General features: G+C 73.0%; 106 protein-coding genes (1 of these 106 cut by a window edge). 56 read left to right on the forward strand and 50 right to left on the reverse strand.

The window, feature by feature from the left end; translation table 11 throughout:
* Positions 1–63: 63 nt before the first annotated feature.
* Genes AC57BS_RS23970 through AC57BS_RS23980 form a run of 3 tightly spaced genes read left to right on the forward strand, consistent with a single transcriptional unit; the run spans position 64 to position 3868 of the window.
* Complete coding sequence (locus AC57BS_RS23970; protein WP_496413951.1) at positions 64–1476, forward strand: alpha/beta hydrolase family protein; 1413 nt, start codon at positions 64–66, stop codon at positions 1474–1476.
* A gap of 50 nt (positions 1477–1526) precedes the next feature.
* A complete protein-coding gene (locus tag AC57BS_RS23975) occupies positions 1527–3143 on the forward strand; it encodes a sensor histidine kinase (RefSeq protein ID WP_496413952.1) in 1617 nt (538 codons plus the stop codon).
* Entirely contained in the window at positions 3140–3868 is a 729-nt protein-coding gene (locus tag AC57BS_RS23980) for a response regulator (protein WP_496413953.1), read from the forward strand. The genes AC57BS_RS23975 and AC57BS_RS23980 overlap by 4 nt, the downstream gene beginning before the upstream one ends.
* A 202-nt stretch (positions 3869–4070) precedes the next feature.
* On the opposite strand, the gene AC57BS_RS23985 is transcribed toward AC57BS_RS23980, so the two are convergent.
* The 7 genes from AC57BS_RS23985 to AC57BS_RS24015 all read right to left on the reverse strand — a co-directional run bounded on the left by AC57BS_RS23985 (position 4071) and on the right by AC57BS_RS24015 (position 11035).
* Positions 4071–5570 carry a tripartite tricarboxylate transporter permease gene (locus tag AC57BS_RS23985; protein WP_496413954.1) on the reverse strand — a complete coding sequence of 500 codons (1500 nt, stop codon included), beginning with the start codon at positions 5568–5570 and terminating at the stop codon, positions 4071–4073.
* A 1-nt stretch (position 5571) separates the two neighbouring features.
* The gene (locus AC57BS_RS23990) at positions 5572–6081 is read right to left on the reverse strand and encodes a tripartite tricarboxylate transporter TctB family protein (RefSeq protein WP_496413955.1); all 510 of its coding nucleotides are present in this window, start codon (positions 6079–6081) and stop codon (positions 5572–5574) included.
* Positions 6078–7070, reverse strand: a complete 993-nt coding sequence (locus AC57BS_RS23995; protein WP_496413956.1) for a tripartite tricarboxylate transporter substrate-binding protein — start codon at positions 7068–7070, stop codon at positions 6078–6080. The genes AC57BS_RS23990 and AC57BS_RS23995 overlap by 4 nt, the downstream gene beginning before the upstream one ends.
* A gap of 171 nt (positions 7071–7241) precedes the next feature.
* Entirely contained in the window at positions 7242–9485 is a 2244-nt protein-coding gene (locus tag AC57BS_RS24000; RefSeq protein ID WP_496413957.1) for a heavy metal translocating P-type ATPase, read from the reverse strand.
* The gene (locus AC57BS_RS24005) at positions 9475–10449 is read right to left on the reverse strand and encodes a DUF8832 domain-containing protein (RefSeq protein ID WP_496413958.1); all 975 of its coding nucleotides are present in this window, start codon (positions 10447–10449) and stop codon (positions 9475–9477) included. The genes AC57BS_RS24000 and AC57BS_RS24005 overlap by 11 nt, the downstream gene beginning before the upstream one ends.
* Before the next feature lie 37 nt (positions 10450–10486).
* Positions 10487–10693 carry a heavy-metal-associated domain-containing protein gene (locus AC57BS_RS24010; protein ID WP_496413959.1) on the reverse strand — a complete coding sequence of 69 codons (207 nt, stop codon included), beginning with the start codon at positions 10691–10693 and terminating at the stop codon, positions 10487–10489.
* Positions 10694–10720: 27 nt separating this feature from the next.
* Positions 10721–11035: a metal-sensitive transcriptional regulator gene (locus AC57BS_RS24015; RefSeq protein WP_496413960.1), complete on the reverse strand. Its 315-nt coding sequence runs from the start codon at positions 11033–11035 to the stop codon at positions 10721–10723.
* Positions 11036–11231: 196 nt separating this feature from the next.
* Here AC57BS_RS24015 and AC57BS_RS24020 point away from each other — a divergent pair, with 196 nt between their 5' ends.
* On the forward strand, positions 11232–11849 hold the full coding sequence (locus AC57BS_RS24020) for a helix-turn-helix transcriptional regulator (RefSeq protein ID WP_496414227.1): 618 nt from the start codon (positions 11232–11234) through the stop codon (positions 11847–11849).
* Here the strand turns inward: AC57BS_RS24020 and AC57BS_RS24025 are convergent.
* Positions 11759–12622 carry a glycerophosphodiester phosphodiesterase family protein gene (locus AC57BS_RS24025; RefSeq protein ID WP_496413961.1) on the reverse strand — a complete coding sequence of 288 codons (864 nt, stop codon included), beginning with the start codon at positions 12620–12622 and terminating at the stop codon, positions 11759–11761. The genes AC57BS_RS24020 and AC57BS_RS24025 overlap by 91 nt on opposite strands.
* 132 nt (positions 12623–12754) lie before the next feature.
* The gene (locus AC57BS_RS24030; RefSeq protein WP_496413962.1) at positions 12755–13141 is read right to left on the reverse strand and encodes a tetratricopeptide repeat protein; all 387 of its coding nucleotides are present in this window, start codon (positions 13139–13141) and stop codon (positions 12755–12757) included.
* Between the two features lie 157 nt (positions 13142–13298).
* On the opposite strand from AC57BS_RS24030, the gene AC57BS_RS24035 reads away from it, so the two are divergent.
* The 5 genes from AC57BS_RS24035 to AC57BS_RS24055 all read left to right on the forward strand — a co-directional run bounded on the left by AC57BS_RS24035 (position 13299) and on the right by AC57BS_RS24055 (position 18312).
* The gene (locus AC57BS_RS24035; protein WP_496413963.1) at positions 13299–14486 is read left to right on the forward strand and encodes an LLM class flavin-dependent oxidoreductase; all 1188 of its coding nucleotides are present in this window, start codon (positions 13299–13301) and stop codon (positions 14484–14486) included.
* Positions 14483–15145, forward strand: coding sequence for an FMN reductase (locus tag AC57BS_RS24040; protein WP_496413964.1), 663 nt, complete (start codon positions 14483–14485; stop codon positions 15143–15145). Before AC57BS_RS24035 ends, AC57BS_RS24040 begins: the two co-directional genes overlap by 4 nt.
* Before the next feature lie 96 nt (positions 15146–15241).
* Entirely contained in the window at positions 15242–17311 is a 2070-nt protein-coding gene (locus AC57BS_RS24045; protein WP_496413965.1) for a catalase, read from the forward strand.
* A gap of 80 nt (positions 17312–17391) precedes the next feature.
* Positions 17392–17820 carry a VOC family protein gene (locus AC57BS_RS24050; protein ID WP_496413966.1) on the forward strand — a complete coding sequence of 143 codons (429 nt, stop codon included), beginning with the start codon at positions 17392–17394 and terminating at the stop codon, positions 17818–17820.
* A gap of 147 nt (positions 17821–17967) precedes the next feature.
* Positions 17968–18312: a PRC-barrel domain-containing protein gene (locus tag AC57BS_RS24055; protein ID WP_496413967.1), complete on the forward strand. Its 345-nt coding sequence runs from the start codon at positions 17968–17970 to the stop codon at positions 18310–18312.
* Between the two features lie 85 nt (positions 18313–18397).
* On the opposite strand, the gene AC57BS_RS24060 is transcribed toward AC57BS_RS24055, so the two are convergent.
* The 5 genes from AC57BS_RS24060 to AC57BS_RS24080 all read right to left on the reverse strand — a co-directional run bounded on the left by AC57BS_RS24060 (position 18398) and on the right by AC57BS_RS24080 (position 24374).
* A complete protein-coding gene (locus AC57BS_RS24060) occupies positions 18398–19075 on the reverse strand; it encodes a maleylpyruvate isomerase family mycothiol-dependent enzyme (RefSeq protein ID WP_496413968.1) in 678 nt (225 codons plus the stop codon).
* The gene (locus tag AC57BS_RS24065; RefSeq protein WP_496413969.1) at positions 19075–19713 is read right to left on the reverse strand and encodes a hypothetical protein; all 639 of its coding nucleotides are present in this window, start codon (positions 19711–19713) and stop codon (positions 19075–19077) included. Before AC57BS_RS24065 ends, AC57BS_RS24060 begins: the two co-directional genes overlap by 1 nt.
* A 125-nt stretch (positions 19714–19838) precedes the next feature.
* Positions 19839–21347 (reverse strand): SDR family NAD(P)-dependent oxidoreductase, encoded by a 1509-nt coding sequence (locus tag AC57BS_RS24070; RefSeq protein ID WP_496413970.1) that lies wholly within the window; start codon positions 21345–21347, stop codon positions 19839–19841.
* A gap of 22 nt (positions 21348–21369) precedes the next feature.
* Positions 21370–23664 (reverse strand): DUF6351 family protein, encoded by a 2295-nt coding sequence (locus AC57BS_RS24075; RefSeq protein ID WP_496413971.1) that lies wholly within the window; start codon positions 23662–23664, stop codon positions 21370–21372.
* A 62-nt stretch (positions 23665–23726) separates the two neighbouring features.
* Entirely contained in the window at positions 23727–24374 is a 648-nt protein-coding gene (locus tag AC57BS_RS24080; protein WP_496413972.1) for a response regulator transcription factor, read from the reverse strand.
* Between the two features lie 63 nt (positions 24375–24437).
* Here AC57BS_RS24080 and AC57BS_RS24085 point away from each other — a divergent pair, with 63 nt between their 5' ends.
* The 4 genes from AC57BS_RS24085 to AC57BS_RS24100 are packed head-to-tail and all read left to right on the forward strand — an operon-like array spanning position 24438 to position 31484.
* Complete coding sequence (locus AC57BS_RS24085; RefSeq protein WP_496413973.1) at positions 24438–25325, forward strand: ABC transporter ATP-binding protein; 888 nt, start codon at positions 24438–24440, stop codon at positions 25323–25325.
* The gene (locus AC57BS_RS24090; protein WP_496413974.1) at positions 25322–26038 is read left to right on the forward strand and encodes an ATP-binding cassette domain-containing protein; all 717 of its coding nucleotides are present in this window, start codon (positions 25322–25324) and stop codon (positions 26036–26038) included. The genes AC57BS_RS24085 and AC57BS_RS24090 overlap by 4 nt, the downstream gene beginning before the upstream one ends.
* Before the next feature lie 56 nt (positions 26039–26094).
* A complete protein-coding gene (locus tag AC57BS_RS24095; RefSeq protein WP_496413975.1) occupies positions 26095–28398 on the forward strand; it encodes an FtsX-like permease family protein in 2304 nt (767 codons plus the stop codon).
* A complete protein-coding gene (locus AC57BS_RS24100; RefSeq protein ID WP_496413976.1) occupies positions 28395–31484 on the forward strand; it encodes an FtsX-like permease family protein in 3090 nt (1029 codons plus the stop codon). Before AC57BS_RS24095 ends, AC57BS_RS24100 begins: the two co-directional genes overlap by 4 nt.
* Positions 31485–31756: 272 nt before the next feature.
* Here AC57BS_RS24100 and AC57BS_RS24105 read toward each other — a convergent pair whose 3' ends face one another.
* From AC57BS_RS24105 to AC57BS_RS24115, 3 genes are all read right to left on the reverse strand, one after another.
* Complete coding sequence (locus AC57BS_RS24105; protein WP_496413977.1) at positions 31757–32509, reverse strand: response regulator transcription factor; 753 nt, start codon at positions 32507–32509, stop codon at positions 31757–31759.
* A 178-nt stretch (positions 32510–32687) separates the two neighbouring features.
* Positions 32688–33506, reverse strand: a complete 819-nt coding sequence (locus AC57BS_RS24110) for a response regulator transcription factor (protein ID WP_496413978.1) — start codon at positions 33504–33506, stop codon at positions 32688–32690.
* A gap of 209 nt (positions 33507–33715) precedes the next feature.
* Positions 33716–34630 carry a GNAT family N-acetyltransferase gene (locus tag AC57BS_RS24115; RefSeq protein ID WP_496413979.1) on the reverse strand — a complete coding sequence of 305 codons (915 nt, stop codon included), beginning with the start codon at positions 34628–34630 and terminating at the stop codon, positions 33716–33718.
* 95 nt (positions 34631–34725) lie between these two features.
* Between AC57BS_RS24115 and AC57BS_RS24120 the strand changes: the two genes are divergently transcribed.
* Positions 34726–36456 carry a DEAD/DEAH box helicase gene (locus AC57BS_RS24120; protein ID WP_496413980.1) on the forward strand — a complete coding sequence of 577 codons (1731 nt, stop codon included), beginning with the start codon at positions 34726–34728 and terminating at the stop codon, positions 36454–36456.
* A 171-nt stretch (positions 36457–36627) separates the two neighbouring features.
* Here AC57BS_RS24120 and AC57BS_RS24125 read toward each other — a convergent pair whose 3' ends face one another.
* Together AC57BS_RS24125 and AC57BS_RS24130 are read right to left on the reverse strand one after the other, a co-directional pair.
* The gene (locus tag AC57BS_RS24125) at positions 36628–37203 is read right to left on the reverse strand and encodes a YceI family protein (RefSeq protein WP_496413981.1); all 576 of its coding nucleotides are present in this window, start codon (positions 37201–37203) and stop codon (positions 36628–36630) included.
* 173 nt (positions 37204–37376) lie between these two features.
* A complete protein-coding gene (locus tag AC57BS_RS24130) occupies positions 37377–37502 on the reverse strand; it encodes a hypothetical protein (RefSeq protein WP_496413982.1) in 126 nt (41 codons plus the stop codon).
* A 247-nt stretch (positions 37503–37749) separates the two neighbouring features.
* On the opposite strand from AC57BS_RS24130, the gene AC57BS_RS24135 reads away from it, so the two are divergent.
* Together AC57BS_RS24135 and glmS are read left to right on the forward strand one after the other, a co-directional pair.
* Positions 37750–38010, forward strand: coding sequence for a hypothetical protein (locus AC57BS_RS24135; RefSeq protein ID WP_496413983.1), 261 nt, complete (start codon positions 37750–37752; stop codon positions 38008–38010).
* A gap of 11 nt (positions 38011–38021) precedes the next feature.
* Positions 38022–39845 (forward strand): glutamine--fructose-6-phosphate transaminase (isomerizing), encoded by a 1824-nt coding sequence (gene glmS / locus AC57BS_RS24140; protein WP_496413984.1) that lies wholly within the window; start codon positions 38022–38024, stop codon positions 39843–39845.
* A gap of 161 nt (positions 39846–40006) precedes the next feature.
* Here glmS and AC57BS_RS24145 read toward each other — a convergent pair whose 3' ends face one another.
* Entirely contained in the window at positions 40007–41569 is a 1563-nt protein-coding gene (locus AC57BS_RS24145; protein WP_496413985.1) for a glycerol-3-phosphate dehydrogenase/oxidase, read from the reverse strand.
* A complete protein-coding gene (locus tag AC57BS_RS24150; RefSeq protein ID WP_496413986.1) occupies positions 41566–42183 on the reverse strand; it encodes a TetR/AcrR family transcriptional regulator in 618 nt (205 codons plus the stop codon). Before AC57BS_RS24150 ends, AC57BS_RS24145 begins: the two co-directional genes overlap by 4 nt.
* Positions 42184–42200: 17 nt before the next feature.
* Here AC57BS_RS24150 and AC57BS_RS24155 point away from each other — a divergent pair, with 17 nt between their 5' ends.
* Positions 42201–43784, forward strand: a complete 1584-nt coding sequence (locus tag AC57BS_RS24155) for an FAD-binding oxidoreductase (protein ID WP_496413987.1) — start codon at positions 42201–42203, stop codon at positions 43782–43784.
* Positions 43785–43864: 80 nt separating this feature from the next.
* On the opposite strand, the gene AC57BS_RS24160 is transcribed toward AC57BS_RS24155, so the two are convergent.
* Entirely contained in the window at positions 43865–44554 is a 690-nt protein-coding gene (locus AC57BS_RS24160; protein ID WP_496413988.1) for a pirin family protein, read from the reverse strand.
* 18 nt (positions 44555–44572) lie between these two features.
* Between AC57BS_RS24160 and AC57BS_RS24165 the strand changes: the two genes are divergently transcribed.
* Genes AC57BS_RS24165 through AC57BS_RS24185 form a run of 5 tightly spaced genes read left to right on the forward strand, consistent with a single transcriptional unit; the run spans position 44573 to position 51330 of the window.
* Positions 44573–45922 (forward strand): GH1 family beta-glucosidase, encoded by a 1350-nt coding sequence (locus tag AC57BS_RS24165; protein ID WP_496413989.1) that lies wholly within the window; start codon positions 44573–44575, stop codon positions 45920–45922.
* Between the two features lie 46 nt (positions 45923–45968).
* A complete protein-coding gene (locus AC57BS_RS24170; RefSeq protein ID WP_496413990.1) occupies positions 45969–47024 on the forward strand; it encodes a sulfotransferase family protein in 1056 nt (351 codons plus the stop codon).
* Positions 47024–47962: a hypothetical protein gene (locus AC57BS_RS24175; RefSeq protein ID WP_496413991.1), complete on the forward strand. Its 939-nt coding sequence runs from the start codon at positions 47024–47026 to the stop codon at positions 47960–47962. The genes AC57BS_RS24170 and AC57BS_RS24175 overlap by 1 nt, the downstream gene beginning before the upstream one ends.
* Complete coding sequence (locus AC57BS_RS24180) at positions 47959–49737, forward strand: glycosyltransferase (protein WP_496413992.1); 1779 nt, start codon at positions 47959–47961, stop codon at positions 49735–49737. The genes AC57BS_RS24175 and AC57BS_RS24180 overlap by 4 nt, the downstream gene beginning before the upstream one ends.
* A 3-nt stretch (positions 49738–49740) precedes the next feature.
* On the forward strand, positions 49741–51330 hold the full coding sequence (locus AC57BS_RS24185) for a glycosyltransferase (protein WP_496413993.1): 1590 nt from the start codon (positions 49741–49743) through the stop codon (positions 51328–51330).
* 133 nt (positions 51331–51463) lie between these two features.
* On the opposite strand, the gene AC57BS_RS24190 is transcribed toward AC57BS_RS24185, so the two are convergent.
* On the reverse strand, positions 51464–52636 hold the full coding sequence (locus AC57BS_RS24190) for a nucleotide sugar dehydrogenase (RefSeq protein ID WP_496413994.1): 1173 nt from the start codon (positions 52634–52636) through the stop codon (positions 51464–51466).
* 105 nt (positions 52637–52741) lie between these two features.
* Here AC57BS_RS24190 and AC57BS_RS24195 point away from each other — a divergent pair, with 105 nt between their 5' ends.
* Positions 52742–53212, forward strand: coding sequence for a hypothetical protein (locus AC57BS_RS24195; protein ID WP_496413995.1), 471 nt, complete (start codon positions 52742–52744; stop codon positions 53210–53212).
* A 1-nt stretch (position 53213) separates the two neighbouring features.
* Here the strand turns inward: AC57BS_RS24195 and AC57BS_RS24200 are convergent, their stop codons facing one another.
* Positions 53214–53918 carry a hypothetical protein gene (locus tag AC57BS_RS24200; protein ID WP_496413996.1) on the reverse strand — a complete coding sequence of 235 codons (705 nt, stop codon included), beginning with the start codon at positions 53916–53918 and terminating at the stop codon, positions 53214–53216.
* A 49-nt stretch (positions 53919–53967) separates the two neighbouring features.
* Complete coding sequence (locus AC57BS_RS24205; protein WP_496413997.1) at positions 53968–54693, reverse strand: hypothetical protein; 726 nt, start codon at positions 54691–54693, stop codon at positions 53968–53970.
* A 139-nt stretch (positions 54694–54832) separates the two neighbouring features.
* Here AC57BS_RS24205 and AC57BS_RS24210 point away from each other — a divergent pair, with 139 nt between their 5' ends.
* Together AC57BS_RS24210 and AC57BS_RS24215 are read left to right on the forward strand one after the other, a co-directional pair.
* Entirely contained in the window at positions 54833–54970 is a 138-nt protein-coding gene (locus tag AC57BS_RS24210) for a hypothetical protein (RefSeq protein WP_496413998.1), read from the forward strand.
* Between the two features lie 105 nt (positions 54971–55075).
* The gene (locus tag AC57BS_RS24215; RefSeq protein ID WP_496413999.1) at positions 55076–55726 is read left to right on the forward strand and encodes a hypothetical protein; all 651 of its coding nucleotides are present in this window, start codon (positions 55076–55078) and stop codon (positions 55724–55726) included.
* Positions 55727–55787: 61 nt separating this feature from the next.
* On the opposite strand, the gene AC57BS_RS24220 is transcribed toward AC57BS_RS24215, so the two are convergent.
* On the reverse strand, positions 55788–56399 hold the full coding sequence (locus AC57BS_RS24220; protein ID WP_496414000.1) for a DUF998 domain-containing protein: 612 nt from the start codon (positions 56397–56399) through the stop codon (positions 55788–55790).
* 82 nt (positions 56400–56481) lie between these two features.
* Between AC57BS_RS24220 and AC57BS_RS24225 the strand changes: the two genes are divergently transcribed.
* From AC57BS_RS24225 to AC57BS_RS24235, 3 genes are read left to right on the forward strand one after another with little or no spacing between them, the layout of a single operon-like run.
* Positions 56482–56613 (forward strand): hypothetical protein, encoded by a 132-nt coding sequence (locus AC57BS_RS24225; protein ID WP_496414001.1) that lies wholly within the window; start codon positions 56482–56484, stop codon positions 56611–56613.
* A 10-nt stretch (positions 56614–56623) separates the two neighbouring features.
* On the forward strand, positions 56624–57049 hold the full coding sequence (locus tag AC57BS_RS24230; protein ID WP_496414002.1) for a DUF1810 domain-containing protein: 426 nt from the start codon (positions 56624–56626) through the stop codon (positions 57047–57049).
* Between the two features lie 25 nt (positions 57050–57074).
* Complete coding sequence (locus AC57BS_RS24235; RefSeq protein ID WP_496414003.1) at positions 57075–58079, forward strand: beta-ketoacyl-ACP synthase III; 1005 nt, start codon at positions 57075–57077, stop codon at positions 58077–58079.
* Here the strand turns inward: AC57BS_RS24235 and AC57BS_RS24240 are convergent.
* The 3 genes from AC57BS_RS24240 to AC57BS_RS24250 all read right to left on the reverse strand — a co-directional run bounded on the left by AC57BS_RS24240 (position 58076) and on the right by AC57BS_RS24250 (position 61475).
* On the reverse strand, positions 58076–58852 hold the full coding sequence (locus AC57BS_RS24240) for an esterase/lipase family protein (protein ID WP_496414004.1): 777 nt from the start codon (positions 58850–58852) through the stop codon (positions 58076–58078). The genes AC57BS_RS24235 and AC57BS_RS24240 overlap by 4 nt on opposite strands.
* 42 nt (positions 58853–58894) lie before the next feature.
* Complete coding sequence (locus tag AC57BS_RS24245; protein WP_496414005.1) at positions 58895–59788, reverse strand: SDR family oxidoreductase; 894 nt, start codon at positions 59786–59788, stop codon at positions 58895–58897.
* Positions 59789–59888: 100 nt separating this feature from the next.
* Positions 59889–61475, reverse strand: a complete 1587-nt coding sequence (locus AC57BS_RS24250) for an FAD-binding oxidoreductase (RefSeq protein WP_496414006.1) — start codon at positions 61473–61475, stop codon at positions 59889–59891.
* Between the two features lie 231 nt (positions 61476–61706).
* On the opposite strand from AC57BS_RS24250, the gene AC57BS_RS24255 reads away from it, so the two are divergent.
* Positions 61707–62690 (forward strand): hypothetical protein, encoded by a 984-nt coding sequence (locus tag AC57BS_RS24255; RefSeq protein WP_496414007.1) that lies wholly within the window; start codon positions 61707–61709, stop codon positions 62688–62690.
* Here AC57BS_RS24255 and AC57BS_RS24260 read toward each other — a convergent pair.
* Positions 62603–63211: a nucleotidyltransferase domain-containing protein gene (locus tag AC57BS_RS24260; RefSeq protein WP_496414008.1), complete on the reverse strand. Its 609-nt coding sequence runs from the start codon at positions 63209–63211 to the stop codon at positions 62603–62605. The genes AC57BS_RS24255 and AC57BS_RS24260 overlap by 88 nt on opposite strands.
* Positions 63187–63594, reverse strand: a complete 408-nt coding sequence (locus AC57BS_RS24265) for a maleylpyruvate isomerase N-terminal domain-containing protein (protein WP_496414009.1) — start codon at positions 63592–63594, stop codon at positions 63187–63189. Before AC57BS_RS24265 ends, AC57BS_RS24260 begins: the two co-directional genes overlap by 25 nt.
* A gap of 46 nt (positions 63595–63640) precedes the next feature.
* Between AC57BS_RS24265 and AC57BS_RS24270 the strand changes: the two genes are divergently transcribed.
* Positions 63641–64096, forward strand: a complete 456-nt coding sequence (locus tag AC57BS_RS24270; protein WP_496414010.1) for a MarR family winged helix-turn-helix transcriptional regulator — start codon at positions 63641–63643, stop codon at positions 64094–64096.
* A 275-nt stretch (positions 64097–64371) separates the two neighbouring features.
* Here the strand turns inward: AC57BS_RS24270 and heR are convergent, their stop codons facing one another.
* The 6 genes from heR to AC57BS_RS24300 form a co-directional block, all read right to left on the reverse strand.
* On the reverse strand, positions 64372–65148 hold the full coding sequence (gene heR / locus AC57BS_RS24275; RefSeq protein WP_496414011.1) for a heliorhodopsin HeR: 777 nt from the start codon (positions 65146–65148) through the stop codon (positions 64372–64374).
* A 7-nt stretch (positions 65149–65155) separates the two neighbouring features.
* Entirely contained in the window at positions 65156–66088 is a 933-nt protein-coding gene (locus tag AC57BS_RS24280; protein WP_496414012.1) for a PAS domain S-box protein, read from the reverse strand.
* Positions 66089–66178: 90 nt separating this feature from the next.
* The gene (locus AC57BS_RS24285) at positions 66179–66595 is read right to left on the reverse strand and encodes an ANTAR domain-containing protein (protein WP_496414013.1); all 417 of its coding nucleotides are present in this window, start codon (positions 66593–66595) and stop codon (positions 66179–66181) included.
* Positions 66596–66717: 122 nt separating this feature from the next.
* The gene (locus AC57BS_RS24290) at positions 66718–68730 is read right to left on the reverse strand and encodes an oxidoreductase (protein WP_496414014.1); all 2013 of its coding nucleotides are present in this window, start codon (positions 68728–68730) and stop codon (positions 66718–66720) included.
* Complete coding sequence (locus tag AC57BS_RS24295) at positions 68727–69293, reverse strand: PadR family transcriptional regulator (RefSeq protein ID WP_496414015.1); 567 nt, start codon at positions 69291–69293, stop codon at positions 68727–68729. Before AC57BS_RS24295 ends, AC57BS_RS24290 begins: the two co-directional genes overlap by 4 nt.
* Positions 69294–69453: 160 nt before the next feature.
* Positions 69454–69936: an Lrp/AsnC family transcriptional regulator gene (locus tag AC57BS_RS24300; RefSeq protein WP_496414016.1), complete on the reverse strand. Its 483-nt coding sequence runs from the start codon at positions 69934–69936 to the stop codon at positions 69454–69456.
* A gap of 95 nt (positions 69937–70031) precedes the next feature.
* Between AC57BS_RS24300 and AC57BS_RS24305 the strand changes: the two genes are divergently transcribed.
* From AC57BS_RS24305 to AC57BS_RS24345, 9 genes are all read left to right on the forward strand, one after another.
* A complete protein-coding gene (locus tag AC57BS_RS24305) occupies positions 70032–71204 on the forward strand; it encodes a trans-sulfuration enzyme family protein (protein WP_496414017.1) in 1173 nt (390 codons plus the stop codon).
* A 167-nt stretch (positions 71205–71371) separates the two neighbouring features.
* On the forward strand, positions 71372–72520 hold the full coding sequence (locus AC57BS_RS24310; RefSeq protein WP_496414018.1) for a CaiB/BaiF CoA transferase family protein: 1149 nt from the start codon (positions 71372–71374) through the stop codon (positions 72518–72520).
* Between the two features lie 4 nt (positions 72521–72524).
* Positions 72525–73259: a glutamine amidotransferase gene (locus AC57BS_RS24315; protein WP_496414019.1), complete on the forward strand. Its 735-nt coding sequence runs from the start codon at positions 72525–72527 to the stop codon at positions 73257–73259.
* Positions 73260–73308: 49 nt separating this feature from the next.
* Positions 73309–74763 (forward strand): flavin-containing monooxygenase, encoded by a 1455-nt coding sequence (locus AC57BS_RS24320; RefSeq protein WP_496414020.1) that lies wholly within the window; start codon positions 73309–73311, stop codon positions 74761–74763.
* A gap of 196 nt (positions 74764–74959) precedes the next feature.
* Complete coding sequence (locus AC57BS_RS24325) at positions 74960–76243, forward strand: ABC transporter substrate-binding protein (RefSeq protein ID WP_496414021.1); 1284 nt, start codon at positions 74960–74962, stop codon at positions 76241–76243.
* A gap of 9 nt (positions 76244–76252) precedes the next feature.
* Positions 76253–77287: a carbohydrate ABC transporter permease gene (locus tag AC57BS_RS24330; protein ID WP_496414022.1), complete on the forward strand. Its 1035-nt coding sequence runs from the start codon at positions 76253–76255 to the stop codon at positions 77285–77287.
* Positions 77284–78102, forward strand: coding sequence for a carbohydrate ABC transporter permease (locus tag AC57BS_RS24335; RefSeq protein WP_496414023.1), 819 nt, complete (start codon positions 77284–77286; stop codon positions 78100–78102). Before AC57BS_RS24330 ends, AC57BS_RS24335 begins: the two co-directional genes overlap by 4 nt.
* Positions 78099–79571, forward strand: coding sequence for a GH1 family beta-glucosidase (locus AC57BS_RS24340; protein WP_496414024.1), 1473 nt, complete (start codon positions 78099–78101; stop codon positions 79569–79571). The genes AC57BS_RS24335 and AC57BS_RS24340 overlap by 4 nt, the downstream gene beginning before the upstream one ends.
* A 10-nt stretch (positions 79572–79581) precedes the next feature.
* A complete protein-coding gene (locus AC57BS_RS24345) occupies positions 79582–80625 on the forward strand; it encodes a LacI family DNA-binding transcriptional regulator (RefSeq protein ID WP_496414025.1) in 1044 nt (347 codons plus the stop codon).
* 24 nt (positions 80626–80649) lie between these two features.
* Here AC57BS_RS24345 and AC57BS_RS24350 read toward each other — a convergent pair whose 3' ends face one another.
* Positions 80650–81753: an ArsO family NAD(P)H-dependent flavin-containing monooxygenase gene (locus AC57BS_RS24350; protein ID WP_496414026.1), complete on the reverse strand. Its 1104-nt coding sequence runs from the start codon at positions 81751–81753 to the stop codon at positions 80650–80652.
* Positions 81743–82423: an arsenate-mycothiol transferase ArsC gene (locus tag AC57BS_RS24355; protein WP_496414027.1), complete on the reverse strand. Its 681-nt coding sequence runs from the start codon at positions 82421–82423 to the stop codon at positions 81743–81745. The genes AC57BS_RS24350 and AC57BS_RS24355 overlap by 11 nt, the downstream gene beginning before the upstream one ends.
* 86 nt (positions 82424–82509) lie before the next feature.
* On the opposite strand from AC57BS_RS24355, the gene AC57BS_RS24360 reads away from it, so the two are divergent.
* Genes AC57BS_RS24360 through AC57BS_RS24370 form a run of 3 tightly spaced genes read left to right on the forward strand, consistent with a single transcriptional unit; the run spans position 82510 to position 84478 of the window.
* Positions 82510–82899 (forward strand): ArsR/SmtB family transcription factor, encoded by a 390-nt coding sequence (locus AC57BS_RS24360; RefSeq protein ID WP_129453117.1) that lies wholly within the window; start codon positions 82510–82512, stop codon positions 82897–82899.
* Positions 82896–84020: an ACR3 family arsenite efflux transporter gene (arsB, locus tag AC57BS_RS24365; protein WP_496414028.1), complete on the forward strand. Its 1125-nt coding sequence runs from the start codon at positions 82896–82898 to the stop codon at positions 84018–84020. The genes AC57BS_RS24360 and arsB overlap by 4 nt, the downstream gene beginning before the upstream one ends.
* Positions 84017–84478 carry an arsenate-mycothiol transferase ArsC gene (locus AC57BS_RS24370; RefSeq protein ID WP_496414029.1) on the forward strand — a complete coding sequence of 154 codons (462 nt, stop codon included), beginning with the start codon at positions 84017–84019 and terminating at the stop codon, positions 84476–84478. Before arsB ends, AC57BS_RS24370 begins: the two co-directional genes overlap by 4 nt.
* Before the next feature lie 9 nt (positions 84479–84487).
* Here AC57BS_RS24370 and AC57BS_RS24375 read toward each other — a convergent pair whose 3' ends face one another.
* Both AC57BS_RS24375 and AC57BS_RS24380 read right to left on the reverse strand, forming a co-directional pair.
* The gene (locus AC57BS_RS24375; protein WP_496414030.1) at positions 84488–85726 is read right to left on the reverse strand and encodes an MFS transporter; all 1239 of its coding nucleotides are present in this window, start codon (positions 85724–85726) and stop codon (positions 84488–84490) included.
* The gene (locus AC57BS_RS24380) at positions 85723–87075 is read right to left on the reverse strand and encodes an NAD(P)-binding protein (RefSeq protein ID WP_496414031.1); all 1353 of its coding nucleotides are present in this window, start codon (positions 87073–87075) and stop codon (positions 85723–85725) included. The genes AC57BS_RS24375 and AC57BS_RS24380 overlap by 4 nt, the downstream gene beginning before the upstream one ends.
* A 97-nt stretch (positions 87076–87172) precedes the next feature.
* Here AC57BS_RS24380 and AC57BS_RS24385 point away from each other — a divergent pair, with 97 nt between their 5' ends.
* From AC57BS_RS24385 to AC57BS_RS24400, 4 genes are all read left to right on the forward strand, one after another.
* Complete coding sequence (locus AC57BS_RS24385; protein ID WP_496414032.1) at positions 87173–88000, forward strand: helix-turn-helix domain-containing GNAT family N-acetyltransferase; 828 nt, start codon at positions 87173–87175, stop codon at positions 87998–88000.
* A 216-nt stretch (positions 88001–88216) separates the two neighbouring features.
* Complete coding sequence (locus AC57BS_RS24390; RefSeq protein WP_496414033.1) at positions 88217–89692, forward strand: DEAD/DEAH box helicase; 1476 nt, start codon at positions 88217–88219, stop codon at positions 89690–89692.
* A 197-nt stretch (positions 89693–89889) separates the two neighbouring features.
* On the forward strand, positions 89890–90954 hold the full coding sequence (locus tag AC57BS_RS24395) for an LLM class flavin-dependent oxidoreductase (RefSeq protein WP_496414034.1): 1065 nt from the start codon (positions 89890–89892) through the stop codon (positions 90952–90954).
* A 10-nt stretch (positions 90955–90964) separates the two neighbouring features.
* The gene (locus AC57BS_RS24400; RefSeq protein ID WP_129453110.1) at positions 90965–91651 is read left to right on the forward strand and encodes a CPBP family intramembrane glutamic endopeptidase; all 687 of its coding nucleotides are present in this window, start codon (positions 90965–90967) and stop codon (positions 91649–91651) included.
* Here the strand turns inward: AC57BS_RS24400 and AC57BS_RS24405 are convergent.
* Both AC57BS_RS24405 and AC57BS_RS24410 read right to left on the reverse strand, forming a co-directional pair.
* On the reverse strand, positions 91640–92560 hold the full coding sequence (locus tag AC57BS_RS24405) for an NAD(P)H-binding protein (protein ID WP_496414035.1): 921 nt from the start codon (positions 92558–92560) through the stop codon (positions 91640–91642). The two genes, AC57BS_RS24400 and AC57BS_RS24405, sit on opposite strands and share 12 nt — an antisense overlap.
* A 36-nt stretch (positions 92561–92596) precedes the next feature.
* On the reverse strand, positions 92597–93922 hold the full coding sequence (locus AC57BS_RS24410; protein WP_496414228.1) for a cation:proton antiporter: 1326 nt from the start codon (positions 93920–93922) through the stop codon (positions 92597–92599).
* Positions 93923–94056: 134 nt separating this feature from the next.
* Between AC57BS_RS24410 and AC57BS_RS24415 the strand changes: the two genes are divergently transcribed.
* A complete protein-coding gene (locus AC57BS_RS24415) occupies positions 94057–94812 on the forward strand; it encodes a hypothetical protein (RefSeq protein ID WP_496414036.1) in 756 nt (251 codons plus the stop codon).
* On the opposite strand, the gene AC57BS_RS24420 is transcribed toward AC57BS_RS24415, so the two are convergent.
* Positions 94730–95323: a helix-turn-helix domain-containing protein gene (locus tag AC57BS_RS24420; protein ID WP_496414037.1), complete on the reverse strand. Its 594-nt coding sequence runs from the start codon at positions 95321–95323 to the stop codon at positions 94730–94732. The genes AC57BS_RS24415 and AC57BS_RS24420 overlap by 83 nt on opposite strands.
* A 90-nt stretch (positions 95324–95413) precedes the next feature.
* Here AC57BS_RS24420 and AC57BS_RS24425 point away from each other — a divergent pair, with 90 nt between their 5' ends.
* Entirely contained in the window at positions 95414–96625 is a 1212-nt protein-coding gene (locus AC57BS_RS24425) for an acetyl-CoA C-acetyltransferase (RefSeq protein WP_496414038.1), read from the forward strand.
* A 208-nt stretch (positions 96626–96833) separates the two neighbouring features.
* On the forward strand, positions 96834–99056 hold the full coding sequence (locus tag AC57BS_RS24430) for a 3-hydroxyacyl-CoA dehydrogenase NAD-binding domain-containing protein (protein WP_496414039.1): 2223 nt from the start codon (positions 96834–96836) through the stop codon (positions 99054–99056).
* Between the two features lie 134 nt (positions 99057–99190).
* Here the strand turns inward: AC57BS_RS24430 and AC57BS_RS24435 are convergent, their stop codons facing one another.
* Complete coding sequence (locus AC57BS_RS24435) at positions 99191–100042, reverse strand: hypothetical protein (RefSeq protein ID WP_496414040.1); 852 nt, start codon at positions 100040–100042, stop codon at positions 99191–99193.
* The gene (locus tag AC57BS_RS24440) at positions 100035–100568 is read right to left on the reverse strand and encodes a SigE family RNA polymerase sigma factor (protein ID WP_496414041.1); all 534 of its coding nucleotides are present in this window, start codon (positions 100566–100568) and stop codon (positions 100035–100037) included. The genes AC57BS_RS24435 and AC57BS_RS24440 overlap by 8 nt, the downstream gene beginning before the upstream one ends.
* A gap of 119 nt (positions 100569–100687) precedes the next feature.
* Between AC57BS_RS24440 and AC57BS_RS24445 the strand changes: the two genes are divergently transcribed.
* Together AC57BS_RS24445 and AC57BS_RS24450 are read left to right on the forward strand one after the other, a co-directional pair.
* Positions 100688–101392, forward strand: a complete 705-nt coding sequence (locus AC57BS_RS24445; protein ID WP_496414042.1) for an ABC transporter ATP-binding protein — start codon at positions 100688–100690, stop codon at positions 101390–101392.
* Positions 101376–102914 (forward strand): hypothetical protein, encoded by a 1539-nt coding sequence (locus AC57BS_RS24450; protein ID WP_496414043.1) that lies wholly within the window; start codon positions 101376–101378, stop codon positions 102912–102914. Before AC57BS_RS24445 ends, AC57BS_RS24450 begins: the two co-directional genes overlap by 17 nt.
* 125 nt (positions 102915–103039) lie before the next feature.
* Here AC57BS_RS24450 and AC57BS_RS24455 read toward each other — a convergent pair whose 3' ends face one another.
* From AC57BS_RS24455 to AC57BS_RS24470, 4 genes are all read right to left on the reverse strand, one after another.
* A complete protein-coding gene (locus AC57BS_RS24455) occupies positions 103040–103744 on the reverse strand; it encodes a hypothetical protein (RefSeq protein ID WP_496414044.1) in 705 nt (234 codons plus the stop codon).
* Positions 103741–106035 carry a nucleotide-binding protein gene (locus tag AC57BS_RS24460; RefSeq protein ID WP_496414045.1) on the reverse strand — a complete coding sequence of 765 codons (2295 nt, stop codon included), beginning with the start codon at positions 106033–106035 and terminating at the stop codon, positions 103741–103743. Before AC57BS_RS24460 ends, AC57BS_RS24455 begins: the two co-directional genes overlap by 4 nt.
* A gap of 114 nt (positions 106036–106149) precedes the next feature.
* Positions 106150–106368, reverse strand: coding sequence for a hypothetical protein (locus AC57BS_RS24465; RefSeq protein WP_496414046.1), 219 nt, complete (start codon positions 106366–106368; stop codon positions 106150–106152).
* Positions 106369–106459: 91 nt separating this feature from the next.
* Positions 106460–106654: a hypothetical protein gene (locus AC57BS_RS24470; RefSeq protein WP_496414047.1), complete on the reverse strand. Its 195-nt coding sequence runs from the start codon at positions 106652–106654 to the stop codon at positions 106460–106462.
* A 254-nt stretch (positions 106655–106908) separates the two neighbouring features.
* On the opposite strand from AC57BS_RS24470, the gene AC57BS_RS24475 reads away from it, so the two are divergent.
* The 5 genes in view from AC57BS_RS24475 to AC57BS_RS24495 are tightly spaced (at most 50 nt apart) and all read left to right on the forward strand, a layout consistent with a single transcriptional unit that may run on beyond the window.
* The gene (locus tag AC57BS_RS24475) at positions 106909–108420 is read left to right on the forward strand and encodes an AfsR/SARP family transcriptional regulator (RefSeq protein ID WP_496414048.1); all 1512 of its coding nucleotides are present in this window, start codon (positions 106909–106911) and stop codon (positions 108418–108420) included.
* 11 nt (positions 108421–108431) lie between these two features.
* On the forward strand, positions 108432–109979 hold the full coding sequence (locus tag AC57BS_RS24480) for an Ig-like domain-containing protein (RefSeq protein ID WP_496414049.1): 1548 nt from the start codon (positions 108432–108434) through the stop codon (positions 109977–109979).
* Between the two features lie 50 nt (positions 109980–110029).
* On the forward strand, positions 110030–110650 hold the full coding sequence (locus AC57BS_RS24485) for a TetR/AcrR family transcriptional regulator (RefSeq protein ID WP_496414050.1): 621 nt from the start codon (positions 110030–110032) through the stop codon (positions 110648–110650).
* Positions 110647–111426: a TIGR03084 family metal-binding protein gene (locus AC57BS_RS24490; protein ID WP_496414051.1), complete on the forward strand. Its 780-nt coding sequence runs from the start codon at positions 110647–110649 to the stop codon at positions 111424–111426. The genes AC57BS_RS24485 and AC57BS_RS24490 overlap by 4 nt, the downstream gene beginning before the upstream one ends.
* Positions 111423–111953 carry the beginning of an acyclic terpene utilization AtuA family protein gene (locus AC57BS_RS24495; protein WP_496414052.1) on the forward strand. It continues 1179 nt past the right edge of the window, so the window shows 531 of its 1710 coding nt (coding positions 1–531); its start codon is at positions 111423–111425; its stop codon lies beyond the right edge, outside the window. Before AC57BS_RS24490 ends, AC57BS_RS24495 begins: the two co-directional genes overlap by 4 nt.

Here is a 111953-nt window from a genome sequence, read left to right on the forward strand (position 1 = left end):
CCCTCCTAGCGTCAGGGCATCCGGGCGCACTCGGTCGCCCGCACCCCCCACCGGAGGCTCGTCATGACCCACCGCCCACGCCTCGCCCGCGCCGTCGTCGCGGCCGGCGCCGCCGTCCTCACCGGAGCGCTGCTCGCGCCGGTGCCCGCCATGGCCGACACCGCACCCACGCCCGCGGCCTGCCCGGCTGGCGTCGCCGACGTGGCCGACTGCTGGACCGGCCAGGACGCCAACGGCGCCTACTACGCCATCGCCGTCCCGCACGACTGGAACGGCGACCTCGTCGTTCACACGCACGGCGGCCCCAGCCTCACCGCGGGCTCCGACCCCGAGCGCAGCGTCGGGGACCTCGACCGGTGGGCCGTCATGGCCCGCGAGGGCTACGCCTGGGTGGGCTCGGCCTACCGCCGCGGCGGCTACGGCACCCGGATGGCGGTCGCCGACACCGAGAGCGCCCGCGAGGTCTTCGAGGACACCTTCGGCGTGCCCGGCCGGACGTACGCCCACGGGCAGTCGTGGGGCGGCGACGTCGCCGCCAAACTGGTCGAGGTGCACCCGACGACGTACGACGGGGTCCTGCTCACCAACGGCATCCTCTCCGGCGCCTCCCGCGGCTACGACTACCGCGTCGACCTGCGGGTGGTCTACCAGTACTACTGCGGCAACCACCCACGACCGACCGAGCCGCAGTACCCCCTCTGGATGGGCCTCCGGAAGGACTCCACGATGACGTCGGCCGGGCTGCGCTCGCGCCTGCAGGAGTGCACCGGCTACCAGTCCGAGCCCGCCGAGCGTACGGCGCTCCAGCAGCGCAACCTCGACGACATCCTCGCCGTGACGAAGGTGCCCGAGCGCACGTTGGAGTCGCACCTGCGCTTCGCCACCTTCACCTTCCGCGACATCGTGCACCACCGCCTCGACGGCCGGAACCCGTTCAGCAACGAGGGCGTGACCTACTCCGGCAGCCACGACGACGAGGCACTCAACGAGGGCGTCGAGCGCTTCTCCGCCGACCCGACCGCCAGGCGCGACCTCACGTGGGACAGCGACCTCACCGGCGCCGTACGCATCCCGACGGTCACCCTGCACGCGATCGACGACCCGACCGTCTTCATCGAGCACGAGTCGGCCTACCGCGCGACCCGCGAGGGGGCCGGGACCGCGGACGACCTCGTGCAGGTCTTCACCGCCGAGTCCGAGCACAGCTCGTTGAGCAACAGCGGGTACGCCGCGGCGATGGACGCGCTGGCCACGTGGACCGAGACCGGTGCGAAGCCGACCCCGGCGGGTGTCGCCGCGGCCTGCCCCGGCTTCGACGCGACGTACGGCACCGGCTGCTTCGTCGACCCGACCTTCACCCCCGCGCCGTACGCCGACCGCGTCGAGCCGCGACCGGGCGGGTACCGCTGGCCCACGATGACGGCGGCGCAGGAGCGGGCCTGGTCGCGCATCCCCGGCATCGGGATCGAGCCGTGACCCGTGGCTGATCGCGTGGGCACCGTCACGGCTGGACCTACGATGTGCCGGTGCTGACGCGTCCCCGCCGCCGCGAGCAGTCCGTGGCGCGCCAGGTGCTGGTGCTGCAGCTCATCGCAGTGCTGGTCCTGGTGGTCACGGCGCTCGCCCTCGCGACGTACGACGCGCGCACCGACATCCGGGCCAGCGCCCGGGACGAGGCGGTGTCGGTCGCGAGGGCCGTGGCGCGCTCGCCGGTGGTGCACGAGGCGGTCGACACCGAGGACCCCTCGTCGCTGCTCCAGCCCTTCGCCGAGGCGGTGCGCGTCGACACGGGCGTCGACTTCGTCGTGATCATGGACCCTGACCGCACCCGCTGGTCGCACCCCAGCCCGGAGCAGCTGGGCAAGACGTTCATCGGCAACCTCGGCGGCGCGCTCGAGGGTGAGGTCTACACCGAGGAGTACGTCGGCACGCTCGGGCCGTCGATCCGCGCGATCGTGCCGGTCGTCGGGGCGGGCGGCGCGAGCGGCGCGAGCGCCGCCGCCGGCTCGCCGGTGGTCGCGCTGGTCGCGGTGGGCATCACCCTCACCCAGCTCGACGACCTGCTGGTCGACGAGTTCTGGGACATCGTCGTCGCCGCACTGGCTGTGCTGCTCGTGGGCATCGTGGGCGCCGGGCTGATCGCCCAGCGGCTGCAGCGGCAGACCCACGGCATGGGAGAGCGCGAGATCACCCGGATGTACGAGTACTACAGCGCCGTCCTGCACGCGGTCCGCGAGGGACTTCTGCTCATCGACCTCGAGGGGCGGGTGCAGCTGGTCAACGACGAGGCGCGCCGGCTGCTGAGCCTGCCCGACGACGTCGTCGGCCGCTCCCTCGACGACCTCGGCCTCCCGCCCGCCCTGGTCCAGGCGGCTGCGGGCGAACGCGGCGCCGACGAGGTCTACGTCACCGGCGACCACGTCCTCGTCGCCAGCTCGAGCGCCGCCTTCTGGGACGGCAAGGAGGTCGGCGCGGTCGTCACGCTCCGCGACCACACCGAGCTGCAGGCCGTCACGGGCGAGCTCGACACCGTACGGGGGCTCACCGAGTCGTTGCGCGCGCAGACCCACGAGGCGGCCAACCGGCTGCACACCGTGGTGTCGCTCATCGAGATGGGCCGCCCGGACGACGCGGTCGACTTCGTCACCGACGAGCTCAAGGTCGCCCAGATGCTCACCGACCGGGTGGTCGGCGCGGTGGGGGACCCGGTCGTCGCGGCCCTCCTGCTCGGCAAGTCCGCGGAGGCCGCCGAGCGCGGCATCTCGCTCACCGTCACCGGCGAGCTGCCCGCCTCCTTCGACGTCGGCTCGCCACGCGACCTCGTCACCGTGCTGGGCAACCTCGTCGACAACGCCATCGACGCGGTCGCCGGGAGCGCCGAGAAGCGGATCGTGGTGCACCTCGAGGGCTCGCCGACCCACGCCCGGCTGGTGGTCGGGGACAGCGGACCCGGGCTGACGCCCGAGGAGGCCGCCCACGCGCTGGAGCGCGGCTGGACCACCAAGGCCGACGCCGGCGACCTGCACGGCGTGGGCCTGGCCCTCGTCTCGCAGGTGGCTCGCCGCCTCGGCGGCGGGGTCACCATCGGCAGGTCGGACCTCGGCGGCGCCGAGCTCGTCGTGGTGCTGGGGGAGCAGCCGTGAACGACTCCACGAGCAACGTCCGGGTCCTCGTCGTCGAGGACGAGCCGCTCGTCGCCGAGGCGCACGCCGCGTACACCAGCCGCGTCGCCGGCTTCGAGGTCGTCGGTGTCGCGCACTCCGCGACCGAGGCCGCGCGCATGCTGGGCGAGCGCGAGGTCGACCTCGTCCTGCTCGACATGTACCTCCCCGACGGCCACGGCCTCGGCCTGCTCCGCAACCTGCGGGCCGGCGGTGCGCTCGTCGACGTGATCGCGGTGACCTCGGCCCGCGACGCCGAGATGGTGCGCCGGGCCGTCGCGCACGGCGTCGTGCTCTACCTGATCAAGCCGTTCACGTTCCCGATGTTCCGGGCCAAGCTCGAGCAGTACGCCGACTACCGCCGTCAGCTCGGCGCCGCGCCCGACGAGGTGGTGCAGGACGAGGTCGATCGGATGCTCGGCTCGCTGCGGGTGGCGACCTCCGACGGTGCGTTGCCCAAGGGCCTGACCGCCGACCGACTGCACGAGGCGATCGACCACCTGCGTACGCCGCCGGGGGTGCTGTCCGCGCGCGAGCTCGCGGAGAGGCTCGACAGCTCGCGGGTCACGGCCCGGCGCTACCTCGAGCACCTCGCCGACGTCGGACTGGTGACGCGGGCGCTGCGCTACGGCGGCAGCGGGCGGCCTGAGGTGGAGTACCGCTGGCAGCAGTCCAGCCCCGGCCGTACGCCCTCGAGCGGTGAGTGAGGCACCTTTTCGGCGTCCGGAACCTGTCTCACTCACCGCTGCCCGGTCGGGCGGTGCGTGAGGCACCTTTTCGGCGTCCGGAACGTGTCTCACTCACCGCCAGCCGGCGCGGCGTACGGCGACACGCAGACGAGCGGTGCGCCAGCCACCTTCCCGACGTACGGGATGTGGCTGGCGCACCGCTCGAGGCACCGCCCGAGGCTCAGTCGTCCTCGCCCTGGAAGACCTCTTCGCGCTTCTTGCGTACGGAGGGCAGCAGCGCGACCACGATGATGATCGCCGCCAGCAGCAGCAGCGACGCCGAGATCGGCCGGGTCACGAAGACCGAGGGGTCGCCCCGGCTGATGATCATGGCCCGGCGGAGGTTCTCCTCGAGCAGCGGCCCGAGCACGAAGCCGAGCAGCAGCGGCGCGGCCTCGCAGCCCCAGCGGATGAGGAAGTAGCCCAGCAGGCCCACCCCGGCGATCGCGAACACGTCCCACGCGTTGAGCCCGATCGAGTAGCAGCCGATCGACGCGAACGCGATGATCGCCGGGAACAGCACGTTGTAGGGCACCGTCAGCATCCGCACCCAGATGCCGATGAGCGGCAGGTTGAGGAGCACCAGCAGCAGGTTGCCGACCCACATCGAGGCGATCAGGCCCCACACCAGCTCGGGCTCCTGCTCGATCACCTGCGGCCCGGGCACGATGCCCTGGATGATGAAGGCGCCGACGAGCAGCGCCATCACCGGGTGGGTCGGCAGGCCGAGCGAGAGCAGCGGGATGAACGACGTCTGCGCCGCCGCGTTGTTGGCCGACTCAGGCGCCGCGACGCCCTCGATGACCCCCGTGCCGAACTTCTTCGGATTCTTCGACAGCCGCTTCTCCAGTGAGTACGAGGTGAAGCTCGCCAGCACGTGGCCGCCGCCCGGCAGCACGCCCAGCGCGGAGCCCAGCACGGTCCCACGCAGGACCGGCATCCGGATGCGACGGAAGTCCTCCCGGGTCAGCCACAGGCCCTCGACCTTGCGGGTCACCAGCTCCGAACGGTGCTGGCTCTCGAGGTTGCGGATGATCTCCGCCAGGCCGAACAGGCCCACTGCGAGCGACACGAAGTCCAACCCGCCGTAGAGCTCGCGCACCCCGAAGGTGAAGCGCGGGACGCCGGTGAACTGGTCCTGGCCGATCGTGCCGAGCAGCAGGCCCAGCACGATCATCGCCAGCGCCTTGACCGTCGACCCGCTCGCCAACGCGATGGAGGCGATGAGGCCCACCACCACGATGGAGAAGAAGTCCGCGGGTCCGAACTTCAGCGCCAGCTGTGCCAGGGGCGGCGCGAACATGGCGAGCACGACGGTGGCGACCGTGCCGGCGAAGAACGAGCCGAGCGCGGCCGTCGCGAGCGCGGGGCCGGCCCGCCCCTGTTTGGCCATCTGGTGCCCGTCGAGCGCCGTCACCACCGAGGAGGACTCCCCGGGCAGGTTGAGGAGGATGGCCGTCGTCGACCCGCCGTACTGCGCCCCGTAGTAGATGCCGGCGAGCATGATCAGCGAAGCGATGGGGTCGAACTCGAAGGTGATCGGCAGCAGCAGGGCCACCGTCGCCGTCGGGCCGATGCCCGGGAGCACGCCGACGGCGGTGCCGAGGGTGACCCCGAGCAGGCAGATGAGGATGTTGCTCGGCTGGAGGGCCGTCTCCAGACCGAGGAGGATGCCGTCCACGTCAGCCTCCCAGCCAGTCGCCGAGCAGCGGCAGCTTCAGCTGGAGCGCCGCGACGAAGACGACCAGGCACAGCGCAGTGATGCCCGCCGCGGTCAGCGCCGCGCGCAGGGGCTTCACCTCGGGCGCGGCGAGGGCCGCCAGGAATGTCGTGACCAGCAAGGTCGGCCCCAGTCCGAGGCCCCCGACCGTGAAGCCGAAGAAGAGGATCGCCGTCACCAGGAGTCCGATCCGGAGCCACGGCACCGGCGGGCGTTCGACGTCGCGGATGGCGGGGTCGCCGCCGCGGAACGCCATGACCACGACGAGCACCCCGAGCACCACCAGGATGGTGCCGAGGGCGATCGGGACGTAGCCCGAGCCCATCCGCAGCGCGGAGCCGACGTCGTAGCGCGAGCCCCCGATCGCGAACGCCAGCCCGAGGACGATGAACGAGGCGCCCGCGAACAGGTCCGGCCGGAACGGGCCCGGGCGCGTCCCCGCGCCCGGCCCCGTACCCGTCTCGGTGCTCATCCGCCGGTGACTCCGGACTCCTCGATGATCGGCGTCCAGAGGTCGATCTGCTCCTCGAGCTTCGCGGTGTGGGCCTCGGGGGTCACGTCCTCGGCCGGGACGGGCGTGGTGCCGAGCGTGCCCATCTGGTCGATGACGTTCTGGTCCTCCAGCGCCACCTCGAGTGCCGCGGTGAGCTTCTCGACGATCTCGTCGGGGGTGTCGGCCGGGACGTAGAGCCCGTGCCAGACGCCCACCTCGACGTCCGGGAGGCCCGCCTCGGCGGTCGTCGGGAGGTCGGGCAGTGCCTCGACCGGCTCAGGCGTGGTGACGGCGTATCCCTTGATCTCGCCGGCCTGGATCTGCGAGGCGGTGTTGGTGGTCTGGTCGCACATGAAGTCCACCTGGCCGCCGACCAGGTCGGTCAGCGCCGGGCCGGTGCCGTCGTAGGGCACCTCCGTCAGGTCGACGCCCACCGCCTGCTCGATGAGCAGGCCGCACAGCTGCGACGCGGCACCGACGCCGGCGTTGGCGAGGGTCACCGTGTCGGCGTTCTCCTTGACGTAGGTGACGAGCTCCTCGAGCGTCTCGGGCTCGAAGTCGGGGCGCGCCACGATCGTCATCGGCACGTCGGTGACGAGGCCGACGGTCTTGAAGTCCTCGAGGGGGCTGTAGGAGAGGTCGGGGTAGAGCGCCGGCGCGGTCGACATGCCGATGTGGTGGATGAGCACCTCGTAGCCGTCGGCGTCCGCCTCGGCGACCTGGCCGCCCGCGATGGTGCCGCCGGCACCCTCGACGTTCTGCACGACGATGTCCGCGCCGAGCTCCTCGGCCATCGGCTCGGCGATCAGGCGGGCCACGGTGTCGGTCGGTCCGCCTGCGGAGAACGGCACGACCAGGGTGATCTCGTCCTCCGGGTAGGCAGCCGGGTCGGCGTCGCCGCCACCACAGGCGGCGAGCGAGAGCATCGTCAGACAGGCGAGCGAGGCGAGGGGGATGTGCCGGCGCATGGCGGGCTCCTTCTTCGGGGGTGTGTTGGGCGTCACACTCCCCCGCGCGAAGGCGCGGGGTCACCATTGTGGAACTTGTGTTCACGGGCCGGGTTCACCCCTGTGGGTGGTGCGTGCCGCGGGTTCTGGGCGCCCAGAAACCGCGCTGCTCACCGCCGGCCGGCCGGGCCCTCAGGCGATGGACGAGCGGAACCCCCGCAGCCGCAGGCTGTTGGTCACCACGAACACGCTGGAGAAGGCCATCGCGGCGCCGGCGAGCATCGGGTTGAGCAGGCCCGCCGCGGCGAGGGGGAGGGCCGCGACGTTGTAGGCGAAGGCCCAGAACAGGTTGCCCTTGATGGTCGCGAGCGTGCGCCGCGAGAGCCGGATCGCGTCGACCGCGACGAGGAGGTCGCCGCGCACGAGGGTCAGGTCGCTCGCCTCGATGGCCACGTCGGTGCCGGTGCCCATCGCCAGGCCGAGGTCGGCCTGGGCGAGCGCGGCGGCGTCATTGACGCCGTCGCCGACCATCGCGACGACCTTGCCGGCTGCCTGCAGGCGCTGGACCTCGGCGACCTTGTCGGCGGGCAGCACGTCGGCCACGACCGTCTCGATGCCGACCTGGGCGGCGACGTGGCGGGCCGCGGCCTCGTTGTCGCCGGTGAGCAGGACCGGCGTCAGGCCGAGGTCGCGCAGCCGGGCGATCGCCTCGGCCGAGGTGGGCTTCACCGTGTCGCCCACGACGACGACTCCACGCGCGCGGCCGTCCCAGCCGACGGCGACGGCCGTACGGCCCGCGGCCTGCGCCTGCTCGACAGCCTCGGTGAGTGCCGGCGGCAGGTGCTGGGCCCAGTCGGCCAGCAGGCTCGGCCTGCCGACCACCACGGCGTGGCCCTCGACGACGCCCTGCACGCCGAGACCCTCGCGGTTGCTGAAGTCCTCGACCGGAGGCAACGGCTGCCCGGCCGACGGGTGGGCCGCGGCGATCGCGCGGCCGATCGGGTGCTCGGACGCCGACTCGAGCGCGGCGGCGAGGCGGCGTACGTCGTCGACGGACTCGCCGTCGGCGGCCACGACCTCGTGGACGGTCATCTCGCCGGTGGTCACGGTGCCGGTCTTGTCGAGCACGATGGTGTCGACGCGTCGCGTGGACTCGAGGACCTCGGGCCCCTTGATGAGGATCCCGAGCTGGGCGCCGCGGCCGGTGCCGACCATGAGCGCGGTCGGCGTGGCCAGGCCCAGGGCGCACGGGCACGCGATGATCAGGACCGCGACGGCGGCGGTGAACGCGGCGGTCGCGCCGCCACCGGCGCCGAGCCAGAAGCCGAGGGTGGCGACGGCCAGGCCGATGACGATCGGCACGAAGACGCCGGAGATCCGGTCGGCGAGGCGCTGCACCTCGGCCTTGCCGTTCTGGGCGTCCTCGACGAGCCGCGCCATCTGCGCGAGCTGGGTGTCGGCGCCGACGCGGGTGGCGCGGACGACGAGCCGTCCGCCGGCGTTGACGGTCGCGCCCACGACGGGGTCGCCGGGGCGTACCTCCACCGGGACGGACTCGCCGGTCAGCATGGACGCGTCGACCGCGGAGGCGCCCTCGACGACCTCGCCGTCGGTGGCGACCTTCTCGCCGGGGCGTACGACGAACAGGTCGCCGACGGCCAGCTCGTCGGTCGGGATCCGCACCTCCACGCCGTCCCTGAGGACCGCGACGTCCCGCGCTCCGAGCTCGAGGAGGGCGCGCAGCGCGGCCCCGGCGCGCCGCTTCGAGCGGTGCTCGAGCCAGCGCCCGGCGAGGATGAAGGTGGTGACGCCGGCGGCGGCCTCGAGGTAGATGTTGGCCGCGCCGTCGGTGCGGTCGACGGAGATCCGGAACGGGTGGGTCATCCCGGGCTCGCCGGCGGTGCCGAGGAACAGCGCCCACAGCGACCAGCCGAAGGCGGCCAGAACGCCGACCGAGACGAGCGTGTCCATCGTCGTCGCGCCGTGGCGCAGGTTGGTCCACGCCGCCCGGTGGAAGGGCAACGCGCCCCACACCACGACGGGCGCGGCTAGGGCGAGCGACGCCCACTGCCAGTAGGTGAACTGCCACGCCGGCACCATCGCCATCGCGACCACCGGCACGCTCAGGGCAGTGCTCACGAGCAGCCGCTGGAGCAGCGGGTCGCGCTCCGGCACCTCGTCCTCGGCGGGGGCGTCGGGCGGCGCCGGCAGCGCGGCTGCATAGCCCGCGGACTCGACGGTCCGCAGCAGGTCGTCGGTGGACACCGTGCCGGGGAAGGAGACCTTCGCCTTCTCGGTGGCGTAGTTGACCGAGGCGGTGACGCCGTCGAGCTTGTTGAGCTTGCGCTCGATGCGGTTGGCGCACGACGCGCAGGTCATGCCGGTGATGGCGAGCTCGACGTCGGTGAGCTGCCCGGTGGCGTGGTCAGTGGCCATGGCCGTCACCCTCCTCGGAGTGGTCGTCGCCGGACGGGGCGCCGCTGGACGGGGCGCCGCCCGACTCGACGGTGAACGCAGCCGTACGGACGGTGCCGCGGTGCTGGAAGTCGAGGAAGAGGCGGTACGTCGCGGGCTCGGGGAACGCGGTCGCGAAGTCGATGCCCGGTCCGGGCTCGCCCTCCTCCGGGTGGACGTGGAGGTAGCCGAGGTCCCCGGCGCGCATCGCGACCAGGTGGCCGTGGGCGCCGAGGTAGGGCTCGAGGTCGGTGACGGGCTCACCGTCGAGCTCGACCCGCGTCGTCAGCACGGTCGCGACACCGGGGGCGGTGTCGCCCTCGAGGGTGACCGTGTAGGTGCCCTGGTCGGTCTCCAGCTCCGCCGTGCGGTCGTCGTCGGGAAGGTCGGTCGGCGTGAAGCGCCCGGACACGGCGACGTCGTCGGCCAGGGTGACGCCCTCCCAGCCCTCGGGGACCAGGTCGGCGACGACGCGCCACGTGCCGGGGGTGAGGCGTACGTCGACCGACCACGTGCCGGTCGCGCGGTCGAGGCGCGGGTGCACGTGCTGGAAGCCGGTGAGGTCGCGGCGCACGACGATGAGGTGCAGGTCCTTCTCGTGCTCGCGGGTGTAGTCGAGCAGCGGGCGGCCGCTGGAGGTGAGCACCTGGAAGTCCAGCCGGGTCCGTCCGGCGGGGAGCGTCCGGTCGGCCAGGGCGAGCGTGAAGCCGTCGGCTCGGGAGGTGAGTCCGGTGGCCTCGGCGACCGCCGCCCCGTCGTGCCCGTCGTCGTCGTGCCCGGCGTCACCGGCGGCCGCCTCGTCGGCGGCAGCGTCGTGCCCACCGTCGTCGTGGGCCGCGACGGGTTCGGTGTCGATCGGGCCGACGAGCCGTCCCCCGCCCCACGCCGCCGCGAAGGCGGCGACGAGGGCGACGACGAACGCGGCGACGCGCAACGGGGTCTTCATCAGTGCTCCTGGAGCTGGGTCAGGGTGCGGAACGCTCTCAGACGAGCGCGTAGCCGGCTTCCTCGACGGCGGCGCGGACGGCCGACTCGTCGAGGGGCGAGGTGCTGGTGACGGTGACGGCTCCGGTCTCGACGACGACGTCGACGTTCTCGACCCCGTCGATCTCGGAGATCTCCTCGGTGACCGAGGCGGCGCAGTGGCCGCAGGTCATGCCGGTGACGGTGTAGGTCTGGGTCTCGCTCATGGTGTCTCCTCGGTGTGGGTGGGTCGGTCAGGACCTCACGAGGCGGGCGATCGCCTCGGAGGCCTCCTTGAGCTTGAGCTCCTGCTCCTCCCCGCCCTGCCGGGCGGCGTCCACGACGCAGTGCGCCATGTGGTCGTCGAGCAGGGACAGGGCGAGCGACTGCAGCGCCTTGGTGGCTGCGGACACTTGGGTGAGGATGTCGATGCAGTACTTCTCCTCCTCGACCATCCGCTGGATGCCGCGGACCTGGCCCTCGATGCGACGCAGTCGCTTGAGGTGGGCCTGCACTGCCTCGGCGTTGGCCTCGAGGTGCCCGTGCTGCTCGGTGGTGACGTCGCTCATGCGCCGACCATACCCCTAGGGGGTATCGATTTCAAGACCGGAGCTCACCCGTGGGGGTGGAATCGGTCGTGCTGGCACCACCACGGGGGCTCTTCGCGGCCCTCGCCGTCTACTGTCGCGAGTGACGGTCGGGGGGTCGTCGAGGGGCGATGTCCGCTCCTCCGGTGACGACCCTGAGGACCCCCAGTTGACCACCATGGACATCCGCGTCGCGCTTCTCGGCGGCGACGAGCTCGTGAGGCGTGGCCTCGACGGCATGCTCAGGACGCTCGGCGGCTTCGAGCTCGGCAGCGTCAAGGACCGGGCCCGCCGGCCGATCGACATCGCGCTCGTCGAGACCTTCGGGGCACCGCGGGGCGACACCACCCTGGAGCGCGCGGTCGCCGACCCGTTCATCCGGCACGTCGCGATCTACACGTGGAACCACCAGCCCGGGCTGGCCCACGAGGCGCTCGCCCAGGGCGTCACCGGCTACCTCGCCAAGAGCCTCGGGGCCCAGCAGCTCGGGCGCGCCCTGCGCGCCATCCACCTCGGGGAGACGGTCGTGGCCCCCCTCCTGCCGGTCCTGCCGACCAAGGAGCTGCGGTCCACGACCCAGGCCGACCTGCTCACCGCGCGCGAGCGGGAGACCCTCGCCCACATCGCCACCGGCAAGAGCAACGACGAGATCGCCCAGCAGATGCAGATCTCGCTCAACTCCGTGAAGTCCTACATCCGCAGCGCCTACCGCAAGACGGGCGTACGCAGCCGCAGCCAGGCGGTCCTCTGGGCCGTCTCGCACGGGCTCGGCGCTGAGGTGCTCGAGCGCGTCTGAGGGCTCGCCCACTGCCCACGACCGATCAGCACCTCGCGCAGCACGTCGGGTCGGTCGGTGATGATGCCGTCGACGCCCATGTCGAGGAGCGAGCGCATCGTCGCCGGGTCGTCGACCGTCCACACGACCACCCGGATCCCGAGCTCGTGCGCCCGGGCGATCACCCGCTCGGAGTGCACGGGCAGCCGGCCGAGGCGGATGGGCACGTGCGCGAAGGCGCCGACCGCGGCTTCGGTCCGGCGCAGGCCGGGAGGGCGTACGCCGCCACGCGAGCACGCGATGAGCGTCGTCAGCGAGCGCCAGCCGAGGGCCGTCGTGACGCCGGGCGCCTCGTCCCGGAGTCGTCGCAGCCACCCGCTCCACGCGCCGGCGACGAGGGTCCGCTCCGCCCAGCCCGGGTTGGCCTGCAGCAGCCGGGCCATCGCGCCGATCGTCGCCTCGTCCTTGAGGTCGATCGCGAAGCGCGCGGTGGGGAAGCTCGCCATCGCCTCGCTGAGCGTGGGGACCTGGTCGGTGCCGCCCACGCGCAGCCGGCGCAGGTCGGCGAGGTCGAGGTCGGCGACCCGTCCGGGGTGGCCGGTGACCCGGCCGAGGGTCGCGTCGTGGAAGCAGACCAGGTGCCCGTCGCGGGTGGTGCGGACGTCGGTCTCGAGGTGGGTGAGGCCCAGGGCGGTGGCCCGGCCGAAGGCCGCGAGGGTGTTCTCCGGGGCGAGCCCCATGCCGCCGCGGTGGGCGATGGCGAGAGGTCCGGTGTGGTCGCCGTAGCTGGTCACGACCTCAGGATGGGCGGCCGTGCGGCCCCTGTCGCGCCACAGGGGGGCCTCAGGGCGAGTGTTCACCGAGGCTTCGCACCCGCGTCCGGAGGACGTCGGCAGACGTCCCCCGGACGCCCCGGCCGGGGCCGGTCAGCTGCGGTAGCCGCCGAGCAGCTCGGCCAGGCGCAGGTGCGGCTGCGCCTCGTCCTTGCGCCCCTTGCGCTGCAGGGCGCGGCCCAGCAGCAGGTGGGCGTACGGCTCGTTGGGGTCGTGCTCGAGGAGCTCGGTCGCGACCCGGATGGTGCCCTCGAGCTGGGCGGAGTGGAACAGCGCGCGGGCCAGCAGGAGGCGTACGTCGGTGAGCTCGTGACCGACGTCGCCCGGGTCCTCGAGCATCTCGGTGAGCAGGACGGCGGCCTCGCGGTAGGCGCGCTCGTCGAACAGCGCCTGCGCGCGCAGCCAGCGGTCGTGGGTGGTGTCCTCGAGCAGTCCCGCGTGTCCGCGCAGCAGGTCCTCGAACGGGGTGAAGTCGGTCATCGTCGCTCCTCTCGGACTGTCACGTCCCGGCTCTCTCGTCCGAGCGTGCGCCCGGACGACGGTCCAACGCCGTACGCCGCCCGGCGATTCCACGGAATACTGGGAGGCCCAGCCCCGTTGAAGGTGATACAAACTTCAACCAATATCGGAGGGAACCATGCAGTTCGGCATCTTCAGCGTCGGTGACGTCACCACGGACCCGACCACCGGGCGCACCGCGTCCGAGGCCGAGCGCATCGACCTGATGACGAAGGTCGCGCTCAAGGCCGAGGAGGTCGGCCTCGACGTCTTCGCCACGGGCGAGCACCACAACCCGCCGTTCGTCGTGTCGTCCCCGACGACGCACCTCGGCTACATCGCCGCCAAGACCGAGAAGCTGCTGCTGTCCACGAGCACCACCCTCATCACCACCAACGACCCGGTGAAGATCGCGGAGGACTACGCCTTCCTCCAGCACCTCTCCGGCGGTCGCGTCGACCTGATGATGGGCCGCGGCAACACCGGCCCGGTCTACCCGTGGTTCGGCAAGGACATCCGTGACGGCATCAAGCTCGCGGTCGAGAACTACCACCTCCTCCGCAAGCTCTGGCGCGAGCCGGTCGTCAACTGGCAGGGCCAGTTCCGTACGCCGCTGCAGGGCTACACCTCCACGCCGGCGCCGCTCGACGGCACGCCGCCCTTCGTGTGGCACGGCTCGATCCGGAGCACGGAGATCGCCGAGCAGGCGGCCTACTACGGTGACGGCTTCTTCCACAACCACATCTTCTGGAACAAGGAGCACACTGAGCAGATGGTCGGCCTCTACCGCCGTCGCTTCGAGTTCTACGGCCACGGCGCCGCCGACCAGGCCTACGTCGGCCTCGGCGGCCAGGTGTTCATGGCGTCCACCGAGGCGGAGGCCAAGCGCGTCTACCGGCCCTACTTCGACAACGCCCCGGTCTACGGCCACGGGCCCTCGCTGGAGGACTACACCAAGATGACGCCGCTGACCGTCGGCACCCCCGAGCAGGTCATCGAGCGCACGCTGGGCTTCGCCGACTACGTCGGTGACTACCAGCGCCAGCTCTTCCTCGCCGACCACGCCGGCCTGCCGGAGTCGCTGGTGCTCGAGCAGGTGGAGATGCTCGGCACCGAGGTCGTGCCCGTGCTGCGCGCGGAGTTCGAGCGCCGCCGCCCGGCCCACGTGCCGAGCGACCCGCCCACCCACGCCTCGCTCGTGGCCGCGGGCCCCGACGCGCCGCACCACCTCGTCGAGCCCGCCCGGGCCCGCGTCGAGGAGCTCCAGGCCGAGCAGGACGCCCAGCAGGCCGCCCAGCAGACCACCGCCGCCAAGGTCACCGCATGAGCCGTCGCATCGTCGTGGTGACGGCGGGACTGACCGTCCCGTCGTCCACCCGGCTGCTGGCCGACCAGGTCGCCGAGGCCACGTCCGCCCAGGTCACCGCCCGGGGCGAGGCCGTCGAGATCGAGTTCGTCGAGCTGCGCGAGGTCGCCGGCGAGCTGGCGACGTTCATGGTCACCGGCGGCATCCCGACGCCGCGGCTGACCGAGCTGCGCGAGCAGGTCGGCGGGGCCGACGGGCTCATCGCGGTCACGCCCGTCTTCAACGGCAGCTACAGCGGGCTGTTCAAGATGTTCTTCGACGCCCTCGACAAGGACTCGCTGACCGGTACGCCGGTGCTCATCGCCGCGGCCGCCGGGAGCGCGCGGCACTCGCTGGTGCTCGACCACGCGTTGCGCCCGCTCTTCGCCTACCTCCGCGCGGTCGTCGTCCCCACCGGGATCTTCGCCGCCACCGAGGACTTCGGCAGCCACGGGCTCTCCGACCGCATCACCCGCGCCGCGGCCGAGCTCGCCGCACTGGTGATCGGCCAGGGTGGCTACGCGGTCGGTGGGTTCACGCCCGACCTCGCCGCCCGCCCGCGGCGTACGTCCGGCACGCACGTCGAGACCGACGTGACGCCCTTCGGCGACCTGCTGCGGGGCCACGCCGGCTCGGACTGACGGGTGCGGGTCTGGGGTCCCTCGGGGTGAGCCGACCCGCGCGTCGTCGCGCCTAGCGTCGAGAGGGACCACTCGACCCGCTCGGAAGGACGTGCCATGGCTCGCAGGACCACCACCTCCCAGGACCGGACCGGTGAGGGCGGCGAGCTCCACCAGGCGCCCACGCGCGGTCAGGCGATGACCACCGCCCAGGGCACACCGATGGGCGACGACCAGAACTCGCTGCGCGCCGGCGAGCGGGGCCCGACCCTGCTCGAGGACTTCGCGATGCGGGAGAAGATCTTCCACTTCGACCACGAGCGCATCCCCGAGCGTGTCGTGCACGCCCGCGGCTACGGCGCCCACGGCTACCTCGAGTGCCTCGACCCGGTCACCGACCTCACCCGCGCCGCGCCGTTCCAGCGCAAGGGCAAGCGCACCGAGGCGTTCGTACGCTTCTCGACCGTCGCGGGCAACCTCGGGTCGTTCGACCTGGCGCGCGACGTACGTGGCTTCGCGGTCAAGCTCTACACCGACGAGGGCAACTGGGACATCGTCGGCAACAACATCCCGGTCTTCTTCATCCAGGACGCGATGAAGTTCCCCGACCTCGTGCACGCGGTCAAGGAGGAGCAGGACCGCGGCTGGCCGCAGGCGCAGAGCGCCCACGACACGTTCTGGGACTTCATCTCGCTGATGCCGGAGTCGACCCACATGACGCTCTGGCAGATGTCCGACCGCGCGATCCCGCGCTCGTTCCGCTTCATGGAGGGCTTCGGCGTCCACACCTTCCGGTTCGTCAACGCCGACGGCGACGCGACGTTCGTGAAGTTCCACTGGAAGCCGCGGCAGGGCCTGCAGTCGGTGGTGTGGCACGAGGCGGTCAAGATCAACGGCGCCGACCCCGACTTCCACCGCCGCGACCTGTACGCCGCGATCGAGGCCGGCGACTTCCCGCAGTGGGACCTCGGCGTGCAGGTCTTCGACGAGGCCTTCGCCGAGGAGTTCGAGTTCGACGTCCTCGACGCCACCAAGATCATCCCCGAGGAGCAGGTGCCGGTGCGCACCATCGCCCGCCTGACGCTCGACCGGGTGGTCACCAACGTCTTCGCCGAGACCGAGCAGGTGGCTTTCTGCACCCAGAACGTCGTGCCGGGCATCGACTTCAGCGACGACCCGCTGCTCCAGGGGCGCAACTTCTCCTACCTCGACACCCAGCTCAAGCGCCTCGGCAGCCCCAACTTCACGCAGATCCCGGTCAACGCGCCGCGGTGCCCGGTCGCGCACTTCCAGCGCGACGGCCACATGCAGATGTCGCGGCAGGAGGGGCGGGCCAACTACGAGCCCAACTCGCTCGGCGCCGCCGAGCGCGGGCCGCGGGCCGACGTGGAGCACGGCTACACGAGCGTGCCGCGGGAGGAGGCCGGCCAGGTCCGGCGGGTGCGGTCGGAGACCTTCGCCGACCACTACAGCCAGGCCCGCCAGTTCTGGATCAGCCAGACCGAGGTCGAGCAGCGGCACATCGTCGCGGCGTACGGCTTCGAGCTCGGCAAGTGCGAGGAGCCGGCCATCCGAACCCGCATGCTCGGCAACCTCCGCAACGTCCACGAGGACCTCGCCCAGGGGGTCGCCGACGAGCTCGGCATGCCGCTGCCCGACGCCAACCCGGCGGCGGTCGAGCCGCGTACGGACCTCCCGGAGTCGGCGGCGCTGAGCATCCTGCGCAACGGGCCCGACTCCTTCGCCGGGCGCAAGCTCGGCGTGCTGGTGACCGCGGGCTCGGACGGCGCACTGGTGAAGGCGCTCGAGGAGGCGTTCACGAAGGCCGGCGCCCTCGTCGAGTACGTCGCGCCTGCCGCCGGTCCGCTCAAGCTCAAGGGCGGGCGCAAGCTCACCCCCGACCACGCGGTCGTCGGCGCGCCGTCGGTGCTCTTCGACGCGGTGGCGGTCGTGCCGTCCGCCGACGGGGCCGCCGAGCTCGCCGGGCGCAAGACGGCCTGCGACTTCGTCGACGACGCCTTCGCCCACCAGAAGTTCCTCGGCTGGTCGGCCGACGCCGAGGCGCTGCTCGACGCGGCCGGGGTCACGCCCGACGACGGCTGCCCGGAGCTGACGGCGGACTCGGTGGCCGGGTTCCTCGAGCAGTGCGCGGCGCTGCGGCACTGGGAGCGGCCGGTCCGCGACTGATCCGGGGCGGTGGCGGCCCCTTCCCGGGGCCGTCGCCGCTGGCTAGGTTGGACGGACCGCCCGACGACAGGGAGTCCGCCATGTCCGTCCTGCTCAACCCCTACGTCAGCTTTCCGGACGCCAGGGCCCGTGAGGCCATGGAGTTCTACCAGTCCGTCATCGGTGGAGACCTCAGCATCATGACGTTCGGCGACATGGGGACCGAGGGGCCGCTGGCCTCGCAGGTGATGCACGGCCAGCTCACGACGTCCGGGGGCATCACGCTGATGGGCGCCGACGCGCCCCCGGAGATGGCGCAGGTGACCTACGGCGACAGTGTCTCGATCAGCCTGTCCGGCGGGCCGGAGGACGCCGAGGAGCTGCGCGCCTGGTTCGCCGCGCTGTCCGAGGGCGGCGAGGTGCGCCAGCCGCTCGAGGCCGCTCCGTGGGGCGACGAGTTCGGCATGTTCGTCGACCGCTTCGGCGTCGGCTGGCTGGTCAACATCGCGGGCAGCAGCGCTCCCTCCTGACCCGCCTTCCCCAGCCGCCCCTCCCTCCGGACTCACCCCTGGGGCGGTAACTCGGTGTGACACCGCCCCTCGGGTGTGTGCACCGTCTGCGGGCGGTGGTTGCGTCGGTGGTTCGGCACAACAACCGAGTCCCTTGGGAGGGAAATCATGAGTGACACAGTGTGGAGCTACCGCGACACCACGTGGAGCCAGGACCGCGACCTCGTCGGCTACGACGTCGAGGCGAGCGACGGGTCGATCGGCAAGATCGACGAGGCGAGCAACGAAGCGGCCGGCCAGTGGCTGGTCGTGGACACCGGCTTCTGGATCTTCGGCAAGAAGCGCCTGATCCCCGCGGGCGCCGTCACCGGCGTCGACCACGACGGCAAGAACGTGATCGTCAACATGACCAAGGACCAGATCAAGTCCGCGCCGGACTACGACAAGGACGACTGGAACGACGACTCCCGCGGTCGTCACACCGACTACTACACCCCGTACTCGTCCCGCTGACCCAGCGGAGCGACACGTTCCCCGCCGCCCCGGCCGACACGCTCGGCCGGGGCGGCGGCGCGTCCGGGGCGAGGCACGTGCGCGGTCAGGGTGCCAGCGCGCCGGACAGGAGCCCGGCGACCTGCGGGTCGAGGGACGAGGTGTCGGCACGGTGCCAGAGCAGCCGCAGGAGGACCTCCGCGCTGGCGCGGACCTCGAGCTCCCTGCCCGACCCGATCGTGACGTCCGCGGGGACGTCGCTCGCGACGAGCCGTACGGCCGCCGGCAGCGGGTCGACGCGACCGAGCCGCACCTGCCGGGGGTAGAGCACGTGCGCCACCTCGAGGACGCCGTCCCAGGCGAGTGCGGGGTCGTACGCCGTCGGACGGCCGGCCGCTTCCTCGGCGTCCCACGTGTGCATGGCGACCTCGTGGACCTGCCGGCGTCGCCAGAACCCGGCGCTGCGGTCGGCCGCGTCGAGCGTCCAGGCCGGCGCGTCCGGAGGCGTGGAGGCCAGCACGTCGACCAGGTGTCCGGCCTGCTCGGCGTACCAGGCGGCGAGGTCAGGCTCGTCGGGGGGCGGCGGAGTGGGCTCCAGGTCCGGGCTGCCGGCCGTCACGGCGTGCGCTGCCCACTGGTGCACGCCGCCGACGTGCACGACCAGGTCGCGTACGGACCATCCCGGGCAGTGGGTCACCGGGGCGTCGAGGTCCGCGGCCGCGACCACGGCGGCGAACCTGCCGGTGTGCACGCGCAGGAGCGCGAGCCAGTCAGGACCGTCCATCACGCCTCCCAGGCCGGACCCTCGCCGCCGACGCGCTCGACGAGCCGGCGCCCGACGTGGCCGGCGTTGGCGAGGTGCACGTCCTCGGGGACCGCGGGGAGGTTCTCCTCCCAGTCGAGCAGGCACGAGCCGCGCAGCTGCAGCATCCGGGCGGGGCGGCCGAAGAAGAACGGGTGGGCGTGGGCGCCGCCGTCGCCGTAGCGCCCGACGTGGCAGCGCCCCACGCTCGGCAGCTCCTCGATCGCGGCGGTGATCCGGACCATCAGCACGCCCAGCTCGGCGGCCATCTCGTCGGGCAGGTCGGCGAGGTCGTGGTGCTCGACGGGCCGGAGGATGAAGGACACGGGCAGCTTCATGTCGAGCGCGACGAGGAGCCAGCGCTCGTTGCGCCACGCGACCCGGGCGGCGCGCTCGGGCGGCATCGGCCGGCGGCAGAAGCAGTCCTCCGGGTCCTCGCCCTCCCGCGCCGGCTCGGCGTCGGCGAGCGGCTCGAGCGGCTTGACCCGCAGCCCCTCGAGCTCGAACGGGAAGATGTCCCACCCGGGCATCGCCTCGATCGCGACCGGCAGCCGGCCCTCGTCGTCGGTGGCCGCGGCGACGCGGGCGTGGAACTCCTCGGCGGTCTCGAGATGGCTCATGACGCCGAGTCAATCAGGCCCGGGCCGGAGACGCGCGGACACAACTCCGCGTACGCGGCCTCGCTGAGCGTGCCGACCCGGCGTTGACGGCACTTCTGTCCGCGCGCCCACGCGGCGGGCGCGGGTCACCAGGGGGACGGCTGGTAGTCCTTGACGAAGCAGCCGAACAGGTCGGTCCCGGACTCGCCGAGCACGATCGGGTCGTAGACGCGCGCGGCACCGTCGACCAGGTCGAGCGGCGCGTGCCAGCCCTCGGCGGCGATCCGCAGCTTCTCGTGGTGCGGCCGCTCGTCGGTGATCCAGCCGGTGTCGACGGCCGTCATCAGGATGCTGTCGGTCTCGAACATCTCGCCCGACGACGTGCGCGTCATCATGTTGAGTGCGGCCTTGGCCATGTTGGTGTGCGGGTGGCCGGGGCCCTTGTAGCGCCGGGAGAACTGGCCCTCCATCGCCGAGACGTTGACGACGTAGGCCCGACCCGAGGTCGCGGCCGCGGCCGCCGCCGCGAGGGCGGGCCGCAGCCGCGAGACCAGCAGGAACGGTGCGATCGAGTTGCACAGCTGCACCTCGAGCAGCTCCAGCGGGTCGACCTCGCCGACCGTCTGGGTCCAGGAGTTGTTGGTCTGCACGTCCGGCAGCAGGCCACCGGCGTCGACCGCGGTGCCGGCCAGGTGCGCGTCGAGCGAGGCGTGACCGGCCTTCAGGGCCAGCGCGGTGAGGGTCGCGGCGTTGTGGACCGCCATCGCGTGCTCGGCCGACTCGCCCTCGTGGTGCGCCACCGCGGTGTCGCGCAGGGCGCCGGCGATGGAGGCGGGGTGCGCCTCGGAGATCCGGTCGAAGGTCACCAGCTCCGGCACCGTGTCGTCCGGGAGCGGCAGCGACTCCGCCTCGACGAGGGGGGCGTACGCGCCGGGCGTGCGGCGGACCGTCTGGCAGGCGTTGTTGATGAGGATGTCGAGCGGTCCGGCCGCGGCGACGTCGTCGGCGAGCGAGACCACCTGGGTGGGGTCGCGCAGGTCGATGCCGACGACCTTGAGCCGGTGCAGCCAGTCGTCGCTGTCGGGCAACGAGCTGAAGCGGCGCACCGCGTCCTTGGGGAAGCGGGTCGTGATGGTGGTGTGGGCACCGTCGCGCAGCAGCCGCAGCGCGATGTACATCCCGATCTTGGCGCGGCCGCCGGTGAGCAGCGCCCGCTTGCCGGTGAGGTCGGTGCGCTGGTCGCGCTTGGCGTGGCTCATCGCCGCGCAGCCCGGGCAGAGCCAGTGGTAGAACGCGTCGACGAGGGTGAAGTCCTGCTTGCAGATGTAGCAGCCGCGGGCGGTGATCAGCTCCCCGGCGAAGGCGCCGGCCGCGTGGGAGACCAGCGGGATGCCGGCGGTCTCGTCGTCGATGCGCATCGGCGAACCGGTCGCGGTCCTCGCGATGATGTCGAGGTCGTGCTGCTGCCGCTCCATGCGGATCTCGGCCCGACGCTGCTTCTTGATCAGCTTGTACATCCAGGACGCGGCGCGCTTCATCGTGCGCACGTCGTCATGGTCGGGGTGCAGCGTCGAGACCTCGCGCAGCACCTCGAGCGCGATCGCGAGCCGCTCGGGATCGATGCCGGGCGTGGTCGGGTCCTGCTGCTGGTTCACCGGAGCAGCGTACGGGTGCTCCTCACTCCCGCCACAAAGGCCGGAACGACTGGCCGAACCACCCCAGGCCCGAGTCCTTCGGCGTGCGGGGCAGCTCGGTCCCGCCGTACGTCGCGCGCCGTGCCGTGCCGTACTCCAGCCAGGTCCGCGCCGGGCCCTGGCCGATGCCCGGCCGCGCCCAGTCGCACACCCCGGCGGGGAACACCGCCTGCAGGCGGCTCCACTGGGCGTCCGTGAAGGGCACCGGCAGCCCGCCGGGCAGCCGGTAGGACGAGCGGTCCAGCGGCTGGAGCCGGCACGCGAGGACGTCGTTGGCCGCGGGGCCGCCCGCCTCCTGGCGCGGCGTGGAGAGGTTGGTGGTCGCGAGGTCCGCCCGGCACACCACACCCGGTACGCCGTCGGCCAGGCAGCGGTCCTGCAGCGACGCCGGCCTGCCCTCGACGACCTTCTGGGCCAGCGGCACCTTCCGGTCGTCCTTCTCGACCCGCGCCAGCCAGCGGTCCATCGCGATGAAGGCCTCGGTGGGCCACCGCACGTCGCCGAGCAGCGGGGTCGGCCCGAACCACTCGACGCGGTTGTCGGTGTGGCCCTGCGAGCGCTGGAGACGCAGGTGGCTCCACACGGCGTGGGCGTAGTCGTGCGCGATGCCCGGGTCGGGCCCGGCGTGGTTGATCATCGCGACTCCGCTGGTGTTGCTGAACTCGTTGAGCAGGCCGGTGCGGTAGGCGTTGGCGATCGACGCCGGGTCGCCGGCGGTGCGCGCGGCGATCGGGTCGGCGTTGACGTCGAGGCCGCCGATCTTCTCGTTGAGGTCGACGAACTGCTCGGGCGTGATCCGGCCGCCCTCCAGCGCTGCGAGGCCGTACTGGACGCCGGCGTTGCCGAACGGCAGGCCGGCGAAGCCGCGGCCCGCCGCCTGCTCCTGCGCGCTCCAGACCGACTCCGGGCGCGGGCCGAGCTGGTTGCGCATCAGGGTGAGGATGTCGCAGCGCACCCCGGCGGGGTTGGTCTCGGAGTCGAAGCGGGTGCGGGGGTCGCCGGCGACGGGCTCGGGGATCCCGGGGCACGCGTGCTCGGGGTTGATCGCGCTCTTGAAGAGGCCCTCGTCGGCGGTGACCGCGTTGACCGGCGTGAGGTGGCCCTCGACGTCGGCGATCTGCGTGGGCGCCCACAGCACGCCGGGGCCCCACTCCTGCGGGTTCTCGAAGTAGCCCCGCATCAGGTGGTAGTCGGCGAACTGCGAGCCGGGGCTCATCACGTCGGGGTAGGAGCAGGTGGTCACCAGCCCCTGGTAGATCCCGGGGTAGGCGTTGGCGATCGTGTGCTGCGCCACCGACCCGCCGCTGCAGCCGGTGCCGATCGTGTAGCGGATCGTGCCGTACTGCTCGACGAGGCGCTCCTTGGCCATCATCAGCGACTCGGCGTTGTGCGCGACGTTGCAGTTGTGACCGGTGTTGGCCAGCGCCGTCGACATCACCGCGAAGCCGCGGCGCAGGGCCTCGACGTACGAGTTCTCCAGCAGCGGCACCGGGATGGCGTCGAGGGTGCCCGACGCGTCGTCGAGCGGCGGCTCGGCCGGGGCGTAGCTCGCCCCGCAGCCGCCGCCGTGGGTGATGAGCACCTTGCGGTTCCACTGCTCCTGCGGCCGCCAGGCCGTCCACCGCTTGCCGGGGGTGAAGAGCGTGAGGATCGTGTAGCGGTCGCGGTCCTGGTAGCCGTCCTCGCGCCGCACGACGAACGGCACCGTCCTGCCCTGGTCGGTGGTCGCGGTGTCGACGTTGCTCGCCGGGGCGGCCGGGTCGTACGGCTCGAGGGCGGCGCGCCCGACCGGCTTGTAGAGGAAGGAGTACGTCGCCGGCTCGTTGCACAGCGCGTCGCGGGCGGTGTCCTGGCAGTCGTACGCCGCGGCGGCGGGGCCGCTGAGCACGGGACCGCCGTTGCGGTGGTTGGTGATGACGACCTTGTCGGGCCGTGCCCTGCCGGCGCGCGCCCGCAGCACGTTGCGGCCGTTGTCGAGGCCCCTGAGCAGCACCGTCGAGCGGTGGCGGAACTTCCGCGACACGTCGCGGCCGTCGAGGGTGACGCGAAGCCGGCCGGCCCTCCTTGGCGCGGTGATGCGCACGAGCACGTCCCCGCCGGAGACGAGGTCGGCGCGGTTGGAGAGGACCTGGATGCGGACCTTGCCGCGCTCGGCCTGGGGCGCCGCCGTGCCGGGCGTCGGCCCGGCCGCGAGCAGCGCGGCGAGCAGGCCGAGGGCGAGGGCGGCGACGGACGCGCGGGCGAGTGCGCGGGCGGTGGGGCGGGACGGGTGCGGCACGGCGTACCTCCTGAAGGGCTCGGGAGGTCAACGACGCGGGGGCGGCGCTGGTTACTGGCCGGTCACTCGCGGGCGGGCGACCCGTTGATCCGGACCCGGTCGGCGCGCATGCCGTGCTCGACGCCCCACAGCACCGCCTTGGACCGCGAGTCGACGTCGATCTTGCGATAGGCCGAGCGGATGTAGGACTTGATCGAGTTGAGCGACAGGAGGGTGCGCTCGGCGATCTCCTGGTTGCTCAGGCCCATGGTGATGAGCGACAGGACCTCGGCCTCCCGGGCGGTCAGGCCCTCCTCGCGCCCGGGCCAGTCGCCACCGACGAGCGCGGACCGGCCGCGCGAGGGCGAGACCACGAGCTGGCCGGCGGCGATCGCGCAGATCGCGTCGACCAGGCGCGCGGCCGGGAGGCTCTTGGAGAGGTAGCCGCGCACGCCCTGGCTGAGGGTGTCGCGGGTCAGCCACGGCTGGAAGTTCCACGTGTAGACCGCGACCGTCCGGACCTGGGCGTTCTGCACCAGGTGCTGCACCGCGGGACCGTTGCCCTGGCCCATTCCGAAGGTGTCGTAGAGGGCGACGTCGACCGGCTGGCCGACCGGCTTGCCGGCCACCAGCTCGACGACCTCGATCCGGTGGCCATAGCTGCGCATCATCGCGTCGAGGCCGCGGACGACGACCTCGTCGTCGTTGACCAGCGCGACTCGAATCACCATGCGCTCAACGTACTGCTGTTTATGTATGTTGAACCCCTTGTTCGAGAGAGTTGGGGGCAACGCGTGCGGGAGAGCGCGACCGCGGTCGAGGAGACCCGCATGGGGGGCCTGGGCATCCGCTGCGAAGGGGTCGTGCACCTCTACAAGACCTTCGGCGGGCACGACGTCGTCGCGCTGCGCGGCGTCGACCTGACCATCCGGCCCGGCGAGCGCGTCGCCTTCCTCGGCCCCAGCGGCTCCGGCAAGTCGACCCTGCTGGCCCTCCTCGGCGGCATCCAGAAGCCCAGCGCCGGCAAGATCTACCTCGGCGACGAGGAGGTCTCCCGGATGGGCGAGCGCTACCTCGCCCGGATCCGCTCCCGCCAGGTCTCGACGATGCTCCAGGGCGCCACCCGCAACCTGCTGCCCTATGCCACGGCCCGCCAGAACATCGCCTTCGCGAGGCTGTCCCTCTCCAGCGGCGCTCGTGAGCAGGGCCTGCCCGACGTCGAGCTGCTCGACCGGGTGGGCCTGCTCGACCAGGCCGACCAGGTGGTCTCCACGATGTCCGGCGGCCAGCGCCAGCGCCTGGCCCTCGCCTGCGCGGTGTCGACCTCCCCGCGGCTGCTGCTCGCCGACGAGCCGACCAGCCAGCTCAGCCACGCCGACCGCGACCACGTGCTCCACCTGATCCACTCCCTCGGCGACGACTTCGGCACCACGATCGTCGTGGTCACCCACCAGCCCGAGGTCGCCGCGACCTTCCCGCGCACGGTCACGATGAAGGGCGGCAGGGTCGGCGCCGAGGGCCACGGCGGGTCCGAGTACGCCGTGGTCGGCGAGGACGGCGTGCTGCACCTGCCGGGCCACATCGCCGCCGAGTGGCCGCCCGGCACGCTCGTCCGGTTCGAGGACGACGAGCAGGGCCGCATCATCGTGACCCGCGCGAGCAGCGAAGGAAACCCAGCGTGAGCTTCACCCCACGACGTTCTTCTCCTCCGCTGCGCTCCCCCGAACAACGCCGCGGGGACCCCGAGACAACCGGCACCAGCGAGCTCAGGCTCGACTCGATCACCTACGTCAACGGCCGCACGCTGCTCGACGACGTGAGCGTCACCTTCCCGGCCGGCAAGGTCACCGCGCTGTCGGGACCGAGCGGCTCGGGCAAGACCACCCTGCTCTCCATCGCGGGCGGCCTGCTCCAGGCGACGTCCGGCACTGCGGAGCTCGACGGTCGCGAGATGTGGACCGGCAGCGGCGACCCGCTGCCCGAGGTCGCGTTCGTCCTCCAGGTCTACGGACTCGTCCCCATCCTCTCGGCCCGGGAGAACGTCTCGATCGCGCTGCGCGCCCGCGGCGTCGCCCCCGCCGACGCCGACGAGGCCGCCGAGGCCGCGCTGGCCCGGTTCGGCATCGCCGACCTCGGCGAGCGCCAGGTCGAGGAGCTCTCCGGCGGCCAGATGCAGCGCGTGGCCTGCGCCCGCGGGTTCGTGGTCGGTGCCGAGGTCCTGCTCGCCGACGAGCCGACCTCCGAGCTCGACGAGGGCAACCGCGGCGTGGTGCTCGCCGAGCTGCGCGAGGAGGCGGCTCGCGGAGCCGTCGTCGTCGTCGCCACCCACGACCCCGCCGTCGTCGAGGCGTGCGACCTCCACATCGCGCTCGACGAGGGGCGGGTCGTCCGTTGAGCCGTGTCCTCCGGGGCGCCTGGAGCCGCCGAGGTGCGCTGACGACCCTGGTCCTGATGACCGTGGTGGTCGTCGGCGGCGCCGTCACCGTCCTCCAGTTCGCCGAGGCCGCCGGCACCTCGCCGTGGCTCACCGCGCCCCTGCTCCTGCTGGGTGCCGTGGCGGTGCCCAGCATCGGCGCCGAGCTCGCGGTCGCCCGCCGCGAGGAGATCGGCCTGGCCCGGCTGCGCGGCATCCACGGCCTCCGGCTCTGGCGCTTCCTCCTCGTCGAGCCCCTGCTCGCCATCGTCATCGGCACGCTCGTCGGCCTGGCGGTCGGCGCCGGTGGCACGGTGCTCGCCACCCGCCGATGGCTCGGTGACGCCGCTCCGGCCCTCGAGCAGCCCGCCCTGCTCGCAGCCGCCGCCATCGCCGGCGCCGGGCTCGTCATCGTGGGCCTCTCGGCGGGAGCCGCGCTGCGCGAGCCGCTCGCGGCCCAGGTGTCGGCGCGCCGCCGCCCGCGCCGCGCCACGACCCTCGCCGTCTTCCTGAGCGTCCTGGTGCTCGTCGGCGCCGGCGTCGCGGCCTATCGCAGCCGCGCGGGCGACGGCGAGCCCGACCTCGTCGTGCTCCTCGGCCCCGCCCTCGTCGGCCTGGCGCTCGGCCAGGTCGCGATCTGGGTGGTCCGGCTCGCCGCGCGCGGCCTCACCCCGGCCACCGAGCGTCGCGGCCTCGGTGCCTTCCTGGCCGCCCGCCGCCTCGCCCGGGCCGACGACCTCGTCACCCCGATCCGCCTCGTCGTCGCCGCCGCCGTCGTGGGCTCCCTCGCGCTCAGCGGTGCGGTCGCCGTCAGCGGGTGGACCGCCGAGCAGGCCGCCGTCGAGGTGCCCGGAGCCCGGACCATCGACGCGAGCGAGCTGGGCGCGATGGGGGCCGTGGACCTCACCGAGAGCGCCGACCCCGAGGGACGCCACCTCCTCGCCGCCGCCATCGTCCGCAACGAGACCCGCCTGCTCGAGCGCCGGGCGTACGTCGACGCCGCGCGCTGGGACGCCGTCGTGGGTGACTTCTACGACGACACGCCCGCGCGTGCCGCCTCCGACGCGGTCGCCCGTCTCGACACCGGGCTCGCCCCGGTCCAGGTCGCCGGCGACCGGCTCACCGTGACCCTCTCCGGCCTCGAGGTGCCGCCGGTGCGTACCTTCCGCGGCCCCGACGGTGAGGACGTGCGCGTCGGCGGCGGGATCGCCGAGATGACGCTCAGCTATGTGACGACCCGCAACGTCTCCGGTGCGGTCACGCTGCGGAGCGAGGTGCCGCCGGACGGTCGTGCGGTCACCCGGTCGGTGCGGCTGCGCGACTGCGCCCGGGGCTGCAGCATCACCGGGCTCGACGTCGGACGCGACAGCCGCGGCGTCATCGACGGCAGCGACTTCGTGGTCGTCCTCGAGCGGCTCGCCCTGGGTGACGCGGACCTCCTCGCGCAGGCCTGGGTGCCGGACCGCGCGTCGGTGGAGGCCGCGACGAACACCAACTTCTTCCGCAACTGGGAGCCCCCCGCCGTCCTCGTCGTCAACCGCGCCGACGGGCTCCAGGTCGCCCTGCTGCCGGGGGGCGCCGCGCTCCGCCTCGCGCCTGACCGGGGCGGCTCCGGCATGCCGGTGCTGGTCGCGGGCCAGGACGCACCCCAGGCCCTCGACCTGGGCGGCGACGACCGCGTCACCGAGGTGCTCGGCGTGGCCCGGTCGATGCCCCTGGTCGGCACCGTCGGGACCCTCGCCGACATCCGGACGTCCGCGGTCGGCTCCGACCCGACGGTCCCGTCCGCCGAGGTCCAGATCGTCGCGGCGCCCGGCACCCCGGCGTCCGTGCTCGACGAGGTCGCCGCGGCGACCGACGCCGAGTGGCGGACGAGGCAGGCCGTCCGGGAGTCGCTCGGGGAGCGTTTCGGCGGCGCCCAGTCCGTGGCGTACGCCCTCACCGCGCTCGCCTGCGCGCTGGTCGCGCTCCTCGCCCTGGGCGCCGGCGTCGCGCGGCACCGGCGCGACTACCGCCGCGACGTCGCCTCGTTGCGCGTGCTCGGCATCTCGACCGGCACCGTCCGTCGCGCCGGCCGCGCCGAGCTGGTGAGCCTGACGGCCCTCGTGCTCGTCGGCGTCGTCACGGGGGGGTGGCTCGCGGTGGCCCTGCTGCTCGACGGCCTGCCGCTCCTGAGCATCCCGGTCGCCGGGCTGGCCCTCGACACGACCCCGCACGCCTGGCCTCTCGCGATCCCCGCACTGCTGGCGGCAGCGGCGGTCGTGGTCGTCGGGGGGCGGGCGCGCGCCGTACGCTCCGCCACCACGCGACCCAGCCTGCTGCGCGAGGAGGAGGGGCGATGACCTCCATGTTCGGCGCGATCCTGCGCGGCCTGCGGGCGCGGGCCCTCCTCAGCGCGGGCTCGGTGCTGCTCACCGCCCTCGCCGTCGCCTCGGCGGTGCTGGGACCGATCTTCGCCGCCGCGGTCACCAACTCCTACGTCGTCACCCGGCTGCGGGAGGCGCCACCGGCCCTGACGGGGCTGAGCCGGGTCTTCACCCCGGACTCCGCGACGAGCAGCGCCGACGCGGTCGCGCAGGCCGTGGCCGGCACCGAGTCGCTCACCGAGGGTCCTTGGGGGCAGTCGTTCGGGATCGTGCAGTCCGAGCGGGTCATGGCGCTGCGCGGGGCCGTGGAGTTCTGGGCCCGCGACGGGGCCTGCGAGGCGCTGGAGGTCACCGGCCGCTGCCCCGAGCGCGACGGCGAGGTGTTGCTGCTCGAGAAGGCCGCCGAGCAGCAGGGCGCGGTGATCGGCGAGCCGCTCGAGCTGGTCGGCTTCGAGCCCCCCGCCCTGACGGGCCTCGGGCTGCCCCGACCGGGCCTCACGACGGTCACGGTGGTCGGCACGTACGCCACGCCCACCGTCGCGACCGACTGGCTGGTCCCGCAACGGCTGACGTCCACCAACGAGGCGGTCAGCGACAACCCGGGCGGCGGCTACACGCCGTACTCGCCGGGGCCGGTCATCACGACCCCCGGGACCGTGGAGGCCATGGGCGACTGGACGGTCCGCGTCGACACCTTCCTCGACGTGCCCGCCGACATCACCCCGGCCGAGCTCTCCGTGGCCGCACGCTCGGCCGCGACGATCCCCGACGACCAGGTCGTCGAGGTCGAGGGCGGCACCCTGCGCGACGACGGCACCAACGACCTCGCCGCGGTCCTCGACGAGGTCCGGACCCAGCAGGACACCGCCCGCAGCTCCATCGCCCCGGCGGTCCTGTCGCTCGTGCTGGTCGCGCTGGCGCTGCTGATGCGCCTGCTCAACGCCGCCAGCGAGCTGCGCGTGCCCGAGCTCGCGCTGGCCTCCCTGCGCGGGGTCACCTCGCGCCGGCTCTGGGGGCTCGGCCTCGCCGAGCCGCTGACCATCCTCGTCATCTCCGCCCCGATCGGCATCGCCCTCGGCCTCGGCAGCAGCCTCCTGCTGGTCCGCACCTGGCTGGTGCCCGGCCTGCCGCTGCCCGTCGTGGCGACGAGCTGGGTCGCCGCGGCCCTGGTGCTGCTCGCCGCGCTCGCCGTCGCGTGCGTGGCCATCGGGCTGGTGGTCCGCGAGTCGCTCGCGTCCCAGCTCGCCGGCGTACGACGCCCGGTGGCGGCCCGGCGCTGGTCGGTGATCGCCCAGCTCACGCTCGTGGCCCTCGCCGCGGCGGTGCTGCTGAGCAAGCTGTCGGACACCGACGGCGGCGACCCGGACGTCACCGACCTCCTGCTCCCCGTGCTGCTGGCGGTCGTCGCCGGCCTCGCCGCCACCCGGATCACCGCGGCGCTCGCCACCTGGTGGACCCGTCGCTCGCGGGGTCGGTCGCTCAGCGGCTTCGTGTCCTCGCGCGCGATCTCCCGGCGGCAGGAGGGCACCCTCATCATCCTGCCGATCACCGCCGCGATCGCGGTCGCGGTGTTCGGTGCCGGCGTCTACGACTCCGCCGCCGCGTGGCGCACCAGCGTGGCGGCGACGGTCTCGCCCGCCCACACCACGTGGCACTCGCCGGTGAGCTACGCGGAGACGCTGGAGCTGACCCGGCGCATCGACCCCGAGGGGGAGTGGGTGATGGCCGCGGGCTCCGTCCTCAACCCGGGCGCGCACTTCTCCGTGGTCGACAGCAGCCGGCTCGCCCGGGTGGCGACCTGGCCGCCGACGTGGACGCCGGGGCGCGACGTCGAGCAGGTCGCCGCGGACATCGCCCCGCCGGGTGCCGTGCCCACGTTCTCCGGGAGACGGATCTCGGTCACCGTCGACAGCGACGTGGAGAGCGACAAGCCGCTCGCCCTCGAGGTCCGCTTCGGCCGCCGCGACGGCATCCCGCTGAAGGTCTACCTCGGGCCCTTCGGTCCCGGCGAGTCGACGCGGTCGGCCAAGGTGCCCTGGTGCCGGCAGGTCCCGTGCCCGATCGAGGGCATGACCCTCGGCGGCGGCGCCGGCACCAACACCTCGATGTCCGGCGAGCTCGCGGTGACCGAGGTGCTGACCGACGGGCAGCCGGTGCCCGGCGTGATCGAGGGGGCGGACTGGGTCGCAACCCCCGACCCGGCCGTACGCTCCTCGATCACCGACCTCCGTGAGGTCGGCGGCGCGCTCGAGATGACCGTCGACACGGGCGACTCGGTCGGCATGGCGCGCCTCACCGCCGGCGGCATCGTCGAGCAGCGTCCGGCCCTCGCCGGTCCCAAGGTGCAGCAGACGGCCCTCGCCAAGCTCGAGGAGGGATTCGGACTGGTCCGGGTCGACCCGCTCGGCGGCATCGGTGCTGTCGAGGGCATGCCGTTCACCGGGCCGTCGGGCCTGCTGGTCGACTACTCCTCCTTCATCACCGACCGGCCGGTCTACAACAGCAACCTCGACACCCGCGTGCTCCAGCGCGAGGGCGCCCCGGCCCAGATCACCGACGCCCTCTCCGCGGCCGGGCTCACCATCGAGACCACCCTCGCCCAGGAGCGGCGCGTCCTCGACCAGAGCGCCTACGCCCTGGCGCTGAGGCTGTACGCCGTGGTCGCCGCGCTCGTGCTGCTGATGGCGCTCGCCGGGCTGTTCGTCAGCGCCGCCGTCCAGCTGCCCGCCCGCCGTCGCGACGCCGCGGCGCTGCGGGTGGTCGGCGTGCCCCGCTCGTCGGTGATGGTGGCGGTGGTGCGCGAGCTCGCGGTGGTGCTGGGCGGTGCCGCGATCGCCGGCATCCTGGCGGGCTCGCTGGCGCAGTGGGTCGTGCTGCGCACGATCACGCTGGGCTACGCCGAGGGGCTGGCGACGCCCGCGCTGGTGGCGACCATCTCGCCACTGCGCCTCGTCGTGCTGACGCTGCTCGCGGCGGCCGTCTTCGGCGCGGTCGCCCTGCTCAGCGCGTCGATGACCGTCCGGGGTGCGCGGGGGGCGACGCTGCGCGAGTCCGCGCGCTGAGAACCCCGGGTCGGGCCTCGCCGCTCGACGCGCGGCCTGTCAGCGCGCCGTGCGCGGCGTGTCAGACGACCACAACCTCCGCGCGGCGTACGGAGTCGCCCGTGGCCGCGCACGCGCGCACGACTTCTGGTCGTCCGACGCGCCACAGCTCGACGTACGGCGTGTCAGACAGGACAAAGGTCAGCTCCCGGGCCGGCCGTACGCCTGCCGCCACGGCGCCGGCCCACCTCGTCCTGTTCGACAGGCCGCCGGGCGCTCGTGCGCGCGCGGGGTCAGGGGCAGCAGGGGTCGAAGCGGAACCCGACGCCGCGGATCGTGCGGATCCACTCGTTGCTCGAGGCGGCCTTGCGCAGCTTGCGGCGCAGGTTGGCCAGGTGCACGTCGACGACGTGGGTGCTGTCGGGGACGAACTCGCTCGCCCACACCGCGCGCATGAGCTCGTCGCGGGCCACGACCACGCCGGGGTTGCTGACGAGGTGGGCCAGCAGGTCGAACTCGGTGCGGGTCAGGCCGACCTCCTCGCCGGAGACGAGGACCTCGCGGGCGCTGCGGTCGAGGGTCAGGTCGCTGCAGCCCAGTGAGCTCGTCGGGTCCGCCGGGGGACCGAGGTCCGGGACGGCCGGCGCGGTTGCCGGGTCGGCGCCCAGGAGGTCCGTGCTGCGCGGGCGCCGGAACAGCGCCGCCACCCGCGCCTGCAGCTCACGCATCGAGAACGGCTTCATGAGGTAGTCGTCGGCGCCGACCTCGAGGCCGACCAGCCGGTCGACCTCGGCCGTACGGCCGCTCACGACGATGACGTAGCAGTCGCTCGTCGTCCGGATCCGGCGACAGACCTCGACCCCGTCGATGTCCGGCAACGTGAGGTCGAGCGTGACGAGGTCGGGCTGTCCCTCGCTGATGAGGGTCAGGGCCTCGGCGCCGGAGTGCGCGACGACGACGTCGAAGCCGGCCTGGGCGAGGAGATCGGAGATGGCGTCGCCGACATCGCGGTCGTCCTCGACGACCACGGCTGTCCGTGCCTTCATCATCCGCCTGCTCCCCAGTTGACGCTTCATCTACCCGACGGCGCCCGGTCCAAACCAGGTCTTTCCCGACGGGCACGACCCACCCGCTGCCGATGCTAGGCGGCAGCGGGCGGTCGCGTGGTCGTTCTGGGGTACAGCACCCCCCGACGGGGGGTCGGCTGACCGCTCGGGGAGCGGGCTAGAAGTCGAGGCCCCTGGCCCAGTCCTCGGAGTCGATCCTCGCCACGAGGTACGGGCCGCCGCCGGCGCGCCGGTCCTGCTGGCCACCGTCCTCGCGGTCCATCCGGTAGCCGATGCCGCGGATCGTGTGGATCCAGGTGGCGTCGGAGTGCCGGCGCAGCTTGCCGCGGAGATTGGCGACGTGCACGTCCACGAGGTGGTGGTCGTGGGTGAGCGCGCTGCTCCAGATCGCCATGACCATCTCCTCGCGGGTGCAGACCCGCGAGAGGTGGTTGGCGAGGTACTCGAGGACGTCGTACTCGATGCGCGTCAGGTCCACGATCTGGCCGTCGACCTGCACCTCGCGGCGCGCCGAGTTGATGACGAGCCCGCCGCCGGCGTTGATCGTGCTCGGCTCGTCGGCCGGCTGGGACGGGCTCGGCACGTGCGGCCCGTGGTGGACCGAGGCGTCCTCGGCCGCCGCACCGGAGCGCGGGCGGCGGAACAGGGCCGCCACCCGGGCGCGCAGCTCGCGCGGCGAGAACGGCTTGAGCACGAAGTCGTCCGCTCCGACCTCCAGGCCGATCAGCTTGTCCACCTCGTCGGACCGCGCGGAGACGATCACGATGTAGCAGTCGCTGGTCTCCCGGATGCGGCGGCACACCTCGATGCCGTCCATGTGCGGCAGCGTCAGGTCGAGCGTCACGAGGTCCGGTGGATCGGCTGCCGCCACGCCCACCGCTGCTCGTCCGTCGCGCGCCGAGGTGACCCGGAAACCTGCCCCCTCCAGGGTCTCCACCAGCGCGGACGAGATGTCCGGATCGTCTTCGACGACCAATGCATGTAGTTCTTGCACGTCAAACCCCCACAGATGCGAAGGCAAGGGCCCCACGCCCTCGCCGTGGCGCCGCCCGAACGGCGTCGATTGATGTTAATGCCATCAAGGGTTCAGACATAGGGAAGTTCTGAGGGACGAACAGCCTGTCTAGACCGGGCGATTTGACGGAATCTTTTGTCGCCAGTCGGCGGTTTTGCGCTTTCCATGGCCTATGACAGGTCGATTGCGCGATTGACCCAGATGCTCTCCGCCACCATCCCCACCTTTTGGTAGAGGCCGAGCGCGCCGGTCCGCGAGTCGGTGCTGAGCTCGGCGGACGTGGTGCCGTGCGCGCGGGCCTGGGCGAAGGAGTCGACCAGCAGGGTCTGGGCGATCCCGCGATGGCGCCGGTCGGCGCGCACGGCGAGCCGGTCGACGTACCCGGTCGAGCCGTTGTCGGAGACCAGGACGAGGGAGACGCCGACGACCTGTCCGGCACCGTCGACGGCGACGCGCAGGTTCCACGGCTCGAAGCCGGGCCGGCCCAGGGTCGCGGCCTCGAAGTCCTCGTAGGGCTCGCGATCGCGCTCCGACCACTCGAGGAAGGCGTCCTCCAGCACGTCGTGGGCGGCCCGGAGGTCGTCCGGCTCGGCGGTGCGTACGACGTATCCCTCCGGCAGCTCGCGCTCGGGGATGGTGGCCCCCGCGGGCAGCTTGAGCACCCAGCTGGTCCAGCGCACGCGGAAGCCGAGCTGCTCCAGCAGCCGGTCGCCGGGCGAGCCCTGCGGGACGGGCATGCCGACGACGCTGGACCCGACGCGGCGCCCGAGGTCCTGGAGCCAGTGGGCCAGCCAGGTGCCGATGCCGCGCCCGCGGTGGCTGGGCAGCACCGAGGTGTCGGCGCGTTCGGCACCCATCAGCTCGGCGTACGCCACCAGGGTGTCGCCGTCCCAGACGCCGATGGAGCGCGCGGCGAGGTCGTGGCTCGGCTTGGCCCAGTCGCTGACGATGTCGGCCTCCTCGATGACGACCTCGCCGATGTCCTCGAGCTCCTGCGCGGCCATCAGCCGGTGGACCGCGGTGGCGTCGGTGGTGCGGAGCGGGCGGGTCGTCAGCCCCGCGGGAAGCTCGGGCGTCTCGGGCATGGGGGGAGTGTGCTGCCTCACGTGCCCCGCTGTCGCGCGCTTATCCGGCGCTCGGGGAATGTCCCATTCCCCCGTGAGGCCCTACCGTTGTGAGCGTGAGTGACGACCTTCCCGCAGCCCCCGAGCAGACCTTCTCCGACCTCGGCCTCTCGCCCGAGGTCCTCAAGGCACTGGCCGACGTGGGCTACGAGACCCCCTCGCAGATCCAGGCGCTGACCATCCCGCCGCTGCTCGAGGGGCGCCACGTCGTCGGCCTGGCGCAGACCGGCACGGGCAAGACGGCCGCCTTCGCGCTGCCGATCCTGTCGCAGCTCGACTTCTCCCAGAAGACGCCGCAGGCGCTCGTCCTGGCGCCGACCCGCGAGCTCGCGCTGCAGGTGTCCGAAGCCTTCGAGAAGTACGCCGCCCACATGAAGGGCGTGCGCGTCCTGCCGATCTACGGCGGCCAGGGCTACGGCGTCCAGCTCTCGGCGCTGCGGCGCGGCGTGCACGTCGTCGTCGGCACGCCGGGTCGCATCATGGACCACCTCGAGAAGGGCACCCTCGACCTCTCCGAGCTCCGCTTCCTCGTCCTCGACGAGGCCGACGAGATGCTCAAGATGGGCTTCGCGGAGGACGTCGAGACGATCCTCGCCGACACCCCGGCCGGCAAGCACGTGGCGCTGTTCTCGGCCACCATGCCCGCGCAGATCCGCCGCATCTCCAAGAAGTACCTCGAGGACCCGGTCGAGATCACCGTCAAGAACAAGACGTCGACGGTCTCCTCGATCACCCAGCGCTACCTCATCGTGTCCTACCCGCAGAAGGTCGACGCCCTCACGCGCATCCTCGAGGTCGAGAACTTCGAGGGGATGATCGTCTTCGTCCGCACCAAGAACGAGACCGAGACGCTCGCCGAGAAGCTCCGCGCGCGCGGCTACTCCGCGATGGCCATCAACGGCGACGTCGCCCAGGTGCAGCGCGAGCGCACGATCAACCAGCTCAAGGCCGGCAAGCTCGACATCCTCGTCGCCACCGACGTCGCGGCCCGCGGCCTCGACGTCGAGCGGATCAGCCACGTCGTCAACTACGACATCCCGACCGACACCGAGTCCTACGTCCACCGCATCGGCCGCACGGGTCGCGCGGGTCGTACGGGCGACTCGATCGCCTTCGTCACCCCGCGCGAGCGCCACCTGCTGCGCGCGATCGAGAAGGCCACCCGCCAGCCGCTCACCCAGATGCAGCTGCCGACGGTCGACGACGTCAACGCCACCCGGCTCTCGCGCTTCGACGACCAGATCACCCAGGCGCTGGCCGAGCCCGAGCGCATCGACTTCTTCCGCGACGTCGTCTCCCACTACGTCAGCGAGCACGACGTGGCCGAGGTCGACGTGGCGGCCGCGCTGGCCGCGGTGATGCACGGCGAGCAGCCGCTGCTGCTCGAGCCGGAGCCGGAGCCGCGCAACCGCTCCTTCGAGGAGCGATCGAGCCACGCCGGCAAGGCCGACCGGGCGCCGCGCGAGTCGCGCAGCGGCGCGCCGATGGCGGCGTACCGCATCGAGGTCGGCAAGCGGCACAAGGTCGAGCCGCGCCAGATCGTGGGCGCCCTGGCCAACGAGGGCGGGCTCTCGCGCGGCGACTTCGGCTACATCTCGATCAAGCCCGACTTCTCGGTCGTCGAGCTCCCCGCCGACCTGCCCGCCGGCACGCTCGAGCGCCTCGCGAGCACCCGGATCTCCGGCAAGCTGATCGAGATCAAGCCCGACAACGGTCCGTTCCGCGGCCGTCCGGGTGGTGGCCACCGCGGCAGCGGTGGCGGCTACAAGGGCAAGAACCCCCGCTGACCGGGCGGTTCGTGCCCGTCCTGGCTGGTGACCGGGCGGTTCGTGCCCGTCCTGGTGACATGACGACGCCCCCTGCCCCCGAAGGGGAGGGGGCGTCGGTCGCTGACGGGCACGAAGCGCCCGCTCGGCGTACGAGACGGGCACGAAGCGCCCGCTCGGCGGAGGAGGGAGTCAGGCGTTCTGGTTCTGGATCGCCGAGACGTCGAACTCGAGCTTGATCTTCTCGGAGACGAGGACGCCGCCGGTCTCGAGCGCGGCGTTCCAGGTGAGGCCCCAGTCCTTGCGGTTGATGGTGGTCTCGCCCTCGAAGCCGACGCGGACGTTGCCGAAGGGGTCGCGGGCCGACCCGGTCTGCTCGAACTCGATCGTGACGGGCTTGGTGACGTCCTTGATGGTGAGGTCGCCGGTGACGGTCCAGTCGGAGCCGGCGCGCTTCACGTCGGTGGAGGCGAAGGCGATGGTCGGGTAGGTCTCGGCGTCGAAGAAGTCGCCGGACTTGAGGTGGCCGTCGCGGTCCGCGCTGCCGGTCTCGATCGAGGCGACCTGGATGGTGAGGTCGACCTTGGACGCGGCGGGGTCCTTCTCGTCGATGTGGGCGGTGCCCTCGAAGGCGCCGAACTGGCCACGGACCTTGGTGACCATGGCGTGGCGGGCCACGAAGCCGAGGCGGCTGTGGCTCACGTCGAGGGTGTAGTCGCCGGTGATGTCGTCGATGGCGGTGGTGGGGGCGTCGAAACCAGTGGTCATGGGGAACAGCTCCTGCACGTGGGTGGGTTGGTAGAACTTTCAACCACTGTAACGACCCACCCCCGAGGTCCATTCCCGATCGGGGTCGGGTTTTTGGGTGACCCCCGGAAATGGCCGCGAGCCACGCCCCGGCGTGGGGCGTGGCTCGTGCGTGTGAGCTGCGTGCGACTGTGTCAGGCGGCCTGGATGGCGATCGCCTCGGCGACCGACCAGTGTGCCTCCATGTGGGTGCGACCCGACGCGTCGGTCACTGCGACCCAGGTGCAGACCGGCTTGCCGGTCATCGTCTGCTTGCTCATGTGACACCTCCCGTTCACTTTCTGTTCACCAAAGGTATCACGCCCCCACTGGCGCACCCCCATTTCGCTCGAACTCGGTCGAAGTCCTCCACTGGTGCATGCGGCGGAGGTCAGTCCGGGGGATCCTCCTCCACTTGGGGTCGGTGGGACTGGACTCCGGGCCGGTTCCTGAGCCGATACGTACCCAATCTGCCCGATATCGGGCAAGAAGTTGGCTCCCGGCGGGAGTCGGGCGCATGCTCAGCACGTGCCCGACCCCGCCCTCGTCTCCCACGTCGTCGCCACGACCTCGTTGACGCCGGGTGAGGCCGCCCGGGTGATCGAGGACGTGATCGCCTTCCACGCCCAGCCGGTCGAGGACTACGTCCGCGCCCGCCACGCGAGCCTTAAGACGTACGGCGCCAGGAACACCGAGATCTTCGCGCGCATCGCCGAGGAGCTCGCCCACCGCGTCGTGGCGGCGCCGGAGCTCTCCGAGCGCCAGCTGCGACGCATCATCTACGGATAGGACGCAGCACCATGTGTGGAATCGTCGGCTACATCGGACGCCAGGAGGCCGCTCCGGTCGTCCTCGAGGGACTCACCCGCCTCGAGCACCGCGGGTACGACTCGGCGGGCGTCGCGGTCCTCAGCGGTCGGGGCCTCCGGGTCGCCAAGCGCGCCGGCCGCGTACGTGACCTGACGGCCGCGCTGCCGAAGCGCTTCGCCGGCACGACCGGCATCGGCCACACCCGGTGGGCCACCCACGGACCGGCGACGGACGTCAACGCCCACCCGCACGTCGACGAGTCGGGCCGGGTGGCGGTCGTGCACAACGGCATCATCGACAACTCGGCCGCGCTGCGTGCCGAGCTCACCGGTGCCGGCGTCGAGCTCGCCAGCGACACCGACACGGAGGTGCTCGCCCACCTCGTCGCACGCAGCGACGCCGACAGCCTCGAGGGCAAGGTCCGCGACGCGCTCGGGGCGGTCGTCGGGACGTACGGCCTCGCGGTGGTGCACGCCGACTTCCCCGACCGCATCGTGGTCGCGCGCAACGGCAGCCCGCTCGTGGTCGGCGTCGGCGACCACGAGATGTACGTCGCCTCCGACCTGGCCGCGATCGTGCGCCACACCACGACCGTCGCGATGCTCGACGACGGCGAGATGGCGACCGTGACCGCCGCCGGGTTCACCACGATGCGCCACAGCGACCTCGCCACGACCGGCAAGACCGCGAGCCAGGTCGACATCGACGCGTCGGCGTACGAGGCCGGCGAGCACGAGTCCTACATGCGCAAGGAGATCCTCGAGCAGCCGACGACCGCCCAGGCCGTGCTGCGGGGGCGGCTCGACGAGCGCTTCGGCACCGCGCACCTCGGCGGCCTCGACATGGACGCCCGCGACCTCCGAGCCGTACGCCGGGTCAAGATCCTGGGCTGCGGCTCGGCCTACTACGTCGGGCAGATGGGCGCGGCACTCATCGAGGAGCTCGCCCGCATCCCTGCAGACGCGGAGGCGGCGAGCGAGTTCCGCTACCGCGACCCGGTGATCGAGCCGGACACCCTCTACGTCGCGGTCAGCCAGTCGGGCGAGACGATCGACACGCTGCTCGCCGTGCAGGAGGTGCGCCGCAAGGGCGGGCGCTGCGTCGGGCTGGTCAACGTCGTCGGCTCGGCCATCGCGCGAGAGTGTGACGGTGGGATCTACCTGCACGCCGGACCCGAGGTCGCGGTGGCGAGCACCAAGGCGCTGACCAACATGTTCCTCGGCTTCGCGCTGCTCGCCCTCCAGCTCGGCCGGGTGCGCGACCTGTCGATCGCCGACGGCAAGCGCCTCGTCGCCGGCCTGGAGCGGCTGCCCGGCCAGATCGAGGAGGTCCTCGCGGCCGAGGCGGACCTCGTCGACATCGCGAAGGAGCTGGCCGAGGCGCGCAGCCTCTTCTTCATCGGCCGGGTGCGCGGCTTCCCGGTGGCGCGCGAGGGTGCGCAGAAGTTCAAGGAGATCAGCTACCGCCACGCCGAGGCCTACCAGACCTCCGAGCTCAAGCACGGCCCGCTCGCGCTGATCGACCCCGAGGTGCCGACGGTGGCGCTGGTGCCGTCCGACGAGCTCACCGAGCGCAACATCGGCGCGCTCCACGAGATCGACGCGCGACAGGGTCCGCTGGTCGTGATCACCCACGAGGACGTCGACCTCGGCGAGATCGGCGCGCGCCGGATCGTCGTGCCCCGCAACGAGCCCGAGCTCGACCCGATCCTGCTGACGATCCCGCTCCAGCTGCTCGCCTACCACGCGGCTCAGCACCTCGGCCACGACATCGACAAGCCGCGCAACCTGGCCAAGTCGGTCACCGTCGAGTAGCCCGGACCGGTCCGAAGATGGACTGGCCGCCCCTTGCCGCATGGGGTCGGCAAGGGGCGCGCCGTGGAGAACTTTCCCACCGGTCCCGCGTCCTGTCCGGGGATCACCGGAACTACCCCCGGGATTTTGCTGTGGGGTGGGCCACCTCTGTCCGGAAGCCGCTACGCGCGGGCGCTCCGGGGCGCCGCCACGAGGTCCAGCGCCCGCCGCGCCGGCGACTCGGCACGGGCCCGGTCGGCGGCGACGAGCCCCACCCGGGTGCGCCGCTCGAGCAGGTCGTCGACGTCGTGGGCGCCCTCGTGGGTGACGGCGAAGACCAGCTCGGCCAAGGTGACCGGCACGTCCTCGGAGACCGCGGCGAGCAGCTCGTCGTCGCCGAGCCCGGTGACCTCCCGGGCGGTGTCGAGCACCAGCGCGGCGTCGGTGCCGAAGCGGCGTACGAGCCGGGCCGGCGCGGCGACCCGACGCAGGGCCTCGGGGGAGGCGGCGCCGAGGAGCGGCAGCGCCGCCGTCCGGCACAGTGCGGCGTCGAGCCGGCCCTCCGCGACGAGCGCGTCGAGGACGTCCTCGGCCATCCGGCGGTAGGTCGTCAGCTTGCCACCGACGATCGTCGTCACCCCGGTGCGCGAGGTGAGGATCGCGTGTCGGCGCGAGAGGTCGGCGGTCGCGTCGTCCCTGGCGCCGGCCACCTCGAGCAGCGGCCGCAGCCCGGCGTACGCCCCGACCACGTCGTCGCGGGTCGGCGGCGTGGCGAACGCCGTGGCCACGACGCCGAGCAGGAAGTCGATCTCGCCCTCGCTCGGCACGGGCACGTCGGGCACGGGGCCGGTGACCGGCTCGTCGGTGAGGCCGACGTAGATCGTGCCGTCGGGCTGGGGGAGCACCATCGCGAACCTCGCGCCCGTCCCCGGGATCGGCACCATCACCGCGACGCGGGTGTGGGGCAGCGCCCAGCCGCGCAGGACGAGGTGCGTGCCGCGGCTCGGTCGCAGGCGGACCTGGTCGTCGAGGTCGCCGGCCCACACGCCGGTGGCGTTCACGACCGCCTTCGCCCGGACCGTGCGGGTCGCGCCGGTGAGCTCGTCGCGCAGTTCGGCGGTCGTGCCCGTCGCGGCGACGACGCGGGCGCGGGTGCGGACGTGGGCGCCGTACGCCGCCGCGGTGCGGGCCACGGTGACCACGAGCCGGGCGTCGTCCTCGAGCTGCCCGTCCCAGGCCAGGAGCCCGCCGCGCAGGGTGTCGGCGCGCAGCGAGGGGGCGAGGCTGAGCGCCTCCGTGGCGTTGAGCCGGCGCGGTCGGGGGAGCGTACGCGCGGTGGTGCGGGCGGTGCGGCGCAGCGCGTCGCCGGCGTGGAGTCCGCCCCACGTCAGGGCGGTGCGGCCGCGCGACATCGCGTCGTTGACCGGGGTCAGCATCGGCAGCGGGTGCACGAGGTGCGGGGCGGTGACGTCCATCAGGATGCCGCGCTCGACGGCGCTCTCGTGGGCGATGGCGAGCCGGCCCTGGGCGAGGTAGCGCAGGCCGCCGTGGACGAGCTTGGACGACCAGCGCGAGGTGCCGAAGGCGAGGTCGTGCGCTTCGACCGCCAGCACCGAGAGCCCGCGGGTCACGGCGTCGAGCGCGACGCCCGCGCCGGTGATGCCGAGGCCGACCACGAGCACGTCGACCTCGTCGGGGACCCCGGCCAGGCCGGCGGCGATCCGGCGCTCCCCGGCGGCGGTCACAGCGGCTCCAGCGACCGGGTGATGAGGCGGGCGTACTCGTCGTCGAGCTCGTCGAGCCCGATCCGGTCGTCGGTCATCGTCAGCGCCGAGAAGACGAACCCGTGCCCGGCCAGCGTCAGGGACCGTGCCATCAGCACCGGGTCGCCGGCGCGGACCGTGCCGGCCTCCTGGCCGCTGGCGATCCCGGTCGCGAGGATCTCGATGAGTGCCTCCTGGGAGCGGCCGCGCCGGTGGAGGAGGTAGGGGAGCATCAGGTCGGGGTCGAGCTCGACGATGCGGACGAACAGCTCGTTGTCGCGCAGGGCGCGCACCGTCGACAGGGCCGCGGTGGCGATGCCGTCGGGCGTCGTGCTGGCGGGCGTCGCGTCCCCGGCGGCGGCCTGCGTCGCGGCCGCGATGCCCACCCACTCACGCGTCATCAGGTCGCCGAGCAGCGAGCCCATGTCGGGCCACGCGCGATAGATCGTCATCCGGGAGACGCTGGCGCGCCTCGCGACCTCGGTGAGGGTGGTGCGGCGCCAGCCGACGTCGAGGATGCAGGCGCGGGCCGCGTCGAGGTAGGCGTCGAGCCGCGGATCACCCGACGGTCGACCGGTGTGACGAAGTGACGTCATGTGTCACACTGTAACGCATGAGCCCCGAGACGCCCACCGTCGAGATGCACCCGCAGCGCTGGGGCGACCCTGCCGCCGCCACCGCGCTGCCCGAGTCCGCGCTGGGTCTGGTCGACCTCGCCTTCGGCCTCCAGGACCGTCCGGCCGCAACGGGTGCGACCCCGCCCCCGTCCGCCCTCGACGACGCCCTCCTCGACGGACTGCGCGCGATCGTCGGCCGCGAGCACGTGCTGGTGGACGACGCGACCCGCGCACTGCGTACGCGTGGGAAGTCCACTCCCGACCTGCTCCGGGCGCGAGCCGGCGACCTCGCCGACGCCCCCGACGCGGTGGTGCGCCCGGACGGGCACGCCGAGGTCGAGGCGGTGCTGGCGTGGGCGCAGGAGCACCGCGTCGCGGCGGTGCCGTTCGGCGGTGGCACCTGCGTCACCGGTGGTCTCGCGGCCCGGCGCGACGGGTTCGCCGGGCTGGTCTCGCTCGACCTGGTGCGGATGAAGCGGCTGCTCGCCGTCGACGACGTCTCGATGACCGCGACCCTCCAGCCGGGTCTGCGGGGACCCGAGGCCGAGGCGCTGCTCGCGGCCCACGGCCTGACGCTGGGTCACTTCCCGCAGTCCTTCGAGCACGCGTCGATCGGCGGCTTCGCCGCGACCCGCTCCAGCGGGCAGTCCAGCGCCGGCTACGGCCGCTTCGACGCGATGGTCGTCGGCCTCACCGCCGCGACCCCGACGGGATCGCTCGACCTCGGCTCGGCGCCGGCCAACGCCGCCGGCCCCGACCTGCGCCAGCTCCTGCTCGGCTCGGAGGGCGCCTTCGGCGTCATCACGTCGGTGACGGTCCGGGTCCGACGGGCACCGGAGGTGAAGGCGTACGAGGGGTGGCGCTGGCCGTCGTTCGACGCGGGCGCCGACGCCATGCGCACCCTCGCCCAGGCCGGCCTGCTGCCGACGGTGCTGCGGCTCTCCGACGAGTCCGAGACCGCGATCAACCTCGCCGACCCCTCGTCGATCGGCGGCGCCGACGACCCCGGCTGCCTGATGATCACCGGCTACGAGGGCACCGCCGCGCAGGTCGCCGCCCGGCGCGACGCCGTCACGGCCGCGCTGACCGGCCGCGGCGGCTCCCCGCTGGGCACGGAGCCGGGGGAGAAGTGGGTGCAGGGGCGGTTCCACGCGCCCTACCTCCGCGACGCGCTCCTCGATCACGGCGTCCTCGTCGAGACCCTCGAGACCGCGACGTTCTGGGCAAACCGCGAGCGCCTGTACGCCGACGTGAAGGCGGCGCTCACCGGTGCGCTCGGCGAGGGTGCGCTGGTGCTCTGCCACGTCTCCCACGTCTACGAGACCGGGTGCTCGCTCTACTTCACCGTGGCCGCCCGGGAGGGCGACGACCCGATCACCCAGTGGCAGTCCGCGAAGGCTGCCGCCAGCGACGCGATCATCGCCGCCGGCGCGACCATCACCCACCACCACGCCGTCGGCACCGACCATCGCCCGTGGTTCGCCGAGGAGGTCGGCGAGGTCGGCGTACGGGTGCTGCGCGCGGTCAAGGCCGAGCTCGACCCGGCCGGGATCCTCAACCCGGGCGTGCTCGTCCCCTGACCCGGGCCTGCGTCATACGAACCCGCATCTATGGGTGCTGGTCGGTATGACGCTGGCCGGCGTGAGGCGGGAGCGCGGCGTCAGGCGCCGAAGGACCAGACCAGCAGCTCGCTCTCCTCGGTCGCGGTGACGACGTGGCCCGGCTCGTCGGAGATCCGTACGGCGTCGCCGCCGCGCAGCGCGTGTGGCCCGAGGTCGACTGCCCCGGTGGCGGCGAAGACGTGCTGGCGCGGGTCGTCGGGCAGCACCACGGAACCCCCCGGCGCGAGCCGGGCGACGAGCAGGCGGGCACCGGTGGTGCCGATCGGCAGGCCGCTGCCCCCGACCACCTCAGCGAGGCCTGACGCCGGCTGCGGCGCCTCGCCCACGACGTACGCCGGGGTGGCGCCGGCGGCCGACGGCGCCAGCCACGCCTGGACGAAGCGGCACCGTCCCGACTGCGGGTCGGCGACCTCGCTGTGGCGGATCCCGGTGCCGGCCGAGAGCACCTGCGCGCGACCGGCCTCCACGACGTGCTGCGCACCTGGACGAGCCGAGTCGGTGTGCACGAGCGCCCCCTCGAGCACCCACGTCACGATCTCCAGCTCGGAGTGCGGGTGGTCGGGATAGCCCGCGCCCGGGGCGACCTCGTCGTCGTTGTGGCACACCAGCGGGCCGAAGCCGAGGTTGCCGGGGTCGAAGTGCGGGCCGAAGGAGAAGGAATGGCGCGTCAGGCGCCCCCTGACGGCGTCCGACGACCTGTCCGATCCGGCGTACAGGGCCACTGTCATGCCGATATCTTCGCGGATGTGTCTTCCCCCCAGGACGTCCCCCTGCTGCCCCCTGGGTTCCGCTTCGGAACCAGCACGGCGAGCTACCAGATCGAGGGCGCCGTGGCCGAGGACGGGCGCGGCCCGAGCATCTGGGACACCTTCACCGCCGAGCCCGGTCGCGTCGCCGACGGGAGCACCGGCGCGGTGGCCTGCGACCACTACCACCGGGTGGAGGAGGACGTCGCGCTGATGAAGGAGCTGGGCACGGGGGGCTACCGCTTCTCGATCGCCTGGCCGCGGATCCAGCCGACCGGGCGCGGACCGGCCAACGAGAAGGGGCTCGCGTTCTACGACCGGCTCATCGACACGCTCCTGGCCAACGGCCAGCAGCCGATGGTCACGCTGTACCACTGGGACCTGCCGCAGGCCCTCGAGGACGACGGCGGCTGGCTCAACCGCGACACCGTCGAGCGGTTCGCCGAGTACGCCGCGATCGTCGGCGAGCGCTTCGCCGACCGGGTCGAGCACTGGGTCCCGGTCAACGAGCCCAACGTGGCCTCGATCCTCGGCTACGGGATGGGCACCCACGCGCCCGGCAAGAAGCTGCTCTTCGACTGCCTCCCCGCCGCGCACCACCTGCTGCTGGCCCACGGCCGCGCCGCGATCGAGCTGCGCCGCGCCGGTGCCACGTCCGTCGGGTGCGCCAACAACCACGCGCCCATCTGGCCGGCCAGCGACGACGACGCCGACGTCGGGATGAGCAAGATCTTCGACGCCCTCTGGAACGGCACCTTCCTCGAGCCGATGCTGCTCGGTCGCTACCCGGCCGACCTGATGCCGCTCTTCGAGGAGTTCATGGCCGAGGGCGACCTCGCGACCATCCGCCAGCCGCTCGACTTCTACGGCGTCAACTACTACAACCCGATGAAGGTCGCCGCCGCCGACCAGGACTCGGAGACCCCGTTCGAGTTCCGCGAGGTGGTGGGCTACCCCACCACCGACTTCGGCTGGCCGATCGTCCCCGACGCGCTGCGCGAGTGGCTGGTCATGTTCCGTGCGCGCTTCCGTGCCGCGCTGCCGCCGATCATGATCACCGAGTCGGGCTGCAGCTATGGCATGGGACCCGACGAGAACGGCGTCGTCGACGACCAGCCGCGCATCGACTACCTCCGCTCCCACGTCAACGCCGTCTCCGAGGCCATCCAGCGCGGCGTCGACGTCCGCGGCTACTACTGCTGGTCGCTGATGGACAACTTCGAGTGGGCCGAGGGCCACACCCAGCGCTTCGGGCTGGTCCACGTCGACTACGAGACGCTGGAGCGGACACCCAAGAAGTCGTTCCACTGGTACGCCGACCTGATCAGGGCGCAGCCGCAGCACCTGTGAGCCGCCGTCGGTGGAGCCAGGGAGACCCACCGATAGGCTCTCTCGCATGACCGAGCCCACCAGTCGACGCGTCGTGTTCGTCGTGGGCTCGGGCCGCAGCGGCACGAGCACGATGGCCGGCACGCTGCGCACCCTCGGCCTCCACGTCCCCCAGCCCGAGGTGGTCGCGGACGCCACCAACCCCAAGGGCTTCGGCGAGCCGCGCTGGGTGGTCGACCTCCACACCGAGCTGCTCGCGCGCAGCAACGTGCAGGTCTCCGACGCCCGCCCGCGCGCGTGGCTCGACGCCGGCACCACCAGTGGCGACCATGCAACCCGCGCGCGGGTGGCGACCTGGCTCGAGGAGCAGTTCGCGGTCGCCAACGAGCTCGTCGTCAAGGACCCGCGCGCCGCCTGGTTCCTCGGCCTCTGGCGCGCGGCGGCCGACCGCTGCGACGCGACCTCGTCCTACGTCACGATGCTGCGCCCCGTGACCGAGGTGGTCGGGTCCAAGCAGACCTACTACGGGCAGATGGGTGCCGGGTCCGACCAGGGCGCCATCACGCGCACGGCCGCGTGGGTCAACATGATGCTCCACACCGAGCGCGCCACCCGCGGCCAGCAGCGCGCGTTCGTCCGCTACGGCGACCTCCTCGACGACTGGACGCAGCCGGTCTTCGCCCTCGGCGAGGCCTTCGACCTGCAGGGCGTGAAGACCGCGATGGCCGCCGACATCGCCGAGGTGCACCGCTTCATCGACCCGTCCCTGCGACGCGTCACCATGACCTGGGACGACATCGGCGTGCCGGCCCGGCTGCGCGAGCTCGCCGACGAGACCTGGCAGGCGCTCGACGCGATCGCCTCCGACGACTCCGCGGGCAACCAGGAGCGGTGCGACCAGCTCCGCACCGCCTACGCGGAGCAGTACGCCGAGGCCGAGGCGTTCGCCCACTCGACCGTGGTCGCCCAGCGGCGTACGGCTGCCGCCGAGGCGCGGCGCGAGGCGGCGGCGCAGCCCGCACGCAGCGGTGCCGACCGCGTGCCCCACGCCGTACGGGCCATGGTGCCGCCGGCGGCGCGGCAAAAGATTCGCAAGGCGATGGGCCGGGAGCGACCTGCCTGATGCCCGACATCGCCTCCCTCGAGCAGGACCCGGCGTACGACGTCACCTGGCCGTGGACGTCCGGCGAGCCGCTGGTGCCGGGGCTCACCTGCGTCTTCCGGGTCCGCAACGAGGCGCGCAACCTGCCGTGGGTGCTGCCGCCGATCTTCGCCGCGGTCGACCACGTGCTGCTCGTCGACAACGGGTCCGACGACGGCACGGCGGACGTGGCGCGACGCGTCGCGGAGGAGTGCGGGGCGAGCGACCGGCTGACCGTCCTGGACTACCCCCACCGGGTCGCCCGCGCCGGCGGCGAGCACCTCGCCACGCCGGCGACGAGCGTCCACTCGCTCACGCACTTCTACAACTGGTGCTTCTCCCACGTCCGCACGACCTACTCGATGAAGTGGGACGGCGACATGGTGCTCACGCCCGAGGGCACCGGCATCCTGCGCGACCTGTCGTGGCAGCTGCAGTCCACGCGCGCGATCGTCGCGATGCCGCGCCACCCGCTCACCGTGGTCGACGAGTCGACCGGCTGGCTCGACCTGTCGCTGCGCTTCCTCGAGCCGTGGGTCTATCCGATGGGCCCGGACTTCACCTTCGTGAAGGCCTTCGACTGGGAGCTGCGCGAGTTCCCTCCCGGCGTCGAGCGGATCGTGCTCCAGCAGGGCCTCGTCCTCGAGGTGAAGTGGCTCGACGCCGACGAGTACGCCCATTGGCGCCGCGACGGCGTCGACTTCACCAACACCCGGCTCTACCGCAAGCTGCGCGAGTTCGAGGTCGACGAGGCCATCCGCAACGGCGACCCCGAGGCGCTCGGCGGGCTGGTCAAGGTGACCGCCCCGGAGGGCGTCCACATCATCGACCACGTCAGCCGCGACTGGCTGTGGCGCCAGCCGCGACCGCTGGTGCAGCACTCCCTGCCCGCCACCCTGAAGGAGCGCGTGCGACCGTGACGCATCCCCTCCACGACCTACGGCTCCCGGGGCCCACGCTGGTCCTGGTCGACGACTCCGACGGCCTCGCGCTCGACGCGCTGCAGGGCATCGAGGACGTGCCCGGGATCGAGCCGACCGTCGTCCCGCTGTCCACGCTCGACGGTCCGCGCAAGGGCTGGGGCTCGGTGCTCGTGGTCGCCGCCGACCGGGCGCGGCTGCGCCGGATGGCGAGCGCCGTGCCGCTCCTCGGGCAGTGCAAGGCCGTCGCCTGCTGGCTCACCGACTCGCCCACCCCGTGGGTGCTGGTGCCCCGCCCCGAGTGGCCGCGGCTGGTGCACCTCGCGGCGCGCGAGGCCGGCGACCGCGGCGTGCTCACCGTGGCCCGTTTCGCGTCCGGCGCGCGCGCCCAGCTCGTCGTGATGGAGATGGCCCGCCAGGCCGCCGGACCCGGCGACACCACGCACGGCGGGCTCGTCGTGTCGTACGCCGGCCGACCCGCCGCGCCCGGCCTCGACGCGCGGTCGGTGCTGCTGCCCGACGTGACCGGCGCGGGCGACGCCGAGCGCGACGTCCCGCCCGACGTCGTGGTCGCGCGGCGCGTCGCCACCTCTCAGGAGAGCGTCGCCGAGCACCACGTCATCGACCGCGCGCCGACCGTGGTCACCGACCCGGGCCCCGAGCCGGTCGACGAGCGGGTCTTCAACCCCATCGGCTTCCGCAAGGACTGGGACCACCCCGTCGTCGACCTCGCGCGGATCGGCCGCGGCCCGGTCACCGAGGGCGTCGTCGCAGCGGCCCGCGCCTTCCAGGGCGTACGCCTCCCGGCCGACACCCGCACCGCCGACCTGCTCGCGCTCGCGATCTCCGGCGTCCCGCTCGTCACCGAGGGCGTCCTCGACGTGGCCCCGCCGCTCGCCGCCGCCCTCGACGCGACGGTCGACCTCGACGACCCGCTGCGCCGCGAGGAGCACAGCCTCGCCGTGCGCCGCGCCGCCTTCGACCACCACTCGACGCTGGCCTGGCGCTCGGCGCTCGCCTCGCGCGCCGGCGTACGCCACGTCGCGTTGCCCGCGGTGAGCGCGCTGCTCGCCACGAAGCGTCCGGAGATGCTCGACTTCGCGCTGCGCCAGGCCGCCCGCCAGCGGGGCGCGGACGTGGAGCTGGTGCTGGCCGCCCACGGCTTCGAGCCCGACCGCGACGCCGTACGCCGGGCGCTGGGCGACCGTCCGCACCAGGTCCTCACCTTCGACCAGTCGGAGTTCTTCGGCGACGTGCTCACCGCCGCCGCGCAGGCCGCGTCCAGCGAGGTGCTGCTCAAGGTCGACGACGACGACTGGTACTCACCCGACGCGGTCCACGACCTGCTGATGGCCCGACGCTTCTCCGGTGCCGACGTGGTCGGGATGCCGTCCGAGTTCGTCTACCTCCACGCCAACGAGAGCCGCGACGACCTCACCGTGCGGCGCAACCACCCGTCAGAGATCTTCGCCCGGTTCGTCGCGGGCGGCACGCTGCTGCTCGACCGCGGGCTGCTCCGCTCGCTCGGCGACTTCCGTCGCGTCCGCAAGTTCGTCGACGCGCAGCTGCTCGCCGGGGTCGAGGCAGCCGGGGGCCGGATCTACCGCACCCACGGCCTCGGCTACGTCCTGCGTCGCACCGGCACGGGACACACCTGGGAGCGCGACGACGAGGAGTTCCGTCGACCTGACATCGTGGCCTCCGAGTGGCGGGGGTTCCAGCCCAGCCTGGCGCTGGAGGCCGACCCGCTCGACATGCCCGACGGGGGGAGCTAGGACATGGCACGGCAGCCGGTGGTGCGGCACAACGACTGGGGCTCGCTGACGCCGGCGAGGCTCGGCGACTGGGAGCCGACGCTGTCGGTGACCGTCGTTGTCCCGACATTCAACTACCAGCGCACGCTGCCCTACGTCCTCGCCGCCCTCGCGGGGCAGTCCTACCCCTCGCACCTGCTCGAGGTCCTCGTCGTGGACGACCAGAGCCAGCCGGCCCAGGAGCTGCCCGAGGTCCGTCCCGACAACACCCGGCTCATCCGCGTCGAGGAGGGCTGGGGCCGCGCCAACGCCTGCCACCTCGGCGCGCTCGCCGCCGACGGCGACGTGCTGCACTGGTACGACGCCGACATGCTGGCCCATCGCGAGGAGGTGGAGGCGCACGCGCGCTGGCACCACCTCGTCGACTACGCCGTCCCCGGGGGCCACAAGCTCTTCGTCGACCCGACCTCGCTCCTCGACGCCGATCCCGCATCCGTACGCGACCGCGTGGCGGCCGGTGAGGCCGGCGACCTCTTCCCCGGGCAGGAGCACGAGCCGCACCAGTGGGTCGAGGACTACTGGGCCAAGACCGACGACCTCCGCACGGCCGGTCCGCGCGCCCAGCGCTACCACATCGGCATGACCGGCTCGGTCACGAAGGCGCTCTACTTCGACTCCGACGGCTTCGACCGCACCCTGCGCCTCGGCGAGGACATGCACCTCGGCCACTCGCTCGCCCAGGCGGGAGGCGTCTTCGTCGTCGACCGTGAGGCCCGCAGCTGGCACCTCGGCCGGTCGCAGGTGCTGCGTCGCGCCGAGCAGGTCAACCGCTTCAACGACCCCTACCTCGCCGACCTGGTGCCGACGATGCGGCCCAAGCGCAACCGCCGCGGCCGGACCTACCAGGTGCCCTACCTCGAGGTCGTCCTCGCGGCCGGTCCCGCCGACCAGACCATCCACGTCGTCGACTCGCTGCTCGACGGCGACGTCCCCGACCTCCGGGTCACGGTCGTCGGGCCGTGGAGCACCGTCCACGACCACCGCGTGCAGCCCGTCGAGGACCCGGTCCTCGAGACCCGGCTGGTGCACCGCTCCTACCTCCACGAGCCCCGCGTACGCCTCGTCGAGTCGGCCCCGGCCACCTCCGACGCCGAGTTCGTGCTGACGCTCCCCGACGTCTCGCTCGCCCCGCTCCCGTCGGCGCTCGCGGCCCTGCTCGACGACCTCGAGCGCACCCACCACGGCGCGCGGGTGCTGGCGTACGCCTCCGGCGCGGCCGCGCGCCTCGAGCGCACGTCGGCGCTGGCGCGGGTCGGGCGCCTGGCCGGCGAGGGCGACGACCGCGAGGCCCTGCTCGACGAGTCGTTCGGCGTGAAGACCTACCCCGCCACCGACGTCGGCTGGGTGCCGGTCGACCAGCGCGTGGTCGAGCGGTTCGTGCTCGGCGCCCGCCCGCCGATGGATCCCGACAAGTCCGAGAACCGGCTGCGCAAGGCGCTCCGCAAGGCCGAGGACGCCGCCGCCGTACGCCCCGCCGAGTCGCCGGTCGACGCCCCTGCCGAGGCCCCCGCTGAGGGCGAGCACAAGCGGGGGCTCTTCGGCCGCCGCCGCTGACGGGCCCTCCCTCCACACCCCTCGCCGGTAGTCCGCTGCATTCGGCGCCCGTGGCGGCCATGGAGCCGGCCGAACGCAGCGGACTACCGGAAGGGGGATGTGGAGAAGTGGTGGGTGGGCGCGGGACGCGGCGTCAGTCGGAGCCGAACAGGTCGCGCGTGTAGACCTTGTCCTTCACGTCGGCGAGCTCGTCGGCCATGCGGTTGGCCACGATCACGTCGGCACGCTCCTTGAAGGAGGCGAGGTCGTCGGTGACCTCGGAGCCGAACCACGAGTCCTCGCCGAGCTCGGGCTCGTAGACCACGACCTCGACGCCCTTGCCCTTGAGCCGCTTCATGATCCCCTGCACCGACGACTCACGGAAGTTGTCCGAGCCGGCCTTCATCAGCAGGCGGTGGATGCCCACGACGCGGGGCTCGCGGTCGAGGATGTCGAAGGCGATGAAGTCCTTGCGGGTGGTGTTGGCCTCGACGATCGCGGAGATCAGGGTCTGCGGCACGTCGCTGTAGTTGGCCAGCAGCTGCTTGGTGTCCTTGGGCAGGCAGTAGCCGCCGTAGCCGAACGACGGGTTGTTGTAGTGGCTGCCGATCCGCGGGTCGAGGCCGACGCCGTCGATGATCGCCCGCGAGTCGAGGCCGCGCGAGATGGCGAAGGAGTCGAGCTCGTTGAAGTAGGCCACCCGCATCGCGAGGTAGGTGTTGGCGAAGAGCTTGATCGCCTCGGCCTCGGTCGGCTCGGTGAAGAGCACGGGCACGTCGTCGGCGTCTGCGCCCTTGACGAGCAGCTCGGCGAAGGCACGGGCCCGCTCGGAGTCCTCGCCCACCACGATCCGCGCGGGGTGGAGGTTGTCGTGCAGCGCGCGGCCCTCGCGCAGGAACTCGGGGGAGAAGATGACGGCGTCGGTGCCCAGCCGCGCACGTACGTCGTCGATGTAGCCCACCGGCACGGTCGACTTCACCACCATGGTGGCGCCGGGGTTGATGCGGATGACGTCGCGCATCACCGCCTCGATCGAGCTGGTGTCGAAGTAGTTGGTGACCGGGTCGTAGTTGGTGGGCGTCGCGATGACCACGAAGTCGGCGCCGGTGTGCGCCTCCTCCGCGTCGGTGGTGAAGGCGAGGTCGAGGTCCTCGGTGTCGAGGAAGCGGGAGATGTCGTCGTCGTGGATCGGGCTCCTCCCGTCGCGGAGCGTGTCGATCCGCTCGGCGTCGAGGTCGAGGCCGACGACGGTGTTGTGCCGAGCGAGCAGCACGGCCATGGACAGGCCGACGTAGCCGAGGCCGGCGACGGAGATCTTCGTGGTCACGGACGCCAGTCTGCCGCACCCGTTCCGATTCGCGGGACAGCGGCGACGGGATCCGGCACGCTTGATCACGACGACGCACCGACGTCGCGCCCGACGGAGGTGAGCATGCCCGCGATGCCCGAGTGGATGTGGAAGGCCCTACCCGTCGCGCTGGTCGTCGGGCTGGCACTGGCCGCCGCCGGATGGCTCGGTCCGCTGTCCACCCTCGTGCCGGTGCTGCTCGTCCTGCTGCTCCTGCGCCGGCTGCCGCGGGGCACCCGCTACTCGCCGTACGTCCCGAAGGGCGTCGACCCGCAGGCGCGCGACGCCTCGCGGGACGTGGCCCTCCCCGGCTGGCAGCTGCCGCCGGAGGAGAGGTTCGACCTGGTGCGCGAGCCGGAGCCGCGACCGGAGCCGTCGCAGGACGTCAAGCCTGCCGTCCGCTCGGGCATCACCGCGCCCGACATGCTGACCGGCGACGGCGGCACCCCTGGATCGATCCCCGAGGGGTGGTACCCCACCGCGGACGGCAGCCGCGAGCGGTGGCACAACGGCGCGAGCTGGACCGCGCACGAGCGGATGCCGGGCAGCGGATAGCTCAGCCTGCGGTCGGCAGCACGGCGAACCACGGCTCCGACCACCCCGCGACCCGCAGGTCGCCGCGGACGAAGTCCTCGCGCGGCAGCCGGACCGGGCGCCCGCTGCTCGGGTCGTACGCCGTCAGCGCCGCCTCGTCGCGGTCCACCACGAGCACGACGTGGCGTGGCAGCAGCCTGTTCCCGACATAGAGCGGAATCGCGTGCCCGTGCCCGACCGCGCGCGCGACCACGTCGTACGCCTCCCCGCGGCGCCGCGGCGAGACGGTCCGCACCCGGTGGCCGGTGCCCGGCGGCGTGGTGCCCCCAGTGGCGGTCAGCTCGCTGGCGAGCGCCCACGGGGTGGTGCCGAGCCGGCGCGGCCAGGCCCACCGGGGCGTGCCCGAGGCGTCGGCCCACCGGTTGGTCCGGACGTGCGTGGCGAGCACCTCGTCGGCGAACCTGCGCCCCGGCGTACGCAGGTCCCGCGGGCGCCCGGCGACCTCGCCGGTCTCCAGCCAGGCGGCGTACGACGCGTCGCCCAGCGCGCGGGCCACGACCAGGCAGGCAGAGCCGCACGTCCTCCGGTCCGGCTGCACCCAGCCGGCGCGCAGTCGCGGCCGGGAGCCGGCGAGCGGGGCAGGCGGCGGCACCGCCTCCCGCACGGACGACGACCGCCCGGCCAGCGCGTGGCGCAGCCGGGCGGTCAGGTCCTCGATCAGGCGCACGGTCCCTGTCTACCGCAGGACGGCGTGCCGTGACCGGCAGGCGAGCGGATCAGCCGCGGTCGCTCGAGTCGCCGGTCACGACGACGTAGAAGCGCTTGCGGTTGCCGTCGGTGGTAAAGCTGCCGTCGCTGTTGCGCGGGCTGACCACGAGGTGGTTGGCGTTGCCGGTGCCGGGGGGCGCGCAGTTGACGACGCCGGGCTGGCACATCGCCGCGGAGATCTCGCCGGAGAACTCCGGGTTGGCGTTCTCGCCGGGGGCGCGCCCGTTGGTGATCAGGTCGCCGTTCTGGTCGACGGTGTTCTGCAGCGCGACGACCGCGAGGATGCCGTTGTTCGCGAGGTTCTCGCCGGCGTTGATGTAGACGTTGCCGTTGGCGCGCAGACCGGCGACGTCGGCGCCCATCGGCGCGAGGGTCGGGTAGGCGGCGGTCACGCTGAAGCCGCCGGACTGGGAGATGATCGCGCCGGAGGCGTCGACGAGCGCCCAACGGCCCACACCCGCCGGGCCCTGCGGACCGGACGGCAGCTGCCCGGCCTTGAAGTCGCGGGACTTCAGCGACCCGTTGCGGATCTTGTTGGAGCCGATGACGTCGTTCTTGACGTCGCGACCCTTGATGGTCCTGTCCTTGATGTCCGCGGACTGGACCGAGTTGTTCCTGATGTCCGCCGAGCCGATCAGCCCGGTGGCGTACGACGTCCCGGTGGACGCCACGACCAGGGCCATGACGGCGACGGCCATGGACGGCGACGGGCGGCGGATGGAGGGGAGGCGCATGGGTGGTGACCCTTCGTCGACAAGGCCGGCGGGATCGACGGCTCACCCCTCGTTCGGAGTGAGCTGGCTCACGGATTGTCGGGGGTCCGCCCACCGCTCCCTCGCCGCCCTGTTGGGCCGCGCTGGCATGGTGGAGGACATGGGAATCATGAAGAAGGCCGGGGCCCTCGCGGTGGCCAAGAAGGTCTACGACGAGGCACGCAAGCCGCACAACCAGGCCAAGATCAAGGAGGCCGCCCGCAAGCTGCAGGAGCGCCGTAGCGGCAAGCGCTACTGATCTCGGGCCGAGGCAGCGCTGCGCTGCCGACCAATCCGCGGGACGACGCATGACGAACGCCACTCGAGGGCCGAGATCGGCCGACACTCGACACCAGGAGTTCACATGCAGCACCGCAAGCTCTACGCCGGGATCGGCGGAATGGTCCTCGCCGGCACCGCGGCCGTCGCCGGCATCCAGGCCAGCAGCGCCACCGAGGCTGCCAAGCCGGTGGCCTCGGCCCCCGTCCAGCTCGAGGCCAACCTCAAGGCGATGAACGACTCCGGTGCGGCCGGTCGCGTCCACGCCGACTTCACGGGTCGCAAGGCAGAGGTGCGGATCAAGGTCCGCGGCCTCGCCAAGAACCTCCCGCACGCCCAGCACCTGCACTTCGGCGCCGAGGCCCGCAACGAGTGCCCCAACGTCTTCGACGACGCCAACAACGACCTGCGGATCAACGTCGCCGAGGGCATCCCGGACTACGGCCCGATCCTGAAGTCGCTGACCACCTCGGGCGACACCAGCCCGAAGAGCGGCCTGGCGGTCGACCGCTTCCCGACCGCGCCCAAGGGCAAGGTGGGCTACGAGCGGACGATCAACTTCGCCCCGGGCGCCGTGCTGCGCGCGATCAAGAGCGGCAAGGGCGTCATCATCATCCACGGTGTCGACCACAACGGGAACGGCGTCTACGACTTCGACGGTGCGGGCGCGAGCGAGCTCGACCCGAGCCTGCCGGCCGAGGCGACCGACCCCGCCCTGTGCGGCGTCCTGCGCTGACCGGTCCCTGATCGGTCCCTCTCCCGGCTCGACCACGAGGGAGCCGTCGACCCCGTCCCGCTCAGGGGCGGGGTCGACGCATGCCCGGGCGGTGTCCCCACCCGAAGGCCGCCAGCCCGGCGAGCACCGGCCACAGGGCCAGTCGCTCGAGCGCGCCGGCTGCCTGCTCGTCGCCGGAGACGATGAACCCGACGGCCGCGGCGGCGGTCACCGCGCCCGTCGCGAGCAGCGCCTTCGACAAGCGTGGCCTCTCCTCACGCACGCGGGCTCCGAGCAGCAGCAGCGCCAGCGGTTGCCCGACGAAGAGCGGCGCGGCGGCGATCGCGTGCAGGGTGGCGTCCTGGTCGAGCGGCGCAAGCCCCGTGGCGTACGAGCTCACGCCCGAGACCACGAGCAGGCCGGTCACCCACGGGCCGAGCGGCCGCGCCAGCAGCAGCGCTCCGGCGGCGAGGGCGATGCCGTACGCCACGAACGACCCGTTCATCACCTCGTGCCGCGGCGAGCAGTACGCCGCCGAGCACCCGACCTCGCCGAGCCGGCTCACCGAGTCGGCGACGAAGCTGTAGCCGCCCGTCGTCGCGGCCGCAGTGACCACCTCGGTCGCGATGTAGGTCGGGCGCAGCAGGAAGACGAGCGCGCCGAGCTGGATCGCGCGGGAGGGGGCGTCGGGCACGCGGTCAACCTACTGGCGCCACCCCATCACTCGGGGTGGGCGGGCCGTTGCCAACACGGGTGAGGAGGCGTAGGACGGACGGATGACCACCACACCGATGGAGCCCGAGTCCGACCCGCAGATCGTGCCGTCCGGCGACCCCGCCGTGAACCCGATCGACCCCGGCCAGGCGCCCGACGCACCGATCCCCGAGACCGAGCCCGAGCCGGTCTGACCCGCGCCACGTGGGCACCGACCTCGAGCGCTTCGTCCTCGCGCAGGACGACCGCGGCACCTACGACCGCGCGCTCGCCGAGCTGCGCGCGGGCCGCAAGACCAGCCACTGGATGTGGTTCGTCTTCCCGCAGGTGGCCGGGCTCGGGCACAGCCCGACCGCGCAGGCCTACGCCGTCGCCGACCTCGCGGAGGCCCGGGCCTACGTGCACCACGACGTGCTGGGCCCGCGGTTGCTGGAGTGCTGCCGGGCGCTGCTCGCCCTCGACGACGACCTCACGGCCGCGCAGGTGCTCGGCGGGACCGACGCGATGAAGCTGCGCTCGTCGATGACGTTGTTCGCCCTCGCCGACCCCGACGAGCCGACGTACGACGAGGTGCTGGCGCGCTTCTTCGACGGCGAGCCGGACGAGCGCACTCCGGCCCTGCTGGTGTGACGACCTTCATGCCTATGCTCGTTCCATGACCATCCAGCAGCCGACCGACCTCACCCACGCAGCGATGCTCGGCCTCGGTGTCCACCGTCCCGAGCGGGTCGTCACCAACGACGAGATCTGCGAGGTCCTCGACTCCACCGACGAGTGGATCCAGACGCGGTCGGGTATCAGGACGCGCCGCTTCGCCGGCGAGGACGAGACGCTCATCGGCATGTCGATCTCGGCGGCCGAGAAGGCCCTCTCGGCCGCGGGCGTCGGCGCCGACCGGATCGGCTGCGTCATCGTGGCCACCTCCACGCACCCCGAGCACACGCCCGCCTCCGCGCCGCAGGTCGCGACCGCGCTCGGCATCAACGCCGCCGCCTTCGACATCTCCGCCGGGTGCGCGGGCTTCTGCCACGCGCTCAACCTCGCGGCGTCGATGGTGCGCTCCGGGGCGGAGTCGCACGTGCTCGTGATCGGCGTCGAGCAGCTGAGCCGCTTCATGGACCCGACCGACCGCGGCACCGCCTTCATCTTCGCCGACGGCGCGGGCGCGGTCGTCGTCGGACCGTCGGAGTCCGCCGGGATCGGCCCGACGGCCTGGGGCTCGGACGGCTCGCAGGCCCACGTCATCACCCAGACCCCGAGCTGCATGGGCGTCCGTGAGCACACCGACGCCGACCACCCGGTGGTGCAGATGGAGGGCACGGCGGTCTTCCGCTGGGCGCCGTTCGCGATGGCCAAGGTCGCGCACGAGGCGCTCGACCTGGCCGGCGTCTCGGTCGACGACCTCGACGCCTTCATCCCGCACCAGGCCAACCTGCGGATCACGCAGACCCTCGCCAGGAACATCCAGCTCCCCGAGTCGGTCGCCGTCGCCACCGACGTCGTCGACTCGGGCAACACCTCGGCCGCGTCGGTGCCTCTGGCGATGGAGGCGATGCTGCGCAACGAGGAGGCGGCGGTCGGGGACACCGCCTTGCTGATCGCCTTCGGCGCCGGGCTGTCCTACGCCGGGCAGGTCGTGACGCTGCCGCCGCTGGGCTAGGTTCGCGCCAGCCGATCGGCCACGACCGCCCACACGTCGGGGTCGATGCCCATCCCGATGTGGGTGGAGAAGACCTCCACGTGCTCGGCGTCGGGGGAGGTGTGGTCGAGGCAGGCCTGCCACGACACGATCCCGTCGCGCTTGGAGAAGAGGATCGTCAGCGGCACCGGGATCGGCGCCGTCGGGTCGAGGCGCTCGGCGACCCGCCGCGCGTCGGGGTCCGGGCCACGACGGTAGGCCCGGGCGACCGTCGTGTGCCGCGGTCCGCCGGTGACCGGCGTGCCGTAGGTGATGACCCGGCGTACGGCGTCGGGGTGCCGCCGCGCGACCTCGCGGGCGATGACACCGCCCAGGCTCCAGCCCACGAGCGACGCCGGCGCGCCCTTCTCGTCGACCAGCTCCAGCATCCGCCTCGACAGCCGCGCCACGTCGCGGCGTGGGTCGCCGGTGTTGGTGCCGAAGCCCCAGCCGCGGGCGTCGTACCCCAGTCGCCGGAGGTAGGCGCGCAGCGGCGCCCCGGACAGCTCGGGTGCGCGCCAGCCGGGGATGTCCACGACGAGGTGCCCGTCGCCCCGCGGTGCGGACGAGAGCCGGGGCAGCGCACCCAGCAGCCGTACGCCGTCGAGCGCCGCGCCGAGCTCGCCGAGAGCGGCACGCGTCGGGGGCGGTCCGCCGGGGTGCCCGAGGTCCGCGGTGTCGGCGCGGTGCCGCGCACGGGAGCGGACGCCGGCGGCGGCGAGGAGATGGTGCCCGCTGAGCGGGAGGCGCGGCATGCGGCGACTGTACGACGCCGAGCACGTCGTCGACCGCCCGGCTCAGCGCAGGTCCTGTGCCTGCTCGCGGATCCACTCGCTCGCGGCGCGCGGAGTGATGCCCCTGTCACGGAGAGGGGAGTCGTCCCACGTCAGCGGCAGCAGGTCCAGCATCAGACCGGTGCCGAAGATCGTCGCCATCGCCGGTGACGGACGGGCCAGGACCCGCATGCCGGCCCGGGCCAGGCCGCGCGGCATGCGCTGGACCTTGAACGTGCGTCCGCTCGCCTGCTCCGCGATGCGGATCGCCTCGTTGCGGCTGATGGCCTCCGGCCCGCCGAAGGTCACGATGTCGGGGGGATCGGCCTCGGTGGCGACAGCGGCCACGAGCGCCGCCACGTCCTCGGTGGCGACCCACCTCCGCGCGGTGTCCCCCTTGCCGAACACCGCGGCCCTGCCGGAGCGGATGTCGAACCGTCCGAGGGGTGCCAGGTGGACCTCCTGGAACGCGTCCGGCCGCACGACCACCCGTCGCACCGGGGACCGGGCGAGCCGCCGCTCCGTGCCGGCCTTCGCGCGCTCGAGCGGTGTGCCGAGCGCCGAGTCGACGCCCGCGTACGACACGTAGACGAACCGCTCGACGCCTGCGCGCTCGGCGGCGTCGACGAGCGATGCCATCCCGACCTCGTCGACCTCGTGGATGCCGGGACGCCTGGCACCTGCCAGCACCCGACCGATCGCCGTGGCCGACGCCACGACGGTCTGCGCCCCCTGGCACGCAGTCGCGAGGCTGTCGGGGTCGGTGAGGTCGCCGGACACGATCTCGACCTCCAGCGCGCGCAGCGCAGAGTCGTCCGTGCCCGGGCGGACGAGGCACCTGACCTGGGCCCCGCCCTCGCGCAGGCGTCGGACGATGCGACTCCCGAGGTCACCTGAGCCGCCGACGACCAGGATCATGGCGTGCCGCCTTCGGGCGATGGGGGAAGCCTGGTCCCCCAGCATGATCCCGTCGGACCGGAAGGGCAACGGGTGGGAGGCCCGCTCCGCTGCCGTGTCTTCACGGACCCAGGAGCACCCCGGGGTTGAGGATGCCGGCAGGGTCGAGTGCCGACTTGGCCGCGGCCAGCGCGGTGGCGAAGACGTCGGGGCGTTGACGGTCGTACCAGGGTCGGTGGTCGCGCCCGACGGCGTGGTGGTGCGTGATGGTGCCCCCGCAGGTCACGATGGCCTCGGACACGGCTGACTTGATCTCGTCCCACTGGGCCACGGTGCTGCCCCATCGACCGGGCGCGTAGACGCCGAAGTACGGCGCGGGTCCGTCGGGGTAGACGTGGGTGAACCGGCAGGTGACCAGGCCGGACCCGCACACCTCCCGGACCGCCTCCTCGGCGGCGGCGGTGACGGCGGCGTGGAGCGTGCCGAAGTCGTCCCAGGTGCAGGCGGTCTCGAACGTCTCGACGATCATGCTGCGCCGGGCCAGCACGTCGCGGTGGTAGGGCATCCGCAGGAACGAGGACCGCCAGTCGGCTGCCGCGTCGCCCTGCCGGCCGTCCCGTTCGCGGGTCGTCAGGGGTCTCCCGCCGTGGTCCCCGACGATCTCCAGGGCTCGATCCAGCCACGGGTCGACCGGATGGTCCGCCGACTCGAAGGCCAGCAGCAGCACGCCGCCGGTGACCGACGTCCCGGCGTTGAGGAACGCCTCGCCCGCGTCGAGGAGACGGCAGTTGGAGGGGTACAGGCCCGACTGCGCGATGGTCCGCGTCGCCGTGACCGCGGCGGCGTAGTCGTCGAACGCGACGGATGCGGTGACCTGCCAGCGGGGTCGTGCCTGCAGGCGCATCCACGCCTCGCAGATCACCCCGAGGGTGCCTTCTGAGCCCAGGAAGAGCCGGTCCGGGGACGGCCCGGCGCCAGACCCGGGGAGTCGGCGCGACTCGCTCACCCCGGAGGGCGTCACCACCCGCATCGACTCGGTGAGGTCGTCGACATGGGTGTAGAGGGTGGCGAAGTGGCCACCGGCCCTGGTGGCCAGCCAGCCGCCGAGGGTGGAGAACTCGAACGACTGCGGGAAGTGCCGCAGGGTGAGCCCGTGCGGGCGGAGCTGGTCCTCCAGGTGAGGTCCGAGGACGCCCGCCTGGATCCTGGCAGCGCGGCCCACCGTGTCGATCTCCAGCACGCGGTCGAGCGCGCCGAGGTCGATCGTCACCGCCGCGCCGTCGAAACGCGGTTCGATGCCGCCCACGACGGAGCTGCCACCGCCGTACGGGATCGCGGCGATGCCGTCCCGGCTGCACCAGTCCAGCAGGTCGGCCACCTCGGTCTCGGTGCGCGGGCGGGCGACGAGGTCGGGGACGTGCTCGAGGTCTCCGTGCAGGTTGCGTACGACGTCCCGGAACGCCTTTCCGTGCGCGTGGCCGGCCCGGTCCCCGGCGTCGGCCGAGCACAGCGCGGACAGGCTCGCGGGCGGCTCCACGCGCGGCGTGGACACCGCGAGGGCGGCCACGTCGGGCGGCTCGTGGTCGGTGAAGTCGTGGTCGGGCAACAGGACGGCCACCCGCTCGACCAGCGCGGCGGCCTCCTCGGCCGTCGCCGCGTCCTCCAGCGTGCCCCACCCCCACCACGAGCGGGTCCCGGCTCTCGTCATCGCCCGGTCCACCTCCTCGATCGTGCTGCCCGGCGCTTCAGTGAGCCGCGGAGTCAGCCGACGCGACTGTACGACGGGATGCGGGCGCGGGCACGACAGTGGAGCCCGCGGCCGCTAGGTCCGTCCGCCCGCTCCACTGTCGGCGCCCGTACGGAGCGGGGGACCAAGGTCCCGCCGATGTCCGGACCTTCGCCGCTCCTACGGCACTGTCGCCTCGCGCAGGGTTGAGCCATGACCCTCGCACTGCCCGCGCTCGCCCCTGCCCTGCCGACCCACGAGCGCTGGTTCGTGGAGTCCCAGCCCGCGGGTGAGTGGTCGTTCTTCCTCTCGCCGCTGCCGCTGGTCCTGACCGCCGCCGTCGTCGTCGTCGCCCTCGTGTGGCGCGCGATCGCGATGCGCGTGGACGGCCCGGAGCTGCGCTTCCTGAAGCCCGTCGGAGGCCTGGTGCCGTGGATCCCCCGCCTGCTCGGGATCCACCTCGGCGTCGCGCTGCTCGCGCTGGCCGCCACCGGTGCGTTCATCACGCCGTCGATCGACCACCTCGAGGGAGCCGGCGGCAACGCGCTGCTCCTGGTCGAGGCCGCGCTCGGGATCTGGCTGGTCACCGGCTGGCAGCTGCGCGCCGCGGCCGCCCTCGTCCTCGGTCTCGCGCCGGCCCTCGCGATGGTCGCCGGGCTCACCGCGCTGGGCGAGTGCGCCAACCTCGCCGCCGTCGCAGCCTTCCTGGTCGTCGTGCCGCCGGGCCCCGACGCGTACGGCGCCGCGCACCCGTCGCGGGCCCACCTGAGGTGGGCGCTGCTGTGGCTGCGCCTCGGCGTGGGCACGGCGCTGATCGTGCTCGCCTTCTCCGAGAAGCTGACCAACCCGGCCATGGCGATCGACACCCTCGAGCGCTACCCCGCGCTGGACGTCTTCGCCCTCGTCGGCCTCCAGGTCTCGCCGGAGACCTTCGTCGCCGTCGCCGGGGCGACGGAGCTGCTGTTCGGCCTGCTCGTGATCTCGGGCGCGTTCCCGCAGGTGGCCGTCCTGGTCGCGATGGTGCCGTTCAACGCGACCCTGCTGCTCTTCGGCCAGACCGAGATGGTCGGGCACCTGCCGGTCTACGGGGTGTTCCTCGCGCTGCTCGTCTACGGATCGTCGGAGGAGACGTTCCGCTCGGTGCGCTGGCTGCCGGGGCGTACGGCTCCACGGGTCGCAGTCCCGGCCGCCGCCTGAGTCGGGAGGTCGGCCACGGCGCGGAGCGCCTCGAGGTCCGCCCGGTCCTTGTCGCCACCGACCTCGTCGGGCCGCGGTACTGCCTTGATCTCCAGCATCTTCTCCAGGGTCAGCACCCGGACGTGCACGTGGCCGAGCGGACGGCGTACGTGGGCCAGTGGTCCCCTGGAGAGCACGATCGGTTGTCCGGGCACGGGCACGACGAAGCAGCCCTCGTCGTCGGTCTGGGCGAACGTGAGCTGGAGGTCGTCGCCGTCTCGTTCGTAGTTGGTGCCGACCAGGTCGTCGTCGTGCGGCGTGTGCGCCCAGCCGGCTGCGGTCAACGCCGCGTGGACCCGGTCGTCGTCGGTGCGCCGGACCAGGACGTCGATGTCCTCGTGGGCACGCGTCGCGCGACCGACCCACAGGTCCACGGCCCACCCGCCGAAGAACCAGTGCTCGAGCCCCGCCGAGTCCAGGGCGTCGGCAGCACTGGCCAGGGCGGCAGTACGCGGTGTCAGCTCCAGCGCCGGCTCTTCCATGGGGGTCTCCCTCGGTCCTCGCGTCTCCGGCCAGCGTCCTCGTCAGGTGGTTCGCTGGCAAGGTGTGACGTGGTCGGTTCAGGCCAGGGCGCGCGCCTCGCCGGTGAGGTGCTGGTGGGCTGCCGTACGGCCGCTGGCCGCGAGGAGCAGCCACCGGACGGGACCCTCGACCCGACGGCCGGTGCCCCACTCCCAGGTCTCGTCGGTGGCGACCAGGTGGACGTCGCGCATCCGGAGAAGGTCAGGTGTGCGGCCACGTCGCGCACCGTCCAGGCGTCGCACAGCGACGGGGTGCGCCAGGCGTCCTCGGGCAGTGCCTCGAGGATGTCGGCCAAGGCGGCGCGCTCGGTGTCGACATGACGCCAGATCGTGTCGGTGTCCATGGCGCGCTTCCCGGAACAGTCAGATTATCTGACTAATATGGGCCCCGTGGTCGCGGAGTCGTCAACCGGTGAGGGACAGCCGAACGTCGGTGTGCTGATGTACGTCGCTGCCCGCTCCCTGGAGGCGCGGGCCTACGACGCCCTCGTGGCCGCCGGTGCCGACGACATCACGCCGACCCAGGCGCGACTGATGGCGCAGATCGACCCGGAAGGCACCCGGGTGGTGACCCTGGCGGCCCGGGCCCGCACGACCAAGCAGTCGGCGGCCTCCCTCGTCGACCAGCTCGAGCGGGCCGGCTACGTCGAGCGCGTCGCCGACCCGCGCGACGGACGGGCCAAGCTGATCCGGCTCACGACGCGGGCACGCGCCCTCGGGGACCGGGCCGACGCCGAGGTGGCCCGGGCGCTGGAGGAGTGGGAGGCGCACCTCGGCGCCACCCGCATGCGCCGGCTGGAGGAGACGATGGCGATGCTGCGCGAGATCACCGACCCGTGGGCCTAGGCTCGAGTCCTCGCCTCACCCCTGGGGCGGCCGGGCTCCGCAGGCTCGACCTGCGCGGCGACCGGGATCCGTGAACAGTGGTCCGACCACATCGGCAGGGGTTGCCCGGTGGCCGGGTCGTCCGACCCGGCCACCGGTGCCGCGCGCGAGAGCGCGCACGTGCGGCGGGAATGGCCCTCGATCCGGTGCGTACGGGGCCAGGAGGCGAGCACGTGCGGCGGTCGTGGCCTGCACCCCCTCTCCCAGCCCACAGTCGGTCCAGCGCCGACCGGCGGCTATCCCGCGAGCGAGCCCCCGAAGATCTGCCACGCGAGCGCCGACTTCGCGACGAGGCTGAGCACGAGGTAGGCCTTCTCGCCGAACGCATAGCTGCGCCACGGGCCGACCTGGCGGTACTGCAGCCACTGGTTGAGGGCGAAGGTGTTGAAGAAGACGAACAACGACACGAAGATCCCGACCACGAACCCGGGGACCTCCTCGGCGGCGACGAGGTTGTAGGCGATGGCCACCCACGGCGTGGCGCCCGCGACGCAGCCGAACCAGAACGGCTTCATCGTCCGGGTCGTGCTGCCCGGCGGGTTGGCCGACTCCTGGAGCCAGCCGAACAGGATCATCGCCACGTTGGCGCCGATGATCCCGATCAGGGCCGAGACGTCGACGATGCCCGAGTAGAGCGCGATCAGCACGACCATGATCGTCGCGCTGAACGAGTACTCCACCCACCGGAACCGGTTGATGCCGCGGCGGAGGTCGCGCTCGTACGTGCGCCGCAGGACCGTCGCGGTGAGCAGGTGGTCCACGGCGGCGAGCGAGAGGAACGCGGCGATGGCGACGCCGACCGGGAGGTCGAAGAGCGCCTCCGGGGACGCCGTCGGAGTCCCGGGAGGACCGGTCGGAAGGGACTGCGTGATCGTGATCGCGAAGTCCGTCGCCAGCACCACGACCGCGATCGCCTGCGCGAGGTGGAGCGCCGTGAGGGCGAGGTTCCACCCCCTCAGCGACCGCAGGGCCCGGTCGTCGACGCCGGACGCGGTCACATCGGGGTTGGTCATGTCCCCATCATGGAGCACTGGCGTCTGGCGGCGCGATGATCGCCTCGCCCGCCACCACGCGTCGGCACACGTCGTGGATCGTGAGGTGGTGGGAGCGCGCGTAGCCGCGCAGCGAGCAGAAGGCCTCGTCGGGCGTGACCCCGTCGCGGCCGACCAGGAAGCCCTTGGCCAGCTCGATGCCGAGCCGTGACTCGAGCGCGGTCTCGAGCTGCCGGGCGCGCAGCTCGGCCTGCTCCTTGGCCACCCGGGTCGGGCTCGGGCGCAGGTTGCACACGACGCCGCGCACCGTCGGGTCGTCGAGCAGGTTGGTGAAGGCGGCCTCCGCCCACCGCCAGTCGTTCCACGCCTGCACCCGCACCTCCACCGGGAGGTGCACGCCCGGGTGGCGTACGACGTCGTCCAGCTGCCCGGCCAGGGCGTGCCGGTCCTCGTCGTGCAGCAGCCCGACGATGGACGTGCCGATGAGGGCGTCCTGGTCCCAGCCGAAGAGCAGCTCCACGGCCGGGCTGGCGTAGGTGATGACGGCGTCGTGGCGCAGGAGCAGGGCCGCGTCCGTCGAGCGCTCGAGGAGGGGGCGGATGGCCGAGCCCAGGTTGGTGGACACCCCGACGATGCCCACGAGCTCCCCGTCGCGGTAGACGCCGGCGTCCGTCACCAGCGCCGGGAACGTGCTGCCGTCCTTGCGACGTACGGGGAACCCGCCGGACCACGGGATCCCGTCCCGCAGCGCCGCCATGATCTCGGCTGCCACGTCCAGGCTCACCTCGGCGACGGTGATCTCAGCGATGTTGCGGCCCACGACGTCCTGCGCCGTCCAGCCGTACAGCCGCTCGGCGCCCGCGTTCCAGTAGACGATCACGCCCTCCGGGTCGGTCGTGATCACCGCCTGCCCCACGGACGCGAGCTGCTCCTCGGCGCTCATGCCCTGGTGGTCGGCCATGTGTCCATGGTGCCGACGCACGACGGGCGACGTCAGGGTCCAACGGCAGGTCACCCCCGGGACCTCCGTGCCGCCCGGCGAGGGGGGCGGCTACCTGATCCGGAGGACGCGAGCGGCGTGCACGGCCGACGTGTAGCGCCATTGCCGGCGGCCGGCCGCTGGCGTCGCTCCCGGGGCCGTCGCCGGGCGCGGGGCCGGGACCGGCGCGGCCACGGCGGTTGCGCTCGGGGGCGGCGCCACCTCCCCGACGTCGCGCAGCCGGCCGATGTCGCCGCGGAGCCTCTGTTCGAGCCAGCGCACGGTGGCGTCAGTCTCGGAGCTCACACGGCCCAGGCAGATGCCGGTGACCATGGCATCGGCGATGTCGCGCACCGGCACCCCGGCCTCGAGCGCCCATCTCTGCAGGACGGCCAGCGACTCCCGGGAGCCGACGCCGTAGCGGAGCATCAGCGCTCCCTTGGCCTGCTCCACGAGCGCCTTGTCCGGCGCGTTCAACGAATGAGGCATGTCCACCCTCCGGGTCGATGATGTCGAGCCACCGGTGGTCTGGGGTGGGGTCCCCTTGTGATCGGGAACACACTGCTGCGGTCGAAGATAGCAGCGGTGCACAAGGGCAACAAGGCCGTCGATCAGAGCGCGGCGACGACCTCGGTGCCCTGCTTGATCGCCCGCTTCGCATCGAGCTCGGCGGCCACGTCGGCACCGCCGATCAGGTGGGCGTCGCGGCCGAGCCCGTCGTACAGGCTCCGCACCGAGTCCTGGCCGGCGCAGACCACGATGGTGTCGGCCGCGACCACGCGCGAGACGCCGTCGACGGTGATGTGCAGGCCGTCGTCGTCGATGAGGTCGTAGGTCGCGCCGCTGACCTGGGTGACCTTCGACTGCTTGAGCACCGCGCGGTGCGCCCAGCCGGAGGTCTTGCCGAGCGCGATGCCGATCGGGGTGGTCTTGCGCTGCACGAGCGTGACCTCGCGCGCCGGCGTACGCGGCTTGGCCTCGGTCAGCCCGCCCGCGGTGAGTGCGGGGTCGCCGACGCCCCAGTGCGCCATCCAGTCGTCGAGGTCCTCCTCCTCGTGGGTCAGGAAGACGCTGACGTCGACGCCGATGCCGCCCGCGCCGATCACCGCGACGCGCTTGCCCGGCACGACCGCGCCGCTCAGCACCTCGGCGTACGACGCCACGCTCGGATGGTCGATGCCGGGGATCGCCGGGATCCGGGGCTCCACGCCGGTGGCGACGACGACCTGGTCGAAGCCGGCGAGGTCGTCGGCCGTCGCCTCGGTCGAGAGGCGTACGTCGACGCCGAGCACCTCGAGGCGACGGGTGTAGTAGCGCAGGGTGTCGGCGAAGTCCTCCTTGCCGGGGACGGCCATGGCGAGGCGGAACTGGCCGCCGAGCTCGGGGGACTTCTCGAAGAGCGTCACCGCGAAGCCGCGCTCGGCCGCGCTGGTCGCGGCGGCGAGGCCGGCAGGTCCGGCGCCGACGACCGCGACGGTCTGCTTGCGCATCGTGGGAGTGAGCACCAGCTCGGTCTCGTGGCAGGCGCGGGGGTTGACCAGGCACGAGGCGCGCTGGTTGACGAAGACGTGGTCGAGGCAGGCCTGGTTGCAGGCGATGCAGGTGTTGATCTCGTCGGCGCGCTCGTCCATCGCCTTGGCCACGAAGGCCGGGTCGGCCAGCAGCGGTCGCGCCATCGAGACGAGGTCGGCCTCGCCGGAAGAGAGGATGTCCTCAGCCAGCTCCGGGGTGTTGATCCGGTTGGACGCGCAGACGGGCACGTCGACGACCTGCTTGAGGCGAGCGGTGTAGGACCGCCAGGCGCCGCGCGGCACCTGCGTGATGATCGTCGGAACCCGGGCCTCGTGCCAGCCGATGCCGGTGTTGAAGACGGTGACCCCGGCGGCCTGCAGGTGCAGCGCCAGCTCGGCGGTCGCCTCCCAGGTCTGGCCGCCCTCGACGAGGTCGAGCAGCGAGATCCGGTAGACGATCGGGAAGTCGGGGCCGACCAGCTCGCGGGAGCGGCGTACGACCTCGACGGCGAAGTGCATGCGGCGCGCGGGGGAGCCGCCCCACTGGTCGTCGCGGTCGTTGGTGCGCGCGGCGAGGAACTGGTTGATCAGGTAGCCCTCGGAGCCCATGATCTCGACCGCGTCGTAGCCGGCCTTCTGGGCCAGGGCGACGCTCCTGGCGAAGGCGGTCGCGGTGTGGTCGACCTCCTTGCTCGACATGGCGTGCGGCTTGAAGGGCGTGATCGGCGACTTCTTGTCCGACGCGCTCTGCGAGAGCGGGTGGTAGCCGTAGCGCCCGGCGTGCAGCACCTGCAGCGCGATCGCGCCGCCGGCCTCGTGCACCGTGCCGGTGATCCGTTGGTGCCGCATCGCGTGGAGGCGGTTGGTCATCTCGGAGGCGAACGGCTTGAGCCAGCCCCGCTTGGTGGGCGCGTAGCCGCCGGTGATGATCAGCCCGACGCCGCCGCGCGCCCGCTCCTCGAAGAACGCCGCGAGCTTGTCGATGTCCCACGGGTGGTCCTCCAGGCCCGTGTGCATCGAGCCCATGACGACGCGGTTGCGCAGCGTGAGCGCGTCGGGGCCGGTGCCGAGCGTGATCGGCTCGAGGAGGTGGGGGTAGCGGGGGTGGGTCATGCGGATGCCTCTTCTCGGTCGGCGCCTCGGTCGGCGTCGTGTGCCTGCAGGTACTCGGTGATCCAGTCGATCCAGAAGCGCTCGAGCCGGATGCCGCCGCGCAGGACCAGCCAGCGGTCGCGCAGGCCGGGCTCGAGGCCGGTCGGTTCGGGGAACTGCTCGCGCTCCATCTGCTCGTACGTCGCGAGGCGGAGCGCGTGGTCGGCGCGCGCGTCGTGCAGGTGCCGCACGAGCGCGGCGCGGTCGCCGTACGACGCCCCGCGCAGCTTGACGGCGAGCTCGCTGCGGAAGGTCTCCATCGGCATGGGGCTCGCCAGCCACTCGGCCAGCACCCGGCGACCGGTCGCCGACGGCGTGTGGACCCGCTTGTCGGGCCGGCCCTCCTGCTCGACGACCTCGACGGTGACCCAGCCGTCGGCCTCCATCCGCGCGAGCACGCGGTAGATCTGCTGGTGGGTGGCGTGCCAGAAGAAGCCGAGCGACTTCTCGAACCGGCCGGTGAGCTCGAGGCCGCTCGCGGGTCGCTCGCTGAGCGCGACGAGGAGGGCGTGCTCGAGGGCCATACGCCCATGGTGCCCGACCTATGCAACGAGTTGCAAGCCTCGGTGGTTCACGATCGCGGGAGTCACCGGATATCCGGTGACCGCCCTGCTTACAGGTACAGATCTCTACCTGTAAGCACGTAACTCCCCGGATATCCGGTGACTCCAGATCGGGCGAGCCTCAGAACACCCCCGCGCCGGGGATCTCCTCGAAGACCAGCTGGGTCTCGGTGTGGCGGACCACGGGGTGCACGTTGAGGTGCTCCAGCACGAGGTCGCGCAGCTGCGTGGTCGAGGAGACGGCGACGTGGAGCAGGTAGTCGTCCTCGCCGCCGACGTGGAGGATCCGCAGCACGCCCGGCACGTGGGCCAGCACCTGGTGGAAGCTCGCGACGTGGTCGCGGTTGTGGCTGCCGAGCCGGACCTTGATCACGGCCTGGATCGGGTAGCCGAGGGCCGCGAGGTCGACGTCGGCGTGGATGCCGCGTACGACTCCCCGCTCCCGCAGCGACCGCACCCGCTGCAGGCATGTCGACTCGGCGATTCCCAACCGCTTGGCGAGGGCGGCGTTGGTGACCCGGCCGTCCGCCGCGAGCTCGGTGAGCAGACGTCGGTCGAGGGCGTCGAGGGGTGCAGGATCCACCGGCGGGGGTGCAGCAGTCATGGGTCGTTCCTCGTGATCTTCGGCGCGAACGCTCTGCGGAGAGCAGTTGTTCGGAGTGTATTGCTGTAGGGCGAGGATTCCGCGACGGTGGCGCCATGACCAGCCTCGACACCCTCGCCGTCCACGCCGGCCGCGCCGACCTGGGGGCGCTCGGCGTCCACGCGCTGCCGCTCGACCTGTCCACGACCAACCCGCTGCCCAGCATCGACGCGGGCGGCAAGTCGTACGAGTCGATGGCGACCGGCGGCCACCCGGCCGCAGGCGGCATGGTCTACCAGCGGCTGTGGAACCCGACCGTCGCGCGCTTCGAGGACGCGCTGGCCGGCCTCGAGCACACCGAGGCCGCGGTGGCGTTCTCGACCGGGATGGCCGCCGTCACCGGCTCGGTGCTGGCCGCCGTCGCCGAGGGGGCGGGGCGCCACGTCGTCGCCGTCCGGCCGCTCTACGGCGGCACCGACCACCTCCTCGCCTCGGGGATGCTCGGCGTCGAGACGACCTACTGCGCGCCGCACGAGGTCGCGGGCGCCGTACGACCCGACACCTGCCTCGTCGTCCTGGAGACCCCGGCCAACCCGACGCTCGAGCTCGTCGACCTCGACGCCGTCGTCGCCGCGGCCTGCGGCGTCCCGGTGCTGGTCGACAACACGTTCGCCACCCCGGTGCTGCAGAACCCCGCCGACCACGGCGCGGCCCTGGTGCTGCACAGCGCCACGAAGTACCTCGGCGGCCACGGCGACGCGATGGGCGGCGTCGTCGCCTGCTCCGCGGAGTGGGCCGCCGCGCTGCGCCGCGTCCGCGCCGTCACCGGGGCCCTGCTCCACCCGATGGGCGCCTACCTCCTCCACCGCGGCCTGGCCACGCTGCCGCTGCGGGTGCGCGCGCAGCAGGAGGGCGCCGGCAAGGTCGCCGCCTGGCTCGCCTCGCACCCGGCCGTGCGCGAGGTCCGCTGGCCGGGTCTCGCCGAGTGCGACCCGCTCGGGCTCGTCGGGCGGCAGATGCGCGGCCCCGGCGCGATGCTCGCCTTCCGGGTCGAGGGTGGGTACGCCGCCGCGTCGCGCGTGACCGAGTCGGTCCGGCTGTTCACCCATGCCGTCTCCCTCGGCGGCGTGGACTCGCTCGTCCAGCACCCGGCCGCACTGACCCACCGACCGGTCGCCGCGGAGGCGAAGCCGGACGCCGACGTCCTGCGTCTCTCGATCGGCCTGGAGGATCCCGAGGACCTGTGCGCCGACCTCGGTCAGGCGCTGGACGAGGTGACGCGAGGCTGACAGCGCGGTCCGCTGACGCCGGTGGACCTGCGAACTGGGTGGGGGAGTCCGACACCTGGAGGGGGCTGCAACGGCCACGAAGCGACAGAGTCCCCGCTCGAGCGGGGACTCCCCGAGCCGGGACGCGCCCTCGCGACCCTGACAGCACCGGTGTCATGATCGGGCGCATGACGTACGGGCTGGGGCAGGGCAGCGGACCGCTGCGGGGCGTGAAGGTGGTCGAGGTCGCCGGTATCGGGCCTGGCCCGCACGCCTGCATGGTCCTGGCCGACCTCGGCGCCGACGTGATCCGCATCGACCGCCCGGGCGGCGGGATGTTCTCCAGCGGCCGCGCCGACCTGCTCAACCGGGGCCGGCCGAGCGTGGCGCTCGACCTCAAGCGTCCCGAGGCGGTCGCCACGGTGCTCGACCTCGTCGAGCGCGCGGACGTGCTCGTCGAGGGGATGCGTCCCGGTGCGGTCGAGCGGATGGGGCTCGGCCCGGACGAGTGCCACGCCCGCAACCCGCGCCTGGTCTTCGCCCGGATGACCGGCTGGGGCCAGGACGGCCCGTGGAGCCGTACGGCCGGCCACGACATGAACTACATCGCGGTCACCGGTGCCCTGCACGCGCTCGGCCAGGACCGCGACCGCCCGCACTTCCCCAGCAACCTCCTCGGCGACTTCGGCGGCGGCTCGACCTACCTCGTCATCGGCATCCTCGCCGCCCTCCTCGAGGCGCGCGTGAGCGGGCAGGGCCAGGTCGTCGACGCCGCGATCGTCGACGGCACCGCCCACCTCAACGCCATGGCCTCGGGCTTCGCCGCCATGGGCCTCGACACGGGGCGCCGGGCCGAGGGGCTGCTCGACGGCGGCACCCCCTGGTACGACCTCTACGAGACGGCCGACGGCGAGCACGTCAGTGTCGGGGCGCTCGAGCCGCAGTTCTGGGCGGCCCTCGTCGAGCGCATCGGCGTCGAGCTGCCCGACCGCGACGACCCGGCCAACCACGCTGCGATCCGCGCCGCGCTGACCGCGCGGTTCAAGGAGCGTACGCAGGCCGAGTGGGCCGAGGTCTTCGACGGCACCGACGCCTGCGTCGCGCCCGTCGTACGCCTCGCGGACGCGCCGCACCACCCCCACCTCGCCGCGCGCGGCACCTTCGTCGCTCCCGACGGCGTCACCCAGCCGGCGCCCGCGCCGCGCTTCTCGCGGACCTCCCCGTCGATCGGCAGCCCGCCCGCGCTCCCCGGCGAGCACACCCGCGAGGCGCTCGCGGCCTGGGGCATCGAGGGCGTGGACGCGCTCATCGACAGCGGCGCCGCCGTCCAGGCCTGACCGCGTGAGGCCCTTCCTCTTCCTCGGCACCCGCGCGGAGGACGACGTCGCCCAGCAGGAGTACGACGGCGTGCTCGCCGGGTGCGGCCTGCGGCCCGAGGAGCTCGTGCGCGTACGCCTCGAGGCGGGGCCGCTCGGTGAGGTGGACCTCGACGACTGGTCGGGGATCGTGCTCGGAGGGGGCCCGTTCAACATGTCGGACCCAGAGGACCGGAAGTCGCCGGCCCAGCGCCGCGCCGAGGCCGAGCTGCGGGTGCTCGCCCGACGGGTCGTCGCCGAGGACTTCCCCTTCCTCGGCGCGTGCTACGGCATCGGGGTGCTCGGCACGCTCGCCGGCGGTGTCGTCGACCGGACCTTCGGCGAGCCGATCGGCGCGCTGCCGGTGCGGCTGACCGACGAGGGTCGCGCCGACCCGTTGTTCGGGGTCATGCCCGCGGAGTTCACCGCCTACCTCGGCCACAAGGAGGCCGTCGCCCGGCTCCCGGACGGGGCGGTCCTGCTGGCCTCGACCGACACGTGCCCGGTCCACGCCTTCCGTCTCGGTCGCCACGTCTACGCCACGCAGTTCCACCCCGAGCTCGACCCCATCGCCATCTGCGACCGGATCGACGCCTACAGCGCCCACGGCTACTACGAGCCCCACGAGCAGGAGCGCCTCAAGGAGGCCGCGCGCGAGGCGCTGGTGACCGAGCCGGTGCGGTTGCTGGCGCGGTTCGTCGAGCTCCACGCGCGCTCGTGAGGTGCAACTCATAGTTACATCGCCTCGCTCGGCCTCCTACCCTGAGCAGATGGACGCGAGGACCACCGAGCACGTCGACGTGCTGATCGTCGGGGCAGGGCTCTCGGGCATCGGCGCGGCGGCCCACCTGGTCAAGGACCTGCCCGGCACGTCGTACGCCGTCCTCGAGCGGCGTGAGGCCAGCGGGGGCACGTGGGACCTGTTCCGCTATCCCGGTATCCGGTCTGACTCCGACATGCACACCCTCGGCTACCGCTTCCGGCCGTGGCGCGGCGACGTCTCGCTCGCGGACGGCGCCTCGATCCTCGACTACGTGCGCGACACCGCGCGCGAGTACGGCGTGGACCGGCACATCCGTTACGGGCACCGGGTCGTCGCCGCGGCCTGGGACTCGACGACGGCGCGCTGGACGGTGACGGCCGAGGTCGAGGGCGGGACGCGGACGTTGTCCGCCGACTTCCTGTGGTCGTGCAGCGGCTACTACGACTACGACCAGGGCTACACCCCCCACTTCGAGGGGCAGGACCGCTTCGGCGGCGAGGTCGTGCACCCGCAGCACTGGCCGGAGGAGCTCGACTGCGCGGGGAAGCGGGTCGTGGTGATCGGCTCCGGCGCGACGGCCGTGACCCTCGTGCCGGCACTGGCTCGCGCGGGCGCTGCCCACGTGACGATGCTGCAGCGCTCGCCGACGTACGTCGTCTCCGTGCCGGCGCGCGACGCGGTGAAGGGACGGCTGACGCGGCTCGTCGGCGAGGGCCGCTCCTACGCCGTGACGCGCTGGAAGAACATCGCGGTCCAGTCCGCGCTCTACCGGGTGAGCCGTCGCAGGCCGGACCTCGTCCGCCGGATCGTCCGCAAGACCAACGTCGCGCAGCTGCCGCCCGGCTACGCCGTCGACACCCACTTCAGGCCGGCGTACGACCCGTGGGACCAGCGGATGTGCCTGGTGCCCGACGGCGACCTCTTCGCGGCGATCCGCGACGGCTCGGCGTCGGTGGTCACCGACCGGATCGTGTCGTTCACCGGGACCGGCCTCGAGCTGGAGTCGGGCGAGCGTCTGGAGGCCGACGTCGTGGTCACCGCCACCGGCCTCAACCTCCAGCTCTTCGGCGGCGCCGAGCTCAGTGTCGACGGCGAGACCGTCAAGCCGCACGAGACCATGGCCTACCGGGCGATGATGCTCTCGGGCGTGCCCAACTTCGCCTTCACCGTCGGCTACACCAACGCGTCGTGGACGCTGAAGGCCGACCTCGTCGCCGAGTACGTCGTGCGGGTGCTGAAGCGGATGCGGTCCACCGGGACACGGAGGGTCGTGCCGGTGCGCGACGAGTCGGTGGGCGAGGTGCCGCTGATGGACCTCGACGCCGGCTACGTCCAGCGGGTCGTGCACACGCTGCCCCGGCAGGGCACCGTGGCGCCGTGGTCGCTGAAGCAGAGCTATCTCCACGACGCGCTCGCGATCCGCACCGCTCGCCTCGACGACGGGGTGCTGGTCTGGACCTGAGGGCCACATGGTGGAAGCGCTCCCACTCCTTCACGCTCAACTCGAAACCTGTTGCAGGCGGGCCATTGACAGTGGGTTGTGACGGCGGTCATAGTGGCGGCCGGACGGAAGTGGAAGCGCTCTCACGCACACTCACCGTCCACCTCCAGGCCTGGCAACCAGCCCGGCGCCCCAGCAGGACGGCAGGAGAGCAGTGGTGCAGACACCGAAGACCCGGCGGGTACGACTCGCCACGAGCGCGATGCTGGCGCTCACCCTCGCGACGACGGCGGCCGCGTGCGGCGGCGGTGACGACGAGGGCACGACCGCGGACGGCAAGATCAAGCTGACCGTCGCGACCTTCAACGAGTTCGGCTACGAGGAGCTCATCGAGGAGTACAACGCGATGCAGGACGACGTCGTCGTCGAGCAGAAGAAGGCCGGCACGGCCAACGAGCACCAGGACAACCTCTACACCAAGCTCGCCGCCGGCTCGGGGCTCTCCGACATCGAGGCGATCGAGGTCGACTGGTGGTCGGCGCTCATGGAGCAGTCCGACGCCTTCGTCGACCTCTCGGACCCCGAGGTCGAGGGCCGCTGGCTGGACTGGAAGACCGAGGCCGCGACGACGCCGGACGGCGCCCTCATCGGCTACGGCACCGACATCGGCCCCGAGGGCATCTGCTACCGCGCCGACCTGTTCGAGAAGGCCGGGCTGCCCACCGACCGCGAGGAGGTCGCTGAGCTCTTCGGGGACTGGGACTCCTACTTCGAGGCCGGCCGCGAGTTCGTCGAGAAGGTGCCCGGCACCGCCTGGTACGACTCCTCCGGCGGCACCGCGCAGGCCATGATCAACCAGGTCGAGTACTCCTTCGAGGACGAGGACAACACGGTCATCGCCGCCGACAACGCGGAGGTGAAGGAGGTCTTCGACACCATCACCGCCAACGCCGCCGACGGCCTCTCCACCGGCCTCACGCAGTGGAGCGAGGACTGGACCGCGTCCTTCCAGGACGACGGCTTCGCCACGATGGCGTGCCCGGGCTGGATGCTCGGCGTCATCGAGGGCAACGCAGCCGGCGTCGAGGGCTGGGACATCGCCAACGCCTTCCCGGGCGGCGGCGGCAACTGGGGCGGCTCCTACCTCACCGTGCCCGCACAGGGCGAGCACACCGAGGAGGCCAAGGAGCTGGCCAAGTGGCTGACCGCTCCCGAGCAGCAGATCAAGGCGTTCGAGGCCAAGGGCACCTTCCCGAGCCAGGTCGACGCCCTGGACGACCCCGCGCTGACGGGCTCGACCAACGCGTTCTTCAACGACGCACCCACCGGCGAGATCCTCGCCGACCGCGCCGAGGCAGTGCCCTTCATCGCCCACAAGGGGCCGAAGTTCGCCGACATCAACACGGCGTTCCAGCAGGCCATCCAGCGCGTCGACGAGGGTCAGGAGTCGGCCGACGAGGCCTGGGACTCCTTCCTCGCCGACATCGAGCGGCTGGGCTGACCCTCCGCGATGAAGGCAGGATCCACTGCCGTCGAGCCAGTCGGGGACACCGGTGCCTCCTCGGTGTCCCCGACCGGGTCGCGGTCCCCCCGACAGCGCGACGTCGGACCTCGTCCGGCGTGGCGGCAGCGCCTGACGCTGCTCGACGCGAAGGTCACGCCCTACGTCTTCGTGTCGCCGTTCTTCCTGCTGTTCCTGGTCGTGGGGATGTTCCCGCTCGGCTACACGGCCTGGGTCTCGGTCCACGACTGGGGGCTGCTGTCGGGGCAGGGCGAGTTCAACGGCCTCGACAACTACCGCCGGGTCCTCGAGGACCGCTACTTCTGGAACGCACTGCGCAACACCATCAGCATCTTCCTGCTGTCCTCGGTGCCGCAGGTGCTCATCGCCCTCGCGCTGGCGGGCCTGCTCGACACGCAGCTGCGGGCGCGGACGCTGTGGCGGATGAGCGTGCTGCTGCCGTTCGTCGTCGCGCCGGCCGCGGTCGCGCTGATCTTCGGCAACGTCTTCGGTGACCGCTACGGCCTCGCCAACGAGGTGGTCCAGTGGATCGGGCTCGACCCGATCCGCTGGCACGTCGACACGCTCGCCAGCCACGTCGCGATCGCGTCGATGGTCAACTGGCGCTGGACGGGCTACAACGCGCTGATCCTGCTCGCCGCCATGCAGGCCGTGCCCCGCGACGTCTACGAGTCCGCGGCGCTCGACGGTGCCGGACGCGTGCGCCAGTTCGTCTCGATCACGGTGCCGATGATCCGCCCGACGGTGATCTTCGTGATCATCACCTCCACCATCGGCGGGCTCCAGATCTTCGCCGAGCCGCGGCTCTTCGACACCCAGGGCCTGGGCGGGGCGGACCGGCAGTACCAGACGCTGACGATGTACCTCTGGGAGCTCGGCTGGCGCGTGCGCGACCTCGGCATGGCCTCGGCCGTGGCCTGGCTGCTCTTCCTGATCATCGTCGTCATCGCCCTGCTCAACCTGTTCCTGTCCCACCGCGCCGGCTCGCTCAAGGGGCACCACCGGAAGGGAGTGCGCCGATGAACCGCCGTCCCGGCTTCCTCGTCTACGGCCTGCTGACCGCGTTCGTGCTCGGCTCGTGCGCTCCGCTCTACTGGTCCTTCCTCGTCGGCTCGCACAGCCGCGAGGTGCTGACCAAGCGCGTGCCGCCGCTCCTGCCGGGCGGCCACTTCTGGGACAACGCGCAGCGGGCGATCGACGCGGTGCCGTTCTGGAAGGCCATGGCCAACAGCCTCATCGTCTCCGGCACGGTCGCCACGTCGGTGGTGTTCTTCTCGACGCTGGCCGGCTTCGCGTTCGCCAAGCTCGCCTTCCGCGGGCGTACGCCACTGATGGTGTTCGTCGTCGCGACCCTGGCGGTGCCCACCCAGCTCGGCGTGATCCCGCTCTTCATCGTGATGGCCAAGATCGGCTGGGTCGGGTCGGTGTGGGCGTTGATCGTGCCCAGCCTGGTGACCGCCTTCGGCGTCTTCTTCATGCGGCAGTACCTCGTCGACGCGGTCCCCGACGAGCTCGTCGACGCCGCGCGGGTCGACGGGTGCTCGCTCTTCCGGACGTTCTGGACCGTCGCCCTCCCGGCGGCGCGCCCGGCCGCCGGGATCCTGTGGCTGTTCACCTTCATGGCCACGTGGACCGACTTCTTCTGGCCGTTGATCGTGCTGCCGGCCAGCAACCCGACGGTCCAGATCGCACTCCAGCAGCTCCAGAGCGGCTACTACGTCGACTACAGCCTCGTGCTCGCCGGCGCGACGCTCTCGACGATCCCGCTGCTGGTCCTCTTCGTCCTCACCGGTCGCCAGATGGTCACCGGCATCATGCAAGGAGCAGTCAAGGGATGACCGTGCAGAGCACGACCCACACCAGCACGAGCGGCAGTGCCGAGGTGCGCTTCCCGCCCGACTTCGGGTGGGGCATGGCGACCGCGTCCTACCAGATCGAGGGCGCCGTGGCCGAGGACGGACGTACGCCGTCGATCTGGGACACGTTCTCCCGGGTCCCGGGCGCCGTGATGAACGGCGACACCGGCGACGTGGCCTGCGAGCACTACCACCGGATGACCGACGACGTGGCTCTGCTCGCCGACCTCGGCGCCACGACCTACCGGTTCTCGGTGGCGTGGCCGCGCGTACGCCCCGATGCCGGGCCGGTCAACCCCGCCGGGCTCGGGTTCTACGACCGGCTCGTCGACGAGCTGCTCGCCCGCGACATCGCGCCGTGGCTGACGCTCTACCACTGGGACCTGCCGCAGGTGCTCGAGGACGCGGGCGGCTGGACCAACCGCGACACCGTCGACAGGTTCGTGGAGTACGCGATCTCGGTGCACGAGGCGCTCGGCGACCGGGTGCCGACCTGGACGACCCTCAACGAGCCGTGGTGCTCGGCCTTCCTCGGCTACTCCGCCGGCCACCACGCCCCGGGCCGGCAGGAGGGGGCCGCCGGGCTGGTCGCCGGGCACCACCTGATGCTCGCCCACGGCATGGCCACCCAGGAGCTTCGCAGCCGCGGCGCCGACCGGCTCGGGCTCAGCCTCAACCTCACCGTGCCCGACCCGAGCGACCCGGCCGACCCGGTGGACGTCGACGCCGCCCGGCGCATCGACGGCCTGCACAACCGGTTCTTCCTCGACCCGATCTTCCGCGGGGCGTACCCCGCCGACGTGCTCGAGGACACCGCCGACCTCACGTGGCAGGGCAACCCCTGGTACGCCGTGGTGCGCGACGGCGACCTCGCCACGATCGCCACCCCGATCGACGTGCTCGGCGTGAACTACTACCACGGCAACGAGGTCTCGGGTCACCCGCGCACCGACGTCGTCGGCATCGGCGCCGACCACCCCGACCGCGTGTCGCTGTCGCCGTTCGTCGGCTCCGAGCACGTCACCTTCCCGAGCCGCGGGCTGCCCGTGACCGACATGGGCTGGGAGATCCAGCCCGACGGGCTCTACCGCCTGCTGCGGCGCCTCCACGACGACTACCCCCACCTGCCGATCCACCTCACCGAGACCGGTGCGGCCTTCGACGACCGGGTCGGCGCCGACGGCCGCGTCCACGACCCCGACCGGATCGCGTTCCTCGACTCCTACCTCCGCGCCGTGCACCGCGCGATCGAGGAGGGCGTCGACGTGCGCGGCTTCTTCCAGTGGTCGTTCTGCGACAACTTCGAGTGGGCCTTCGGCTACGCGAAGCGTTTCGGGCTGGTGCACGTCGACTACGCGACCCAGCGGCGTACACCGAAGTCGAGCGCCCACTGGTACGCCGAGGTGGCCCGCACCGGCGTCCTGCCTGCGACCGAGCCCCCCGGCAGCTAGCGTGGCGCGTGTGACCACGTCCCGGACCTCACCGAAGCCAGGGGGCTCGGGCTCGCCGACCCTCGACGAGGTCGCGCGCGTCGCGGGCGTCTCGCGCGCGACCGCCTCCCGGGCGATCAACGGCGGCGACCGCGTCAGCGCCCGCGCGCAGTCGGCGGTCGACACCGCGGTGCGCACCCTCGGCTACGTGCCCAACCCGGCCGCGCGCAGCCTCGTCACCCGGCGTACGGACTCCATCGCCGTGGTCGTGCCCGAGCCCGACGACCGCGTGTTCTCCGACCCGTTCTTCGCCGGCACGCTGCGCGGCGTCAACCGGGTGCTCGCCGAGCGCGACATCCAGCTGGTGCTGCTGCTGGCGAGGCCGGGCGCCTCGACCGCGCGCACGCTGCGCTACCTGACCAACCGCCACGTCGACGGCGCCCTGGTCACCTCCCACCACCGCGACGACCGGCTCGCCGAGCACCTCGCCGACATCGGCCTGCCCTGCGTCTTCGGCGGCCGGCCCTGGACCGGCGGCGACCGGGTGGCCTACGTCGACGTCGACAACACCGCGGGCGAGCGCGAGGCCACCGAGGTGCTGATCGCCCGCGGTTGCACGCGCATCGGCACCATCGCCGGCCCCGCCGACATGACCGCCGCCGAGGACCGCCTCGCCGGCTGGCGCGAGGCGATGTCGGCGGCGGGGCTGTCGGCCGACGCGGTCGAGCACGGCGACTTCACCGAGGACAGCGGCGAGACCGCGGCCCGCGCCCTCATGGAGCGCCACCCCGACCTCGACGGGCTGGTCGTGGCCTCGGACCTGATGGCCGCCGGCGCTCTGCGGGTGCTGGCCGAGCTCGGCCGCCGGGTGCCCGACGACATCGCCGTCGTGGGCTTCGACGACCTCGGTGTGGCCGAGCGCACCTCGCCGCCGCTCACCACGGTCCGACAGCCGGTCATCGAGATGGCCGAGCGCGCGACCCGCCTGCTGCTCGAGCGCGTCGACGACCCGGACTCGAGCCACCCGATGCGGCTGATCATCCCGCCGACCCTCGTGCGGCGCGACAGCGCCTGAATCTCGCCGGTCCCGCCGTTGCGGTCAGGCCGACGCCGAGATCCGCTCCGTGATCGCGGAGGCAGTGGCCTTCGCCGACGGCCCGACACCGGCGAGCGTGGCCGACGCCGGGCCGGTCCAGTCGCCGTAGCCGACCAGGTGCACCCGCGGCTCGTCGAGCGCGGCCGTCCCGGACGGACCGCCGACCCGCACGTGGCCGTCGTGCGTGTGCAGCCCGAGCGGCCGCAGGTGCCGCAGTGCCGGGCGGAACCCGGTGCACCAGATGACGGCGTCGCAGTCCTGCCTGCGGCCGTCGGGCCAGACGACACCGTCGCGGTCGAGCCGCGCGAACATCGGGAGGGCCCGCAGCACGCCGCGCTCGCGCGCGTCCTTGACGCTCGCGACCATCACGATGTCGCCGAGCCCGGCGACTCCCGCGTGCTCGCGCCCCTGCTCGAGCGCGGAGATGCGTGCGCGGGCCGTCGCGAAGAGGACCCGGCCGTCGACGTCGTCGGCCAGGAACCGCGGCTCGCGCGCGGTGACCCAGGTGGTCTCCGCGACCGTCGAGACCTCGGCCAGGACCTGAGCGGCCGAGTTGCCCCCGCCGACGACCACGACGTGCTGGCCGGCGAAGTCCGCCGGGAGCCGGTAGTCCGCGGCGTGCAGCTGCCGACCGGCGTACTCGCGCATCCCGGCGTACGCAGGCCAGAACGGCCGCTCCCACGTGCCCGTCGCGGACACCACGGCTCGGGCCGCCCAGCTCCGGTCGCAGGCGGTGACGAGCAGCCGGCCCCGGGGGTGGTCGTCGGCCCTGGTCACCGACTCGACGCGCAGGGGGCGCTGGACCTGCAGGCCGTAGCGCTCCTCGTAGCGCGTCAGGTAGTCGACGACGTGGTCGCGAGGTGGATAGCCGCGGGTCGCGTCGTCCCACGGCGGCATCATCCATCCGGGGAGGGAGGAGTAGCCGGCCGGGGAGAACAGCCGGAGCCCCTCCCAGGTGCGGGGCCACGCGCCGCCCGGCCGTTCCGCCGCGTCGAGGATGACGACGTCGCGTCCCGGCGCCAGCCCGGCGCGCTGGAGGTAGAAGCCGGTGGCCAGACCGGCCTGCCCGCCACCGACCACGACGACGTCCGCCAGGTCAGGTTCCATGGGGGGCAAGGTACGCCCCGTCGCGGGCCCGCAGCCCGTCCAGCAGCTCGGTGACCCGGGCGTCGATGTCGTCGCGGATCGCGCGCACCGCGTCGAGGTCACGTCCTGCGGGGTCGGCGATGCCCCAGTCGAGATAGCGCCGCCCCGGCAGGACCGTGCACGAGTCCCCGCATCCCATGGTGACCACGACGTCGGCGCCTGCGACGACCTCGTCGGTGAGCGGCTTGGGGAAGAGGTCGGTGCCGTCGATCCCGAGCTCCTCCAGTGCCGCCAGGACCTCCGCCTGGACCGCCGATCCGGGCTCGGTCCCGGCCGACGCGGTCTCGACCAGTCCGGCCGAGCGGTGCGCGACCAGGGCAGCGGCGAGCTGGGAACGACCCGAGTTGGCGGTGCACACGAAGAGGACCAGGGGTGCTCGTCCCACGCCGGTGTCGTCGCCGGACACCGAGCGGCTGGCCGCACGCAGGCGCTCGCGTGCGAACCGGTGGGCGAGCAGCGGCAGGTAGACCTCGATGCTCGCGGGGAGCAGTCGTTCGTACGAGTCCGCCAGGCACGCCGCGACGGTCTCGGGGGCGAAGGTCCCGAAGAACTCGTCGGCCAGCGCGGACTGCGCGGACTCCAGAGAAGCGCGCTGGTCGCCGCGGACGGGGTCGGTCTGGGACGGGAGCACGGCGCACCTCCGGGTCGGCGATATCGACATCGATCGATGTCATGGCCAATGTGGTGCACCGCATCGACGTCTGTCAACATAGACGTATGTCGAAATCCTCTGCCGGCTGCGAGCCGTCCGTCGTCGACGGGCTGGAGTGCTGCGTCCCGCTGGCCTGCGAGCCGATCACCGCCGAGCAGGCGGCCGGCGTCGCGCCGATGCTCAAGGCGGTGGCCGACCCCGCCCGGCTGCGGCTGCTGTCGCTCGTCCTCTCCCACGAGGGCGGCGAGGCGTGCGTGTGCGACCTGCTGCCCTACTTCGACCTCTCCCAGCCCACCATCAGCCACCACCTCAAGGTGCTCCACGACGCCGGCCTCCTCCACCGGGAGAAGCGCGGCACCTGGGTCTACTACATCGCGCGTCCCGAGGCGATGCAGGCGCTGGGCAGCCTGTTCACCGCCGCTCCGGCGGCTGCCCTCGCGGGGGCCGGCGCATGAGCGACACCGTCGACGAGACCGCCTCGGGTCCTGCCGCCGACCCCGTCCTGCAGCGCCTCTCGACCCTCGACCGGTTCCTGCCGATCTGGATCGGGGTCGCGATGGCGGTCGGGCTGCTGCTCGGCCGGCTGGTCGACGGGCTCGACGACGGGCTTGCCGCGGTCGAGGTCGGCTCGGTGTCCCTGCCGATCGCGATCGGCCTGCTGATCATGATGTACCCCGTCCTGGCCAAGGTCCGCTACGACGAGCTCGGCCACGTCACGAGCGACACCCGCATGCTGGGCGCCTCGATCCTGCTCAACTGGGTGCTCGGGCCCGCGCTGATGTTCGCCCTGGCCTGGCTGCTCCTGCCCGACCTCCCGGAGTACCGCACCGGCCTGATCATCGTCGGGCTCGCCCGCTGCATCGCGATGGTGCTCATCTGGAACGACCTCGCCTGCGGCGACCGCGAGGCGGCCGCCATCCTCGTGGCGATCAACGCGGTCTTCCAGATCCTGGCGTTCGCGTTCCTCGGCTACTTCTACCTCCAGGTCCTGCCCGGCTGGCTGGGCCTCGAGCAGACCGCGCTCGACGTCTCCGTGTGGGGCATCGCCAAGTCCGTGCTGGTCTTCCTCGGCATCCCGCTGCTCGCCGGCTTCCTCACCCGTACGCTCGGCGAGCGGGCGCGGGGGCGTGAGTGGTACGAGTCGACGTTCCTCCCGCGCATCGGACCGGCCGCCCTCTACGGGCTGCTCTTCACGATCGTGCTGCTGTTCGCCCTCCAGGGCGACACCATCACCAGCCAGCCGCTCGACGTGGCGCGCATCGCGGTCCCGCTCCTGGCCTACTTCGTCCTGATGTGGGGCGGGGCGATGCTGCTGACCAAGGCCCTCGGGTTCGACTACCCGCGCGCCACCGCGGTCTCCTTCACCGCCGCGGGCAACAACTTCGAGCTCGCCATCGCGGTGGCCATCGGCGTCTTCGGCGTCACGTCCGGCCAGGCGCTCGCAGGCGTCGTCGGCCCGCTCATCGAGGTCCCCGCGCTGGTGGGCCTCGTCTACGTCAGCCTCTGGGCCCGCCGCTTCTTCCGCGACGCCCCGAGCACCGATCCCGCCGTCCCCGACACAGGAGCCGCCCGATGACCAGCACCACCCCCGCCGCCGACGCCACCACCCCGCAGGTCGTCTTCGCCTGTGTCCGCAACGGCGGTCGTTCCGTGATCAGCCGGGTGCTCACCGAGCACTACGCGGGCGGCCGGGTCGTCGCGCACTCCGCCGGCACCCAGCCCGGTGACCACATCCACCCCGAGGTCGCCGCCGTGCTGGAGAACCTCGGCCTCGACACGTCCCGGGAGCGCCCCACGCTGCTGACCCGCGAGACGGTGGCCGCCAGCACCATGGCCATCACCCTCGGCTGCGGCGAGGAGTGCCCCTACGTCCCCGGTGTGCGCTACGTCGACTGGCCGGTCGCCGACCCGGGTGGGCAGGACGAGGCCACGGTGCGCGCGATCATCGCCGACCTCGACGGCCGCGTCCGCGAGCTGCTCGTCGAGCTGGTGCCCGACATCGAGCTGCCGCCCTCGGTGCTCGCCGAGGCCTGAGCCTCCCGCTCAGGCGCGCGCCGGGCGCGGGGTGGCGTACGCCATGAGCACCGCGGCGAGCGCGGCGATCCCGGCGAGCGCCAGGAACGCGTCGGCCCACGAGCCGAGCAGGTCGGCCAGCACGGCTCCGGCGAACGGTGCGGCCGCCGCGGCGACCAGCGCCGGGGCGGTCAGCAGGCCGTTGAGGGCGCCGTACGACGCGGGTCCCCACCGGTCGGTGACCGCGGTGGCCTGCACGAGGGTGTAGACGCCCCGCGCCAGCCCCAGCGCCATCCCGATCACGATGAGCAGGCCGCTGGAGGCGGGGGCGAGCGCGAGCGCCGCGGTCATCACCGCCACCCCGGCGAGGACGAGCACGCCGCGGGCCGTCACCGAGGTGGCGGCCGCGAACCGGGCGTAGCCGAGGCGGCCGACGACCTGGCCGACGCCGCCGAGGCCCAGCGCGAGCGCCGCGAGGTTCCGGCTCATGCCCTGCTCGACCAGCATCGGCACCAGGTTGATCACGACGGCGAAGACGGCCAGCGCGGTCAGCGCGTTGGCCGCGGCGAGCAGCACGAACGGCGTGCTGCGCGCCACCGCTCCCGCGGCGTGGTGCGTGGCGCCGGAGGGGTCCTCGTGGTGGACGGGTCGCCACGGGTGGTCGAGCCCCCACCAGTGCAGCGGCACGGTGACGAGGGCCAGGCCGCCCAGGAGCACGAGGTAGGCCAGCCGCCAGCCCAGGGCGTCGTCGAGGACCGCCGCCAGTGGTGCGAAGACCGTGCTGGCCAGTCCGGCGACCAGCGTCAGCGTCGTCAGTGCGCGGACGCGCCGCCGACCGCCCCACCGGGTCAGCGCGGCGAACGCCGGCGGGTAGAGCGTGCCCGCCATCGCGGCGCCGGTGAGGGCCCAGCCCAGGTAGAAGACGCTGAGCGTCGGCGCGAGCGCCACGGCGAGGACCCCGGGGATCGCCACCAGCGACGCACCCGTCATCACCCGCCGCGGGCCCACGGCGTCGAGGCGTCGGCCCACCCAGACGCCGACGCCGCCCGAGACGAGCTGGGCCATGGAGAACGCTCCGGTGACGGCGACCGCCGACCAGCCGGTGTTGGCGGTGATGGAGGACTGGAGGGCCGCGAAGGCGTAGTAGAGGACCCCCCACGACACGATCTGGACCGTGCTGAGGACGACGACCACGCGCCGCAGCCCGGCGGCGTCGAGCGCGCCCTGCTCGACGCACGCCGGCGCGGCGCCGGTCGTCGGCCTCGTCACTGCCCGGGGCGTCCGATGGTGACGAGCTCGGGCTCGCCCGCCGCGGGGCCGCAGCAGCCGCCGCCCGCGGAGGCGACCGCGTCGGGGTCGTCGAAGGCGCCCGCGCCGTTGCAGACGCCGGTCTCCGGCAGCACCAGCTCCACCCGCTCGGCGGCCGCCAGGTCGCCGTCGAGCGCCGCGACGACCGAGCGGACCTGCTCGAAGCCCGTCATGGCGAGGAACGAGGGGGCGCGGCCGTAGGACTTCATCCCGACCAGGTAGAGGCCGTGCTCGGGCTGGGCGAGCTCGCGGAACCCGTGCGGGGCGACGTCGCCGCAGCTGTGGTGGTCGGGGTGGATCTGGTCGGCGAGCGCCCGGGCGGAACCGAGGGCGGGGTCGAGGTCGAGGCGGACCTCGGAGAGGAAGCCGAGGTCCGGACGGAAGCCGGTGACCACGATGATCTCGTCGACGTCGACGACCTGCCGGCCGTCGATCGAGCCGATGGTGAGGCGCCCGTCGTCCTGGGTGGAGACCGACGCGGCGCGGAACTGCGTGACGTCGGTGACGACGTCACTGCTGGCCGCGGCCCTCGCGTCCTGCCCGAGCCTGCCGCGCTGCTCGAGCTGGTCGTTGTCCCCGCCGCCGAAGGCGTCGCCCACCGCGGGGCGCCGCAGCAGCCACGAGACCCGGGTGGCCGCGTCCGTACGCGCGAGCCGGGCCAGGCCCACCAGCACGCCCTGGGCCGACGCCCCCTTGCCGGCGACGGCGACGTGCTTGCCCGCGAAGCGCGCCGCCACCGCCGGGTCGGCGAGGTCGGGGATGCCGTAGGTGATGCGCTCGCGGTGCTCGGCCTCGCCCTCGGCCGGGTAGCCGTCCGCTCCCAGCGGGTTGGGGCTGGTCCACGTCCCGGAGGCGTCGACGACCGCGCGGGCCAGGATCCGCTCGCGGCCCGTCGGCGTGGTGACGTGGACGGCGAACGGGTCGTCCTCGCGGCCCGAGTCGACCAGCAGGTCGCGACCGGCGCGACCGACGCCGACGACGCGGCTGTCGTAGCGGACCTCCCCGCCGGGCTGTGCGTCGAGCAGGTCGGCCAGGGGCTGGAGGTAGGCGGCGCGCCACTCGCCCCCGGTGGGGTAGGCGCCGTCCTCGGGAGGCGTCCAGGTGCCGGACGCCTCGAGGAGGCGGCGGGCGGCGGGGTCGACGAGCTCGGCCCAGGAGGAGAACAGGCGTACGTGCGACCACTCGCCGACGGCCGCGCCGGCGTCGGCGCCGGCCTCCAGCACGACGAAGGGCATCTGCCGCTCGGCGGCGTGGGCGGCGGCGGCCAGGCCGATCGGGCCGGCTCCGATGACGACGACGGGGTGCTGCATGGCGTTCTCCTCCGGGTGCACGGGCACTGTATATCGACAGACATCGATGAAGCGACTGTATCGATCGGGATCGATGAATACAAGGTAGGGTGACGACATGACGACCCCGGTGCTCGCCAAGGACGAGGCGGAGGGCTACGCCGAGTGGTTCGCCGTCCTCGCCGACGCGACGCGCGTCCGTCTGCTGCACGCCCTGTCGACGTCCCGGTCCGGCGCCATGCGCGTGGGTGACCTCGCCGCCGCGCTCGGCATCAGCCAGTCCACCTGCTCCCACCACGTCGAGCTGCTCAGGCGCGTCGGCTTCGTCGTGGTCGACAAGGTCGGCACGTCGAGCCTGGTCTCGGTCAACGCCGCCTGCTGCACCGGCCTGCCGCACGCGGCCGACGTGGTCATGGGCACGCTGTCCACCGCACCGTGCTGCCCCGCCGACCTGCCCGCCGACGTCGTCACCCGTCCCACCGTCGAGGCCGACCTGCCGGCCGTGCTGGCCATCTATGCCGAGGGGCTCGCGACCCGCAACGCCACCTTCGAGACGCGCGTCCCCGCGGCCGAGGAGATGCGGTCGCGGTGGCTGCCCGACCTCGCGTGGGTCGCGGAGGTCGACGGCGAGGTCGTCGGCTGGACGGCGATCACGCCGGTGTCCACCCGCGAGTGCTACGCGGGGGTCGGGGAGAGCTCGGTCTACGTCGCCGAGGCAGCGCGCGGTCGCGGGGTCGGCAAGGCCCTGCTGTTCACGCAGGTCACCGAGGCCGACAAGGCCGGCATGTGGACCCTCCAGACCTCGATCTTCCCCGAGAACCGCGCCAGCCTCGCCCTGCACCACTCCGCCGGCTACCGGACGCTCGCCGTCCGCACCCGGGTCGCGCAGCTCGACGGGGCCTGGCGCGACACCGTGCTGCTCGAACGACGCAGCGAGGTCAACTGAGACAGGCCCCACAGCGTGGGGGATTCACAGGAACACCTCCCGTACCGCTAGCGTTGTCATCTCAGACGCCCGGCCGGTCTTGCCCCGGGCGCAGGTTCGCCGCCCGACACGCTCGGCGCGGCACCCTCCCTCACTTCAGAGGCACGTACGCCGCACGACACCGGGTTTCCCGGGCCCGCGGCTCACGGTGGCGAGACGCCAACCGAAAGCAACCACATGAACTTCGCCGCCCTCGGCGTTCCTTCCTCGCTCGCCCAGATCCTGGAGCAGCAGGGCATCACGACTCCCACTCCGATCCAGGCTGCGACGCTGCCCGACAGCCTCGCCGGCCGCGACGTCCTCGGCCGCGGCCGCACCGGCTCCGGCAAGACGTACGCCTTCCTCCTGCCGCTGGTCGCCCGCCTCGACGCGTCGAAGCTGCCGGCCATGCCGCGCAAGCCGCGCGCGCTGATCCTGGCGCCCACGCGTGAGCTCGTCGGCCAGATCCACGCCGCGCTCCAGCCGCTCGCCCGGGCCGCCGGTCTCTCGACCGTCGTCGTCTACGGCGGCGTCGGCCAGAACCCCCAGGTCACCGCGCTCAAGAAGGGCGTCGACATCGTCATCGCCTGCCCCGGGCGCCTCGAGGACCTGATGGGCCAGGGCTACGCCGACCTCTCCGCCGTCGAGGTCACCATCCTCGACGAGGCCGACCACATGGCCGACCTCGGCTTCCTGCCCGGCGTGCGCCGCATCATGGACAAGACGCCCCGCCAGGGCCAGCGGATGCTGTTCTCCGCGACCCTCGACAAGGCGATCGACGTCCTCGTCAAGCGCTACCTGAGCCAGCCGAAGACCCACGAGGCCGACTCCGCGCAGTCGCCGGTCTCGACCATGTCGCACCACGTGCTGCACGTCTCGCGTGACCAGCGCGTGCCGGTGCTCGTCGACCTGACGAGCGCGCCCGGACGCACCGTGGTCTTCACCCGCACCAAGCACGGCGCCAAGGCGTTGGCCCGCCAGCTCAACAAGTCCGGCGTGCCGTCGGTCGACCTCCACGGCAACCTCAGCCAGAACGCGCGCACGCGCAACATGGAGATGTTCCACTCCGGCAAGGCCACGACCCTGGTCGCGACCGACATCGCCGCCCGCGGCATCCACGTCGACGACGTGGCCCTCGTGATCCACGCCGACCCGCCGACCGAGCACAAGGCCTACCTGCACCGCTCGGGCCGTACGGCTCGCGCCGGCGCCGAGGGCACCGTGATCACGCTGATGACCGACGAGCAGCAGCGCGACGTGCGCGACCTGACCCGTCAGGCCGGCATCAAGCCGACCACCACCAGGGTCAGCGGCCCCGGTCACGCGATGCTCGAGCAGCTCGCTCCCGGTGAGCGCAGCACGCCCGGCGGCCTCGTCATCGAGGTGGCCTCCTCCGGTGGCGGCGGTCGCTCGACCGGCGCCAACGCCCAGCGCAAGCGGGCCCGCAGCAGCGGCCAGACCAACGGCCAGTCGCGTCGGGGCAACCCCACCAGCTACACCAGCGAGACGCCCAGCGGCGGCTCCACCGGTGGCGGCCAGCGTCGTCGCTCCGGCGGCGGCCAGGGCGGCCAGGGTGGCGGCAACCGTCGTCGTTCCGGCGGCGGCGGTCAGTCCGCAGGCGCCTCGACCGGCGGTCGCGCGCACAGCGCGTCGTCGTTCAGCCGCGGTCGCTGACCGACCCCGCTCCCAGAAAAGCCTGACATCTTCAGCGATCCCCGGCCCGCCGGGGATCGCTGAACATGTCGGCCCGTGCACGGCCTGACTAGCTCAGCGATCCCCGGTCAGCCGGCCGTCCCTGCCGCGGCCGAAGCCGCCGGAATGTCGACGCCCCGCAGATGGTTGACCCTTCAACGAAAGGGAGACTGGACACGATGGCTGACTTCGACTTCTCGGTGCTCGGCACCCGCGAGCACCCCACGCTGGGGCTCGACACCTTCGGCGACGCGCCGCTCGACGGCGCACCCGGCAACCACCCGCAGACGCTCCGCGAGGTCGTCGCCGAGGCGGTCCTCGCCGATCAGGTCGGGGTCGACTACATCGGCCTCGGCGAGCACCACCGCCCCGACTACGCGATCTCGGCGCCCGACGTGGTGCTCGCGGCGATCGCGGGCCGGACCGAGCGGATCCGCCTCGGCACCGGCGTCACCGTGCTCTCCTCGGACGACCCGATCCGGGTCTACCAGCGCTTCGCCACCCTCGACGCCGTGTCGAGCGGCCGGGCCGAGGTGCAGCTGGGGCGCGGGTCCTTCGTCGAGTCGTTCGGCCTCTTCGGCCTCGAGCTGTCCGACTACGACCGGCTCTTCGCCGAGAAGGTCGACCTCTTCGCCGCCCTCCAGCGCGAGGAGCCGGTGACCTGGGAGGGCACCGTACGGCCGCCGCTGGTCGACCAGCGCGTCTACCCGACGACCGCCGCCGGCCGGGTCCCGGCGTGGATCGGCGTCGGCGGCACCCCGCAGTCGGTGGTCCGCGCCGCGCAGTACGGCATGCCGCTCATGCTCGCGGTCATCGGCGGCTCGCCCGCCTCGTTCGTCCAGCTCGCCGAGCTCTACCGCGAGGCGCTCGGCCGGATGCAGCTGCCCGAGCTGCCCATCGGCATGCACTCTCCCGGGCACGTCGCGGCGACCGACGACGAGGCGCGCGAGCAGCTCTACCCCCACCAGGCCGAGCTCTACACCCGCCTCGGCCGCGAGCGCGGCTGGCCGGCGTACTCCCGGATCCAGTTCGAGCAGGCCGCGAGCCCGCAGGGCGCGCTGTTCGTCGGCTCGCCGGAGACGGTCGCGCAGAAGATCGCCTGGGCGGCCCGCACCCTCGGGCTGTCGCGCTTCCAGCTGAAGTACTCGGTGGGCTCCCTGCCGCACGAGCAGCGTCTCGAGTCGGTGCGCCTGTACGGCGAGGAAGTCATCCCGCGGGTCCGCGAGCTGTTGGCGGGCTCCTAGGCTGGAGGTCATGCGCACCTTCATCCGCCGCTCGCTGTGGGACGTGGTCCCGCGCGACCAGCGCGACACCCCGGAGGCCTTCCGGCGCCGGCAGCTCGTCGCCGCCGTCGTCGTGCTGGTCGGTGCGATCGTCCTGGGCTGGTCGCTGCGCCTGGAGCCGGGTGGCAACACGTTCTACGTCGCGGCGGTGCTGCTCGCGGGCATCTGGGCCGCGGGCGCGTTCCTCTCCGGGCGGCTGCACCTGGGCCGCATCGCGGGTGGCACCGAGATCTTCGTCCGCCCGATCCTGGCGCCGATCCTGCTCGGCCTGCTGCTGGTCGGGGTGTTCGTCCTCGGCTCGCTGGTCGTGCGCGAGATCGACCCCCTCGCCGACTACGTCAGCTCGGTGCTGGAGTACGCCGACGAGGGCTCGCTGACCGTCCTGGCGGTCATCACCTTCTTCAACGGCATCGCCGAGGAGCTGTTCTTCCGCGGCGCGATGTACGCCGCCATCCCACGGCACCCGGTGCTGTGGACCACGCTCGCCTACGTGGTGGCCACGCTGGCCACCGGCAACGTGATGCTCGGCTTCGCCGCCATCGTGCTGGGCACCGTGTGCGGCCTCGAGCGGCGCGCCAGCGGCGGCGTGCTGGCACCGATCCTGACCCACATCACGTGGTCGCTGTCGATGCTCTTCCTGCTGCCGCTACTTTTCTGACGCCCCCTTCGACGCCTTCTCCGACGCGGCGCGCTCGGCCAGCGCGCGGCGTACGGACTCGCGGTAGGACAGCGGCTCGCCGGGCACCACGTCGCGGATCGAGGTGTCCGTGACGACCACCTCGTGCGACATCGAGTCGATGAGGTTGCGCCCGGTGGTCGCGTCGACGTCGGTGACGAGCGCGAGCCAGTAGGACGACAGCCGCGGCGTCAGGACCGGGACGGTGATGATCGGGATCGTGCGGTCGTTCATCGACTCCGCGGCGACCTTCATCATCTCGAGGTAGGTCAGCTGCTCGGTGCCGCCGATCTCGAAGACCCGGCCGAACGCCTCCTCGTTGTCGGTCACGCCGACGATGTAGCGGATCACGTCGTCGAGCGCGATCGGCTGCGTGCGCGTGCCGACCCACTTGGGCACGACCATCGCGGGCAGGTTCTTGACCAGCTGTCGGGTGATCTCCCACGAGATGCCGCCGTGGCCGACGACGATGGCCGCGCGCAGGACCGTGACCGGTACGCCGTCCTCGCCGAGCAGGTGCTCGACCTCGCGGCGCGATCGCAGGTGCGCCGAGAGGTCGTCGTCGTCGTCGCCGAGGCCGCCCATGTAGACGATCTGCCGCACCCCGGCCGCAGCCGCGGCGGCGCTGAAGTTGCGGGCCGCCTGCGCGTCCTTGCGCTCGAAGTCGGGGTCGTCGAGGGAGTGCACGAGGTAGACCGCCACGTCGACGCCCTCCAGCGCGGGCCGCAGCGAGTCCGGGTCGGAGACGTCAGCGCCGACAGGCGTCCCCTGGCCGTCGTACGCCTCCGGCCGGCGGGTCATGGCGCGGACGTCGTGGCCGGCCTCGACCAGGGCGGGGACCAGGCGGCGGCCGATGAAGCCGGTGGCGCCGGTGACGAGAACAGTGGACATGCTCCCCACTCTCTCAGCCGGGTCCCCACGCCCGCCTCATCCAGCGGGTGCGGATCCCTTGCGGCGCGCGTCGAGGCGCGCCATCGCGGGCGTCGCCGTCACGCCGTGCAGCACCACCGAGACGATCACGGCGAACGCGACGGTCGACCAGAGCCACGGCTCGCCGGGCACGTGCTCGTGCGTCACGGCGTAGCCCAGGTAGTAGAGCGAGCCGATCCCGCGGACCCCGAAGAACGCCACCGCGGCGATCTCCCCGCGGTCCAGGCCGCCCTGCTCGCGGTCGTCGCGGGCGAGCACCGCCAGCGCGACGTAGCCGGCAAGCGGGCGCACCACGAGCACGAGCGCGAGCGCCACGAGGACGCCGCGCCAGTCCAGGTGCTCCAGCAGGCCGCGGGTCATCGCCATGCCGAGCACCAGCAGGATCAGGAGCGTCATCAGCCGCTCGAGGCGCTCGACCACGCCGTGCATCGCCCGGTGGTAGGAGTGGCTCCGGTCGGAGGAGCGCAGCCGGATGGCGCAGGCGAAGACGGCGAGGAAGCCGTAGCCGCCGACGAGCTCCGCAGCCCCGTAGGACGCGAGCAGCGCGGCGACCGCCAGCAGTGGCTCGCCGGCGTCCGCCAGCCGCAGGTTCTCGTTGCGCGCGTGGAAGGCCTGGCGCCCGAGCAGCCAGCCGGCGGCGAGTCCCACGGCGAGCCCGACGGCGATCTTGCCCACGACGTACCAGCCGAGCCAGGTCCCGGCCTCGGCGAGCCCGAAGCCGCCGGCCAGCATGAGCAGGGCGAGGTGCACGAAGGGGAATGCGAGGCCGTCGTTGAGCCCCGCCTCCGCGGTGAGGGCGAAGCGGATGTCGTCGTCCTCCTGCTCAGCGCCCTCCTCGGCCTCGGCCTCGGCGACGTCCTCGGTGAGCGGCTCACCCACCTGCACGTCGGAGGCCAGCACCGGGTCGGTCGGGGCGAGCACGGCGCCCAGCAGCAGGGCGACCGCGGGGGCGAGCCCGGCGGCCCACCAGCCGAGCAGCGCGACGCCGAGGATCGTCAGGGGCATGGCGACCAGCAGCATCCGCCAGACCGGCGACCAGGTGCGCCACGACGCCCACGACCTCAGCTCGAGGATCCGGTCGATCGCCAGGCCGACGCCCATGAGGGAGACCAGCACGGTGAACTCGGTGACGTGGGTGATCAGCTCGCGGTTGTCCTCCGGCTGCAGGCTCACGTCGTCCGACAGGGGCAGCAGGCCGATGGCCAGGCCGACCCCGACCAGCACGATGGGGGGCGACAGCGCGACCCGTCGGGTGAGGTGCGGCAGGAGCGTCGCCAGCAGCAGCGACAGTCCGAGGATGAGGTAGACCGCGCCTCCCGTCATCGGGGGCACGGGTCGTCGCAGGGTGCCGGCACCTCACCAGCCTTCCACCCGGCCGGTGGGGACGGCGACACCCGGGCGGGCGGGACGCGGGGAGACGTACGCCACCCGCCGCCACGCTGCACCATGATGTGCCCGTGACCGCGATCGTCCAGGCTGCCCCGCCCGCCGTACGGCGCGGCGCCGCCGCGCTCCTGCTCGTCGCCGCGGCGACCCAGCTGGTCGGTCAGGCCTGGCTGCGCCTGGGTGGCGCCCGGCCCGCGGTCGACGGCGCGCACCCGACCGCCTGGGTCGCCAGCCACGCCGTGCTGCTGGCGAGTGCCGTGGCACTCCTCGGTGCGGTCGCGCTGCTGGCGGTGGTCCTGGGACCGAAGCCGGCCACCGTGATCGGCTCCGTCCTCTTCGCCGGGGGGCAGGCGCTCACCATCGGCGTGCTCGCCATCGACCTGTGGGGCGGACCGGACGACGTACGCCTCGTCCGCGTGCTCGACGCGTGGGACTTCCTCGCCGTCGTCGGCCTCGTGGTGCTCCTGCTCGAGCTCCGTCGCCGTGCACCCGGCCTCGAGGTCGGCGCGGGTCTGGCGCTGCTCGCCCTCGCCGTGCCCCTGCTGGACGGCCTCGTCGTGGCGGCGCCCGCACTGGCGCTCGTCGGCTTCGTGATCCTCGCCCGCGACCTCGTGCGGCCACGGACCGGACCCGGGCCGGGCTGGCTGGTGGCCGTGACGGCGCTCGCCTACGCCGCCGCCGCGACGATCAGCTGGCAGCGCGCGGTCCTCGCGCTCGTCGTCGTGGCGTGGACCATGCAGGCCGTCAGGACGAGGGCTGACCGGCCCGCGGGCGACGTCCGGCGAACTCCGCCTGGCTCTCGTCGATCGCCTGCTCGTAGGCCGTGACCAGTCCCGCGATCGTCAGCGGCTTGAGCCGGTGGACGAACTCGCGCAGCTGCTCGGCGGTGTAGCCCGCCTCGCGGAACTGCGGCCACACCTTGGTGCGGACGATCTCGGAGAGCTCCTCGGCGACCTGCCGGCCGTGCGCGGCGTAGACCTCCGCGACCGCCGCGGCCGCCTCGGGCGAGATGCCCATCCCGGACAGGTTGCCCGACACGTCGACGTCGCGGTCGCCGGTGACGGGCGCGAGCAGCGAGAGGTGGCGGGCGATGTCGGACGGGGTGGCGGTCGCGGGGATCTGCTCGACGTACTTCTCGATGGCCGACAGCGTGAAGCCGTGGCCCTGCAGCTCGCGGACCAGCTCGAGCCGGGCGACGTGGTCCGGGCCGTAGTAGCCGGACCGGCCGCGGCGCACGGGTGACGGCACGAGGCCGCGCGAGGCGTAGAAGCGGACGTTGCGCGCGCTCACGCCCGTACGCTCCGTCAGCTCGTCCAGCGTCAGCAGATCGGTCTCCACGCCCCCATCCTCTCCTGCCGGACGTCCCGTTCCGCGTGACCCGGGACACACCTGTTGGACTGTGACAGTAATGGTGTCACAATCAGTCGCATGGCAGAAGCATTCGTCTACGACCACATCCGCACACCTCGCGGCCGCGGCAAGGCCGTCGGCTCGCTGCACGAGGTGAAGCCCGTGGACCTGGTCGTCGGACTCCTCGACGAGCTCAAGACCCGCAACCCCACGCTCGACCCGGCCCGCGTCGACGACGTCGTGCTCGGGGTCGTGACCCCCATCGGTGACCAGGGCGGCGACATCGCCAAGACCGCGGCGCTCAAGGCCGGCTATCCCGAGACCGTCGCGGGCGTGCAGCTCAACCGCTTCTGCGCCTCCGGGCTGGAGGCGGTCAACCAGGCCGCGCAGCGCGTCCGGTCGGGCTTCGAGGACCTCGTCATCGCCGGTGGCGTCGAGTCGATGAGCCGCGTGCCGATGGGCAGCGACGGCGGCGCCTGGGCGATGGACCCGGCCACCGCGCTGGAGACCGGCTTCGTGCCGCAGGGCATCGGTGCCGACCTCATCGCCACGATCGAGGGCTGGAACCGCCAGGACGTCGACGCGTACGCCGCCGAGTCCCACCACCGCGCCGCGAAGGCGTGGGCCAACGGCTACTTCGACGACGCGGTCATCCCGGTCAAGGACCTCAGCGGCGTCACCGTGCTCGACCGCGACGAGACCGTCCGGCCCGACACCTCCGTCGAGGGCCTCGCCGGCCTCAAGCCGTCGTTCGCCCAGATCGGCCGCGACGCCGGCTTCGACGACGTGGCGCTGGAGAAGTACCACTGGATCCCCGCGATCGACCACGTCCACCACGCCGGCAACTCGTCCGGCATCGTCGACGGTGCGGCCGTGATGGCGATCGGCACCGAGGAGATCGGTACGTCGCTCGGGCTGACGCCGCGCGCGCGGATCATCTCCACCGCCGTGTCGGGCGCCGACCCGACGATCATGCTCACCGGCCCGGCCCCGGCCGCCCGCAAGGCGCTGGCCCGCGCCGGCCTCGAGGTCGACGACATCGACCTGTGGGAGATCAACGAGGCGTTCGCCGCCGTGGCGATGCGCTTCATGCGCGACATGGGCATCAGCCACGACGTCACCAACGTCAACGGCGGTGCCATCGCGATGGGCCACCCCCTCGGCGCCACGGGCGCGATGATCCTCGGCACCCTCGTCGACGAGCTCGCCCGCCGCGACCAGAAGCGCGGCCTCGCCACGCTCTGCGTCGGCGGCGGCATGGGGATTGCGACCATCGTCGAGCTGGTGTGAGCGCGGAGCGCTGCACCAGCTCTTGACGATCGTCGCAATCCGATGGTGGTCGAGTGGCGCCCACGGCTGAGGAACGAAGCCGTGACGGCGCTGTATCGAGACCCGATCAGATGACGAGCAGCCCAGCCCCAGACAGAACTCCAGAGCCTCGGTTTCGACACGGTCGCTGCGCGACCTGCTCAACCAGCGGCTGACGTAAGGAACCCACATGACTTCCACTGACACCCAGACCGCGGTCCGCTACGACCGCGACGCCGACGGCATCGTCACGCTGACCCTCGACGACCCGACGGCCAGCGCCAACACGATGAACGAGCTCTACCAGTCGTCGATGGAGGCCGCCGTCCAGCGGCTCCACGACGAGGTCGACGACGTCACCGGCGTCGTCCTGACCAGTGCGAAGAAGACCTTCTTCGCCGGCGGCAACCTCAAGAGCATGATGAAGGCGACCCCCGAGGACGCCGAGGAGATCTTCGCGATGGGCGAGGCGGTCAAGTCGAGCCTGCGCCGGCTCGAGACCTTCCCGCGCCCGGTCGTCGCGGCGATCAACGGTGCCGCCCTCGGCGGCGGGCTCGAGATCGCGCTCGCGGCCAACCGCCGCATCGCCGTCGACGACCGCTCGGTCAAGATCGGCCTGCCCGAGTCGACGCTCGGCCTGCTGCCCGGCGGCGGCGGGGTCACCCGCGTCGTACGCATGCTGGGGCTGCAGTCGGCGCTGATGGACGTCCTCATGCCCGGCACCCAGTTCGACCCGCAGGGCGCGCTCGCCAAGGGACTCATCGACGAGGTCGTGCCGACCCGCGAGGAGCTCGTCCCCGCCGCCAAGGCGTGGATCCTCGAGCACCGCGACGACGAGGACGCCGCCAAGAACCCGTGGGACCGCGCCGGCTACAAGATGCCCGGCGGCACCCCCAGGACCCCGGCACTCGCGCAGTTCCTCCCGGCCTTCCCGGCGCTGCTGCGCAAGCAGACCAGGGGCGCCGTCTATCCCGCGCCCCGCGCGATCATGAGCGCGGCCGTCGAGGGCGCGCAGGTCGACTTCGACACCGCCTCGCGCATCGAGAGCCGCTACTTCACCAACCTGGTCGTCAACCAGCAGGCCAAGAACATGATCCAGGCCTTCTTCTTCGACCTCCAGGCGATCAACTCCGGCTCGCTCCGCCCGCAGGGCATCGAGCGCTGGCAGGCGACGAAGGTCGCCGTCCTCGGCGCCGGGATGATGGGCGCCGGCATCGCCTACTCGTGTGCCCGCGCCGGCATGCAGGTCGTGCTCAAGGACGTCTCGCTCGAGGCGGCCGAGCGCGGCAAGGCCTACACCGCGAAGCTCAACGCCAAGGGCGTCGAGCGCGGCAAGATCACGCAGGACAAGGCCGACGAGCTGCTCGCGCGGATCACCCCCACCGCCGACCCCGCCGACCTCGCGGGCTGCGACCTGGTGATCGAGGCGGTCTTCGAGGACCCCTCGCTCAAGGCCAAGGTCTTCGCCGAGGTGGCGCCGCACGTCAACGCCGACGCGCTGCTGTGCTCCAACACCTCGACCCTGCCGATCACCGAGCTCGCCACCGGCGTGGACCGTCCGGCCGACTTCATCGGCCTGCACTTCTTCAGCCCCGTCGACAAGATGCCGCTCGTGGAGATCATCCGCGGCGCGGAGACCTCCGACGCCGCGCTCGCCAAGGCGTACGACGTCGTGCAGCAGATCCGCAAGACGCCGATCGTGGTCAACGACTCGCGCGGCTTCTACACCTCCCGCGTCATCGGCACGCAGATCAACGAGGGCCTCGCGATGCTCGCCGAGGGCGTGCACCCGGTGTCGCTGGAGCGGGCGGCGACGTCGGCCGGCTTCCCGGTCGGGCCGCTGCAGATCAGCGACGAGCTCAACATGGAGCTGATGGCCAAGATCCGCAAGGCGACCGAGGACGCCGCCGAGCGCGAGGGCATCGACCTCGGCGCCTACCCGGCCGGCGAGGTCATCGCGACCATGATCGGCCTCGGACGGCCGTCCCGGCTCAAGGGCGCGGGCTTCTACGACTACGACGACAACGGGCGGCGTACGACGCTGTGGCCCGGGCTCGCCGAGACGTTCCCCGTGGCGGAGCAGCAGATCCCGATCCGCGACGTCCGCGACCGGATGCTCTTCATCGAGGCGCTCGAGACCGCGAAGTGCTTCGAGGAGGGCGTCATCACCTCGGCCGCCGCGGCCAACATCGGGTCGATCATGGGCATCGGCTTCCCGGCGCTGACCGGCGGCGCCGCCCAGTTCATGACCGGCTGGCAGGCGCTCGACGAGACCGGCCACGGCACCGGCCCCGTCGGCCTCGACGCCTTCCTGGCCCGGGCCGACGAGCTCGCGGACGCGTACGGCGAGCGGTTCCGCCCCACGGCGTACCTCCGCGAGCTGGCGGCGAAGGGCGACGGCTTCCCCGCCTGACCTCCCCAGCTGAACTACACGTGAGCGGGCACTTCGTGCCCGTCACGACTCCCGACCGGGCACTTCGTTGCGCATCACGGGCACGAAGTGCCCGGTCGGCGGGCAGGACGGGCACGAAGTGCCCGGTCGGCGGTCTAGTCCTGCTCGCCGTCGACCAGCTCGATGGAGTCGACGACACCCATCAGGTCGTCCACCTCGTCCTCGGGGGCGTCGCGCGTCCACGCGGCCCAGACGAGGAGCGGTAGACCCTCCAGGTCGATGACCCAGGCGTCGTAGGTGGTGCCGCGTCCCAGGTAGGTGACCTGGGCGGTGGGGTAGGCGTTGAGGAAGGCCTGGTTGGGGCACTCGACCGCTCGGCCCTGCTCTCGCAGGCGCAGGTGCACCACGGGGTGGCCGAACCGGACGCCCCGCTCGGGGCCGGTGACCACCTTGAGGCCAGGGATCCTGGTGAGCGCCTCCACGACGGTCGTGGTGTCCTCGCGAAACATCTCGGCCATGGTGCACCCGGGTTGGGCGAGCCACTCCACATGCAGGGCCAGCACGCCCAGCACCCAGTCAGGCCCCCTCTCGAGCACGTCCTCGTTGCTTCCGGCCTTGTCCGACGTCCCGTCCGACAGGCCCTCGAACCGGTTGGGCCCGACCCAGGAGTTCCAGCCGCCGGGAAGGGTGAAGCGCACGGTGGGCTGTCCGGTGTTGAAGGGGTCGAGCTCGTAGGTGCCCTCCGCCAGGGTGGTCATCGTCCCCACGGGGAAGGGCCGGGCGAGGGAGACGTCGTCGGGGTCCCCAGCCGGTTGCGGATCGGCGCGGTCGCCGTACGTCGCTGCGAGCAGCCCACTTGTCCCCAGCACGCAGGCGGTCACGGCGGCCACCACCGCGTGCCGGCGTCGACGCCGCGCCCGGCCGGCGGCCTCGATCAGCTCGAACGCGGGCACGCGGGTGGTGTGCTCCGCCTCCTCGCGGAACGCCTCCAGCAGTCGCTCAGACATGGTCCACAGCCCCTTCGACTCGGGTCAGGCTCGAGGCGAGCGCGTGGCGTCCGCGACTCAGCCGTGACTTGACGGTGCCGCTCGGCACGCCGAGCTCGGCGGCGATCTGCTCGACCGGGAGGTCGGCGAGGTAGTGCAGGGCGATCACGTGCCGCTGCTGCTCGGGCAGGGCCCGCAGCGCGTCGATGATCTCGAGGTGGTCCTCGAGGCCGACCGGGTCGCGTGGGGGCAGGATCCGTTCCTGGGCGCGCCGGCCGTTGCGCAGCTTGCGCCACCGGCTGCGGTGGGCGTTGACGGCGGTCGTGCGCAACCACGCCTCGTGGTTGTCCACCGCGAGGAAGCGGCGGCCGTTCGCGGCAGCGCGTACGAACGCCTCCTGGACCAGGTCCTCGGCCTCGTCGAAGCTGCCGGTGACGGCGAAGAGCTGGACGACGAGCCTGCGATAGCTGGCGTCGAAGATCTCGCGCAGCGTCACGCGCTCGACCGGATCGGCTCGCCGCCCGAAGGTGATGGCGTCTTCGTCCATGGTCGTCCTCCTGCATCGGATGACCACGCGACTCCCCAGCGCAGCACGGGGTTCCATCGCGCGCGCACCGAATCCCTCATTGTGCTCCGCCTGCGGGGCTGCTCGGCGAGAATGTGCAGGTGGTCCAGACCCCCGCTCCCGCCGTCGTCGTACGCGGCCTGCACGTCCGCTTCGGTGACGTCGAGGCCGTCGCCGGCGTGGACCTGACGGCCGAGGCCGGGCAGGCGACGGCGCTGCTCGGGCGCAACGGCGCCGGCAAGTCGACCACGATGAAGGTCCTGGCCGGCGTGGTGCCGCCGACCGCCGGCGAGGTGATGGTCGCCGGCCACGACGCCGCCACCGACGCGCTCGGCGTCAAGCGGTCCGTGGGCTACTGCCCCGACGTCGGCGGCCTCGTGCCGCGGGCCACGCCGTGGGAGCACCTCCAGCTCAGCGCGCGTCTGCGCCGGATGCCCGACTGGGAGGAGCGCGGGCGCGACCTGCTCGAGCGCTTCGAGCTCGGCGACGTCGCCCACCGCGTGGTCGGCGGGTTCAGCCACGGCATGAGCCGCCGTCTCAGCGTCGTCCTGGCGTCCCTCCACGAGCCCGCGGTCCTGCTGCTCGACGAGCCGTTCGACGGCGTCGACCCGCTCGGCGTCGACGCCACCCTCGAGGTCGTCGCCGACGCCCGCGCCCGCGGCGCCTGCGTACTGCTCTCCACCCACCTGCGCGACCTCGCGCTCGAGGCCTGCGGCGAGGCCGTCGTGCTGCGCGGAGGCAACCGGGTCGCCGCGATGCAGGCGGGCGAGCTCACCGGCGAGGCCTACCGTGCGCTCCTCGACTGACGGCTGGCTCGACGCCGCGCGCGACACCGGTCACCTCGTCGCGTTCCGCGCGCGGACCGTACGCCGCCGCCGGGCCAGTGCCTTCGGCCTCGTCGTCGTCCTCGCGCTGACGGCCGCCTTCGCCGTCGGGCCGAGCGGCTTCGACGTCGAGTCCGTCGGCTCGCCCGCCGTCGAGCGGGCCCTCGCCTCGGTCCAGGGCAACCTCGGCGCGGCGTTCGCCGGGTTCCTGCTGCTCGCCGTCAGCGCCGCCATGGGCAGCGGCGGTGGCCGTGAGCTGCTGTCGCGCAGCGAGGCGGCCGTGCACCCGATCAGCCCGGTGACCGAGCACCTCGGCGCGCTGCTGCTCGCCCCGGTCAACCTCGCCTGGCTCGTCCAGCTGTGGGGCCTGCTCGCCGTCACCGCGCTCGTCGCCCCGCCCGGTGGCCTGCTCGGCGCCCAGGTCGTCGTGCTCACCTGGGTCCTCGCCGCGACCGCGCTCGGACAGGCGGCAGGCTGGGCGATCGAGGGCGTACGCCGCTCGCCCCACGGCGTGGTCGTCGTCCGTACGGTCGGCGGCGCCGTCGTCGTCGTGCTCGCCGGCCTGCACCTCGCCGGGCTGCTCGGCCCGCTCGTACGGTCCCTGCCGACGACGTGGCTCGCGGAGACGGCGCAGACGCCGGCCTGGCCGCTCGTCGTGGTCCTCCTGCTCGCCCTCGCTGCTGTGGGCGTCGCCGTCGGGGCCCGGCCCGCGGCCTGGGCGCTCGGGCTGCCGCCGCGCGAGGAGCTGCGCGTGCAGTCCGGCGTGCACGAGGCGCGCCATGCCCCCGAGCCGCGGTGGGGCTCGCCCGACCGCGCACTGCTGCGCCGCCTCGACCGCGCCTCGGTGTGGCGCTCGGTCGGCATGCGCCGCGGACTGCTGGTGCTGGGCCTCGGCCCCGGCCTGGTCGCGCTGGTGGCGGGGCTCGAGTGGAGCTCGGTGATGGTCCTGCCGGGCCTCACCGCGAGCGGCGCGGCCCTGCTGTTCGGCGTCAACGCCTGGTGCCTCGACGGCAAGGGGATGGTCTGGCGCGAGACCCTGCCGGTGTCGGCGGCCGACGTGTTCGACGTACGCACCCTCGTCGTGGCCGAGTGCATGGCCCTCGTCTCCGGCATCACCGTCGTGCTCGCGCTGCTGCGCAACGGGATGCCGCCGCTCGTGGTGGGGGTCGCGGTCCTGTCGTGCTGGCTCGTGGTGGTCGTGCAGGTGCTGGCGATCGTGATGACGTGGTCGGTGCGCTCGCCGTACGGCGTCGACCTCTCCTCGCCGCGAGCGACGCCCGCGCCGCACGCCGCGATGGCCGGCTACGCCGGACGGCTCTCGCTCGTCACCACGCTCACCGCGCTGCTCTTCACCGGCCTCTCCGCGCTCCCATGGGCCTGGGTGCCCGCTGTCGCCGCCCTGCCGTTCCTGGCGTGGTCGACGCGTCGGCTCGTACGCGCCCGCCGCCGCTGGCTCGCCGGCGACGAGCGGGCCCGGGTCGTGCTGACGGTCGCGGCTGTCTGACCTCGGGCAAGACCACCGCCCCAGCGGGATATCTGAGGACGTTCTGGTAGGTGTTTCGGGGGATTCGCCTACCAACACGTCCTCAGATACCCCGAGCGGGGGACCCCGGCTGGGTGGAGCGGGCGTCAGCGCGTGACCGCCACCCGGGCCGACCGGGCCCGCGCGCCGAGCGCGCGCACCGCGAGGCGGCGCAGGTCGTCGAGCGAGCGTACGGCCACCCGCTCGGCCCGGCGGCGCGCGACGGGCGCCAGCACGGCGGCCTGCAGCAAGGCGGCCTCGGCCTCGAACCACGCCGCGACCTCGGCGAGGGCCGGGCCGGGGAGGCGCCCGACCGCGTCCACCTGCAGCACGACCTGGAAGGCGGCGGTCGCGGTCCGGCAGGTCGCGCACGCGTCGCCGACCGCCAGCGCCCGGTTGGTCGGCCGGGCGCGCGTGCCCGGGCCGATGACGACCACCTGCACCGCCAGCGCCGTCGCGGTGCAGTCCCAGCAGTCCTGCGTCCAGGCCGACGCCACGTTGTCGAACCGCGCGGACGCGGGGCCGGGCACGTAGACGACCTGCAGCACCGCGCTCTCCCCGCGGCAGGCGTGGCAGGCGGTCGTGGAGGTCGCCACGGCGTCGGCCTTCAGGGCGGCGTCGCGGACCAGGACCTCGGCGACGACGACGTCGCGGTCCTCGCGCCGCTGGTCGCTGGGCTGGGCACTGGCGACGACGTCGAGGTCGCGCCGCTCGGCGCCCGACCCGCCCGAGCCACGGGGACTCGCGTCCGCCACGCCGGCCAGCAGCAGCACCGCCACCACCGCGTTCGCCAGAGCGCCGCGGGCGCTCACGGTGTGCCCCCGACGGAGAAGTTGTCGGCCACCGCCGCCGCGATGTCGACCAGCGCGTCGCGCGTGCGACGGTGCAGGGACGACATGTCGGTGAGCGCGCCCGGCTCGAGCGCGTCGTCCCACGGGACCGTCACGACCCGGGCGCATCGCTTCTCGAAGTGGCGGCGCATCGGCTCGGGCGGCTCGCTGCCGCGCCGCTCGGCGTTGACCACGACCACGGTCCGCGCGACGAGGTCGTCGAACCCGTGCTGGTCCATCCAGTCCAGCGTCAGTGCGCCGGCCCGCCCGCCGTCGAGCCCGGCCCGCACGACCAGCACGACCTGGTCGGCCTCGGTCAGCAGCCCCTGGTTGGCGCTGTCGAGGATGCCGGTGCCGGTGTCGAGCAGGATCACGTTGTAGAAGCGGTCGAGCAGCCCGATCAGCCGGTGGTAGTCGTCGCGCGCCAGCGCCATCCCGATGCCCGGGTCGTCGTCGGAGGCGAGCACCTCGAGCCGTGACTCGATCGCCTGGGAGGTGTAGCGGCGCAGCGCGGCGTACGTCTGGATGCCGTCCAGGTCGCGCAGCACGTCGGTGACGGTGCGGTCGTGCGGCGGCGCCACCCGGTGGGCGAGGTTGCCCGCGTCGGGGTTGGCGTCGACGGCGATCACGCGGTCCCCGCGCAGCAGCGCGAACGTGCTGCCGAGCGCGAGGGTGATCGTGGTCTTGCCGACCCCGCCCTTGCGGCTCATCACGACCACCCGGCGCGAGCCCTCGACGGGCGTGCGCAGTCGCCGCTCCAGCTCGCGCAGCCGCTGCTCGGGCAGGCTCGGCCCCGGGTTGAGCAGGTGCCCGCTGCCGCGGTAGACCGCGCTGCGCCAGCCCTGCGTCGGCACGGGCGCCGGGGCGGCGTACATCACCGCGTCGGTGAAGTCGGCCGCGGAGACCACGGGGGGCGGGTCGGGCACGGGGGCGGCGAGGCCCGCGGCGTCCCCGTACGGCTCGGAGGTCCGCGCCGCCACGCGGGCCCGGGCGAGCAGGACGAGCGTGGTGCCCAGCCGCCAGAAGGCCAGCACCGCACCGAGGATAGGCAGCAGCAGCAGGGCGATCGACACCACGGCCAGGGCCATCGCGGGCCAGTCCCGCCGCTCCCACGCGACGTCGAAGACGAGCTGCTGCAGGCGTACGCCGTCGCGGCCGCGCTCGAGGAACTCCGGCATGTACCAGATCGCCCAGCCCATGGCGGCCACCAGCAGCGGCACCACCACGAGGACCCAGCCGGTCACGAACCGACGTGTGCGCGGGCGCAGCTCGCTCACCCGCGGGTCGACCGGGTGCCCGGGACGCAGGCTCCGCAGGACGGGGCCGACGCGGGCGAACAGGTCCGGCACGCCGGCCAGGTCGGACAGCACGTAGTAGCCGTCGAAGCGCACCACGGGGATGAGCTGCTGCAGCATCTGGAGCTGCAGCACGAGCGCGGTCAGGAGCAGGATCCCGCTCCCGGTCGCGAGGTACGCACCCGCCAGCGCGAGCACGGTGAGCACGTTGAAGTGCAGCCCGCCGAGGTCGGTGCGGACCCGCCCCACCCGCCCGATCCGGTAGGAGTCCGTCACGTCGGTGTAGAAAGCCGGGAACACCAGGTAGAGGCCGAAGCCGATCTCGCCCGGCCGCGCCCCGCCGTAGCGGCACGCGGCCGCGTGCCCCAGCTCGTGCACGACGGCCGAGGCGGTGAGCAGGGCATAGATCAGGAGCGCGATCGTCGGCGTCGCGAACAGCTCGCCCACCGCTCCCCAGAAGTCGCCGCGGGTCAGCAGCGCCACGTCGGCGACGACCAGCGTCACGAGCGCGAGCACCACCACCGGCGTCCAGAACAGCGGTGCCAGCCAGGCCGCGAGCCGGTCGACGACCTGCGCCGGCACCAGCGTGCCCTTCGCGGTGAGGGCCAGCAGCGGGCGCGCCCGCACCGCACGGGTGGGGTCGGGTGCCTCGTCGGGGACGACCAGCCCGAGCGGTTCCAGCCGGGTCGTGACGAGGTGGGCGAGACCGTCGGCCGTCAGGTTCCGCCCGTACGCCCGGCTCACGTCGTCGGCCACCTGCTCCGCCGGCCGGGGCGGCTCGACCGCGCGGACGACCAGGTGCAGCAGCTCGGACAGCTGCACCACCTGGTCGTCGACGCGCCGCACCAGGAACGCCGGGTCCTTGAGGCCCGAGCCCTGGACCGGGCCGAGGAACTGCAGGCCGCGCGCCTGACGCCACCGCTGCCCGGTGGCGGGCGGTGGTGCGGTCCTCCGGTGGTCGGCAGTCGTCAGGTCCATCGCTCTGGTGTGCTCGCTCTGGTGTGCTCTGGGTGCTCTGGGTGTCGTGCTGGTGACGGCGACGGATGCGCCAGAGCAACGCATCCGCCGCCGGGTCCCTCGGGCGGTCGGCGCCTACTGCATGTGCGTCTGCACGGAGGCCAGGTACTGCAGGGCGAGTGCCTCGGCCTGCGAGTTGATCGTGGCCGCGTTGACGGCGAGGGCGAGGTTGACGCCCACGATGTTGGTGACGTTGACGCACGCGAACTGGCAGCTCAACGTCTCCCGCCGGGGCAACGGCGTGGCCGTCTCGGCGTCGAGGTCGGCCATGACGAGGTCGGGTCGTCGGACCATGCCGGTTCACCTCCTCTCCTGCTGGTCGGATCTCGACGGGCGGCGTGCTCGGCGTGGCCTCCCCTCCCTCGGGAAGGCCACGCCGGGGCCGTCAGCCCTGGGTCACGACGATCGTCTGGCCGGCGGCGCTGTTCGCGACGGCGTACAGGGACGCGGCGTTGAGGGCCATCGACGAGTTGTTCGCCACGATGTTGGCCCAGTTGTAGTTGCCGAAGGTCAGCGTCTCCCGGGTCGGAAGAAGCTCCGTGCGCTCGGTGTCGAGCTCGGCGAATGAGAGTTCCCGCATGGTGTTCACCTCCCCCCGAGGTGCGGTGGTCTGGTGGCCCATCGCAGCGGTGGGTGCGTGACTCGCGCGTGATCGGTGCGTGACCGGTCGACGGCTATCCGGGACCGGTCCAGACGTCGACCCCAATCGTGGGGATAACCGGCCTCCGCATCGCCCGAAGGGGTGGTCCTCCGACAGGGTCTGTGGGCAGGGGAGTGCCCGCAGCCCGGACCGGTGGCAGCGGGACAGGGAGAGGGAGATCTCGGTGATCGACCATGCCGGACACCAGCCACGTCACTGATCGTGGTCTGAACCTCCTCGGCGGGTGGCAGCTCGTCGTGGACGGGCACGACGTCGCGCTCGGCGGGCGCGAGCAGCGCGTCTGCGCCCTGCTCGCACTGACCGGTGCCCGGGCCCGTGCCCAGGTCGCCGGCACCCTGTGGCCCGAGAGCACCGACACCCGGGCCCTCGCCAGCCTGAGGCGGGCGCTGGCACAGACCCGTGAGCGCTGCCCCGGCCTCGTCGTCGCCGACCGGACGAGCGTGGGCCTCGCCCCCGACGTCGTCGTCGACGTCGACCGGCTCCGTACGGCCGCGGCGCGGGTCGGCACGACCGACGCGGACGCGGCGCTCCTGGTCACGCTGGCGGGCGACCCGCTGCTGCCCGGCTGGTACGACGAGTGGGTCGAGGCCCAGCGCGACGACCTCGAGCGAGTGCGCGTCGACGCCCTCGAGCACCTCGCCCGTCGGGCGCTCGAGCGCGGCGACACCGGGCTCGCCGAGGGCGCCGCCCGCGCGGTCGCCAGGATCGAGCCGTGGCGCGAGTCAGCCAGCGAGCTGGTCATCCGCGGGCTCCTCGGGCGCGGCGACCGGGCCGGGGCGGTGCACGAGCTCGAGCGCTTCCGCGAGGTCCTGCGCGTCGAGCTCGGGGTCGTCCCGTCACCTGCCCTGGTCGCCCTGGTCGACGCACCACGCCCCGTCCCCGCCGTCGTCCCCGTCGTCGTACCCGCCCAGCGTCGGGCGCCGGCGCAGGAGGCCGTCGAGCCCCCTGCCCGCAGCACCGCACCGTCCCCCCAGCCACCGCCCCCGCCGGACCCCACGCCCCCCACAGGGCCGGCCGGCCTGACCGCCCGAGCGGCCGCCGCCCGGCTCGCGGCGGGGGCGGTCCTCGTCATGGCCGCGTCGCTCGCGATCGCCAACCTCGGGCCCGGCTCGGACCCGGGGCCGCCGTCGTCCGTCCCCGAGGCCCTGTCCCCGCAGGGGCAGGTGGCGGGCCCGGACCTCGCCGACGTGGTCCGGCAGGTGCTCGTACGTCCGGTCGCGGCCGCGGACGGGGCCGCCGCCTTCGTCGTACGCGCCACCCGTCGCCCGGCCCGTGTCCGGGTCGAGGTCGCGGACCGCAGCGGGAGCAGCGTCGTGCGCACGGTCGTGGTCCGCAGCCGCGACGGCCAGCGGGTGGTCGTCGCCGGGCTCGACGGTGGCACCTATGCGTGGTCGGCCACCTCGCCGACCGCGCCGCCCGTCACCGGCGAGGTCCGGGTCACCGAGCAGGCGCCGTCCGTGGTCGTCGCGGCTCAGGAGCCGAGCGAGCGGGCCACGCCGACCACGACCCCGGAGCCGAGCCCGATCCCCCTGCCGATCCCCACGCCGGCGCCCACCGCGACGCCGACCCCGCAACCCGCCCAGCAACCCAGCCCGCAACCCAGTCCGCAACCCAGCCCGACGCGTCCCGGCCCGCCGAGCGAACCCACCGACCCCGGCACGCAGGACCCGGGTCTGGTGGGGTGAGGAGCACCGCGATGACCAGTCCCACTCCGAGGACGACAGCCCCGAAGCCACTCGCCGGCATCGCCGGCCTGCTCGCCGGCCTGCTCGCCGGCCTGCTCGCGGCCGCGAGCCTGGTCGCCCTCCCGGGCACCCCCGCCGCGGCTGCCGACGACCGGGCCGAGCGGTGGGCGGGCTACCGGATCCCCGCGACCGGCCGCGCTGCCGGCGGCTGGATCGGCGGTTATGAGGTCGGCCGTACGCCCGTCTTCGTGATCACCCCGGAGCGACGTCCCAACCGTGCCGGCTTCCGGCGGGCCGACCCCACGAACGACCTGGCCGGTCGCCGTGGACCGTCCCGGCGCGAGACCCAGCGCGCCGCGTGGATCCTCTCGAAGTACGGCGGCCACCGCGACGCCCGGCAGGCGGCCGCCGTCGACGCCGCGGTGCTGCACCTGCTCGGCGGCCGTGGGTGGCGCCTCGGTGGTGCCCGTGGCGCGGCGCGCGTCGGGGCGAGTGGGGACCCGGCGACCGTGCGCCGCTACGTACGCCTGATGCTGAGCGGCTCGCGGGCGAGCGCGGGCCGCCACCGCGTCGCCGTCGTCCCGTCCACGGCGGACGTCGGCGGCGTCACGTCCGTGACCGTGCGCGTGACCGACGGTCACGGAGGCCCGGTCCCGGGCCTGCCCGTGACGGTGACCTCGCCCGACGGAGGTACGTCCGAGCCGGCCGCCGGCCCTGCTGAGGCCGTGACCGGCGACGACGGGCGCGCCGTGGTGCGCCTGGCCGCACCGGTCGCCGGCTGGCGCACGATCGTCGCGCGGGTGGGCCAGGTGCCCGAGCACCGCCTGCGCGTGCGTGGCGCGGACCGCCGGGGCCAGGCGGCGGTGGCGGAGGGCGGCGTACGCCGGGTCGTCCGCGCGAGCGCACGGGTCGCCGTCCGCGGTCCGCAGTCGGTCACGCTGACCGCCGTGCCGGCCTCCCTGTCCGTGGGCGCCCCTGCCCGCGTCGCCGCCGCCGTGGGCGGGGACGGCTCGGCACGCGTCGCGACCGGTCGGCTGCACGGTCCCTTCGCGACGGCATCCGCCGCGGCGTGCACCGGGGCCGCCGTCGGCGCCGTGTCGATGACGCTGCCGGGCGACGGGACCCACACCCTGCCTCCGCTCGTCCCGGCCGCCGGGGGCTACTACGCCTGGAAGGTCGACGTCGACGCCACCGCGGCGACCACGCCCGCCGCCGCGTGCGGTGCGGTGGTGAAGGTGCGGGGCAGGCCCGTCGTCACGGTGGCGGCCCCGACCACGGCGGCCGTCGGCAACGTCGCCGTCCCGATCACGGTGAGCGGGTTGCCGTTCCCGATGCGGGTGGACCTGACGCTCAAGCTGTATGCGCTGGACGACACGACCTGCAGCAGCCCGATCGCCGAGGACGACGTCAGCCTCCTCGGCAACGGGCAGGCACCAGGGACGATCTGGGTCGACAGCCCCGGCGCCTACAGGTGGCAGGTCGAGGCCGCGCCCGGCGACCTCTGGCAGGGCGCCGAGTCGGTCTGTGGTGCCCCCGGCTCCACGACGCAGGTGTCCTGAACAAAAAGTCAGGCTTGACTGTTTGTTTGTGAGGCGGCAGGCTGTCCGCCATGACCCCCGTCGACAGCTCGACCGCTCCGGCCCGCGTGCCGCAGGCGGACCGGAGCCGGGCGATGCGGGCCCGGTTGCTGGAGGCGACCGTCGACCTGCTCGTGGAGCGTGGGTTCGCCGGGACCTCGACCACCCTCGTGTCCGAGCGGGCGGGGGTGAGCCGCGGGGCGCAGCTCCACCACTTCCCGACGAAGAACGACCTGGTCGTCGCGGCCGTCGAGCACCTCACCGAGCGCCGGGGCGCCGAGCTGGCCGAGGCGGTCGAGCAGCTTCCCGGCGGCCGGAAGCGCACGCGCGCCGTCCTGAGGATGCTGGGCGACCACTTCTCCTCCCCGGTGTTCGCGGCGGCGCTGGAGCTCTGGGTCGCCGCCCGCACCGACGAGACGCTCCTGGCCGCGGTGTCGCCACTGGAGCAGCGAGTTGGCCGGGAGACGCACCGGCTCACCGTCGCCGCCCTCGGGGCCGACGAGTCCAAGCCGGGCGTGCGCGAGCTCGTGCAGGCGACCCTCGACCTGGTGCGCGGCCTCGGCCTGGCGCAGACGATCACCGACGACACCGCCCGCCGGCGCCGCATCCTCGACGCGTGGGCCGACGTGCTGGACAAGGAGCTCGCCCCATGACCGACGTCCTCACCCAGGTCCTCACCGACCTCGTAGCCGAGGGCGACCGGCTGGAGCAGCTCGTCGCCGGCCTCGACGACGACGGCTGGCGCACCCCGACCCCCGCCGCCGGCTGGGACGTCGCGACCCAGGTCGGCCACCTCGCGTGGACCGACGAGGTGGCGTTGAAGGCGGCGACCGACAAGGCGGCCTGGGACGCCGTCGTCCTCGAGGCCATCGCCGACCCGGCCGGGTTCGTCGACGCGCAGGCGCTGGCGCTCGCCCGCGAGCCCGACCTGCTGCACCGGTGGCGTCGCGCCCGCGCCGACCTCCGCGCCGCGCTGGTCGCGATGCCGCAGGGCGAGAAGATGCCGTGGTTCGGCCCGCCCATGTCGCCCACGTCGATGGCGACCGCCCGGCTGATGGAGACCTGGGCCCACAGCCTCGACGTCCATGAGGCCCTCGGCGCCGACGTCGAGGACACCGACCGGATCCGCCACGTCGCCCACCTCGGCGTACGCACCCGCAACTTCGCCTTCTCCGTGCACGGGCTCGAGGCGCCGGCCGAGGAGTTCCGCATCGACCTGGTCGCGCCGTCGGGCGACGTGTGGTCGTGGGGTCCCGAGGACGCGGCGCAGACGCTGACCGGCAGCGCCGGCGACTTCTGCCGACTGGTCACCCAGCGCGTCCACCGCGCCGACACCGACCTCGTCGCGAGCGGCGCCGACGTCGACCGCTGGCTCGGCATCGCGCAGGCGTTCGCCGGCCAGCCGGGCGAGGGGAGGGCGCCACGATGACGGGCGTGGTCCGGATCGGGAACTGCTCCGGCTTCTACGGCGACCGCCTCAGCGCGATGCGGGAGATGCTCGAGGGGGGAGAGCTCGACGTCCTCACCGGCGACTACCTCGCCGAGCTGACCATGCTCATCCTCGGCAAGGACCAGCTCAAGGACCCCACGCTCGGCTACGCCCGCACCTTCGTCCGCCAGCTCGAGGACTGCCTCGGCCTCGCGCTCGAGCGGGGCGTGCGGATCGTGGCCAACGCCGGCGGCCTCAACCCCGCCGGCCTCGCCGACAAGGTCCGCGAGGTCGCGAGGGGCCTCGGCCTGGATCCGCAGGTCGCCCACGTCGAGGGCGACGACGTACGCCATCTCCGCTTCGACGACGCGCTCACCGCCAACGCCTACCTCGGCGGCTTCGGCATCGCCGCCGCGATCACCGCCGGCGCCGACGTCGTCGTGACCGGCCGGGTCACCGACGCCTCGCTCGTCGTGGGCCCCGCGATCGCGCACCACGGGTGGGACGCGACGGCGTACGACGCGTTG

Source organism: Nocardioides sp. BGA-UO-ETr-FS32, from assembly GCF_059567905.1.

Bases quoted from the DNA above. Each gene is read 5' to 3' on its own strand.
- AC57BS_RS23970 (WP_496413951.1), top strand. From the start codon at position 64: ATGACCCACCGCCCACGCCTCGCCCGCGCCGTCGTCGCGGCCGGCGCC.
- AC57BS_RS23990 (WP_496413955.1), bottom strand. From the start codon at position 6,081: ATGAGCACCGAGACGGGTACGGGGCCGGGCGCGGGGACGCGCCCGGGC.
- AC57BS_RS23995 (WP_496413956.1), bottom strand. From the start codon at position 7,070: ATGCGCCGGCACATCCCCCTCGCCTCGCTCGCCTGTCTGACGATGCTC.
- AC57BS_RS24000 (WP_496413957.1), bottom strand. From the start codon at position 9,485: ATGGCCACTGACCACGCCACCGGGCAGCTCACCGACGTCGAGCTCGCC.
- AC57BS_RS24005 (WP_496413958.1), bottom strand. From the start codon at position 10,449: ATGAAGACCCCGTTGCGCGTCGCCGCGTTCGTCGTCGCCCTCGTCGCC.
- AC57BS_RS24010 (WP_496413959.1), bottom strand. From the start codon at position 10,693: ATGAGCGAGACCCAGACCTACACCGTCACCGGCATGACCTGCGGCCAC.
- AC57BS_RS24015 (WP_496413960.1), bottom strand. From the start codon at position 11,035: ATGAGCGACGTCACCACCGAGCAGCACGGGCACCTCGAGGCCAACGCC.
- AC57BS_RS24020 (WP_496414227.1), top strand. From the start codon at position 11,232: ATGGACATCCGCGTCGCGCTTCTCGGCGGCGACGAGCTCGTGAGGCGT.
- AC57BS_RS24030 (WP_496413962.1), bottom strand. From the start codon at position 13,141: ATGACCGACTTCACCCCGTTCGAGGACCTGCTGCGCGGACACGCGGGA.
- AC57BS_RS24035 (WP_496413963.1), top strand. From the start codon at position 13,299: ATGCAGTTCGGCATCTTCAGCGTCGGTGACGTCACCACGGACCCGACC.
- AC57BS_RS24040 (WP_496413964.1), top strand. From the start codon at position 14,483: ATGAGCCGTCGCATCGTCGTGGTGACGGCGGGACTGACCGTCCCGTCG.
- AC57BS_RS24045 (WP_496413965.1), top strand. From the start codon at position 15,242: ATGGCTCGCAGGACCACCACCTCCCAGGACCGGACCGGTGAGGGCGGC.
- AC57BS_RS24050 (WP_496413966.1), top strand. From the start codon at position 17,392: ATGTCCGTCCTGCTCAACCCCTACGTCAGCTTTCCGGACGCCAGGGCC.
- AC57BS_RS24055 (WP_496413967.1), top strand. From the start codon at position 17,968: ATGAGTGACACAGTGTGGAGCTACCGCGACACCACGTGGAGCCAGGAC.
- AC57BS_RS24060 (WP_496413968.1), bottom strand. From the start codon at position 19,075: ATGGACGGTCCTGACTGGCTCGCGCTCCTGCGCGTGCACACCGGCAGG.
- AC57BS_RS24065 (WP_496413969.1), bottom strand. From the start codon at position 19,713: ATGAGCCATCTCGAGACCGCCGAGGAGTTCCACGCCCGCGTCGCCGCG.
- AC57BS_RS24080 (WP_496413972.1), bottom strand. From the start codon at position 24,374: ATGGTGATTCGAGTCGCGCTGGTCAACGACGACGAGGTCGTCGTCCGC.
- AC57BS_RS24095 (WP_496413975.1), top strand. From the start codon at position 26,095: ATGACCGTGGTGGTCGTCGGCGGCGCCGTCACCGTCCTCCAGTTCGCC.
- AC57BS_RS24100 (WP_496413976.1), top strand. From the start codon at position 28,395: ATGACCTCCATGTTCGGCGCGATCCTGCGCGGCCTGCGGGCGCGGGCC.
- AC57BS_RS24105 (WP_496413977.1), bottom strand. From the start codon at position 32,509: ATGAAGGCACGGACAGCCGTGGTCGTCGAGGACGACCGCGATGTCGGC.
- AC57BS_RS24115 (WP_496413979.1), bottom strand. From the start codon at position 34,630: ATGCCCGAGACGCCCGAGCTTCCCGCGGGGCTGACGACCCGCCCGCTC.
- AC57BS_RS24125 (WP_496413981.1), bottom strand. From the start codon at position 37,203: ATGACCACTGGTTTCGACGCCCCCACCACCGCCATCGACGACATCACC.
- AC57BS_RS24130 (WP_496413982.1), bottom strand. From the start codon at position 37,502: ATGAGCAAGCAGACGATGACCGGCAAGCCGGTCTGCACCTGGGTCGCA.
- glmS (WP_496413984.1), top strand. From the start codon at position 38,022: ATGTGTGGAATCGTCGGCTACATCGGACGCCAGGAGGCCGCTCCGGTC.
- AC57BS_RS24150 (WP_496413986.1), bottom strand. From the start codon at position 42,183: ATGACGTCACTTCGTCACACCGGTCGACCGTCGGGTGATCCGCGGCTC.
- AC57BS_RS24155 (WP_496413987.1), top strand. From the start codon at position 42,201: ATGAGCCCCGAGACGCCCACCGTCGAGATGCACCCGCAGCGCTGGGGC.
- AC57BS_RS24160 (WP_496413988.1), bottom strand. From the start codon at position 44,554: ATGACAGTGGCCCTGTACGCCGGATCGGACAGGTCGTCGGACGCCGTC.
- AC57BS_RS24170 (WP_496413990.1), top strand. From the start codon at position 45,969: ATGACCGAGCCCACCAGTCGACGCGTCGTGTTCGTCGTGGGCTCGGGC.
- AC57BS_RS24175 (WP_496413991.1), top strand. From the start codon at position 47,024: ATGCCCGACATCGCCTCCCTCGAGCAGGACCCGGCGTACGACGTCACC.
- AC57BS_RS24185 (WP_496413993.1), top strand. From the start codon at position 49,741: ATGGCACGGCAGCCGGTGGTGCGGCACAACGACTGGGGCTCGCTGACG.
- AC57BS_RS24195 (WP_496413995.1), top strand. From the start codon at position 52,742: ATGCCCGCGATGCCCGAGTGGATGTGGAAGGCCCTACCCGTCGCGCTG.
- AC57BS_RS24205 (WP_496413997.1), bottom strand. From the start codon at position 54,693: ATGCGCCTCCCCTCCATCCGCCGCCCGTCGCCGTCCATGGCCGTCGCC.
- AC57BS_RS24210 (WP_496413998.1), top strand. From the start codon at position 54,833: ATGGGAATCATGAAGAAGGCCGGGGCCCTCGCGGTGGCCAAGAAGGTC.
- AC57BS_RS24215 (WP_496413999.1), top strand. From the start codon at position 55,076: ATGCAGCACCGCAAGCTCTACGCCGGGATCGGCGGAATGGTCCTCGCC.
- AC57BS_RS24225 (WP_496414001.1), top strand. From the start codon at position 56,482: ATGACCACCACACCGATGGAGCCCGAGTCCGACCCGCAGATCGTGCCG.
- AC57BS_RS24235 (WP_496414003.1), top strand. From the start codon at position 57,075: ATGACCATCCAGCAGCCGACCGACCTCACCCACGCAGCGATGCTCGGC.
- AC57BS_RS24240 (WP_496414004.1), bottom strand. From the start codon at position 58,852: ATGCCGCGCCTCCCGCTCAGCGGGCACCATCTCCTCGCCGCCGCCGGC.
- AC57BS_RS24245 (WP_496414005.1), bottom strand. From the start codon at position 59,788: ATGATCCTGGTCGTCGGCGGCTCAGGTGACCTCGGGAGTCGCATCGTC.
- AC57BS_RS24250 (WP_496414006.1), bottom strand. From the start codon at position 61,475: ATGACGAGAGCCGGGACCCGCTCGTGGTGGGGGTGGGGCACGCTGGAG.
- AC57BS_RS24255 (WP_496414007.1), top strand. From the start codon at position 61,707: ATGACCCTCGCACTGCCCGCGCTCGCCCCTGCCCTGCCGACCCACGAG.
- AC57BS_RS24260 (WP_496414008.1), bottom strand. From the start codon at position 63,211: ATGGAAGAGCCGGCGCTGGAGCTGACACCGCGTACTGCCGCCCTGGCC.
- AC57BS_RS24265 (WP_496414009.1), bottom strand. From the start codon at position 63,594: ATGGACACCGACACGATCTGGCGTCATGTCGACACCGAGCGCGCCGCC.
- heR (WP_496414011.1), bottom strand. From the start codon at position 65,148: ATGACCAACCCCGATGTGACCGCGTCCGGCGTCGACGACCGGGCCCTG.
- AC57BS_RS24280 (WP_496414012.1), bottom strand. From the start codon at position 66,088: ATGGCCGACCACCAGGGCATGAGCGCCGAGGAGCAGCTCGCGTCCGTG.
- AC57BS_RS24285 (WP_496414013.1), bottom strand. From the start codon at position 66,595: ATGCCTCATTCGTTGAACGCGCCGGACAAGGCGCTCGTGGAGCAGGCC.
- AC57BS_RS24290 (WP_496414014.1), bottom strand. From the start codon at position 68,730: ATGACCCACCCCCGCTACCCCCACCTCCTCGAGCCGATCACGCTCGGC.
- AC57BS_RS24295 (WP_496414015.1), bottom strand. From the start codon at position 69,293: ATGGCCCTCGAGCACGCCCTCCTCGTCGCGCTCAGCGAGCGACCCGCG.
- AC57BS_RS24300 (WP_496414016.1), bottom strand. From the start codon at position 69,936: ATGACTGCTGCACCCCCGCCGGTGGATCCTGCACCCCTCGACGCCCTC.
- AC57BS_RS24305 (WP_496414017.1), top strand. From the start codon at position 70,032: ATGACCAGCCTCGACACCCTCGCCGTCCACGCCGGCCGCGCCGACCTG.
- AC57BS_RS24310 (WP_496414018.1), top strand. From the start codon at position 71,372: ATGACGTACGGGCTGGGGCAGGGCAGCGGACCGCTGCGGGGCGTGAAG.
- AC57BS_RS24320 (WP_496414020.1), top strand. From the start codon at position 73,309: ATGGACGCGAGGACCACCGAGCACGTCGACGTGCTGATCGTCGGGGCA.
- AC57BS_RS24330 (WP_496414022.1), top strand. From the start codon at position 76,253: ATGAAGGCAGGATCCACTGCCGTCGAGCCAGTCGGGGACACCGGTGCC.
- AC57BS_RS24335 (WP_496414023.1), top strand. From the start codon at position 77,284: ATGAACCGCCGTCCCGGCTTCCTCGTCTACGGCCTGCTGACCGCGTTC.
- AC57BS_RS24340 (WP_496414024.1), top strand. From the start codon at position 78,099: ATGACCGTGCAGAGCACGACCCACACCAGCACGAGCGGCAGTGCCGAG.
- AC57BS_RS24350 (WP_496414026.1), bottom strand. From the start codon at position 81,753: ATGGAACCTGACCTGGCGGACGTCGTCGTGGTCGGTGGCGGGCAGGCC.
- AC57BS_RS24360 (WP_129453117.1), top strand. From the start codon at position 82,510: ATGTCGAAATCCTCTGCCGGCTGCGAGCCGTCCGTCGTCGACGGGCTG.
- arsB (WP_496414028.1), top strand. From the start codon at position 82,896: ATGAGCGACACCGTCGACGAGACCGCCTCGGGTCCTGCCGCCGACCCC.
- AC57BS_RS24370 (WP_496414029.1), top strand. From the start codon at position 84,017: ATGACCAGCACCACCCCCGCCGCCGACGCCACCACCCCGCAGGTCGTC.
- AC57BS_RS24380 (WP_496414031.1), bottom strand. From the start codon at position 87,075: ATGCAGCACCCCGTCGTCGTCATCGGAGCCGGCCCGATCGGCCTGGCC.
- AC57BS_RS24385 (WP_496414032.1), top strand. From the start codon at position 87,173: ATGACGACCCCGGTGCTCGCCAAGGACGAGGCGGAGGGCTACGCCGAG.
- AC57BS_RS24390 (WP_496414033.1), top strand. From the start codon at position 88,217: ATGAACTTCGCCGCCCTCGGCGTTCCTTCCTCGCTCGCCCAGATCCTG.
- AC57BS_RS24395 (WP_496414034.1), top strand. From the start codon at position 89,890: ATGGCTGACTTCGACTTCTCGGTGCTCGGCACCCGCGAGCACCCCACG.
- AC57BS_RS24400 (WP_129453110.1), top strand. From the start codon at position 90,965: ATGCGCACCTTCATCCGCCGCTCGCTGTGGGACGTGGTCCCGCGCGAC.
- AC57BS_RS24405 (WP_496414035.1), bottom strand. From the start codon at position 92,560: ATGTCCACTGTTCTCGTCACCGGCGCCACCGGCTTCATCGGCCGCCGC.
- AC57BS_RS24410 (WP_496414228.1), bottom strand. From the start codon at position 93,922: ATGACGGGAGGCGCGGTCTACCTCATCCTCGGACTGTCGCTGCTGCTG.
- AC57BS_RS24425 (WP_496414038.1), top strand. From the start codon at position 95,414: ATGGCAGAAGCATTCGTCTACGACCACATCCGCACACCTCGCGGCCGC.
- AC57BS_RS24430 (WP_496414039.1), top strand. From the start codon at position 96,834: ATGACTTCCACTGACACCCAGACCGCGGTCCGCTACGACCGCGACGCC.
- AC57BS_RS24435 (WP_496414040.1), bottom strand. From the start codon at position 100,042: ATGTCTGAGCGACTGCTGGAGGCGTTCCGCGAGGAGGCGGAGCACACC.
- AC57BS_RS24440 (WP_496414041.1), bottom strand. From the start codon at position 100,568: ATGGACGAAGACGCCATCACCTTCGGGCGGCGAGCCGATCCGGTCGAG.
- AC57BS_RS24460 (WP_496414045.1), bottom strand. From the start codon at position 106,035: ATGGACCTGACGACTGCCGACCACCGGAGGACCGCACCACCGCCCGCC.
- AC57BS_RS24465 (WP_496414046.1), bottom strand. From the start codon at position 106,368: ATGGTCCGACGACCCGACCTCGTCATGGCCGACCTCGACGCCGAGACG.
- AC57BS_RS24470 (WP_496414047.1), bottom strand. From the start codon at position 106,654: ATGCGGGAACTCTCATTCGCCGAGCTCGACACCGAGCGCACGGAGCTT.
- AC57BS_RS24475 (WP_496414048.1), top strand. From the start codon at position 106,909: ATGCCGGACACCAGCCACGTCACTGATCGTGGTCTGAACCTCCTCGGC.
- AC57BS_RS24480 (WP_496414049.1), top strand. From the start codon at position 108,432: ATGACCAGTCCCACTCCGAGGACGACAGCCCCGAAGCCACTCGCCGGC.
- AC57BS_RS24485 (WP_496414050.1), top strand. From the start codon at position 110,030: ATGACCCCCGTCGACAGCTCGACCGCTCCGGCCCGCGTGCCGCAGGCG.
- AC57BS_RS24490 (WP_496414051.1), top strand. From the start codon at position 110,647: ATGACCGACGTCCTCACCCAGGTCCTCACCGACCTCGTAGCCGAGGGC.